General features: G+C 27.9%; 101 protein-coding genes, 1 tRNA gene, 1 pseudogene and 1 riboswitch (1 of these 104 running past the window's edge). Of the genes and pseudogenes, 34 read left to right on the top strand and 69 right to left on the bottom strand.

Features of this window, described 5'->3' with window-relative positions:
* Positions 1-2,353 carry the 3' portion of a type I restriction endonuclease subunit R gene (locus AC0B4S_RS01295; protein ID WP_465101317.1) on the top strand. Its footprint begins 758 nt before the window's first position, so only the last 2,353 of its 3,111 coding nucleotides appear in the window; its start codon lies beyond the left edge, outside the window; it ends in the stop codon at positions 2,351-2,353.
* 65 nt (positions 2,354-2,418) lie between these two features.
* A complete protein-coding gene (locus tag AC0B4S_RS01290) occupies positions 2,419-4,011 on the top strand; it encodes a type I restriction-modification system subunit M (RefSeq protein WP_465101316.1) in 1,593 nt (530 codons plus the stop codon).
* Positions 4,012-4,278: 267 nt separating this feature from the next.
* Here the strand turns inward: AC0B4S_RS01290 and AC0B4S_RS01285 are convergent, their stop codons facing one another.
* Entirely contained in the window at positions 4,279-7,413 is a 3,135-nt protein-coding gene (locus AC0B4S_RS01285) for a type I restriction endonuclease subunit R (protein ID WP_465101315.1), read from the bottom strand.
* An 841-nt stretch (positions 7,414-8,254) separates the two neighbouring features.
* On the opposite strand from AC0B4S_RS01285, the gene AC0B4S_RS01280 reads away from it, so the two are divergent.
* Complete coding sequence (locus AC0B4S_RS01280; RefSeq protein WP_465101314.1) at positions 8,255-9,607, top strand: hypothetical protein; 1,353 nt, start codon at positions 8,255-8,257, stop codon at positions 9,605-9,607.
* Positions 9,608-9,705: 98 nt separating this feature from the next.
* On the opposite strand, the gene AC0B4S_RS01275 is transcribed toward AC0B4S_RS01280, so the two are convergent.
* The 3 genes from AC0B4S_RS01275 to AC0B4S_RS01265 all read right to left on the bottom strand — a co-directional run bounded on the left by AC0B4S_RS01275 (position 9,706) and on the right by AC0B4S_RS01265 (position 13,524).
* Positions 9,706-10,488, bottom strand: coding sequence for a hypothetical protein (locus AC0B4S_RS01275; protein ID WP_465101313.1), 783 nt, complete (start codon positions 10,486-10,488; stop codon positions 9,706-9,708).
* Positions 10,475-12,499 (bottom strand): S8 family serine peptidase, encoded by a 2,025-nt coding sequence (locus AC0B4S_RS01270; RefSeq protein ID WP_465101312.1) that lies wholly within the window; start codon positions 12,497-12,499, stop codon positions 10,475-10,477. The genes AC0B4S_RS01275 and AC0B4S_RS01270 overlap by 14 nt, the downstream gene beginning before the upstream one ends.
* Positions 12,500-12,843: 344 nt before the next feature.
* A complete protein-coding gene (locus tag AC0B4S_RS01265; protein WP_465101311.1) occupies positions 12,844-13,524 on the bottom strand; it encodes an IS30 family transposase in 681 nt (226 codons plus the stop codon).
* A 133-nt stretch (positions 13,525-13,657) separates the two neighbouring features.
* Between AC0B4S_RS01265 and AC0B4S_RS01260 the strand changes: the two genes are divergently transcribed.
* On the top strand, positions 13,658-14,839 hold the full coding sequence (locus tag AC0B4S_RS01260; protein WP_465101310.1) for an IS3 family transposase: 1,182 nt from the start codon (positions 13,658-13,660) through the stop codon (positions 14,837-14,839).
* A gap of 32 nt (positions 14,840-14,871) precedes the next feature.
* On the opposite strand, the gene AC0B4S_RS01255 is transcribed toward AC0B4S_RS01260, so the two are convergent.
* From AC0B4S_RS01255 to AC0B4S_RS01060, 40 genes and pseudogenes are all read right to left on the bottom strand, one after another.
* Positions 14,872-15,237, bottom strand: a complete 366-nt coding sequence (locus tag AC0B4S_RS01255; RefSeq protein ID WP_465101309.1) for a hypothetical protein — start codon at positions 15,235-15,237, stop codon at positions 14,872-14,874.
* Positions 15,238-15,523: 286 nt separating this feature from the next.
* A complete protein-coding gene (locus AC0B4S_RS01250) occupies positions 15,524-16,708 on the bottom strand; it encodes an IS30 family transposase (protein WP_465101308.1) in 1,185 nt (394 codons plus the stop codon).
* 218 nt (positions 16,709-16,926) lie between these two features.
* On the bottom strand, positions 16,927-17,367 hold the full coding sequence (rplO, locus tag AC0B4S_RS01245; protein WP_465101307.1) for a 50S ribosomal protein L15: 441 nt from the start codon (positions 17,365-17,367) through the stop codon (positions 16,927-16,929).
* 2 nt (positions 17,368-17,369) lie between these two features.
* Entirely contained in the window at positions 17,370-18,050 is a 681-nt protein-coding gene (gene rpsE, locus AC0B4S_RS01240) for a 30S ribosomal protein S5 (RefSeq protein WP_465101306.1), read from the bottom strand.
* 2 nt (positions 18,051-18,052) lie between these two features.
* Positions 18,053-18,403 carry a 50S ribosomal protein L18 gene (gene rplR / locus AC0B4S_RS01235; RefSeq protein WP_465101305.1) on the bottom strand — a complete coding sequence of 117 codons (351 nt, stop codon included), beginning with the start codon at positions 18,401-18,403 and terminating at the stop codon, positions 18,053-18,055.
* Positions 18,404-18,424: 21 nt separating this feature from the next.
* Complete coding sequence (gene rplF / locus AC0B4S_RS01230; protein ID WP_465101304.1) at positions 18,425-18,967, bottom strand: 50S ribosomal protein L6; 543 nt, start codon at positions 18,965-18,967, stop codon at positions 18,425-18,427.
* An 8-nt stretch (positions 18,968-18,975) separates the two neighbouring features.
* Positions 18,976-19,371: a 30S ribosomal protein S8 gene (gene rpsH, locus AC0B4S_RS01225; protein WP_465101303.1), complete on the bottom strand. Its 396-nt coding sequence runs from the start codon at positions 19,369-19,371 to the stop codon at positions 18,976-18,978.
* A gap of 2 nt (positions 19,372-19,373) precedes the next feature.
* Positions 19,374-19,559: a type Z 30S ribosomal protein S14 gene (locus AC0B4S_RS01220; RefSeq protein ID WP_465101302.1), complete on the bottom strand. Its 186-nt coding sequence runs from the start codon at positions 19,557-19,559 to the stop codon at positions 19,374-19,376.
* Positions 19,559-20,104 (bottom strand): 50S ribosomal protein L5, encoded by a 546-nt coding sequence (rplE, locus tag AC0B4S_RS01215; protein ID WP_465101301.1) that lies wholly within the window; start codon positions 20,102-20,104, stop codon positions 19,559-19,561. The genes AC0B4S_RS01220 and rplE overlap by 1 nt, the downstream gene beginning before the upstream one ends.
* 6 nt (positions 20,105-20,110) lie before the next feature.
* Positions 20,111-20,443, bottom strand: coding sequence for a 50S ribosomal protein L24 (gene rplX / locus AC0B4S_RS01210; RefSeq protein ID WP_465101300.1), 333 nt, complete (start codon positions 20,441-20,443; stop codon positions 20,111-20,113).
* Between the two features lie 9 nt (positions 20,444-20,452).
* Positions 20,453-20,818, bottom strand: coding sequence for a 50S ribosomal protein L14 (gene rplN / locus AC0B4S_RS01205; protein ID WP_465101299.1), 366 nt, complete (start codon positions 20,816-20,818; stop codon positions 20,453-20,455).
* A complete protein-coding gene (gene rpsQ, locus AC0B4S_RS01200) occupies positions 20,818-21,078 on the bottom strand; it encodes a 30S ribosomal protein S17 (protein ID WP_465101298.1) in 261 nt (86 codons plus the stop codon). The genes rplN and rpsQ overlap by 1 nt, the downstream gene beginning before the upstream one ends.
* Positions 21,078-21,272, bottom strand: a complete 195-nt coding sequence (gene rpmC / locus AC0B4S_RS01195) for a 50S ribosomal protein L29 (protein WP_465101297.1) — start codon at positions 21,270-21,272, stop codon at positions 21,078-21,080. The genes rpsQ and rpmC overlap by 1 nt, the downstream gene beginning before the upstream one ends.
* A gap of 3 nt (positions 21,273-21,275) precedes the next feature.
* A complete protein-coding gene (gene rplP / locus AC0B4S_RS01190; protein WP_465101296.1) occupies positions 21,276-21,692 on the bottom strand; it encodes a 50S ribosomal protein L16 in 417 nt (138 codons plus the stop codon).
* A complete protein-coding gene (rpsC, locus tag AC0B4S_RS01185) occupies positions 21,692-22,342 on the bottom strand; it encodes a 30S ribosomal protein S3 (RefSeq protein WP_465101295.1) in 651 nt (216 codons plus the stop codon). The genes rplP and rpsC overlap by 1 nt, the downstream gene beginning before the upstream one ends.
* Positions 22,342-22,686 (bottom strand): 50S ribosomal protein L22, encoded by a 345-nt coding sequence (gene rplV, locus AC0B4S_RS01180; RefSeq protein ID WP_465101294.1) that lies wholly within the window; start codon positions 22,684-22,686, stop codon positions 22,342-22,344. The genes rpsC and rplV overlap by 1 nt, the downstream gene beginning before the upstream one ends.
* On the bottom strand, positions 22,686-22,964 hold the full coding sequence (gene rpsS / locus AC0B4S_RS01175; RefSeq protein ID WP_099309244.1) for a 30S ribosomal protein S19: 279 nt from the start codon (positions 22,962-22,964) through the stop codon (positions 22,686-22,688). Before rpsS ends, rplV begins: the two co-directional genes overlap by 1 nt.
* Positions 22,964-23,809: a 50S ribosomal protein L2 gene (gene rplB / locus AC0B4S_RS01170; protein ID WP_465101293.1), complete on the bottom strand. Its 846-nt coding sequence runs from the start codon at positions 23,807-23,809 to the stop codon at positions 22,964-22,966. The genes rpsS and rplB overlap by 1 nt, the downstream gene beginning before the upstream one ends.
* A 116-nt stretch (positions 23,810-23,925) precedes the next feature.
* A complete protein-coding gene (gene rplW, locus AC0B4S_RS01165) occupies positions 23,926-24,393 on the bottom strand; it encodes a 50S ribosomal protein L23 (protein WP_465101292.1) in 468 nt (155 codons plus the stop codon).
* 2 nt (positions 24,394-24,395) lie between these two features.
* A complete protein-coding gene (gene rplD, locus AC0B4S_RS01160) occupies positions 24,396-25,172 on the bottom strand; it encodes a 50S ribosomal protein L4 (RefSeq protein ID WP_465101291.1) in 777 nt (258 codons plus the stop codon).
* A 131-nt stretch (positions 25,173-25,303) separates the two neighbouring features.
* A pseudogene (rplC, locus tag AC0B4S_RS01155) lies at positions 25,304-25,963 on the bottom strand (50S ribosomal protein L3); the annotation flags it as partial.
* A gap of 20 nt (positions 25,964-25,983) precedes the next feature.
* The gene (rpsJ, locus tag AC0B4S_RS01150) at positions 25,984-26,292 is read right to left on the bottom strand and encodes a 30S ribosomal protein S10 (RefSeq protein ID WP_465101290.1); all 309 of its coding nucleotides are present in this window, start codon (positions 26,290-26,292) and stop codon (positions 25,984-25,986) included.
* Between the two features lie 194 nt (positions 26,293-26,486).
* A complete protein-coding gene (locus AC0B4S_RS01145) occupies positions 26,487-26,825 on the bottom strand; it encodes a thioredoxin family protein (protein ID WP_465101289.1) in 339 nt (112 codons plus the stop codon).
* 1 nt (position 26,826) lies between these two features.
* On the bottom strand, positions 26,827-28,017 hold the full coding sequence (locus tag AC0B4S_RS01140; protein WP_465101288.1) for a hypothetical protein: 1,191 nt from the start codon (positions 28,015-28,017) through the stop codon (positions 26,827-26,829).
* A 1-nt stretch (position 28,018) separates the two neighbouring features.
* On the bottom strand, positions 28,019-29,677 hold the full coding sequence (locus tag AC0B4S_RS01135; protein WP_465101287.1) for a ribonuclease J: 1,659 nt from the start codon (positions 29,675-29,677) through the stop codon (positions 28,019-28,021).
* 227 nt (positions 29,678-29,904) lie between these two features.
* Positions 29,905-31,788 carry a hypothetical protein gene (locus tag AC0B4S_RS01130; RefSeq protein WP_465101286.1) on the bottom strand — a complete coding sequence of 628 codons (1,884 nt, stop codon included), beginning with the start codon at positions 31,786-31,788 and terminating at the stop codon, positions 29,905-29,907.
* 178 nt (positions 31,789-31,966) lie between these two features.
* Positions 31,967-33,115, bottom strand: a complete 1,149-nt coding sequence (locus AC0B4S_RS01125; protein ID WP_465101144.1) for an IS3 family transposase — start codon at positions 33,113-33,115, stop codon at positions 31,967-31,969.
* Positions 33,116-33,184: 69 nt separating this feature from the next.
* On the bottom strand, positions 33,185-33,565 hold the full coding sequence (locus AC0B4S_RS01120) for a hypothetical protein (protein WP_465101285.1): 381 nt from the start codon (positions 33,563-33,565) through the stop codon (positions 33,185-33,187).
* On the bottom strand, positions 33,565-34,965 hold the full coding sequence (gene gltX, locus AC0B4S_RS01115) for a glutamate--tRNA ligase (RefSeq protein WP_465101284.1): 1,401 nt from the start codon (positions 34,963-34,965) through the stop codon (positions 33,565-33,567). The genes AC0B4S_RS01120 and gltX overlap by 1 nt, the downstream gene beginning before the upstream one ends.
* Before the next feature lie 63 nt (positions 34,966-35,028).
* Positions 35,029-36,315: a glucose-6-phosphate isomerase gene (locus tag AC0B4S_RS01110; protein WP_465101283.1), complete on the bottom strand. Its 1,287-nt coding sequence runs from the start codon at positions 36,313-36,315 to the stop codon at positions 35,029-35,031.
* A 98-nt stretch (positions 36,316-36,413) separates the two neighbouring features.
* A complete protein-coding gene (locus AC0B4S_RS01105) occupies positions 36,414-36,869 on the bottom strand; it encodes an MscL family protein (protein ID WP_465101282.1) in 456 nt (151 codons plus the stop codon).
* Positions 36,862-37,605, bottom strand: a complete 744-nt coding sequence (locus tag AC0B4S_RS01100) for a pseudouridine synthase (protein WP_465101281.1) — start codon at positions 37,603-37,605, stop codon at positions 36,862-36,864. The genes AC0B4S_RS01105 and AC0B4S_RS01100 overlap by 8 nt, the downstream gene beginning before the upstream one ends.
* Positions 37,605-38,678 carry a nicotinate-nucleotide adenylyltransferase gene (locus AC0B4S_RS01095; protein WP_465101280.1) on the bottom strand — a complete coding sequence of 358 codons (1,074 nt, stop codon included), beginning with the start codon at positions 38,676-38,678 and terminating at the stop codon, positions 37,605-37,607. Before AC0B4S_RS01095 ends, AC0B4S_RS01100 begins: the two co-directional genes overlap by 1 nt.
* 8 nt (positions 38,679-38,686) lie before the next feature.
* A complete protein-coding gene (locus AC0B4S_RS01090) occupies positions 38,687-39,928 on the bottom strand; it encodes a Y-family DNA polymerase (protein WP_465101279.1) in 1,242 nt (413 codons plus the stop codon).
* Positions 39,912-40,343, bottom strand: a complete 432-nt coding sequence (locus tag AC0B4S_RS01085) for an iron-sulfur cluster assembly scaffold protein (protein WP_465101278.1) — start codon at positions 40,341-40,343, stop codon at positions 39,912-39,914. Before AC0B4S_RS01085 ends, AC0B4S_RS01090 begins: the two co-directional genes overlap by 17 nt.
* Positions 40,333-41,490, bottom strand: a complete 1,158-nt coding sequence (locus tag AC0B4S_RS01080; RefSeq protein ID WP_465101277.1) for an aminotransferase class V-fold PLP-dependent enzyme — start codon at positions 41,488-41,490, stop codon at positions 40,333-40,335. The genes AC0B4S_RS01085 and AC0B4S_RS01080 overlap by 11 nt, the downstream gene beginning before the upstream one ends.
* Positions 41,490-41,918 (bottom strand): hypothetical protein, encoded by a 429-nt coding sequence (locus AC0B4S_RS01075; protein ID WP_465101276.1) that lies wholly within the window; start codon positions 41,916-41,918, stop codon positions 41,490-41,492. The genes AC0B4S_RS01080 and AC0B4S_RS01075 overlap by 1 nt, the downstream gene beginning before the upstream one ends.
* The gene (locus AC0B4S_RS01070; RefSeq protein WP_465101275.1) at positions 41,919-42,371 is read right to left on the bottom strand and encodes a transcription antitermination factor NusB; all 453 of its coding nucleotides are present in this window, start codon (positions 42,369-42,371) and stop codon (positions 41,919-41,921) included.
* A gap of 323 nt (positions 42,372-42,694) precedes the next feature.
* Positions 42,695-44,263: a hypothetical protein gene (locus tag AC0B4S_RS01065; protein WP_465101274.1), complete on the bottom strand. Its 1,569-nt coding sequence runs from the start codon at positions 44,261-44,263 to the stop codon at positions 42,695-42,697.
* Between the two features lie 478 nt (positions 44,264-44,741).
* Positions 44,742-45,662 carry a hypothetical protein gene (locus tag AC0B4S_RS01060; protein WP_465101273.1) on the bottom strand — a complete coding sequence of 307 codons (921 nt, stop codon included), beginning with the start codon at positions 45,660-45,662 and terminating at the stop codon, positions 44,742-44,744.
* A 702-nt stretch (positions 45,663-46,364) separates the two neighbouring features.
* On the opposite strand from AC0B4S_RS01060, the gene dcm reads away from it, so the two are divergent.
* Together dcm and AC0B4S_RS01050 are read left to right on the top strand one after the other, a co-directional pair.
* Positions 46,365-47,321 (top strand): DNA (cytosine-5-)-methyltransferase, encoded by a 957-nt coding sequence (gene dcm, locus AC0B4S_RS01055; protein WP_465101272.1) that lies wholly within the window; start codon positions 46,365-46,367, stop codon positions 47,319-47,321.
* A 1-nt stretch (position 47,322) separates the two neighbouring features.
* On the top strand, positions 47,323-48,078 hold the full coding sequence (locus tag AC0B4S_RS01050; protein ID WP_465101271.1) for a PDDEXK family nuclease: 756 nt from the start codon (positions 47,323-47,325) through the stop codon (positions 48,076-48,078).
* 122 nt (positions 48,079-48,200) lie between these two features.
* On the opposite strand, the gene AC0B4S_RS01045 is transcribed toward AC0B4S_RS01050, so the two are convergent.
* From AC0B4S_RS01045 to AC0B4S_RS01025, 5 genes are all read right to left on the bottom strand, one after another.
* A complete protein-coding gene (locus AC0B4S_RS01045) occupies positions 48,201-49,526 on the bottom strand; it encodes a hypothetical protein (RefSeq protein WP_465101270.1) in 1,326 nt (441 codons plus the stop codon).
* A gap of 16 nt (positions 49,527-49,542) precedes the next feature.
* Positions 49,543-51,084, bottom strand: a complete 1,542-nt coding sequence (locus tag AC0B4S_RS01040) for a hypothetical protein (RefSeq protein WP_465101269.1) — start codon at positions 51,082-51,084, stop codon at positions 49,543-49,545.
* On the bottom strand, positions 51,071-51,958 hold the full coding sequence (locus AC0B4S_RS01035; protein WP_465101884.1) for an Mbov_0399 family ICE element protein: 888 nt from the start codon (positions 51,956-51,958) through the stop codon (positions 51,071-51,073). Before AC0B4S_RS01035 ends, AC0B4S_RS01040 begins: the two co-directional genes overlap by 14 nt.
* Before the next feature lie 75 nt (positions 51,959-52,033).
* On the bottom strand, positions 52,034-52,783 hold the full coding sequence (locus tag AC0B4S_RS01030; RefSeq protein ID WP_465101268.1) for an IS3 family transposase: 750 nt from the start codon (positions 52,781-52,783) through the stop codon (positions 52,034-52,036).
* 212 nt (positions 52,784-52,995) lie between these two features.
* Positions 52,996-53,181: a hypothetical protein gene (locus AC0B4S_RS01025; protein ID WP_465101267.1), complete on the bottom strand. Its 186-nt coding sequence runs from the start codon at positions 53,179-53,181 to the stop codon at positions 52,996-52,998.
* A gap of 130 nt (positions 53,182-53,311) precedes the next feature.
* Here AC0B4S_RS01025 and AC0B4S_RS01020 point away from each other — a divergent pair, with 130 nt between their 5' ends.
* From AC0B4S_RS01020 to AC0B4S_RS00995, 6 genes are all read left to right on the top strand, one after another.
* A complete protein-coding gene (locus tag AC0B4S_RS01020) occupies positions 53,312-54,421 on the top strand; it encodes an IS3 family transposase (RefSeq protein ID WP_465101266.1) in 1,110 nt (369 codons plus the stop codon).
* Between the two features lie 13 nt (positions 54,422-54,434).
* Positions 54,435-54,605: a hypothetical protein gene (locus AC0B4S_RS01015; RefSeq protein WP_465101265.1), complete on the top strand. Its 171-nt coding sequence runs from the start codon at positions 54,435-54,437 to the stop codon at positions 54,603-54,605.
* Between the two features lie 88 nt (positions 54,606-54,693).
* The gene (locus AC0B4S_RS01010; RefSeq protein WP_465101264.1) at positions 54,694-55,875 is read left to right on the top strand and encodes an IS3 family transposase; all 1,182 of its coding nucleotides are present in this window, start codon (positions 54,694-54,696) and stop codon (positions 55,873-55,875) included.
* 473 nt (positions 55,876-56,348) lie between these two features.
* Positions 56,349-57,098, top strand: coding sequence for a S8 family serine peptidase (locus AC0B4S_RS01005; protein ID WP_465101263.1), 750 nt, complete (start codon positions 56,349-56,351; stop codon positions 57,096-57,098).
* Between the two features lie 123 nt (positions 57,099-57,221).
* Complete coding sequence (locus AC0B4S_RS01000; RefSeq protein WP_465101262.1) at positions 57,222-57,791, top strand: hypothetical protein; 570 nt, start codon at positions 57,222-57,224, stop codon at positions 57,789-57,791.
* Positions 57,784-58,686, top strand: coding sequence for a hypothetical protein (locus tag AC0B4S_RS00995; protein ID WP_465101261.1), 903 nt, complete (start codon positions 57,784-57,786; stop codon positions 58,684-58,686). The genes AC0B4S_RS01000 and AC0B4S_RS00995 overlap by 8 nt, the downstream gene beginning before the upstream one ends.
* Positions 58,687-58,752: 66 nt before the next feature.
* On the opposite strand, the gene ffh is transcribed toward AC0B4S_RS00995, so the two are convergent.
* The gene (gene ffh, locus AC0B4S_RS00990; protein WP_465101260.1) at positions 58,753-60,102 is read right to left on the bottom strand and encodes a signal recognition particle protein; all 1,350 of its coding nucleotides are present in this window, start codon (positions 60,100-60,102) and stop codon (positions 58,753-58,755) included.
* Between the two features lie 50 nt (positions 60,103-60,152).
* On the opposite strand from ffh, the gene AC0B4S_RS00985 reads away from it, so the two are divergent.
* The 5 genes from AC0B4S_RS00985 to AC0B4S_RS00965 all read left to right on the top strand — a co-directional run bounded on the left by AC0B4S_RS00985 (position 60,153) and on the right by AC0B4S_RS00965 (position 66,742).
* Positions 60,153-61,070 (top strand): RluA family pseudouridine synthase, encoded by a 918-nt coding sequence (locus AC0B4S_RS00985; RefSeq protein ID WP_465101259.1) that lies wholly within the window; start codon positions 60,153-60,155, stop codon positions 61,068-61,070.
* Entirely contained in the window at positions 61,070-61,975 is a 906-nt protein-coding gene (locus tag AC0B4S_RS00980; protein WP_465101258.1) for a hypothetical protein, read from the top strand. Before AC0B4S_RS00985 ends, AC0B4S_RS00980 begins: the two co-directional genes overlap by 1 nt.
* 558 nt (positions 61,976-62,533) lie before the next feature.
* Complete coding sequence (locus AC0B4S_RS00975; RefSeq protein WP_465101257.1) at positions 62,534-64,564, top strand: S8 family serine peptidase; 2,031 nt, start codon at positions 62,534-62,536, stop codon at positions 64,562-64,564.
* Complete coding sequence (locus AC0B4S_RS00970; RefSeq protein ID WP_465101256.1) at positions 64,554-65,393, top strand: hypothetical protein; 840 nt, start codon at positions 64,554-64,556, stop codon at positions 65,391-65,393. Before AC0B4S_RS00975 ends, AC0B4S_RS00970 begins: the two co-directional genes overlap by 11 nt.
* 359 nt (positions 65,394-65,752) lie before the next feature.
* Entirely contained in the window at positions 65,753-66,742 is a 990-nt protein-coding gene (locus AC0B4S_RS00965; RefSeq protein ID WP_465101255.1) for a ribose-phosphate pyrophosphokinase, read from the top strand.
* A 40-nt stretch (positions 66,743-66,782) separates the two neighbouring features.
* Here AC0B4S_RS00965 and AC0B4S_RS00960 read toward each other — a convergent pair whose 3' ends face one another.
* The gene (locus AC0B4S_RS00960) at positions 66,783-68,711 is read right to left on the bottom strand and encodes a DNA gyrase/topoisomerase IV subunit B (RefSeq protein ID WP_465101254.1); all 1,929 of its coding nucleotides are present in this window, start codon (positions 68,709-68,711) and stop codon (positions 66,783-66,785) included.
* Between the two features lie 235 nt (positions 68,712-68,946).
* Here AC0B4S_RS00960 and pyk point away from each other — a divergent pair, with 235 nt between their 5' ends.
* A complete protein-coding gene (gene pyk / locus AC0B4S_RS00955) occupies positions 68,947-70,380 on the top strand; it encodes a pyruvate kinase (RefSeq protein ID WP_465101253.1) in 1,434 nt (477 codons plus the stop codon).
* Positions 70,381-70,688: 308 nt separating this feature from the next.
* Here pyk and AC0B4S_RS00950 read toward each other — a convergent pair whose 3' ends face one another.
* Both AC0B4S_RS00950 and AC0B4S_RS00945 read right to left on the bottom strand, forming a co-directional pair.
* Positions 70,689-71,543, bottom strand: coding sequence for a hypothetical protein (locus tag AC0B4S_RS00950; protein WP_465101252.1), 855 nt, complete (start codon positions 71,541-71,543; stop codon positions 70,689-70,691).
* Complete coding sequence (locus tag AC0B4S_RS00945) at positions 71,536-73,605, bottom strand: S8 family serine peptidase (RefSeq protein WP_465101251.1); 2,070 nt, start codon at positions 73,603-73,605, stop codon at positions 71,536-71,538. The genes AC0B4S_RS00950 and AC0B4S_RS00945 overlap by 8 nt, the downstream gene beginning before the upstream one ends.
* Before the next feature lie 407 nt (positions 73,606-74,012).
* On the opposite strand from AC0B4S_RS00945, the gene whiA reads away from it, so the two are divergent.
* Positions 74,013-74,879: a DNA-binding protein WhiA gene (gene whiA, locus AC0B4S_RS00940; RefSeq protein ID WP_465101250.1), complete on the top strand. Its 867-nt coding sequence runs from the start codon at positions 74,013-74,015 to the stop codon at positions 74,877-74,879.
* Positions 74,880-74,924: 45 nt separating this feature from the next.
* Here whiA and rplT read toward each other — a convergent pair whose 3' ends face one another.
* From rplT to infC, 3 genes are read right to left on the bottom strand one after another with little or no spacing between them, the layout of a single operon-like run.
* Entirely contained in the window at positions 74,925-75,275 is a 351-nt protein-coding gene (gene rplT / locus AC0B4S_RS00935) for a 50S ribosomal protein L20 (RefSeq protein ID WP_465101249.1), read from the bottom strand.
* A 56-nt stretch (positions 75,276-75,331) separates the two neighbouring features.
* Positions 75,332-75,520 (bottom strand): 50S ribosomal protein L35, encoded by a 189-nt coding sequence (rpmI, locus tag AC0B4S_RS00930; protein ID WP_465101248.1) that lies wholly within the window; start codon positions 75,518-75,520, stop codon positions 75,332-75,334.
* Positions 75,501-76,133 (bottom strand): translation initiation factor IF-3, encoded by a 633-nt coding sequence (gene infC / locus AC0B4S_RS00925; RefSeq protein ID WP_465101883.1) that lies wholly within the window; start codon positions 76,131-76,133, stop codon positions 75,501-75,503. The genes rpmI and infC overlap by 20 nt, the downstream gene beginning before the upstream one ends.
* A 246-nt stretch (positions 76,134-76,379) precedes the next feature.
* Between infC and hisS the strand changes: the two genes are divergently transcribed.
* Together hisS and aspS are read left to right on the top strand one after the other, a co-directional pair.
* Positions 76,380-77,723, top strand: a complete 1,344-nt coding sequence (hisS, locus tag AC0B4S_RS00920) for a histidine--tRNA ligase (RefSeq protein WP_465101247.1) — start codon at positions 76,380-76,382, stop codon at positions 77,721-77,723.
* Entirely contained in the window at positions 77,724-79,430 is a 1,707-nt protein-coding gene (gene aspS / locus AC0B4S_RS00915; RefSeq protein ID WP_465101246.1) for an aspartate--tRNA ligase, read from the top strand.
* Positions 79,431-79,593: 163 nt separating this feature from the next.
* On the opposite strand, the gene AC0B4S_RS00910 is transcribed toward aspS, so the two are convergent.
* From AC0B4S_RS00910 to AC0B4S_RS00875, 8 genes are all read right to left on the bottom strand, one after another.
* On the bottom strand, positions 79,594-80,541 hold the full coding sequence (locus tag AC0B4S_RS00910; RefSeq protein ID WP_465101245.1) for an ABC transporter permease: 948 nt from the start codon (positions 80,539-80,541) through the stop codon (positions 79,594-79,596).
* 1 nt (position 80,542) lies between these two features.
* Positions 80,543-82,156 carry an ABC transporter permease subunit gene (locus tag AC0B4S_RS00905; protein ID WP_465101244.1) on the bottom strand — a complete coding sequence of 538 codons (1,614 nt, stop codon included), beginning with the start codon at positions 82,154-82,156 and terminating at the stop codon, positions 80,543-80,545.
* Positions 82,156-84,423 (bottom strand): ATP-binding cassette domain-containing protein, encoded by a 2,268-nt coding sequence (locus tag AC0B4S_RS00900; RefSeq protein ID WP_465101243.1) that lies wholly within the window; start codon positions 84,421-84,423, stop codon positions 82,156-82,158. Before AC0B4S_RS00900 ends, AC0B4S_RS00905 begins: the two co-directional genes overlap by 1 nt.
* 97 nt (positions 84,424-84,520) lie before the next feature.
* Positions 84,521-85,867 carry a BMP family ABC transporter substrate-binding protein gene (locus AC0B4S_RS00895; RefSeq protein ID WP_465101242.1) on the bottom strand — a complete coding sequence of 449 codons (1,347 nt, stop codon included), beginning with the start codon at positions 85,865-85,867 and terminating at the stop codon, positions 84,521-84,523.
* Positions 85,868-85,988: 121 nt separating this feature from the next.
* Positions 85,989-88,118 (bottom strand): bifunctional metallophosphatase/5'-nucleotidase, encoded by a 2,130-nt coding sequence (locus tag AC0B4S_RS00890; protein ID WP_465101241.1) that lies wholly within the window; start codon positions 88,116-88,118, stop codon positions 85,989-85,991.
* A gap of 162 nt (positions 88,119-88,280) precedes the next feature.
* Positions 88,281-90,212: an ABC transporter ATP-binding protein gene (locus AC0B4S_RS00885; RefSeq protein ID WP_465101240.1), complete on the bottom strand. Its 1,932-nt coding sequence runs from the start codon at positions 90,210-90,212 to the stop codon at positions 88,281-88,283.
* A gap of 15 nt (positions 90,213-90,227) precedes the next feature.
* Positions 90,228-92,018, bottom strand: coding sequence for an ABC transporter ATP-binding protein (locus tag AC0B4S_RS00880; protein WP_465101239.1), 1,791 nt, complete (start codon positions 92,016-92,018; stop codon positions 90,228-90,230).
* Between the two features lie 82 nt (positions 92,019-92,100).
* A tRNA-Arg gene (locus AC0B4S_RS00875) sits at positions 92,101-92,177 on the bottom strand.
* Between the two features lie 88 nt (positions 92,178-92,265).
* On the opposite strand from AC0B4S_RS00875, the gene mnmA reads away from it, so the two are divergent.
* The 6 genes from mnmA (at position 92,266) to AC0B4S_RS00845 (ending at position 98,712) form a co-directional block, all read left to right on the top strand.
* A complete protein-coding gene (gene mnmA, locus AC0B4S_RS00870; RefSeq protein WP_465101882.1) occupies positions 92,266-93,381 on the top strand; it encodes a tRNA 2-thiouridine(34) synthase MnmA in 1,116 nt (371 codons plus the stop codon).
* An 8-nt stretch (positions 93,382-93,389) separates the two neighbouring features.
* The gene (gene alaS / locus AC0B4S_RS00865; RefSeq protein WP_465101238.1) at positions 93,390-96,014 is read left to right on the top strand and encodes an alanine--tRNA ligase; all 2,625 of its coding nucleotides are present in this window, start codon (positions 93,390-93,392) and stop codon (positions 96,012-96,014) included.
* Positions 96,002-96,457 (top strand): Holliday junction resolvase RuvX, encoded by a 456-nt coding sequence (gene ruvX, locus AC0B4S_RS00860; RefSeq protein ID WP_465101237.1) that lies wholly within the window; start codon positions 96,002-96,004, stop codon positions 96,455-96,457. Before alaS ends, ruvX begins: the two co-directional genes overlap by 13 nt.
* Positions 96,436-97,110: a BC85_0335 family putative methyltransferase gene (locus tag AC0B4S_RS00855; protein ID WP_465101236.1), complete on the top strand. Its 675-nt coding sequence runs from the start codon at positions 96,436-96,438 to the stop codon at positions 97,108-97,110. Before ruvX ends, AC0B4S_RS00855 begins: the two co-directional genes overlap by 22 nt.
* A 29-nt stretch (positions 97,111-97,139) precedes the next feature.
* Complete coding sequence (gene greA / locus AC0B4S_RS00850; RefSeq protein ID WP_465101235.1) at positions 97,140-97,628, top strand: transcription elongation factor GreA; 489 nt, start codon at positions 97,140-97,142, stop codon at positions 97,626-97,628.
* A gap of 193 nt (positions 97,629-97,821) precedes the next feature.
* Positions 97,822-98,712, top strand: coding sequence for an IS30 family transposase (locus tag AC0B4S_RS00845; RefSeq protein WP_465101234.1), 891 nt, complete (start codon positions 97,822-97,824; stop codon positions 98,710-98,712).
* A 30-nt stretch (positions 98,713-98,742) separates the two neighbouring features.
* Here AC0B4S_RS00845 and AC0B4S_RS00840 read toward each other — a convergent pair whose 3' ends face one another.
* Positions 98,743-99,891, bottom strand: a complete 1,149-nt coding sequence (locus tag AC0B4S_RS00840) for an IS3 family transposase (protein ID WP_465101233.1) — start codon at positions 99,889-99,891, stop codon at positions 98,743-98,745.
* 340 nt (positions 99,892-100,231) lie between these two features.
* Here AC0B4S_RS00840 and AC0B4S_RS00835 point away from each other — a divergent pair, with 340 nt between their 5' ends.
* Positions 100,232-101,803 carry an ABC transporter permease gene (locus AC0B4S_RS00835; protein ID WP_465101232.1) on the top strand — a complete coding sequence of 524 codons (1,572 nt, stop codon included), beginning with the start codon at positions 100,232-100,234 and terminating at the stop codon, positions 101,801-101,803.
* Between the two features lie 122 nt (positions 101,804-101,925).
* A complete protein-coding gene (locus tag AC0B4S_RS00830) occupies positions 101,926-103,419 on the top strand; it encodes an APC family permease (RefSeq protein WP_465101231.1) in 1,494 nt (497 codons plus the stop codon).
* An 81-nt stretch (positions 103,420-103,500) separates the two neighbouring features.
* Here the strand turns inward: AC0B4S_RS00830 and AC0B4S_RS00825 are convergent, their stop codons facing one another.
* Genes AC0B4S_RS00825 through AC0B4S_RS00810 form a run of 4 tightly spaced genes read right to left on the bottom strand, consistent with a single transcriptional unit; the run spans position 103,501 to position 108,583 of the window.
* On the bottom strand, positions 103,501-106,221 hold the full coding sequence (locus AC0B4S_RS00825; RefSeq protein ID WP_465101230.1) for a cation-translocating P-type ATPase: 2,721 nt from the start codon (positions 106,219-106,221) through the stop codon (positions 103,501-103,503).
* A 20-nt stretch (positions 106,222-106,241) separates the two neighbouring features.
* Positions 106,242-106,898 carry a chromate transporter gene (locus AC0B4S_RS00820; protein WP_465101229.1) on the bottom strand — a complete coding sequence of 219 codons (657 nt, stop codon included), beginning with the start codon at positions 106,896-106,898 and terminating at the stop codon, positions 106,242-106,244.
* A 1-nt stretch (position 106,899) separates the two neighbouring features.
* The gene (locus AC0B4S_RS00815; RefSeq protein ID WP_465101228.1) at positions 106,900-107,469 is read right to left on the bottom strand and encodes a chromate transporter; all 570 of its coding nucleotides are present in this window, start codon (positions 107,467-107,469) and stop codon (positions 106,900-106,902) included.
* Positions 107,470-107,515: 46 nt separating this feature from the next.
* Positions 107,516-108,583 (bottom strand): hypothetical protein, encoded by a 1,068-nt coding sequence (locus tag AC0B4S_RS00810; protein WP_465101227.1) that lies wholly within the window; start codon positions 108,581-108,583, stop codon positions 107,516-107,518.
* A gap of 88 nt (positions 108,584-108,671) precedes the next feature.
* Here AC0B4S_RS00810 and AC0B4S_RS00805 point away from each other — a divergent pair, with 88 nt between their 5' ends.
* From AC0B4S_RS00805 to AC0B4S_RS00785, 5 genes are all read left to right on the top strand, one after another.
* The gene (locus AC0B4S_RS00805) at positions 108,672-109,133 is read left to right on the top strand and encodes an L-threonylcarbamoyladenylate synthase (protein WP_465101226.1); all 462 of its coding nucleotides are present in this window, start codon (positions 108,672-108,674) and stop codon (positions 109,131-109,133) included.
* A 1-nt stretch (position 109,134) separates the two neighbouring features.
* Positions 109,135-111,642, top strand: coding sequence for a UU173 family protein (locus AC0B4S_RS00800; RefSeq protein ID WP_465101225.1), 2,508 nt, complete (start codon positions 109,135-109,137; stop codon positions 111,640-111,642).
* 30 nt (positions 111,643-111,672) lie between these two features.
* A riboswitch (TPP riboswitch) is annotated at positions 111,673-111,770 on the top strand.
* Between the two features lie 20 nt (positions 111,771-111,790).
* Complete coding sequence (gene cypl / locus AC0B4S_RS00795; protein ID WP_465101224.1) at positions 111,791-112,948, top strand: ABC transporter thiamine pyrophosphate-binding lipoprotein p37/Cypl; 1,158 nt, start codon at positions 111,791-111,793, stop codon at positions 112,946-112,948.
* Positions 112,949-112,950: 2 nt separating this feature from the next.
* Positions 112,951-113,676, top strand: a complete 726-nt coding sequence (locus AC0B4S_RS00790; RefSeq protein ID WP_465101223.1) for an ATP-binding cassette domain-containing protein — start codon at positions 112,951-112,953, stop codon at positions 113,674-113,676.
* The gene (locus AC0B4S_RS00785) at positions 113,666-115,324 is read left to right on the top strand and encodes an ABC transporter permease subunit (protein WP_465101222.1); all 1,659 of its coding nucleotides are present in this window, start codon (positions 113,666-113,668) and stop codon (positions 115,322-115,324) included. Before AC0B4S_RS00790 ends, AC0B4S_RS00785 begins: the two co-directional genes overlap by 11 nt.
* The last annotated feature ends 19 nt before the right edge of the window (positions 115,325-115,343 follow it).

The following is a 115,343-nucleotide window of genomic DNA, read 5'->3' as shown; positions in this document are numbered from 1 at the left end:
TTTTTACATAATTGATAAAAATGATAAGCCAATTAAAATTATGGCTCAATACCACCAATATTTTGGTGTTAATAAAGCACTCAATTCAATTATAAAAACAGTTAAACCAAACGGAAATGGTAAAGCAGGTATTATCTGACATACACAAGGCAGTGGAAAATCATTTTCAATGGTAATGCTTGCACATAAATTACTAATTGAAAAAGAACTTAATGTTCCTACAATTGTTTTACTAACTGATCGAATTGATTTAGATATTCAATTATATAAAACATTTTTTAGTGCTAAAGATTATTTAAAATGCGAGCCAGTAATTGCAAGTTCACGTGAAGATTTAGTTAAAAAACTTTCAAATATTAAACAGGGCGGGATTATTTTAAGTACCATTGCTAAATTTGATAAAGAACACTTACCAAAAAACGAGCGTAATAATATTATTGTTATGGCTGATGAAGCTCACCGTGGCCACTACGGAATTTATGAAACTGTTTCATATGAAAAAAATGCAGAAACAGAAGAGATGGAAGCAATTTTTAAATATGGTGTTGAGAAATATATTAGAGATGCTCTACCTAATGCAACGTTTATTGGTTTTACAGGAACTCCTGTATCAACTAAAACAAAGCAAACAACAGATATTTTTGGCGAAATTATTGATGCATATGATATGACCCAATCAATAATTGATGGTTCAACAGTTAAATTGTATTATGAATCACGTTTAGCTAAAGTTTGAACTAATGATGAAGTACTCAAAGAAATTGATCAATATTACAAAGATTTAGAAAATACACAACAAGCAGATACAAAATCCATCGAACGTTCAAAAAATGAAATGTCTAAGATCAAACAAATACTTGAAGACCATGACATGATTAAAGTTTTTGCAAGTGATATTATTGAACATTATGAAAACCGTAAGGGAATTATTAATGGCAAAGCAATGATTATTTGTCAAACTAGAATGGCAGCAGCCAAACTATATAAAGAAATAATATCTCAATATCCAGCATACAAAGATAGCACTATCTTAGTTGTTACTGAGTCAAACAAAGACCCTGAAGAGCTAAGAAATTTATTTGGTAATAATGCATTGCGTAAAGAATTGGGTGATGAATTTAAAAAAGATACTTCTAAATATAAAATTGCAATTGTTTGTGATATGTGATTAACTGGTTTTGATGTACCAGATCTAGAAGTTATGTATTTTATTAAACGTTTAAAATCATATAACCTAATGCAAGCAATTGCCAGGGTAAACAGAGTTTACCCTGGAAAATCTTCTGGTTTAATTGTTGATTATATTGGCTTAAATAGTGCATTAGAAGAAGCCTTAGATCAATATACTCTTCGTGACAAAGAAAACAACATCCAAGATATTAAAAATGAAATATATGACGTTATCAAAGAAAAATTAAGTATCCTTAATGAATGGTTTCATAAAATACAAAAAGATAAATTCTGAGCCCAGGATTCTTTAACTAGATTTCGTGCAATTCAAGAAGGTGCACAATTTATCTTAGAAGATAAAGCAAAACGCGAAGATCCCTTTATGTTTGATTTATCACTTTCTTTAAAACAAGCATTTGTGGTTTGTGCCGGAATTGTTAGTAAACAAGAAAGAAAAGACATTCTTTATTATCTAGCTATACGAAGTTATATTTTAAAACTTCGTAACAAACCTGGTATTGTATCCACCAAAGAGATGAATGAATATGTATCGCAGTTACTAGCGGAAGCTATAAAAGGCGATGAAGTAAGATCATTAACAGCGGAGCAAAAATCATCATTTAATGCAATTGAATTATTAACAAAAGAAAAAATCGATCAACTACGTAAAAGCAATCCTCCCCATATCTTTGTTGAAATAGTACAAAAGTTGTTGCAAAGAGCAATTGCTGAATCTCGTAGACACAATTACTTTAAATCACAAGAATATTCAAAAAGGCTCAGAAGAATTCTAGAAGAGTACCATGGGCGTGATGCAAGTTTTACACCTGCTTTAACAATTTTGCAACTGACGGATTTTGCTAGTGAAATGGTTGCTGATGAATATGAGGCACAAAAACTAGGGGTATTTGGACGTGAAAGGGCTTTTTATGATGCGCTAGCACGGGATAAAGATGCTCAAGAATTACTTGGTGATGAGACATTAATCCTCATTGCTAGAGAACTCAAAGAAGTTGTTGAAGAATATGCACTAACTGATTGAGCGTCAAAAGAATCCACCCGCTCACAAATGAGGGTTAAAATTAAAGAATGTTTAAAGAAATATAATTATCCTCCACAATATCAAAAATCAGCTATTAAAGATGTAATTAAGCAAGCAGAATATATAATGCTTGAGGATTAAAAGACTAAAATATGTTATAATAAAACAACTTAATAATATTTAAATTATAGAAAAGGAAAGTTAATATGAATAATGATAAAGAAAATTTAATGCACAGAGATGAATTACATAGAAATTTATGAAAAGCAGCAAATGATCATCGTGGTCAATTAACAGGTATCGAACTAATGCCATATATTTTAGGTTTCATGTTCTATAGATATATTTCTGAAAACTTAACAAATTACATAAATAAAGATGAACATGATATAGGTGATATAGATTTTAATTATGAAAATTTAACTGACGAGCAAGCAAAAGAAATAAAAGAAGAAATAGTTAAAGATAAAGGTTTCTTTATCTTACCTTCTGAATTATTTGCAAATGTAGTTAAAAGAGCAACAAACAATCCAGATTTAAATATTGAATTAGGGGATATCTTTAAGAACATTTCTAAATCAGCAAGTAGTAATGAAAAAGCAAGTAGTAATTTCAATGGGTTATTTAATAATATAGACTTAAATGATGTAAAACTTGGCCAAACTGTAGAACATAGAAATCAATCTATAGTTAAGTTTTTAAATAATATTAAAAATATAAAATTTGGCGATTATAATGATATTAGTATTGATGTTTTCGGTGATGCATATGAATATTTAATTGGTATGTTTGCTGCTAATAGTGGTAAAAAAAGTGGTGAGTTTTATACACCACAAGAAGTGTCTGAATTATTAACTAAATTATCTAGTGTTGGCAAAACTGAAATTAAAAATATTTATGATCCAGCTTGTGGCTCAGGTTCATTACTATTACAAGCTATTAAAATACTTGGCAATAATAATATACAAGGATTTTATGGCCAAGAATTAAACTATACAACATACAACTTATGTAGAATGAATATGTTCTTACACAATGTAGGTTATGATAAATTTCATATTGCTCTTGGAGATACTTTAATAAATCCTCAATATTTTGCAAATGATAACGGTAACCAAATTTTATTTGATGTAATTGTTTCTAATCCTCCATATTCTGTTAATTGAGACGGTGACAAAAACCCACTTTTAATTAATGATGAACGTTTTTCTCCAGCTGGTGTATTAGCCCCAAGATCTAAAGGTGATTTTGCTTTTATTATGCATTCATTAGCATACTTGGATGTAACAGGTGTAGCATCTATTGTTTGTTTCCCAGGTATTATGTATCGTGGTGGAGCTGAACAAAAAATTCGTCAATATTTAATTGATAATAATTATATTGATACCTTAATCCAATTGCCAAGCAATTTATTCTTTGGAACATCAATTGCTACTACAATCATGGTCATAAAAAAATCCAAAGCCGATAATAATATTTTATTTATTGATGCAAGTAATGAGTTTGTAAAGGTAACTAATAGTAATAAGTTAACCCCAGAAAACATTCAAAATATTCTTAATGCTTTTGTCAAACGTGAAGATATTGACTATTTTGCCAAAGTAGTTTCAAACACAGAAATTAAAGAAAATAACTATAACTTATCAGTTTCAAGTTATGTACAAAAAGAAGATACAAGAGAAAAAATTGATATTAAAACTTTAAATATGCAAATTGATCAAACAGTTCAAAAAGCAAATGACTTAAGGGTAGCGATAGATCAAATTATTAAAGATCTTGAAAGTTTGAAAACTAGTTAGATATTTTAAAAATCAAACAATCAAATTGTTTGATTTTAAATTTCTTTTTAGATATCAATACAAAAATAAAACATAGAAAAAATAAATTAATAATAAAGGCAGCAGAAAAGTAGTATAAGATTATTAAATGATTTAAATTATTAAAAAATCTACGAAAACAAAACTTGAAAAATACCACACTAACTATCTATGGAAATTTTCAATTTATAAAATGTAAAATTTTATCTATTGGAAGTTTAATGACTCTTTTCGTGCTATACTTAATTATTACATAGTATCTTTATACTTGTCAATTAAATCAAGCAACTTAGGGATAACTAATTCTTTCCTTGTCTTAATATTAACAATTTGTTTGCTAAACCTAGATCTATTATTAAATATTTGATTTATATCATCACCATATAATAGTTTTGAAGGACCTGACTCAAAACAATCTTTAACTATACTATATGTTTTGTCATAATTCAAATTTTCTTCTTTTGTTATTGTATCTAATTCTTTTTCTAAGTTTCTTAAAATATATTCATTTCACAGTTCTAAGATTTGTTTATAATCTAAGCTTTCTTCATATTTATTTGAATTTAGTTCTGCAATAAATTCTTTAATTAAATCTTTTTTATTCCTTAATTCTGTGCTGGCATTTAACAGCCTATCAATTGATTCATAAATATCACTTACATCAATTTCTTTTGGATCTTTGACTTTTTTGTAGTATTCGGCAAGGTTATTCATAATGAAATCAACATCAATATCATGTTCTTTAACTAATTCCATTTCAAAGACAATATCATCAAGAATACTTTCTTTTGGATTTGAATCCAGTTTTTTCTTTCATTCATCTTTAATGTCTTGGTAATGACTTAAATAATCTTGATGGTCTCTTTCACTCAAAATTTCTTTTCCTTGGAACTTATCAAAAGTTGCAAGTAAGTTTTTCATGTTTAAATATGCATTAAAGCATTCTATGAAATCTTTTTGCTCTTGCTCGGAAACAATTGGTCATTTATCTAATGAAAATTTTTCTTGTAAGGCATTAATAATATCTAAATAACCTTCTTTATAATTTCCCGCCTCGTCTGTATATCCATTATAATATTCTTCAAAGGTTTTTATAAGAGCTAGACCTAAAGCTTTTTCATCGCTAAATAAAGCAATAGCATCCTTAACTCGTTTTTCAATACGTCTAAAGGAAATAATATTACCATATGTTTTAATGCTATTTAAAATCCGGTTGGTACGTGAAAAAGCTTGTATTAAACCATGCATTCAAAGTTTTTTATCAAGTCACAAAGTATTTAACGTAGTAGCATCAAAACCAGTTAAAAACATATTAACTACAATAAGAAGGTCTAATTCCTTATTTTTCATTCTTAATGAGATATCTTTATAGTAATTTTGAAATTTATCTCCTGTTGTGTCGAAGTTACAATTAAACATCTTATTATAATCAAGAATTGCATTGCTAAGAAAATCACGAGATGATATATCTAAATCATCAGTACTCTCGCTATTTTCTTCTGATAAAACTTGATTATTAATTTCTTCATTTGGAGCATAAGAATAAATCAAGCCAATTTTTAGTTGCTTTTCTAGCGGAAGGTCTTTTTGTTGTTTTTTAAATTCCTCATAGTATTTTTTGGCCGCTTCTATAGAAGCAACAGCAAAAATAGAGTTGAAACCTTTAACATATTGTTCTTGCTTTATTTGGTGTTTAGTTGTAATTGAATATTTATAACTTTTGCTTCGATATGTTTTTTGATCAAAGTGTTCAATAATATAATGAACTATATTTGATATACGAACAGGATTTAATAAAACTGCTTCTTTGTCAATATCTTGCACATATTTTTCATCAATCTCACTTTTTTCTTTAACCGTATTTACATATTCAACTTTGAATGGTAAAACATTTTTATCTTCAATTGCATTTAAAACTGTATAGCTGTGTAATTTTGGACCAAAGAGCTTTTGAGTTGTTCAAATTTTAATTTTACCACTACCTACAGCATTAGCTTCTAAAATAGGTGTGCCTGTAAATCCAAACATATAGTATTTTTTAAAATTACTTTTAATTGCTTTATGCATATCTCCAAATTGAGAACGATGACATTCATCAAAGATAATTACTACTTCATCATTATAAACTTTATGTCTAGGATATTTTTTGATAAAGTTGGACAATTTTTGGATTGTTGTAATAACAATATGTGCACCCTCGTCTTCAAGTTGGGTTTTTAAAATTTTTGTAGATGAATTAGAGTTAGCAGCACCTTTTTGAAATTTATCATATTCAAGCATTGTTTGATAATCAAGGTCTTTACGATCAACGACAAACAACACTTTTTTAATACTTTTATTCCCGTTATTATCTTTTAATTTAGTAGCTAATATTGCCGTTTTAAACGAAGTTAAGGTTTTACCACTTCCAGTTGAATGTCAGATAAAACCTCCTGATTTATCAGTACCATATTCTTTATAATTTTTAGCCAACTTAATTTTATTAATAATTGCTTCAGTTGCTGCAATTTGGTATGGTCGCATGATTAATAATTTATTATTAGCAGTAAAAACACAATATTTAGTTAAGATATTTAAAATGGTGTGCTTCGCAAAGAATGTTTTGGTAAAATCAAATAAATCTGTGATTGTTTTATTTTTCTTATCAGCTCAAAATGAAGTAAACTCAAAGGAATTGCTTGATGTTGCTTTTGGGTTTTTAATTGTTTGTGATTCGAGGAAATTATATCGAGTTGTATTAGAATAATATTTTGTATTTGTTCCATTTGAGATTACAAAAATTTGGATATAACGAAATAAAGAACTTTCATCACTTCAAAACGATTCACGGTGATATCTATTAATTTGGTTAAAAGCTTCTCTAATTGGAATTCCTCTACGTTTTAATTCAATATGAACTAAAGGAAGTCCATTAACTAAGATAGTTACATCATACCTATTTTCGTACTTCCCCTTAGTTTCATACTGGTTAATAACTTGTAGTTTATTATTGTGTATATCCTCTTTATCAATTAATTTAATATTTGCTTGGTGACCATTTTCAAAACTAAAAGTTTTTATATAATCTTCTTGAATAGTTTTTGTTTCATAATAATTATAATTGTAATCAGTTTTCTTTATGATTTCTTGCTGGAAAAAAGCTTTTCATTCATTATCATTAAATTTACAATTATTCAAATTTTCAATTTGAATTCTTAAATTTTTCACTAAATCATCGTTATTATGGATATTTAAATATTCATATTTTTGTTCTTGCAATTGTTTGATTAATTCATTTTCTAATTGTGCTTCACTTTGAAATGATGTTTTTTTGCTTGTACTTGGTGTAAAGTCATCAACTAATGTTCATTCATCTGCTTCTATAATTATCTTCTTAGTTTTCATAAATCTCCTTAATGATTATATTTTGTTATTTTAATTTTTAAAGCTTATTAATTTAGGCCTGTAATATAAAATTGTCTATCCAGTTTTAAACTGCCAACTATTTTTAATAATTTACAATTATATTTGAAATAAACTGGAATTTAATTTTTTAATATAACAAAGCTAAAAATAGGTTATAAAACTTATTTAGTTTACAACAATTGAAACATAGTTAATCAGTAAAATCACCTGAAAACTTTAAAAATTAAATTGCTATCTAATTATACAGCATTACAAAAAAAGGTGAATTTTGTGTCCAATAATAAGCTAAAGAGTTTTGTTGGTTTATGAGTTCTTTTCTCTCTATTTTAATAAAACTATATAAAATGTAGGGATATATATTATCTACATCATTTATATATAATCAATTAAAGGATTACTTTTTAAATTATTCCGTAAAGCACTTTATACTCTTTCATTATATTTTGCATACTTTTTACCAGGATTGTATAAAATTTGAGCCACTTTATATCAGACAAGGAACAAATATTCAAGTTTTAACTGTATATTTGTTCCTTGTCTATTTCTATCTACGTTTTTTTAGCATTAAACTAATTCTGATAAAAAGAAAAATCGGGATAGGAAATATAGTAACTTATAAATTGCTCTTTAATAATTATATGTTTTCTAATTTTCTAAATAATATATCATATATTATAGTATTTTTTACACTAACAAGATTTTTGATATTTTTCTTGGTATATATATATATATATATATATAATTGTAGTTATAGACATAAACTTAATACTTTTTTTAAATTAAATTTATTAAAAAGAAATTCATTATGGAGGTAAATATAATGAAATTACGTAATTTTATACTCATAACTACAAACTTAGTAGCCATAACAACTTTTTCTACTGTTTCATGCGGAAAACAAGTCGAAAAACCAATTGATCCGGTTGAAACTGTTGTAAAAGCATTTAAAACGACCTATGCTTCAGTTTTAAACAAAACAGAAGACAATGTAACTTTAGATGATGAAATACAAGTAAGCCAAGCATTAAGTACATATAATAATTTAGACACAAATACTAAAACTAAATTAAGTAGCGAAAAAGAATTATTAGATAAATTAGATACTAAAATTAAGCAATTAAAAGCAGAAAATTCTGGTAGAAATAATTCTGCACCAAATCCACCAGTACAAGATCCTGCAAGAAGTGATGGAAATGACAACCAAAATACTGGAACAGGTAATGGCACAGAAAAACCTAGTTTAGATATAAAACCAAAAGAGCCAAATAATACTACTCAAGAACCACCAAAAGAAGAAAATGTGCCTTCTAATCCTGGAACTAGTGACCCTGCACCAGCAGGCCCAACTAAAGAACCAACTAATGGTGATGGTAACCAAGAATCTCCTAAGACCGAACCAAACCCTACACCTAATCCAAAAGATCCAGTAACAGAAGAGCCCGGAAATGGTGGAAAAGAACCAAATGAAGAAAAGCCAAACAATGGTGCTGATAATAGATCTAATATAGAAAATACTAAAGATACAAGTGATTTAAAAACAGACAATAATGAGGAAGAAACTCAAAACCAAACTCCAGATACTAAACCAAATCAACCAGTCAAAGAGACTGATCCAGACAACAGCGGAAACAGCCAAAATATAGGAGCAGGTAATGAATCTGAGCAACCAGGGAATAGTGCAGAGCCAAAAGCTCCTAACAGTGAAACCCCTCAAGACTCTGATAGCAGCAATATAGGTGATTCTTTAACACCACCAACAGAACCAAAAAAAGAATTGCAAGAACAACAATTGAAAATAACTAATTTAGTAGTGCATAGGGATCCTTCTTATAGGGATTACTTATTTTTTGTACTAACTGTAACAAAAGACTTATGACTTAAACTAGAAAAAAGTAATTTTAAGATTGCAATGGAACCTGAGTCTAACAGATCAAGAGTATATGATGATACAACAAACCTAAACCCAAAACAAAAGTTAAGTGAAAATGGTGGAAACGTAAATTTTAGAATTTTCCTCGACTACCCTGGGTTAAGAGAAGGCGATTTGCTAACTCAAGGAAATTGGATAATAACACAACTAAGTGACACAAAAGAACCTGGTTATAATCTTCTTAATAAAGAGTATAAATTCACTATAGATGAAAACAAAAATATTAAAATGATAAATAACTAAAAATAAATATTTTTAGTTAAGAAATAGAATTATAATTTAAAAGATTCCTAATTGAACTTAGGAATCTTTTAAATTATAAATTCAACATTATTATTTTCCTATAAATAATGCTTACTAAACTCTTGATTAAATCACCTTAATACTTTATCCCTAAAATCTTTTGCCGTTTCACCACTTTCATTTGTAATTGCGTGAAATTGAACATTATAATTCTTTTTAATTAAAAATACTTCTCAAATTCATGAAGGATCTGGTCGGTATTGGTCTGGTTCATTGTAGTTGAAATTAGGTCCAGCATATGAAAAGATCGTATTAATTGTTACTTGATTATTATTATATATTGGGATTATAAATCCACCTCTCGGGGTTTTAATATTATCAGATTGCATTTTTATATAAATGTCATTAGTTTTCAAAACTTCATAAGCATCTTGGTTATTTAAATATAATTCTTCGAACAATTTTTTAATCTTACTACTATCATTATATTCTTGAGATTTATTAAGTTCTTTAAACCTTTCTATAATATAAGTATCAAAATCTTCTTTTCGAGTTATTCGAGCAAAATCAGCTGCACGTCATTTTTGTTGTTTAATATCTTCTAAGTAAGATGGATAAATACTAAAAAAAGTAATATTAAATGTGTCAATGCCTTTTTGTCTATATTGCTCTTTAATTGTTTTTTTGTCTTCTTCTAATCATTCTTTAGGAGCAAAAACAGCGACTCTTGTGAAATCATTATATTTTGGGAAAATCTCGTCGTACATTTCCTGAATTTGGTTTTTATAATATTCTTCAGAAAATAATGAAGTACATGAAAATGTAGTTAGTGGTGTTAAACAAGATGCTAATGCAAATAAAAATTTTTTAATCATTTTCATTTCTCACCACATGAGTTACAGCAATTAAATCATCTATAGAATTAGAATCTGGATAGTAACCAGGTTTAGTAATGCTATATCTATAAATCCCTGTATCAATCACTTTATATTCAATTAATTCATCGTTTGTCAGTCTTTCTTTTACTTCTCTGATAATATGCCAAGTACCATCGCTTGCAAGTTTTTCAAGTCTTAGATCATAGTTAGTAACTAAATTATTATAACTTCGATTCTTAACACCAACTAAACTTAGTTGATTTTCATTTTTGTGTTCACTATCTCACTTTTGTTCGGTAGTAGATCAAGTAGGAGAAAATCAAGATAAAAATGAATTTCATCAATTTCTTGCTCATGGTCTAGATTCTTTTTGGTTCAAAATTCCAGCATTAAACATTCAAGAACTTGATATTTTAATCTTTTGACCTTTTTCTAACTGTATTTGTTTGCTTGTAAAGACATGGTCTTTATATTTTGATAAATTAGAAGTAACAACAGAATAATTATTGGCAGCTTCTAGCATTGCTTTAAAATCAACTGTACCAGATCCAAATTTTTGTTCATAACCACTTGTTTTATATTTTAAATCTGATCTTTGCGGAGTAACGGCTGATGCTGATAAAATAGCTTTAACAATCGGAACCCTAAAATTACTATTTCTAATATCATGCCTATATTTCATTAAATTAGAAATAAGACCTGTCACGACCGGAGCTGCATAACTTGTTCCATCATAGTAAGCATTAGTATTATAAACAGGATTATAAAATAATGCGGGTGCTACCACTAAGGGTTTAGAAAGATTGAGTAAATCCTCCCTTAATTTATAGTTTGAATAATAAGCAACCGAGTTATATTTTACATATTTCTTAGTTGCATAATTTGATAGTGCTCCAACGACTACACTATTAAGTGATAATTTCTTATCAGCTATTAAATGTTTACCATTTGTTCCGTTATTTCCTGCGGAAAAAACATTTATTACACCATACTTACGTGATATATAGTCTAAAAAATAGGCATTTTCATTGTAACCATTAAAATATTTTTCGTTTTCTATTGTATTGCCGGTTTTGTTAACATACGACATTCAAGGTCCATAACTATGGTTAATTAACTTTATACCATCATTTTTGACCATTTTTTCTATAGTGGACATTCATTGGTTGTCATCTATCATTGAGTATAAATATACTTTAGAAGACCTGTCAATTCCATACTGCCCTGCAGCAATCATAGATACCATTGTTGAATGTGTTTTTGATTCGGGATCATAATTATTAGTAAACTCATTTAATTCAATACCATTTCTAAAATATTCTTTATATTTACTATCAAAGGGATAGGCCCATGATTCAACAATTCCTATTTTGTTAACATAGGAATTGTTTAGATGATCTTTAGCATTCACAATATCTGCATTCTTCAACACATCCAACTTGTATTGTTCAAAATTAGCATCAATTCCATATCCACCATAAACATATACATTTCTTTTTGGGGAAGTAGAACTAGAACCCATTCTTTCAAAATCATGAATAACACGAGCTTCATTATTTTGAATATTATTTTTAAAAACTATAAATTTAAAAATCTGATTTCAGTCCTTTATGACGCTGACAAAATTTTCCCTATCGTTTTCTGACTCAAAAAAGAATCACACTACTGGCATCATTGTCAAAGAGTTAAAAGATTTATATCTTAATTTATTTTTGTTAACCTTCTCAATAAACTCATTATTAAATTTATTTATAAAATCCTCATTATCGGTTTCAAATCCAGGGTTTAAAAGTAGTTTTAGTTCAAAATTATTATTAATTGGTTTTATTTCTAAATCGCCATTATTCTCAACTCTAATAACTGACTGATTCCTTACTTCAAATTTATTACTTTCTAAATTTTCGTATCAAATCTTATTTGAAACCGCTTTTTTTACAGTTGGTGTAACAAAGAAAGGTGTTAAGCTAGCTATACTTATTAAAGTTAAAGAAAAAATTTTCATTTTCTTTTTCATAAATATCTCCTTATTTATTATTTAAAAGTTTTCAATATTGTTTTTTGTTTTACACTATAAATAACATAATAGATGTTTCTAAAAAACAATATAAAGGTATTTAATATATACCCATTTCAATATTACCATAAAAAAATTTTTTATACAAATATTTTAATTGTTTTTTGGAAAAGTCACTTGCGAGATATTAACAAAATAATTGTCTTTTAATTTTAACATAATTTTTAGATAAAAAATGTATGAGAAAACAGAAAACACGGCAGTGTTTTCTCGTTGGTTTTGCTTACTTTTGCCAAAAGTAAGGCCCCTTTGATTGCAATCAAAGGCGGGGGATTAAAAATTTCTTAGGTTATCTTATATTGCCGGACAACTTGTCGATAGTTATTTATTTTATCCATCATATAATCAATTTCTTGCTGAGAGTATTTGTCTAAGCTTTTTCCTTTGGGAATGTAATACCTAATTAAGCGGTGCATATTTTCTATTGAACCTTTTTGTCATGAACTATATGGTTGGCATTTAAATAGTCTTTCAGTTGGAATAACCTGGTGCAATAAGACATTTTCACTACCATTATCAACAGTTAAAGTTTTAATGTCTAAGTCATGTTTCTTGATTAGTTTTAGAAGAGTTTTTTTGATAGCTTTGGAGTTGCGTTTTGAGAGCATAGCATAAGACATTCTGGTTTGCCGTTCAATTATCGTCACAATACAATAGGTATCATTGATTTTACCAATAACGGTGTCTAATTCAAAATGGCCGTGTTCAGAGCGATCATTAATATAAGCTGGACGTTTTGAAATTTCTGTTGCATATTTTAATGTTTTAGGTTTGGTTTGCTTCTTCTTCCTTATGCCATATTTACCTTCAGATTTTTTAACAATATGGTCAAATTCAAGGAAATAAGGGTATTTTTTAATTATTTTATAAATTGTACTAGGTGAGGGAGCAAATTCATCAGGGGATAATTTTTTAAAAGAATTTACAAGATAGGTAACTGATTTCTTAACTTCTTTTTGCTGCAAATTCTTTTTATTTCTATTTTTATTGTATATATTAAGTTCACTTAAAGCCGGACAGAAAAGTTAACATGTAAATGTTAGCTTTTCTGTTACCATTCGTTGGTACCAACGAAGAATTTTTTTGAAAGGATAAATTATGTCAAGACATTTAAAGAAAGAAGAATTTGCAAAAATATATGAAGAATATCAAAAATCAGGTTTCCCAGGTGCTTTCCAAGCTATTTACCAAATATCACCAGAAACAAAAAACTTACAAAGAAATAGTGTAAAAGTTAGAATTAATAAAATAATTAAGTATTATAATTTAGGTATGGAAGACTTATTACAGACAAAGAAAGGTGAAAGCCGTAAAAAAGGAAGCGGCAAACCTAAGACGAAAAGAGAACCAAATTGAGATATTTTTGATCGTGATGATTTGTTACAAATAGCTAAAAGATATTATGAAATTACCAACGAATTACCTAAAAGTAAGAAAGTTATTGAATCTAAAAGTTTTAGTATAAGTTATGTTAAGCTTGCAGAAGTTTTTGGCATTTCTAGACAAACAATTTCTAAAACTCAAAATATTAAAATTGCACAAAAACTCCCTAAATATAGTGATGTAATCGAAAAATCGTTCGCAGAAACAAAGTCAAGATATGGAAGGTTAAAACTAAGTGTTTACATATCTAAAAAATACAAAATAGATATAAACGAACGTTCATTAGGGAGATATATGAACCTTTTAGGCCTAAAATGTAAGCTTAGACAAAAATCAAAACGAAAAGAAATTAAAAATCTATCTACTCAGATTGATAACTTCGTAAATCGTGATTATAATGATCAAAACAATCGAAATATTTATGCAACTGATGTTTCATATATAAAAGCGCCAAAAGATGTGTTAGAATCACACGTTTATTTGTCTGCAATTTTGTCTCATAAAACTAAACAAATTATTGGTTTTAAATTATCAAAAAGTAATAATCTAGAACTAGTTTTAGACAATTTAAATTCATTAAAGCAATACAAATCCAAAAATTTTATCATTCACTCAGATCATGGCTTTCAATATACACATCATCAATATATTAAAGAAGTTAAAAATCTTGGTGGGATTATTTCGTTATCAAGAGTGGGAAATTCTCTTGATAATCGAGAAATTGAATATTGGTTTGGAATCATTAAAACTGAATTATTAAATGATTTAGATTATTCAAAAATAACATTTAATGAACTTAATGATATGATACAAGAATATGTAATTTGGTACAACAATGACCGAATTCAATCAAACTTAAACTGAAAAACTCCACAGCAATTTGCTATGGAATTATAAATAACTAAAATGTTAAATTTTGCTGTCCATGTTTAACTATACCAATATTTTCTGTAGGCCTTTCATTTCTCTTTAATTGCATCACTTACAAAAAAGAGTCGCGAAAATGAATAGCCTAATAAATGTTCGTATAGTTTACTAAAATTAAGGGTTTTAACCCTCATTACTCTTTTTGAACACTTAGGACAAACATAGCGATTTTGTTTATCTAAACTAAGTGGTTTGCGATTTGTAATAATTTGGATTTTGCTTTTTATACTTCGAATGTCTCTATCAAAAATCTTGGCTACTTCTTGGATTGAGAAGCCTTCAGAAAGTTCTTGTAAAATATTATAAAGTTGTTCTAGATCGATTTGGTTTGCTCGTAATTTTCGATGCGACTCAAGAGCTCCTTGCATTTTCAAGATAGTATTATGATTCTCTTCGATTTTAAAATGTTAATATTTATTTTCTTTTCGATATTTGTCAAAAACACAAATATATTTTTCTAAATTTTTCTGTTTTTTGGAAAAGTCACTTGCCAGATATTAACAAAATAATTGTCTTTTAATTTTAACATAATTTTTAGATAAAAAAATGTATGCTAAAATAGAAAACACAGAGTGTTTTCTCGTTGGTTTTGCTTACTTTTGCCAAAAGTAAGGTCCCTTTGATTGCAATCAAAGGCGGGGGATTAAAAAAATTTTAGGTTATCTTATATTTCCGGACAACTTTCCGATAGTTATTTATTTTTTCCATCATATAATCAATTTCGTGCTGAGAGTATTTATCTAAGCTTTTTCCTTTGGGAATGTAATATCTAATTAAGCGGTGCATATTTTCTATTGAACCTTTTTGTCATGAACTATATGGTTGGCATTTAAATAATCTTTCAGTTGGAATGACCTGGTGCAATAAGACATTTTCACTACCATTATCAACAGTTAAAGTTTTAATGTCTAAGTTATGTTTCTTGATTAGTTTGACAAGAGTTTGTTTGATAGCTTTGGAGTTGCGTTTTGAGAGCATAGCATAAGACATTCTGGTTTGCCGTTCAATTATGGTCACAATACAATATGTATCATTGATTTTACCAATAACGGTGTCTAATTCAAAATGGCCGTGTTCAGAGCGATCATTAATATAAGCTGGACGTTTCGAAATTTCTGTAGCATATTTTAATGTTTTAGGTTTGGTTTTCTTTTGCTTCCTTATACCATATTTTCCTTCAGATTTTTTAACAATATGGTCAAAGTCAAGGAAATAAGGGTATTTTTTGATTATTTTATAAATTGTACTAGGTGAAGGAGCAAATTCATCAGGGGAGAATTTTTTAAAAGAATTAACAAGATAGGTAACTGATTTCTTAACTTCTTTTTGCTGCAAATTCTTTTTATTTCTATTTTTATTGTATGTATTAAGCTCACTATACCAATATTTTCTGTAGGACTTTCATTTCTCTTTAATTGCATCACTTACAAAAAAGAGTCGCAAAAATGAATAGCCTAATAAATGTTCGTATAGTTTACTAAAATTAAGGGTTTTAACCCTCATTACTCTTTTTGAACACTTAGGACAAACATAGCGATTTTGTTTATCTAAACTAAGTGGTTTGCGATTTGTAATAATTTGGATTTTGCTTTTTATACTTCGAATGTCTCTATCAAAAATCTTGGCTACTTCTTGGATTGAGAAGCCTTCAGAAAGTTCTTGTAAAATATTATAAAGTTGCTCTAGATCGATTTGGTCTGATCTTAATTTTCGTTGTGTCCCAAGAGCTCCTTGCATTTTCAAGATAGTGTTGTAATTCTCTTCGATTTTAAAATGTTGATATTTATTTTCTTTTCGATATTTGTCAAAAACACAAATATATTTTTCTAAATTTTTCATATAATTTTAAAGTCTCCTTTCATTTTTTTAAAATTTATTAATACAACTATTTTATTACAAGGCAGACAAAAACAATGTCACATGCAAAAAAACTTGCATGTGACATTTCCAATTAATACAATTAATAAACAGTATTTTTCTTAAAATGGTAATGATACTAAGCCACGAATATGCCAGTATTAAAAAAACTTCCTTTTACAAGGAAGTTTTTGTATAAATTATTCTTCAATAACTGTTCCGCCAGCTTTTTCCACAGCTGCGCGAGCTGAATTACTAGCTTTTTGTACTGTTATAGTTACTTTTTTAGTTAGTTGACCATTTCCTAATAATTTAATTGGTAAACGTCTTTTTACAAGACCAACTTCAAATAATGATTCAACGGTAATTGTTGCATTATTTTCAAATCTTTCTTCAATATCTTTTAAATTAACCACTTGGTATTCTACGTGATTTACGTTGGTAAACCCACGTTTTCCAATACGACGGAATCATGGAGTTTGCCCACCTTCAAATCCTAATCTATGACCTTTACGCTTGTTTTGTCCTGATTGCCCTTTACCAGCTTGTTTCCCTTTACCAGCTGCATGTCCACGACCTTTACGGTGTTTTTCAGGTCTTGAACCTTCAGTGAATTTTAGATTATGTAATTTAACTGCCATAATTATTTTTTAAGTTCCTTTACATCTTTATCTCTAATCTCTGCAATTTGTTCAGGTGTTCTTAAAGTCAAAAGAGCTTTAACAGTTGCTTTAACAACATTAGCTTTTGAACGTGAACCATATGTTTTAGTAACGATGTCAGTATACCCAGCAAGTTCAACAACAGCACGAACTGTCCCTGAAGCAATAAGCCCTTTCCCTTTAGATGCAGGTTTTAAGATAACTCTTGAAGATAAGAATTTAGCATTTACTTCATGAGGAATTGTTCCAGTTTTTTCATTTAATGGAACTGTCACCAAATGGTTTCTAGCATCTTTAATAGCTTTTTTGATTGCATCTGGAACTTCGTTTGCTTTACCATGTCCAAATCCAACACTACCTTTTTTATTTCCGATAACTACAAATGCTGAAAAACTAAATCTTCTTCCACCTTTAACAACTTTAGTAACACGAGCAACATCAATTAATTTTTCACTGTATTCAGATTCAACTCTTGGTGCACGGTTCTTTGAAAATGTTTTTCTTCTTGGACTAAATTCTCGTTTTTGGTTTTCGCCGTCTTTTTTAGGTCCAGGTTTTTGATCACGGTTAAATGGAGCTCTAGGTACTCTTTTAGCAAAAACCTCTTTAGTTCCTGTTTTAGGTTGTGTGTTATTTACTTTGGTTTCTTTTTCTGCGTTCATAATTAGAAATTAACTCCTTTTTCTCTAACTGCATCTGCAAATGCTTTAACACGTCCATGGAAAATATATCCACCACGGTCAAACACAACTTCAGAAATTTTTAATTTGTTAATTTTTTCACCCATTAAAGCACCTAATTTTGCTGCTGCTGCAACATTCCCGCCATATTCAGGGAAAGCTAAAGTTGAAGCGCTTGCTAAGGTAACTCCCTGAATATCATCGATTAATTGAGCATATAAGTTTTGGTGTGATTTGAAAACGTTAAGACGAGGTTTAGCAGCTGTTCCTTTAATGTAGTAACGGCTACGGTTATGTTTTTGTTTTCTAGCTTGATTTCTTGATAATTTTGCCATAATTTTAACCTATTAAGCTTCTTATTTTTTAGAAGCTGTTTTCCCTTCTTTACGTCTGATTTGTTCACCTTTATAAGAAATACCTTTACCTGAATAAACGCTTGGTCTTCTAACATTACGAACTAATGAAGCAAAGTGGCCAACACTTTGTTTATTAATTCCTTCAACTGCTACTTCAGTTGGTTTTGCAACTGTAACTTTAACATCTGATGGAACATTTAAAGTAACATTGTGGCTGTAACCAGCAGAAATTACTAACTGAGATCCAGTTAAAACTGCCTTATATCCAACCCCTTTAATTTCTAAATCTTTACGAAATCCTTTTGAAACTCCTAAGATCATGTTTGAGATATGAGAGTTTGTTGTACCATGTAATTGTTTGGTAGTTTTTTGCTCGTTAGCACGAACTGTTCTAACTTCATTATTTTCAACAAGAACTGAGATTAATTGACTAAATTCTCTGGTTAGTGTTCCTAATGTTCCTTTTACAGTAACTTTAGAACCTTCAACAGTAACTGTTGTTCCAGCAGGAATTGCTAGAACACGATTTCCAACACGAGACATTTAATTACCTATCAAATGTAAGCAATGATTTCACCACCTACATTTTCCTTTCTGGCTTCTGCCCCAGTCATTAATCCTTTTGATGTTGAGATAATTACGGTACCATAGCCTGATAAAATAGCTGGAATTTCGTCTGATTTAACATAAACTCTTAAACCAGGTTTTGATACTCTTTTAATACCAACGATGGCTGATTGATTTTTCTTGTATTTTAAAGTTATTACTAATGATTTATTAACTCCTTCACCTTCAACAGAATATGAAGAAATATACCCTTCTCTTTCGATTAATTTAACGATAGCTTCTTTTTTAACTGAATAAGGAACTGAAAGTGATTTATGTTTTCTAGCATTTGCATTTTTAACACGAACAACTAAATCTGAAATCGGATCTGTTATAAACATAATTATCAACTCGCTTTCTTCACACCAGGAATTTTACCTTCGTGTGCTAAATTTCTAAAACATACACGGCAAATTTTAAATTTTCTTAAAACCGCATGTGGACGACCACATAATTCGCAACGTGTGTAAGCACGGGTAGAAAATTTTGGATGACGTTTTGCTTTTTCAATTAATGCTTTTCTTGCCATTATTTAGCTCCTTTTTTCTCGAATGGTACACTAAGAAGTTCTAATAAGCTTCTTGCTTCATCATCAGTATTTGCACTTGTAACAATTAATACATCTAATCCCTTAATACGACGAATTTTGTCAAATTCGATTTCAGGGAAAATAATCTGTTCTTTAATACCTAAAGCAAAGTTTCCTCTACCATCAAATGCTTTAGGGTTAACACCACGAAAGTCACGCACACGTGGCAATGCAATGTTAATTAATTTTTCTAAGAACTCTCACATTCTTTCTCTACGTAGGGTAACTTTCCCCCCCATAGGCATACCTTCACGTAATTTTCATGAAGCGTTTGACTTTTTTGCTTTAGTTTCAAATGGTTTTTGACTTGAAATTAAAGTTAATTCATTTAATACTTCTTCAATAGCCTTTGAATTTGATACTTCTTTACCAGCAGTCATATTTAAAACAACTTTCTCAATTCTTGGAACTTGCATTAATGATGAGTAGTTGTATTTTTCTTTAAGAGCAGGAACAGCTTTTTCTAAATATTTTTGTTTTAACATAATTTACTAAATTTCCTTCTGAGTTTTTCTTACAACTCTCACTTTTTTACCATCTGCATTTACTCTGTATCCAAGTTTTGAGAATTGATTACCTTTTGATTTTGAAGCTTTTTTAACTAAGTATGCAACATTTGAAGCATGAATTGGAGCAGCTATTTCTGTAATTGAACCATCTTGGTTTTGTTGTGTGGGTTTGTTGTGTTTTTTAACAATATTAACATCTTTAACCACAACTCTTTGTGATTCATGTAATACTTTTTCAATTGTTCCGATTTTTCCTTTTTCTTTACCGGCAATAACTATAACTTCATCATTTTTCTTAAATTTAATTTTAGCCATAATTTCCTCCTATAAAACTTCTGGTGCTAATGAAACAATTTTTGGGAATTTTTCACGTAATTCACGTGCCACGGGACCAAACACACGTGTTCCACGTGGTGTTAAATCTTCTTTAAGTATTACAACTGCATTGTCATCAAAACGAATGTATGTACCATTGTTACGGTGAATTCCGTATGATGAACGCACAACAACTGCTTTAACAACTTGCCCTTCTTTTACCATTCCAGTAGGAATAGCTTTTTTAACTGAACATACAATAATATCACCAATGTTAGCTGTTTTCTTTTTAGATCCACCTAAAACACGAATAACACCAATTTCTTTTGCACCTGAATTATCAGCAACTTTAGCTCTTGATAGTTCGTGTAACATTATTCATTACCTGCTTTTGAAATTGATACTAATCTAAATCGTTTAGTTTTAGAAAGTGGTCTAGTTTCCATGATGACAACAATATCATTTAATTTAGCACTTTGATTCTCATCGTGCACAGCAAATCTTTTAGTTGATTTAAAACGTTTTGAATATAATGGGTGTTTTTTGTATGTATCGACTGCTACAATAATTGTTTTAGCTGATTTACCAGCTGAAACAACAGTTCCTGTTAATGTTTTTCTTGCGTTTCTAATCATTATTTAGCTCCTTTAATTTCATTTAAAGCAGTAAGGGCTTTTGCTATGTTGGTTCTTAATTCTTTAATTTTGTGGGTTTCTTTTAAATCACCAATTGAATTTTTGTATTTTAAGGAGAATAATTCTGCTTTAAGTTCTAAAACTAAAGTTTCTAATTCTTCAACTGATTTCTTTTTTAAATCTGCGTAAGACATATTTTAATTATCTCCTTTTTGTACTATTTTTCATTTAACTGGTAATTTGTGGCCTGCTAGACGCAATGCATCACGAGCAACTTCTTCAGAAACTCCACTTACTTCAAACATCATTGTGTTTATTTTAACTGCTGTATATCATAATTCTGGTGCACCTTTACCTGATCCCATACGTACACCAATTGGCTTAGAAGTTTTTGAGAAGTGTGGGAAAATTCTAATGATAACATCTCCTTCGCGTCCCATTCTACGAGTTGCAGCAATACGTGCTGACTCAATTTGACGAGCTGTTACTCAAGCTGATGTTACAGCTTGAAGCCCAAATTCACCGAAAACCACAGTATTACCTTTAGTTGCTTTTCTTTTATCATGTTTCACTAAAAATGGTTTTCTATATTTAGTTCTTTTAGGTTGTAACATTATTTATCACCTCCTAAAATTTCTCCAAGTGAAATTCATACCTTAACACCAATAGCACCATATGTTGTACGTGCTGTTGCTGTTGCATAATCAACATCTTGTCTTAAAGTATGTAATTTCATTTCTCCTTCAGAATAACCTTCTGAACGTGCCATATCAACACCATTTAAACGACCGCTTACCATGGTTTTGATACCTTTAGCTCCTGACTTCATTGCTAACCTAATAGCAATCTTTTGAGCTGAACGGAAGCTTTCACGATTTTCTAACTTAGTAGCAATCATTTCTGCTAATAATCTTGCATTTAAATCAGGTTGTTTTAATTCAATAACTTGTAAGTTAAATTTAGCTTGTCTGTTTTTAAGGAATTTTTGTAATTGTAAGGTTAATTCTTGAATATTTTTACCTTCTTGACCTAAAATAGCTGCTGGTTTTGTGGTGTGTAATAAAACTGTAATTTTATTATCTTTGCTTCTTCTAACTTGAACCTTACCTAATTGGTATTGACGCACTAATTTATCAAAGAATTTATAAATTTTAGCATCTTCTACTAATAAGTTTCCAAAGTTTGCTTTATCAGCAAATCAAGTAGAATTATGTTTTTTAGTAACTCCGTAACGGAATCCATTAGGATTAACTTTTTGTCCCATTAGTTTCTCTCCTCTAGTACAATTGATAAATTAGATGTACGTTTAAAAATTGAATAAGCATTCCCACGACTTCTTGGTTGAAATCTTTTTAAGGTTGGACCTTCATTTACATAAACTTCTTTAACGTATAATTTTGATGCATCCATTCCATGGTTGTTTGTTGCATTTGCAATTGCTGAGTTTAATAATTTAATGAATATTTTAGAAGATTTTTTAGCTGTGTTGTATAAGATACCCAGAGCTAAATCAACGTTTTTTCCTCTAAATAAGTTAGCAACTAATTTAGCTTTTGAAACGCTAACTCTTTGTAGCTTAACGTGTGCTTTTGCTTGTTGTCTTGCCATTATTTCTTCTTACCTTTATCTGCACCATGTCCAGAGAAAGTTCTAGTTGGTGAAAATTCACCTAATTTATGTCCAACCATATCATCTGTAACATATACTTCATTAAATTGTTTTCCATTGTGAACTGCAAAAGTTAAACCAACAAAACTTGGGAAAATTGTTGAACGTCTTGATCATGTTTTAATTGGTTTTTTAGGTGCCTTGCCTTCAACAATAGCATCAACTTTTTTTAATAAGTGGTCATCGGCAAATGGACCTTTTTTCAAACTACGAGCCATTATTTAGCATCCTTTCTTCTTCTTACGATAAGTTTATTTGAAGATTTCTTAGTTTTTCTAGTTTTAACACCAAGAGCTTTTTTTCCTCATGGAGTAAGAGGAGCTTTACGACCAACTGGTTGTTTTCCTTCCCCTCCTCCGTGTGGGTGGTCTACAGGGTTCATAACTGAACCACGAACTGTAGGTCTAATTCCTTTATGTCTGTTAATTCCAGCTTTACCAACATTAACAAGCAAGTGTTCTTCATTTCCAACAACACCTATTGTTGCACGGCAACGTGCTAATACACGACGAGTTTCTCCTGATTTTAATTTTAAGACAACGTATTTCCCGTCATCATCTTTACCTAGGATTTGTGCAGAAACTCCAGCACTACGCGCAATAATTCCTCCACCTCCAGGTTGCATTTCAATGTTGTGCACAAATGTTCCTTCAGGGATAAATGTTAATGGTAATGCATTACCTACCATAATATCTGCTTTTTCACCTGAATATACAACTTGTCCTACTTTAATGCCTTTTGGAGCTAAGATGTATCTTTTTTCTCCATCTGCATATGCTAATAAACAAATGTTTGCTGATCTATTTGGATCATATTCAATTGTTTTAACAATAGCAGGAATATTATCTTTATTACGTTTGAAATCTACTAATCTGTAGAATCTTTTAACACGTCCTCCATGATGTCTAACAGTAATTTTACCTTGGTTATTACGACCAGCATTATTTTTTAAATTAACTAATAATGATTTTTCTGGTGCATGACCTGATAAATTTTGTCTAAAATCTAGAGAAGACATATTTCTACGACCGTTAGTAGTTGGCTTATGATATTTCATTGCCATATTTATGTTCTCCTTTGCTTAAAAATAGTTGCGGATCTTTCTTTTAAGCATTAAATTCCGCTTAACTTTAATCTAATATTTATAATATTGTATTCTAACAATATTTGGGCAAAATCTTATTCTCCACCCACTTTACGTTTTTGTACTGGTTTAACTTTAGTTGTTGCTTGTTTTGTAGCTACTGTTTTTTTAGCAGCTAATTTTTTAGCAACTTTTGCTTCAACGTCTGAAACTTTTTTAGCTTTTTGTTCTTTTCTAGCAGTTTCTTCTTCGCTTACAACTTTAGCAGCATCATTGCTTGAAGGTAAGTAATTTAATGTTCCTTCAGATAAAGTTACTAATGCTTTTTTGTAGCGAGTTGTAAATCCACTGAAACGACCAACTTTTTTAGGTTTTTTGTCAACTTTAATAGTGTTTACTGATTCAACTTTTACTTGGAAAATTGTTTCAACAGCTTCTTTAATTTGGAACTTATTAGCAGCATAGTCTACTTTAAAAACATAAACAGGTTTTTTATCGTTTGATCTTAATCTATCTGTTTTTTCAGTAAGAATAGGTGATTTAATAATTCTCGTTAATTCCATAATTATCTACCTCTTTGTTTTAAGATTTCTAAACTTTCGTTTGAAACAATCATAATATCTGCACCAATTAAGTTTTCAACTGTTATTGAGTTAGCCTTAACAACATTAACATTTTGTAAGTTTTGTGCTGATTTGTAAACAAGTCTATTTTCATTAACTACTAAAATGTGTTTTAGGTGATTTACTTTGAAACCTTCTAACTTTTTAACTAAATCTTGTGTTTTAATTCTTTCTAATGCTAAATCATCTACCAATACAGCTTTATCTTGAGCTAATAATGTTAAAGCAGATACAAATGCTGCATATTTAACTTTTTTATTAACTTTCAATGAGTAATTTTTGTTTGCTTGAGGACCAAAGGCTCTCCCTCCACCAACTCAAATTGGTGAACGTCTTGAGCTGTGACGAGCACGTCCAGTTCCTTTTTGTCTTCATGGTTTTTTACCACTACCAGATACTTCAGCACGGTTTTTAACTTGGTGAGTACCTTGTCTTCTTGAAGCTCTTTCAGATAAAATAGAATCGAAAATAGCTTGTTCATAAATTTTTTCACTTCCAAATAAGTTTAATGGTAATTTAGCCGAAAATTCAACTTTTTTAACATTAAGGTCTTTTTGAATTGAAACTTTAGTTGTTTTTGGTTTTGGAGATTCATTTTTAACAACTGGTTTTGCAGTAGGTTTAACTGTTTTAGCTGTTGAAGTTTTAACAGCTGGTTTTTTAACTGCAGGTTTTGCACTTGTTTTTGGTTTGGTTTGCGTTTTTTTAGTTTCAGCCATTATTTGTCTCCTTTTTCAGCCGCTTCTTTAATTAATGCTTCAAGTTCATCTGAATGCATTCCAACTTTAACTTCAATACCAAACTTTTTAGCTTGTTCAACTAATTCATTCATTTTAACAACTTCGGCAACATCAACAAGTTTAACTTGTTCGCGGTTTGGCAATCCTTTAACAGCTTGTTTTACTACTACAAATGATTTTTTTGGTCCAGGGATTGAACCTTTAATTAAAAGTAAATTATTTTCAACATCTACTTTAATTACTTCTAAGTTTTGAACTGTTGTTTTAACATGTCCAAGGTGTCCAGGCATTGTCATGCCCTTGAAAACTCTGTTTCCAGATATATCTCCAAGAGATCCTGTTTGTCTTACTGGTTGTGAACCACCACCACCACCGTGTGATTTAGGTCCAATGTGTTGGTTGTGTCTTTTAATTGTTCCAGCAAAACCCTTTCCTTTTGAAACACCTGTCACGTCCACTAATTCACCAGCTGTAAAAATATCAGCTTTTATTAATTGTCCAAGTTCGTATCCTGACATTTCACGAACTTCTTTTACGTAGCGCTTAGGTGTTGTATTTGCTTTTGAAAAATGACCTTTTTCTGGTTTATTTGATCTGCTGTCTTTTTTATCAAACGATGCTAATTGAGTTGCAACATAACCATTTTTGTCATTTGTCAAGACTTTAGATACAACATTTGGTTGTACTTCTATCACAGTAACAGGTATTCTAGTTCCTTGTTCACTGAAGATTTGAGTCATACCAATCTTACGTCCTAAGATTCCTTTCATTTAATTCTCCTTATTTTTGTTTATTTTGTTTCTTTAACATGAATTCCTACACCAACAGGCAATTCTAATCTTTGAAGTTTATCAACTGTTTTAGCATTAGCATCGCTAATAACAATTAATCTTTGGTGTGTTCTGCTTTCAAATTGTTCACGTGATTTTTTATTAACGTGCACTGATCTTAAAATTGTGATTTCTTGGTATTTTGTAGGCAATGGAATTGGCCCACTAACTTTAGCGCCTTCTTCTTTAGCCGCTAAGTAAACTTTTTTAGCAGCTTGGTCTACAGTAACGTGGTCAAATCCTTTGATTTTAATATTTAATTTGCTCATGTGTTGTTTCCTCCGTTCTATATTTAATTGAACATAACTCCCTATAAAAACTTAACACAACCTCAACAACATATGTTATGTTAACAACCTTATAGTTCACTGTTATAGTTGCCTATCTATTATAATAAAAAAATAGAAAAAATAAATTTTTTTCCTATTTTATTTTTTGATAACTGTTTTTGGTGTATCGGGGCCTAGAATTGCTTCTCAATTCAGTACGTTAAGACTTGTTCTGGAACATATTCAAAGCCTTTTTCAATGATTTCTTGTCCTTTTAATAGAATCATAGTTGGAACCTTTAAAACTCTTCATTTGGTGGTTGGATCTCTTAATAATTGAGCTTCTTCAGCATCAACATTAATAAATGTAATTTCACTGCGATCACTAAATTTTTCAGCTAAATTGTCAAAGGTTCTTTTCATCATTTTACAATCACCACATCATTCAGCGGTAAATGTAAGGAAAGTTAAATCATGTTTTGCTGTATTGTTAATGTAATTTTCAGCATCTTTTCAAAGCATTTTCTTAAACATCTTATTCTCCTTTGTTAATTGGTGATATTTCATCTAATCAATGAATTTCACCTCTCTTTGGTTCAATTATACTACTTTCAGAATTTTCAATAACATTAATTTTTGGTGTTTTTTCTTCTAAAATTTCACCTTTTTCAAATGGATTAGTTTGAAAAATTGAATCAGATAAATCAAGTTCTAAGCTTAATTCATCATGTACATTGTCATTTGTTTGTATTTGCATAAGTTCTAAGTTTTCAGTATTTTCATTATCTAAAAACTCTTTTAAATAGTCTTGTAGTGGATGAGAATCTAATTCCTTTAAAAGTGTTTTTAGTTTGCCATCCTTTAATCTAAAATTAATGATTTTGGATTCTAAGAAAATTAAAAACTCATAAAACATTTTGGTTTGTTTTGAATAAGTATAAAACTTTTTAGAATTTGTTAACATTATTCTTTCATTTAATAATGATAAATTAAAAGCAAAAATAACTTTATTTTTTGTTTTAATTCGTAAAATTGGAAAAAATAATAGCTTGATTAAATATAGAGTAATCAGAATAATACAAACTAAAGCTAAAATATACGAAAATGAAATTACATATAGTAAGTTCAAAATTGAATCAAATAAAAACCCAATATTATTACTTATTAAATAATGATTAGTTAAATTTTCAATAATTGTTGAATTTGAATTAATAAACCCCACATTATAAAATTTATCCCATCATCCGTATAAATAAATATTTTGAAACTTATCATAATTAAAATCAAATTCTTTAAGATTAACATTAACAAAATGTAAAACCAAATGATAAATTAACAAAATTAAAACAAAACTTACAAAGATAAGTTTAAATAATTGTTTTTTAAAATTTCACCATGAAACTTTAAAACGTTTATTTAACCAAGCAAAACATTTATTTTCAAGTCGTTTATTAAATAGTTTTACAAACAAAATTATAAGCCATAAAATTAAAACAAACCATATAGAACCACCAAACAATAGTCCGTAACTAAAAATATAAAAAACTTTAAATTCATAACTTGGTGATAAAAACACAAAAGAAATTGTGCATAAAAAACTAAAAGTTCACAACAATAAACTTACAAACTGGTATAAAAGTTCTTTTTTAGGAACTTTTCGTGTAAAGTTTAGTTCTTTCTCAACAAAACTTATCTTTAATAATTTATAAAATTTACTTAATTTCATTTTATACCGGAAGTAGTGTTAAGGCAACGAGCGGATCTTTATCAGTTAATTTAAAAATTTTCTTACGAATCGTTTTACGAATTTTCTCATTTACTTCATACATTGAGGTGTAAACCCGATTAGATAGTAAATCAATAAAAACCTGCTTAATTAAATCATTTAACCAATTCACTTTATTTTCATCAATTACACCAATGCTTTTTATATTTAAATAGCTGACAATTTGTCGAGTTTTAGGATTATATTGAGCATTAATAATAATCACTCCTTCTCGTCCTAATACTTCTCGCTCAGCGATAACTTCAGAGGAGATATCACCAACTCCAAATCCATCAACAATAACGTCTTTTACTTCTTTAATTTTCGCATTTTGTGAAAATTTAATCCCGCCTTGAAAATGTAATACTTTTCCATTTAAAAGCACAATTGATTTAGTTTTGCTATTTTCAATACCATCAACTACATCAGCACAATCAGTTAAATATCTAAATAGACCTTGGGATGGCAAAAAATAATCAGGTTGTAAATATTTTACTAAACTAACAATGTCTTCGCGAAATGGACGACAATAAAAATAATTTTGATCAGGAATTTCAATTACGTGTGGTGTAATTCTGGCTATTTCATCAAGAATATAACTAACCTTTGATTCTAAACCATTGACCATTGGAGTATTCATAATAAAATGATCATTTTTTTTGAAACTTAAATATAAATCCTCGCCTGCAACAGTTTTTAAAAGTCTGTTATATAACCTTTCTGGTGAACCAGTTACTAAAATTACCACATTATTATATTTTTCAATCTCACGATAATCAATACTTATTGGTAATTTCATAGCATTTTGTTGATTGACAGTTAGCCTCTGCATTGTTTCAAGTAATGTCCAATAATTTTTACCATATACAGCAACAGGCCTTTTATATTTTAAAGCTAAGTTTAAAATATTATGTAAACTAACCATATCCTCGCTAAAAGCTCCAAAAATAATTCTTTGGTCTTTGCGAGCTCTTCTGAAAGTATTTGTAATACTTTCAGGTAAACTAAAACGCTCATATGCTTTACCAGCATAATTTGTTTTACCAGCATCTGATACTAATGCCCTCACTTTACGACCTGAAAATAGTTTTGGTAAATGTAAAAATCATGATTTACCAAAAAGACCTAAATCTCCTTCTAAATAATTAAACATAAAGACATAATCTCCAGTTTTTGTGATAAAACTAAAACCAAGGTTGCCTGGCACACTTCCAGATAATGCAATTGGCTGCACATAAATTCTACCTATTTTAGTTTTTTTAGTGATTATAATAATTTTATAACTACTTGGTTTGATATTGTATTTTTCAAGGCGATCAATAATAATATCTTTACTAAATTCTGAAGTATAAATTTTTAAACCTGGCACTTTCATTAATAATCAAGGAAGTGCCGAAAAACTTTCATTTCTAACATCAGTGATAAAAACACCTTTGATATATTTTTTGTTTTTTTCTAAATATTCAAAATTAGGGATAATTGTATCAATACCATTCTCTGCATTAACAGGTATTTTCACACCACTATTAACTAAATATAAATCTTCATTATAAGCAAAAACATAGCTGTTTTTACCATTTTCATCTTGCCCCCCAAGGGCAAAAATTCTCACATTCTCCATGTTTGCTCCTTTTTTTATTATTATTAAATAATTTAAATTAAATGTCTAAATAAATGCAAATATTTATTATTTTTTATTATAACATATGTTTAACAATTCATGCAACAAAACCTTTGAGTAAACTGATGAATATTTAAATAGTTTTTATATTGAAACATAAATCAAATATTAGTAATTTTATTTAACGAAAAATAACGAGTGCAACCTCGTTATTTTGAAAATTAATTTTAAATTGTTTGCTTTTGTTTTTCACTTTCTTCAATTTCCTGTATAGTACGTAAATTAACTGTTTGTGTTTCTTTTGAAGCATTAAATTTAAGTACTTTACCTTCTAATGGAAGTTCTATAGTTTCTTTATTTGTTTGTATAATCACTTTATCTATATAAAAATCACGGTTGTAATTACGTTTATTTGGTCCATTAAGGTCAGTTGAAAAGTTTATTTTAGTATCATTATTTATAAAATTAGAATTGTGTCTATTAAAATTTAAAGTGAAATAAGTAATGTTGTCTTTTGTATTCATAACTCTTATGTCAGCATCGGATCTATTATGAAAGCGGCTCATAAAGTTTTGACCACTAAATACAATATTAAAATCTCTACCACTGCCCCCTGGTTGCACAAATAGTTGTAATTTATTATCATTACCAGCTATATTTAGTTTATTTTCTTCTTTCTTACCTTCTTCAAGTCTTAGTTTATCCCAAAGTTCTTTTAGTTTTTTGTTAACTTCCTGTAACTTAGCTAAATTAGCATTTTCACTTAATTCAGATTTTAATTGTGCTAATTCTGTATTATTAGCAAAATTGTCATCAACTATTTTAGCAATTCTGCTAAATTCAGAATTTAGCTCTGTTTCTTTTTTCTTTAATAATTCTTTTAGTTCATTAATTGCTTGAATTACTTCAGAACTAGAAGAATTATCTGATATTTTAGCAGTAATTGTTTTAATTTGTGCATTATTTTCACCATAAGTAGCTTTTGCTTCATCTAAAGTCTTATTGTAATTAGAATCAAGAATAATTCTATTAATCTTTTGAGTAGCATTTGCTAACTCAGCTGATGTTGGATTGGTAGGAAGCAGATTTTTAATTTGCACAACTTTAGTTTTATCTTCTTCATCTAAGGTTTCAGAATCATTTAGGGATTTATTATAATCTTCTTTTATATTAACTAAAGCCTTAATTTTGTCTAATACTGATTCTAAATCAGCAGTTGTGGGATTAGCAGGTAATGAATCGATAATTGATTTAAGTTCAGGATGATTTAAACCATAATAATCTTCTGCTTTTTGTTTTTGTTTATTATAATCATCTTTTACTAAAATATCTTTAAGTTTATTAATTGCATTTTGTAATTCTGATGAACTTGGATTAGTTGTTGGAACTTGTGCTTTAATTTCTTCAATTTTGGTTTTATCTTCTTGGATTAAATTGGTATTTTCACTAGCTTGCTTAACTAATTTATTATATTCAGAATTTAATAAAATGTTTTTGATTTTGCCCTCAGCCTGAATTCAATCATTTGAGGTTGGATTCTCAGGTAAAGCATCTTTAATTTCATTAACTTTTTGCGTATCAGCTTCATCTAAAACTTCAAGAGCTTGTTTTAAAATTTTGTCATATTCTGATTTTGCATTAACAATTATATTAATCTTTTGAGTAGCATTCGCTAACTCAGCTGATGTTGGATTAGTAGGAAGCAGATTTTTAATAGTTTGAAATTCAGAATTATTTTCACCTAAAACATTTATAGCATTTTCAAATGCTTTATCATAAGATGTCTTAGCGATATTATAATTCTCTTGATCTTTAGCGAGAATTAGGTTATTAATTTTATTTATAGCTGTTTGTAAATCAATTGCATTTGGATTTTCTGGCAATTCATTTTTAATAACTTGAATTTCTGAGTTTTGAGAACCTAATTTCTCATTTGCTGTACTTAATAAAGAGTCATATTCATTAGTTAATGAAACAATTCTTTCTTTTTCTCTTTGTTGCTCTGGAGTATCTTTAGTAGGCTTATTTAAAATACCTAGCGTAACTCCAGCAATAACTGTACTAGTTGCAAATATCGAACCAACAGTTATTAAAAGTAATTTCGTTTTCATAAATATTCCTTTGTGTATTTAAATTTGCATTAAAATAAGTTTTATTTTGATGCAAAAAAATTATACTCCAAACCAAAAAAAAAAAAAAAACGTAAACTGGGAAATTTTTTTCGGACTGTTTTACCTTCCCCAACCATACCATTTGGCTTAGCCAAACGGAATGCTTTGGGAAGGTTTTTTATCTTATTCTTTTATAATTATATCAGTTTATAAATTCTTTGATTTTTTGTGATAATTCAATAAAAGTAAGTCTTTTACAGGTTTGATCAAAATTTGGGAAAATTTCACTTTTAAGAATTGAAAAGAAATATTCAATTTCACGATTATCAAGACTATTACCAATTCTTGACATTGATATTTTACCTTTTAGTGATTTTATTTTCTTAGTATATTCAAGCGAAGAATAAGCAGATCCATGGTCAGAATGTAAAATAAAATTATTTTTGAATTTTGTATTGGTGATATTATTCAAAATTAGTTCAGTATCATTTCTAAGTGATAATTCATAGGTCACAAACTTAGTTTTATGATCAATAATTGCAGATAAATAAATATGATTCTGTTCAATATCTTTTGGTGCTGGTATATAGGTCACGTCTGTTGCATATATATTATTGTTGCTTGAATTATAATCTCTTTTTACTAAATCAGGTACTTTAACACTAGTATTTTTAGATTCTTTAGTTTTATGTTTTTGTCTAACAAATGTTTTCAAATTCAGTTTTTTCATATAATTTCCTAGGGTTCTAGGATTTATTTGAATATTATATTCTTGGAAAATATATTTAGCAAGTCTCCTTCGTCCATACCTTTCTTTATTTTCGACAAAACTTTGAAAAATTATTTCTTTGTGTTTAACCTTTAGTTCTTTAGTCTTGTTGTTATCTTTCAATTTCTCGTAATATGTAGATCTTGAAACACATATCATTTTAGATTTTTTAGTATGTGAAAGATTCTTGATTTTCTTTATCTTTGAGATATCTGCATCAATATTATTTTCATTAAAAATTCGATAGTAGTATTTTATAACTGCATCTTTTTCATCATCTTTAAGAGTATCAATTCATGTATAATCGAGAACTTTCTTTTTCTTTCTCCCAACACCTTTATCTTTCTTAGGTGATTTACCGCTTTGTGATTCTATGTTCATATTTAAATTATACAGTTTTCTTTTCTTTAACATATTTCTCATTGATTCTTTATTTCAGTATACTTTTCTGATATCAAAACAGAAATTATCAAATTCTGCCTTCGTTATTCCCAGGTTCAAATATTTATCGTATAAGTCAAAAATTTTGATTCATTCTTTAGTCTTTAAATGTCTCATAACTACCTCTTTTTCTTTATATTAAAAATATTCGGATTTTGTCCGAATATTTTTTCCCTGTCTAAATTTTTATTCTAAATTTAAGGTTATTTTAAATTCACCAATGTGGGTGTTTTTAGTCTTTAAAGTATATTGAAAGATATAAGTGTTTTCATGGAAATCTTTAAAAGTTCACGCTGTTATACATGGAAGCATAAATTCTTTACCTTTATCGTTAACAACATAATTAAATTCAAATTCTTGTTGATATTTTAAATAAATTGATGAATTACTGGTATGAATATTGATTAGATCCTCTGAAATTTCAATCATGCTTTTGGTATTTGTGTTTGGTTCATCAAAGACAAATACTTTAAAAGCATCATTATGGTAAGTTTCTACTGGTACAGTAAATTCAATTGTTTTTAATTCATCATTTTGATTAATTAATGATTTAAAATGTAATTTCATTAGTATTGGTTTAGCGACTTAGTTACTGTTTCTTGTCCAAATAGATAAATAGCTTTAGCAAGTTCAGGACCATGTTCCCTAGAAGTAGTTGCCATGCGAAGAGGCATAAATAATTTTTTACCTTTAATGCCTAATAGCTCAGATGTTTGATTAATACAACTTTGGATATTTTCAATTGTAAATTCTTTATTTAATAACAAGTTTTTAAATTTCATAACTACTTTTAATTCATTTTGATCAAATTCAAATTTTGTAATCTTATTTTGTAATAAAATATTTAAATTATCTTTTAATTCATTTAAAGTAGCACAGCTTGATTTATATGTCTCTAAAAATAACTCAATTCAAACTTGACTTTTTTTAATATCACCTAATTTTAAATTTGATCATAATTCATAATTACATTGATTTTTAAAATATTGTTTTGAAAATCAAATCATTTTATTAATATCAAATTTGCTAGGGCTTTTGCTTAACCTTGTTTCATCAAATTTGGATATAATTTGCCCTTTGCTAAGAAGTTCTTGACTATCACTAGAAGTTCATCCTAACAAGGTTAAAAAGTTAAAGATAGCTTCAGGTACATAACCTTCATTTTTATAATCTTCTAAAAATTGTTTTAGAGATGTATCGCGTTTTGAAAGTTTTTTACCTTCCATATTAGTTATAATTGTTAAATGTCCAAATTGTGGCACTTCTCACCCAAGAGCATTATAAATTGCTATTTGTTTTGGTGTATTACCAATATGTTCTTCACCTCTTAAAATATGTGTAATTTCCATATCATAATCATCAACAACTACTGCAAAATTATATGTTGGGTACCCATCAGATTTCATAATGACTCAATCACCAATATCTGATGAATTAAATGAAATTTCGCCACGCACAATATCATTTCAAACATACTCAACATTTTCAGGCATTTTAAACCTAATTGAATATTCTCCTTTTGCATCCCTTACTTCTTTTTCAGCTTCAGAAATTTTTAACCAATTTCGGTTATATCTAAAACTTGGAATTCCTTTAGCAGAACTTTCATCTTTTTGAGCTTGTAATTCTTCACTTGTATCATATGCTTTATAAGCATAACCTTTTGCTAACAAAAGGCTTGCGATTTCTTTATACCGATCTAGTTTTTCACTTTGGCGATATGGTCCATATTTTGGATTAGGAACAAGGGGTGATTCATCAGGAATAATTCCAAGCCAGGCAAGATTATTAAGTTGTGATTTTTCGCCACCTTCAACATTACGCTTAATATCAGTATCTTCTAACCTAAAGATAAAATCACCATTATAATGTTTTGCAAATAAATAAGCAAATAATGCAGTTCTTGCTCCTCCTATATGTAAATAACCTGTAGGGCTTGGTGCATATCTTGTTCTAACTCTTTTCATAATTATCTCCTATTATACTAAGTTTAATAATAAACTCCATATCAAGCTGGAGTTTATTATTAATTATTTTTTACCTAAAATCTTAAACATATTTGCTTTGTAAACTTCAACACCAGGTTGATCAAAAGGATTAACTCCTAATAAATAAGCTGAAATTGCACAAGCTCTTTCAAAGAACATTACCAATCAACCAAAACTACGTTCGGCAGAATTTTCTAATAAAATATGAATGTTTGGAACATTACCTACTTGCACGTGTGCATCCATAGTCGCTTGAAAGGCTGCATTATTAACAAAATGAACTGTTTTTCCTTCAAGATAATTCAATTTATCTAAATTTTCTTGATCATGTGGAATTGTTAAGTCATATTCTGGTTTTTGTAATGTAACAATTGTTTCAAATAAAACTTTTGAACCTTCTTGTATAAATTGCCCAAGTGAATGTAAATCTGTTGAAAAAACTGCTGAAGTAGGTAATAATCCTTTACCTTGCTTCCCTTCACTTTCGCCAAATAATTGTTTTCATCATTCGTTAAAGTATGCAAAATTTGGTTCATATGACACAAGCATTTCGGCTTGGAACTCTTTACCTAAAAGATAACGAGCAACGGCATATTTATATGCATCATTTGTTTGCAATGAATCTTCTTTGTAAACTAAGTTTGCTTCTTTAGCGCCAGCTAATAATTCATCAATATTTATCCCAGCACATGCCAGTGGGAATAAACCTACCGGTGAAAGCACACTAAAGCGTCCACCAATTGAATCTAAAATTACAAATTTTTGATAATTCTTTTGTGTTGCTAATTCAAACAACGTTCCTTTTTTAGAATCAGTTGTCGCAAAAATTAATTCTGATGCTTTTTGTGTTCCAACTTTTTCTTCTAATAAATTTTTAAAGAATCTAAACGCAATAGCTGGTTCAGTTGTAGTTCCTGATTTGGAAATAACATTAATTGCAAATTTCTTACCAGCTGCATATTTTAAAAGTTGATCCAAGGCACTAGAACTAATCGAAGTCCCTGCAAAGATAACTTCCATTTTGCGCTCTTTTCCAGGGTATAAACCTTGGATAAAATCTAAAGCAGCTTTGGAACCAAGGTATGAACCACCAATTCCAATTACTACTAATAATTCAATTTCTTGTTCATGTAACTTTTTAGCTGCTTGTTTCATATCATTGACTTCAGCTAAATTAATATTTTCAGGTAAATCTTTTCACCCTAAAAAATCTGAACCAAGTGAAGTGAAATTATTCATTGCAGCATTAATTTCACTTACTTTATCTTGGTATTTTAAAATTTTGTTTTGACAAATTGCGTTTTCTAAATTTAAAACTAATCTTCTCATGTTTCCTTCTAATTAAAATTGTTATATGGTTTGTTTATAATGCTTTAATTATAACACTTTATAAAATATAAAATAATACTTAGCAAAATTACTAAGTATTATTTAATTTCATTATTTGCATCATCATTCGGTGGTAAATTTTGTTTGCTTAATTTAGAATTTAATTCTTTTAATTCCGCTAAAATTTGTTCTTCAACTGTGGGAACATGTACTTTTGGTTTTTCAGGTTTTTTTGGCTTTTTAGACAAACGGTAATTTTTTATATAAAAATATAAAAATAAAATAACAAATAATAAGCCCGTAACAATAATGAAGTTAATTACTGTTCCTAAAAACTTACCAATGAACATTCCTCCAATTTTTCAGTTTTCTAATTCTTTTTTTCCAATTAATTCTGAAATAGCACTCATAATAATATCATTGGCTAAAGATGATACTACTGCATTAAATACTACCCCAGATAAAAAAGCAACAGCTAAAAAGAAAATATTTCCTTTTTTAATATAATCCATTGCATTTTTAAAGGTTTTTTTTGTTAAATGTTTTTTAATCATATTGCTCCTTTTTAAGTAACTTTTCTTCTTGCAATCTTACTAAATTTTTTAAATCTTTAATTTCTTTTAAGGTTAATTTACGATATGTGCCTAGGGGCATTTTGTCAACTGTTATGCCTGCATATTCAATACGTTTTAAATTGAGCACAGTTTTATTAACTAATTTAAATAATTCTTTAACGTGGTGATATGTGCCAACTGATAATACTACTAAATAGGATTTAGGAGTATCTGGAATTGCTAGCACATCTTGTTTACTATATTTTTTATTAATAAAAACTTCTTTATTTAATTCTTTTAATTCGTGCTTTGTTAATGATTCATTCAACCTCGCTCGATACACCCTAAAGATTTGATATTTGGGGTGTAATAATTTATTTGATAATTCTCCATCATTAGTAATTAATAAAACTCCGGTTGTATCATAATCTAAGCGTCCAACTGGAAAAACTTTATATGGGGTATCAATTAAATCAGTAACCAAAGTTCGATTAAAATTATCTTTTAATGAGCAAATAGTTTTAGGTGGTTTATTTAAAACATAATAAACTTTTTCTTCGGGCTGATTAATTGGTTTATTATCAACTAATATTTCATCATTAAATGATGCTTTATCACCAAGGTTTGCAACTATTCCATTAACTTTAATTCGTTTTTGTAAAATAAGTGATTCAGCTTCTCTGCGTGAAGCAACTCCAGATAAAGAGAGAATTTTTTGTATTCTTTGTTTTTCCATTATTTCTCCATATATTTATGATAAATTTTTAATGATTTTTCATTAAATTGAATTCCTTTAGATAAATTTCATTCATAAGTAATCTTAACTACTTTTGCAAATCCTTTATCTAAATCCTTAAAGCATAATTCACGCACTTTTTGAATACCAGCAAATTTACGCCCAGCACAAATTTTATCGGCGATAAACAAAATTTTATCTAAGATATTCATGTCTATTTTCATTTCTGTATGACAATTTATAGCCTCAATAATTTCAGAATCTTCAAGTAAATAACCATGTTTTGCTCACATTGCAGAGCAATGTTGGTGCAAGAAATGTTTGGGGACTTTTGCATATTCAGGTGCATATTCATTTAAAAAATATCGTGATTCATTTTCACTTCATTCTTTAGCAATATCGTGCATTAAACCCGCTAAATAAGCTTTTTTAGCATCGTATTTATGAGATTTAGCAAGTTCAGCTGCAAAAGTTCCACATGCAACACTATGTTTAGCACGTAATGCACTTAATGACTTATGAATAATTTTTTCTAAATATAGGCCTTTGCTTTGGATATATTTAGCTACTTTGGCATCCACTATATTTAAATAACCTTTTTTGTAATCAGTTGATGAATATTCATAAAGTGGATTATTAAGTAAAATACCACCGTATTTTTTAAGATTTATTTTATTAATTTTTTTAGTACGTTTGACACAAACTATTTGAGTTAATTTGCTAATTAACTCAATATCTTTTCATTTATCTAATTTAGGTAAGTTATCTGATCCAATAATTAAATATAATTCGTCATTTTTATATTTATTTTTTAAATATTTTACAGTATCAATTGTATAACTTACCGTATTACGCTTTATCTCAAAATCACATAGCTCCATTTTATCTTCTAAAACTAAGTTAATCATATTAAGTTTGTCAGTTGGTGAAATTGTTTTTTGTTTAAAAGGCGAATTGTAAGTTGGCACAATTAATAATTTATCTAAATTAAGCTCATTAATAACATACTTTGCAATTTCAATATGACCTTTGTGAATTGGATCAAAAGAACCACCATAAATTCCTATTTTCATGTTTACTCCTATTTTTTAAAAATTACACTGCCAAGTGGATTATCACCATAGCGATTCTTACGATTTTTAATCTTTTGATAATCAGATAAAGTATAAATTTTATTTGTTTTACTCTTATGTTTTAATTTTGAAATAATAAAATCAATTTGTGAAAGATCTTTAACATCATTAGAGAATAATGAAATTTTTTCATAGTTATTGTAACTTTCACTAAGGCCTGAAATACGAACCCCAATACCAAGAATTTCTTTATCTAAAAAGTATTTTTGATAAAGAAAATATGCTTGTTTTTTTATATCTTGGTATTTAAAAATATTAAAGTCTAATTGTTTATTTTTTGACACTCAGTTTTTTGTTGGCATCCGCACAACTAATGTAATTAAATTACCAACTTTTTCATATAGATTTAACCGATTGCTAACTTTTTGAATCATTTTGTTTAATGCATTGTAAATAATCAATTCGTCTCTAGTAGAATTTCCAAAAGTTACTTCATTACCGATTCCTTTTAATGTTTCTTCTATTGATATATCATCTTGTAAATCAATATTTAAAGCATCGTAATATTTAAAAGCGGTTGTTCCTAAAACTGATTTTAAAAGTGGATTAGATAAATCAAAAGCATAAAAATCTTTAATTTTATAAATTCCAATTTTGTTTAATTTAGTTGCAAGTTTTGCCCCAATTCCATGGAATTTAATAATATCTAAATCAAAGAGTTTTTCCTGATAATTGTCTTTATTTGTCAAACCAACTCCAAAGGGTTTGGAAATATTTGTTGTCATTTTTGCATAAAATTTATTCAAAGAAATTCCAACGGTAACAGGTATTTTAAATTTTTCTAAAACGTCACGTTGAATTTCTTTGGCAATTTTTAGAGCCATTTCATCATTATCAATTGTATCTTCCTCAAAATAAATATAACATTCATCAATTGATGCAATTTGTAATTTAGCTAAGTATTTATTACGTAAATATTCAAAAATAGCACTTGAAAGAGTATTATATAAATCATAGCGGGAAGCAACTACCGCAGTCTTTGGTTCAATATTTTTGATTTCGTAAATTTTTTGTCCAGATTTACAACCAAGCACACGCAATTCATAACTAATTGATTCAGCCACAGCGTGAACTGCATTTTTCGCTATGGCAACAGGTTTATTATTTAATTCGGGATAAATGGTTCTAATCGCACTAACGAAAAAACTGTCAAAATCGACATGAAAAATATAACTATAGCGTTTTTTCAAATTCTTCCTTAATGGCATTGGCTGTTAATAAACTACATGATAATCTACTAAGGTGTTTTTTAACATTAAAAAAGACTCATAAAGATTCTAAAGGTTTTAATTCTTCATTAGAATATTTTGAAGGCTCATTTAAAAATTTTTCATATAAGTTTATCACATTGATTATTTTTTCTTTAGATTTATTTATTAATGTTTTTAATAATATATCTGTTGAGGCTATAAAAACAGCACAACCATGGCCATCAAATTTAGCATTTGTTAAGACATTATTATCCCAAGTTAGTTTAAGCTCTAATTTATCAGAACAACTAGTTGAATAATAGGTATTTGTCCCTTCACTAACCTTAGATTTAAATAAAGGATTCTTATAATGTTCCATAATTATTTCACGTGCTTCATTTGGATTAAAAAGCATAAAAATCACCTCCATGTTCTAATTCATAAACTAATTTATCAATATCTTCATATGTATTATAAATGCCTAATGAAATTCTTAAATATGAATATTCACTATGCAAATTACGCAAGTATTGTGCACAAAAGATTCCAGAAATAGTATAGATATTTTTAGTTCCTAAATAAGTAGCAACATCTTGGGGGTTTATCCCCTTAACATTAATTAGACAAATGTAATCCCCAGGTTTTGAAAAAATTTCAATATTACTTAACTTACTTAATTTATCGTGTAAATACATTGATAAATTAAGTAATATTTCTTGAGTTTTTTGATAACCAATACTATTAAAAAACTCAAGCGATTGATCAAACATATATATACCAGCTAAATCGGGAGTACCTGGTTCAAAAGCACTGATATGCTTTTTTAATTTTCATTCTAAATCATCTTTTACCTCAGCCACACTCCCACCACCATATTTAGCAGGTGATAATTGACTTAATAAATCATCTTTAATTATTAAAAGACCAAGACCAGTAGGACCATAAAATTTATTAGTACTAAAAACAATTATGTCACAAAATTTAGTGCTAACTTGATAGTGACTAATAGCTTGTGCTGCATCATTTAAAACATAAGCACCTTTGGATTTTGCTAATTTATAAATTAAGTTTAAATCAAAATCTTTTGCGAAATTATTGGTTTCCTGGCTATATGAAACTAATTTTATATTATTATATTTTTTTAAGTCGGAAACTAAATCAATGCTCATGATTATCTTTGATTTAGTTTCCTTTGCAATTTCAATTCATGGAATAATGTTTGAGGAATGGTTGTATGCACTTAATAATATTATGTCTTGAGGTTTTAATAACCGACCAAACATCCTTGCAAACAAATTAACTGATTCAGTAGTTCCGCTTGTAAAAATCACTTCAGTTTTTTTAGCATCAACTAATTTTGCAATTTTTTCCCTAACATTGTTAATCTTTTGGTTAATAAATGAGCCAAGTGGAGTGTCGGCAGTTCTTGAAGAAATTGACTTAGAAAGATAAAATTCATTTAAAGCATTAATAGCACAAAGTGGTTTTAAAACTAGTGCTGCGCTATCAAAATATGTTAACTCTTTCAAGATAGGAAATTGATCACGAATATCTTGATTCATTATAAAGTATTCCTTAAAATGATTCTAAGCTGTGTATTATAATTATCTAATTCTTTAATTTGATTTAAAAAAGCATAGTAAAAAATACGTTTTTGGTGGTTAAACTCAATTAAATTTCGTTTGGATGATAAATCAACTTCAGTTTCAATTCTACCTCATAATAAGTTATTATTACCAACTTGATGGTAAATATAAAAACATAAAAAATTATGTAAAATCTCTTTATCCATATTTTGGGTAATATATTTCTCAAAAAGTCAATAAAGGTGATTGATAAAACCATTAAGTTTAAAATGCACCTTAGGATGCAAATCAAACGTTACATTTTTTACAGCTGAGTTAAAGATTTTTAAATCAATAAAGGCTTGGATGATATTACAAAGTCGTTTTTTTAATCTTTGAAAATAAATCAACTGAATTAAATTCATTTATTTAGAAACAGATTCAAGTTTAATTAAGAATTTATAAAAATTTTCTAATAAACCATTAACAAATTTATAAATTCTATTTTCAAGCAATTCTTTGCCATTTTTTTCAGGCATACTAAAAAACAACTTTGTAATAATAACAGCTTCACTAATCACAATCTTTGGATCTAAACTTCAAAACTCATTTGCTCCGCTAATTAAAATAGCTTTAACTAACGGGCTAATTCTATCTCACTCTCACTCTAAATTAATTAACTTTTTATAAACATCAATGATAAAGTGGTATCTTTCTTGAATTTCATGCAATTTAGTAATTTGCTGCAACGTTAATTTTTGGTTATTTTGGGCGATTAACTTTGCATCTATATTTTGTTCTAAAAGCTCGCAAGTATAAATTTCTGAAATAACTTCAATTCTTTGCTCTCGCATACTTTTTTGTTTCGTACGTTTCAATATTCCTCCCTGTTATTATTAAATATATAATATATATTATATATTAAACTTTATATATTAATAAAAAAAGTAGTATCACTAAGCCCAGGCACAAAGCTAACATTTTTACAGTGTAAAAATGTCTAAATTTATACCCTTTAGTTAATCAAAGTGGTTTTAGTTAACTAAAGGTGTAAATATATTATTTGACATTAGTAAACTATTTTGTATTAGCTTTGCCATGCAACTATCTTAATATATTTTTACATTATTTTATTATTTTTCGTTAAAACAGTGAGTATCAAGAAAAATACAAGCATAAGAGATCTTATGCTTGTATTATATTATTGAGTAATCATTTCAACTTTACCTTTAGAAGTTTTAAAAGTAAGAGGTTTGTTTAGGAAATTATGATTATCTGGATCTTTATAAAGTCCAATTAGTGTAAAAGTTCCTGAGAAATCATTTCTCCCAGCTGTTCATGGGGTTGTAGTGGATAATTGAAATGTCACTTTACCATTTTGTTCACTTATTTTCTTGTCAGTATGGTTGGGAGCTCATGCATTGGCCTTATCTTTGTATACCTCTGAATTTGAACCTTCATAACCTTTTATAATATATGCAGTTCATCACCTTCCACGAACTTCCTTATCATACATAGATTTATCAGATACTATTTCGAATAATACATAGGAATCAGCAGTTGAATCTACTTTTATAGTAACACTGTCAAATTTTCTTTCCTGTGCGGGAGGAGTTTCACTTGTAGATCCAGCATCAGAACTACCTTGAGCTGTGCTAGTAGATTCTCGTTTTGTTGTTTCGCTATTGCCTGATGTTCCATTATTCTCAGTGCCTGGTGTAGTGGTAGTACCTTCAGTGGAAGCGCCACTGCCTGGGTTTTGGGCATCTTGCTGTTGACTATCTTGTACATTAGAATCAGTTGTTCCATCATTTTCTGAATTTTTACTGTCATCTCCTTCAGTTTTAGTAGAATCTTGGCCCCCTATTGCACTATTTCTAGGGGGGATAGGTTCTTCACTCTTTGGTTGTTCATCTGTATCGCCATCTTTAGGAGATATTGTTTCTTGTTCATCAGCTTTTTCCAGGTTGTCTGTACCGTTTGATACATTATCATTACCAGTGTTTGGTTTTTCTCCTTCTGGATGCTTCGTGACAGTTTTAGGATCTTCTGTTACTGGTTCTTTTGTTGCTGAGTCATTTGCCCCTGGGTTAGAAGGTGTATTATCTTGTTTTGGAGGTTCTTGTATACCATTACCATTACCTGGCACTGTAGTTGGATCTTTTGGAGCAGGGTCTTGTCCTGGTTGATCACTATCATTTGGTGGATTAGGTATAGTATTACCTGGGTTTTGATTGTTATCTCCGCCAGGAGTACTTGGATTTTCACTTACTGGATCTTTTGGCTCGGAGTTGCTAGTTCCTGGATTCGATGGTTCATTTTCTTCTCTTGGTGGATTAGGATTTACTGGCTCTTCTTGTTCTCTATTTTCAGTAGGTGGGTTTATAGTTACTACATCGTTTAATGTTGTAAATGGACGTTTGACATTAAATAATGTGTCATTGTTTACCTTAATGGTATCTAATAAGTAAGTAGTTCCTTTAGTTAGTCCACTAATAGTAATTTTATATTCATTATCAGCTGGTTTGTTTAAACTTGAAACTGTAAAATTATGAGTTGTATCATTAATTTTTACATTAAGTTGGTCTGTTCCTTGTAGACCAGTAATTTTAGTGGTAAATTGAGCACTAGTTTGAGTTACTGTAATTGAACTAACATTTTGAATAGTCAATTGTCTTTTCTGGGGCTGAGGTGCTGCACACGAAACAGCTGTAACAGCGGAAATAGTAACTAAGTTAGTTGTTACTAATAAAAATTTACGTAATTTCATAACGTATTTTCCTTTCATATAAATATATTTATATAATAATTAATTTGTCTAAAATCAAATTAATAGATTTGTTAATCTACTTTAATTTTAATATATATATATATATATATGAATAAAGTTAAAAAACTTGACAGTGTTAGAAATATTCACGATAATTAATTTTTATTTGTATTTTTAAAATTTAGTGATATAATTTAGTTCTTAAATTTTTTAATCATAAATATCTTTAAAGTGAGATTGAAAGAATCTCACTTTTTCATAGCATTTTTTTAGCTTTTTAAAACATATACAAAAAAACATATTCAATTAACAAGGTATAGAAAAAAACAGAAAATAATTAATATAAACTTTATAAGCAAAATAGTATTAACTTATTTTTATAATTTAAAAATATTAAAGTGTGACGTTAGAACATTTTGATTAAAAATCAAACTAAAATCATCTGGATTATTTCAACCCAGATGATTTTTATATAAATTTAATTAAATTTCTTTTCAAATTCTTCTTTAAACCATTTTTCTAGTCTTTGACTGTATGATCCGTAAGTTTCATAATCATTCCTATATATGTTGTGATATTTAACATTTTTAGATTTTTTTATTATGTAAACTTCTCACCAAAGTGCTGGATCAGGGTTATATACCGCTGGTCTAATTAAATAACCATTATCATATTTGCGGAAATCACGAATATAATTTATTGTAACTTCATTTTCATCATATGTTGGAATTAAATATCCATCATAAAGGTCATGCTTAGTTTTACTCGTTTCATGTATATAAATATTATTATCTTTTAACAGTTCGTAAACATCATTATTATCTAAGTACAGCTCTTCAAATAATTTTTTTACTTGGGAATCTTGGCTAAAATCTTTATACGGATTTAGTTCTTTAAATCTATTAATTATATATTTATCAAATTCTTCTTGTGTTGTTATTTTAAGTGGTCCAAAACGTCATGGTTTTGATTCATTTATCTCAGAAAGTTGCTCATAACTTTCATTAAAGAATGTTATATTAAAGGTATCAATCCGTTTACCATCTTCACCTTGCCAACGATAAATATTTACTTGTTTACCGTTTCGTCAAGTTCAAGATTGTGGAACAAAAATATTTATTTTTGTGAAATCTTTGTATTTATTATAAATATTTTGGTACATATTTTGAACTTTCTCAAATGCTATAGGTTCATGAGCAGGATCAACATCTAATATTTCATAGTCACGGCGAATTTCTCAAGGTTCTTTTTCTATTAATGATGGATTCTCTTGTTCATATAGGGGTACTGGTTTAGGAGTTGGATCTGGTTTTGAAGGCTCGGGTGGGCTTGTATGTGTACAGGAAAAAGCAATAAGTGGAGTTAATAAAGATCCAATCAATAATATTTTTTTATTCATTTTCATTCCTTACTACATGTGTTACAACTAGTCATATAACCAGTTTTTTAAATTTTAATTTTTTCATAATATCTCCCTAAATATTTTATGTATACAGTTTAGCGATTAATATAAGCATTTTAATTAAAAGATAAAGTTTTTTTTGATTCGCTTATAATAATTATACACTATATAATTTCTTGGATATATTAAATTCATAAAATCTACTGAATACAAGAATTATAAAAGTTAAATGATAATAAGTTGTCTCTTGTTAATTAAAATTCTTTAATATTTGTTATATCAAGCTAATGGTAATATTTTTTAGAACTCTTTATTTAATAATTATTTATCAGTTTGTTTTTTATATAAGATTGCTTATAGAGTTACAAAATAACAAATTCATATGTTTAAATTTATAGACAACCGCATAATTTTAACCAATTAACATAGTCCAATTTATGCGGTTGTCTATAAATTTTCTATATCATTATAATTACTAAAATGTTAAATTTTCTGTCCGTTTGGTTATTGGAAATATACACTATTTAATAATTTCTATCCATATTCTGTAAAAAATTAAGTTATAATTTTAGTGTAACATCTTGCGTGCGTGCGTATTATGCGTACATGTATGTGTGCTCCGGCACACGCACACACAAAGATACTTGTGCGATCCTTTTATTGAAAATGGGATCTTTATGAAGAAAGGTTTTATATTTTATGGATTTTTTTGATTTTTGTTCTGGAATTGGTGCTGGTAGAATTGGGCTAGAAAATAATGGGTTAAATTGCGTTGGGCATGCTGAAATTGACAAAAAAGCTTCGAAGACATATGAAATTCTTTTTAACGATCAAAAAAATTATGGTGATATAATGAAAATTGATATCAACACCCTCCCTATTTTCGACTTTATGATTGCTGGTTTTCCTTGCCAAACTTTTTCGATTGCTGGTAAAAGAGAAGGATTTGAAGATGAAAGAGGAAAAATAATTTTTACATTAGTTGAAATATTGAGTAAAAGGAGAGTAAAATATTTTATACTTGAGAATGTAAAAGGATTGCTTAGCATCGATAAAGGCCAAACTTTTGAAACCATAAAGAAAATGTTATCTGACGCAGGATATAAAATTTATTATAAGGTATTAAATAGTATAAATTTTGGTGTTCCTCAATCTAGAGAAAGAGTATACATTGTTGGTTTTAGAAACGATTTAAATATTGATGATTTTGTTTTTCCAAAAGAAAATGATTATTTTTATGATATAGATAAATTTATTGATAAAAATAATAAAGAAGAGTTAGAAATTACAAATAAGACTTTTTTAAAATATTTATCAAACAAATATAATCAAAACAAAGATAACATTATAGATTTAATAAAAATGGAGAATTATATTTTGGATTATAGACAATCTGATTTACGTAAGTATCATAACTTTTTCCCTACACTTAGGAAAGGGAGACACGGGTTGCTTTATGTTAAAAATGGTAAGATAAAAAAATTAAATGGGTTTGAAGCATTAGCACTGCAGGGATTTCCTAAAGATAAAATAAAGATATTGAAAAATAACGATTGAGTAAAGAATAACGATTTACTTTCTCAAGCGGGTAATGCAATGACGGTTAATGTTATCGAAATGATAGCTAAAAAAATGTTAGAAAAAATCAAGGAGTAATATGGATAAAAAAATATTAGGATCTAAAATTGCTAAAAACGGTTTTAAAAATGAAGATCATATAGCAGAAAAATTCAATCTCTGAGAGCAAGATGAAGAAGCAAAAGAATGACTCATTATAATGGGATACGATTTAAATGCGATTGAATACGTCAAGGCAAAAGTATTGAAGGGGGGATTCAAAACAGATGTTAATGTTCGAATACAAATTAAATTAAAAGATGTATTTGATATCCAAAATATACAAGTAAAACTAGTAAGTCAAAAACAAGGATATAATCAAGTTGACAAAAGATGATTAAAAAAATACAAAGAAATGTGAAGTATGCCAGAGATTGTTTTTAATTATCTTCAATATTTTACTGGAGAAAAAGAACCTTATAAAAAATGGACAAGAAATGATCAAAGAATGTTTATTTCTGAATTTGAAGATGATAAAATAGAAAAAATAATCGATTGATTTGATAAAAATAAATTAATTATTATAACTGATATCATAAAAGGAAGGGGGGAATTTCATGCTGAATGAGTTTTGGTTGCCCAAAAACTAAATCAAAATAGTCGCTGAATTTTGAAAAATGTAAATGAAGTAATTGACTTTTACTTCAATAAAGGACTAGTGAAAATTTCAAAAGAAGGTTCAATTAATATAGGAAGGGTTACTATCCAAAGAAAAGGTGGTGACAACGGCAGAAAAACTGCTTCCCAGTTACAATTTAAATTAAACCCAGCTGAATTGTTTGAACTTGATGAATAAATTATTTATTAAAATGGTAGCATAGATAATTTTGTGTAAATTCTCTTTTGCTAACAAAAAATGTTAAAGACTAAAAAAACAAACACACTCTATAAATCAAGATCATAGAGTGTGTTTGTTTTTTAAATTGGTCTTGCAAGTTTTTCTTTAACTAATTGCCTTAAAGTTTTGTTTGTTTCTTTTTCCACTTGTTTAGTTATAAACATATCTGTTATTTTTTGCTCCATAAAAAAAACATAATTTTTTAAAAAATTATCAGCATGATCATTTGAGGAAATTGATTGAAAATCTTCAAAAGTTGATCAATTGGAAATAGTTTGTATAAACGATCAAATGATAGCAAAGTCATCAAAAAATGTATCCATAACATAGTGGAAAATTGAATCTTTATTTAATAAGAAATCACCCATTTCTTTTACCAGTTCAAAATGATCTTCATTTAAATCAAAAAATTCTTTTCTAATATTTTTTATTTTAGTTATTTCATTCTGATCATGTTTTAAATCTTGATTTATTAAAGAAAGTAATTTCCCAACGATACTAACAATATTATCTGAAATTTGAATACCAATAACTTGTTTCGAATCATTTTCTGGAAAAATATTTTTTATATTCGAATTTTTAAAAATATTTTTATTTATTCCATTATCTAAATATAAATCATATTCATAAATCTCCCCTTTATAAGTTTTTTCAGTAATTCGCAAATCTAATGCTCAATCAAATAGTGATGAATTTAAATTAAATTCAATATCTTTCTGTTTAATTTGCGGTTTAAATGATTTAAGTGCATACTCCATTTGTTTAGTTAGTTGTGACAATGTTTCGTTCTGACCCATAGTTCTTGCGTTGCGTAAGTTTCTTTCAATAAAAGCATTTATGTCATATATTAATGCCTTTATGATTTCTTCCGCGTCTTTCGTCTTATCTACAAGAATTTTTCAAAACTCTTCTGAAGCATCATTGTTTATAAATTTGGTTACTGAATACTTAAACAAATATGCAGGCAAAATATCTTTCTCATCACAATAATAAATGAAATCACTAATTCTTTCCGATACTATAGATGATACCTTACTCACCATAAACAATATATTCTCAATTTTATTTTTATTAAGTAATTTAAATAACTTTATGTAAAAATTTAGATTTGAGTTTTTTAAAGAAGCTATACCATTACGAAAATTCTTGCCCTTTAGTATATTTTGCCCTTTTAGTTCACTTTTATTTTTAAGCTGGTGATTTTGTTTTAAAAAATCATCAACAATCTTTAAATATTCTTTCTCAATATTTTTTACTTTATCTTCTGGTATCATTAGAATGTTTCCTACGTAAGAAGTCATTCTGTCATCAGCGTATTTAATTTTGTTTTTATATGAAAAAGGAACGCTAATGTTAAGTCTTTCTTGAGTGCCTTTTTCATCCATATATAAATTAATTTTTTTCATAAATTCCTTTCTTAAATTATTTAACCCTTTGTTTATTCATAAACTTAGGAAGTTTTACACCTAATTTTCAACCTCATTTTTTAGCTAAAATTTTAGCTACAAAAATTAATAAAATTAAAGATGCTACAATCCCTAAACCTAAAAAGCTATATCCCACTATTCTTTTTGTTTGTCTAGCTTTTTCTTCATCAGTCTTGTTTGTTACGGGTTTATTACTTTTATTATTTTCTATATCTTTTTCGATTGTTTTCTCTATATCTTTTTCATTAATTTTTGGATTATCATTAATATTAATTATTGTTTCTGGTTTTTTATCAATTGGTAATCCTGTTTCATTAAACTCATTACTTTTTGCTTTTGAATAGTAATTAGCTATACCACCATATCCATAATTAAATGATTTTTGTTTGATCGGTAAGATTATAAAACTCTTATAAAAAACTATGTTTTCTAAAAGTTTATCATTTAGACTTTCTAAAATAGTTTCTTTATGTTTATTTAACTTATTTATTTCTTCTATTTTAGTTGGCGCAAATGGTATTAATAAAGATTTCTCCTTATCAATAAATTTGTTGTTTTCTATTCATTCTTTTGCTTCTTTTATTTTTAATTTGAGTGATTCACTTTTAAGTTCCGTGTTTTCGAAATCAATTAATAAATCTAATCAATAAATAAAGCTATTATTTCCAAATATTAAGTAATCTTGATATTCTCTTAAGTTAATCTCATTCGCTGTTTCATTAATGAATTTAATTGCTTTGTCTTTAACATCAAAAAGCCTATCTTCATTTAAAGATTTTTGTTTACTTAGTAATAAGCTTGTTAAATCATTTAAATTAACAATATCATTCTTTCCTACATTTCTAAACACAATCTCTTTATTATTTAAAATATTGGCATTTTTACCAATTAAATTTAAATAAACATCACTATTATTATTTTTCAATTTAGCTATGACAGTATCTAAATTGCTTATTTCTATATCTTTATTTAAATTGATTTTTATCGGAGATTTAACATTATATTCTTTTAAATAATCTACTATTACTTTAATAATAGCTTCTTTTATTTTAGTTTCATACACTCTATCTACTAATTCTTCATCAACTCCAGCATCAATTTCAAGTTCTTTTCTAACTTCTTTTTTAGCAATATTTATAACGTTATTAAAATTAAGTCCATTAAATATGTCTTTAATATCTATTGGTGGGTAAATAATTTGATTTGCGTGATTATCATACTCAAATCTTGAACTAGAATTTCTATATTTTCCTATTCCTCTAATATTAATATTTTTTGTTAAATAGTCTTCTTGACCTTCTTGCTCAATTTCGACCATTCCGGCCTCTTCTATAAATAATTCAGTACTTCTTGAACTTGTAAATTCTTCTATATAATAATCTTTATCATAAATAAGAGGTTTCATTTTATTTGAATTAGTATATTTATCAATTTCTTTAATAACAAAGGATTTAACTTTTTCTATAATTAAGTCTTTTTGTTCTTTAACTAAACCATTTAATGATAGCCTTTTTCAATTACTTTTATTTATTTCCAAAAATATTATGGCTCAAAGCTTCATTATAATCTTTTATAGCATATAAATTACTATTAATAAATTCTAAATAATATTTCCTAATATCATCATAATTTAATTTAGTTGCTGTTTCTCTAAATAATCCTTTATTATCTATAAGATATGTCAAGAATGAATTTGCTAATAAATTATTTTTAATATCTCAAAAATTAAAAATAAAATCAGATAAACCAACTTTTGAGTCAAGACCCTCTAAATTAATTTTAATGTTTTTGTTTTTAATTTCTTCTAAGAAATAACTATTTGGTTTGTTGTCCTTATCAACTAGTATAAGTTGTATGTTGCTTATATTACTTTCGGAGTTCGCTATAATAACATATATCCCTTCATTAAACATATAAGATGCCTGACTTTGGCCTTTTGATGCATCAATTTCATTAATTTCAGGTGTTTCAAGATTATTATATGTTTCACCTTCTTTTGATAATAATTTAATAACAAAATAATTTTCAACTCTATCATAATTATTTGCAAATAAATTCCTTAAAGCTCCTTTACCTAAAACGCTAGCTTCCGCAATAACTCCATATTTAAAATTAATATCTAATTTTGGATATAAAAAATGCATTCTTTCTAATACTGCATCTGAAAAAAGGGAGTTATCAATATAAACAATTTCTTTTTTTGTTCCAGTATTTACATCAATATAAAGATCATATTTTGGATTTGGAATAGGGTTACCATCTTTATCTGAAATAGTCCCTTTTTCATTATAAAGATATTTGCTGATTAAATCTTTATGATCCTTATTGTTTTCAGGGTCTCATGCATAAAATTTAATTTTTTGATTTAAATCAAAAGAATTAATTACTAGCACAACTTTAAACTGGGAAATTTTTTTCGGACGGTTTTACCTTCCCAAAGCATACCATTTGGCTAAGCCAAACGGAATGCTTTGGGAAGGTTTTTTTTATCTTATTCTTTTATAATTATATCAGTTTATAAATTCTTTGATTTTTTGTGATAATTCAATAAAAGTAAGTCTTTTACAGGTTTGATCAAAATTTGGGAAAATTTCACTTTTAAGAATTGAAAAGAAATACTCAATTTCACGATTGTCAAGACTATTACCAATTCTTGACATTGATATTTTACCTTTTAGTGATTTTATTTTTTTAGTATATTCAAGCGAAGAATAAGCAGTTCCATGGTCAGAATGTAAAATAAAATTATTTTTGAATTTTGTATTGGTGATATTATTCAAAATTAGTTCAGTATCATTTCTAAGTGATAATTCATAGGTCACAAACTTAGTTTTATGATCAATAATTGCAGATAAATAAATATGATTCTGTTCAATATCTTTTGGTGCTGGTATATAGGTCACGTCTGTTGCATATATATTATTGTTGATTGAATTATAATCTCGTTTTACTAAATCAGGCACTTTAACACAAGTATTTTTAGATTCTTTGTTTTTACGTTTTTGTCTAACAAATGTTTTTAAATTAAGTTTTTTCATATAATTCCCAAGGGTTCTAGGATTTATTTGAATATTATATTCTTGGAAAATATATTTAGCAAGTCTTCTTCGTCCATACCTTTCTTTATTTTCGACAAAACTTTTAAAAATTATTTCTTTGTGTTTGACATTTATCTCTTTAGGTTTGTTGTTATCTTTCAATTTCTCATAATATGTAGATCTTGAAACACATATCATTTTAGATTTTTTAGTATGTGAAAGATTCTTGATTTTCTTTATCTTTGAGATATCTGCATCAATATTATTTTCATTAAAAATTCGATAGTAGTATTTTATAACTGCATCTTTTTCATCATCTTTAAGAGTATCAATTCATGTATAATCGAGAACTTTCTTTTTCTTTCTCCCAACACCTTTATCTTTCTTAGGTGATTTACCACTTTGTGATTCTATGTCATATTTAAATTATACAGTTTTCTTTTCTTTAAAATATTTCTCATTGATTCTTTATTTCAGTATACTTTTCTGATATCAAAACATAAATTTTCAAATTCTGCCTTCGTTATTCTCAAATTCAAATATTTATCGTATAAATCGAATATTTTGACCCATTCCTTAGTCTTTAAATGTCTCATAACTACCTCTCTTTCTTTATATTAAAAATATTCGGATTTTAAAGCCGGACAGAAAAGTTAACATGTAAATGTTAGCTTTTCTGTTACCATTCGTTGGTACCAACGAAGAATTTTTTTGAAAGGATAAATTATGTCAAGACATTTAAAGAAAGAAGAATTTGCAAAAATATATGAAGAATATCAAAAATCAGGTTTCCCAGGTGCTTACCAAGCTATTTACCAAATATCACCAGAAACAAAAAACTTACAAAGAAATAGTGTAAAAGTTAGAATTAATAAAATAATTAAGTATTATAATTTAGGTATGGAAGACTTATTGCAGACAAAGAAAGGTGAAAGCCGCAAAAAAGGAAGCGGCAAACCTAAGACGAAAAGAGAACCAAATTGAGATATTTTTGATCGTGATGATTTGTTACAAATAGCTAAAAGATATTATGAAATTACCAACGAATTACCTAAAAGTAAGAAAGTTATTGAATCTAAAAGTTTTAGTATAAGTTATGTTAAGCTTGCAGAAGTTTTTGGCATTTCTAGACAAACAATTTCTAAAACTCAAAATATTAAAATTGCACAAAAACTCCCTAAATATAGTGATGTAATCGAAAAATCGTTCGCAGAAACAAAGTCAAGATATGGAAGGTTAAAACTAAGTGTTTACATATCTAAAAAATACAAAATAGATATAAACGAACGTTCTTTAGGGAGATATATGAACCTTTTAGGCCTAAAATGTAAGCTTAGACAAAAATCAAAACGAAAAGAAATTAAAAATCTATCTACTCAGATTGATAACTTCGTAAATCGTGATTATAATGATCAAAACAATCGAAATATTTATGCAACTGATGTTTCATATATAAAAGCGCCAAAAGATGTGTTAGAATCACACGTTTATTTGTCTGCAATTTTGTCTCATAAAACTAAACAAATTATTGGTTTTAAATTATCAAAAAGTAATAATCTAGAACTAGTTTTAGACAATTTAAATTCATTAAAGCAATACAAATCCAAAAATTTTATCATTCACTCAGATCATGGCTTTCAATATACACATCATCAATATATTAAAGAAGTTAAAAATCTTGGTGGGATTATTTCGTTATCAAGAGTGGGAAATTCTCTTGATAATCGAGAAATTGAATATTGGTTTGGAATCATTAAAACTGAATTATTAAATGATTTAGATTATTCAAAAATAACATTTAATGAACTTAATGATATGATACAAGAATATTATTAATTGGAAATGTCACATGCAAAAAAACTTGCATGTGACATTTCCAATTAATAAAAATATAATAAGGAAAATCTTAGCACCACCTGTCGTTATGCTGCCGCTTGTGGCACTTTCTTCAAAACAATTAATAAACGAAAAAATAATAGATTTGTATAAAAATATCAATACTAAAAAAATCGAATTTTAAAGCCGGACAGAAAAGTTAACATGTAAATGTTAGCTTTTCTGTTACCATTCGTTGGTACCAACGAAGAATTTTTTTGAAAGGATAAATTATGTCAAGACATTTAAAGAAAGAAGAATTTGCAAAAATATATGAAGAATATCAAAAATCAGGTTTCCCAGGTGCTTACCAAGCTATTTACCAAATATCACCAGAAACAAAAAACTTACAAAGAAATAGTGTAAAAGTTAGAATTAATAAAATAATTAAGTATTATAATTTAGGTATGGAAGACTTATTGCAGACAAAGAAAGGTGAAAGCCGCAAAAAAGGAAGCGGCAAACCTAAGACGAAAAGAGAACCAAATTGAGATATTTTTGATCGTGATGATTTGTTACAAATAGCTAAAAGATATTATGAAATTACCAACGAATTACCTAAAAGTAAGAAAGTTATTGAATCTAAAAGTTTTAGTATAAGTTATGTTAAGCTTGCAGAAGTTTTTGGCATTTCTAGACAAACAATTTCTAAAACTCAAAATATTAAAATTGCACAAAAACTCCCTAAATATAGTGATGTAATCGAAAAATCGTTCGCAGAAACAAAGTCAAGATATGGAAGGTTAAAACTAAGTGTTTACATATCTAAAAAATACAAAATAGATATAAACGAACGTTCTTTAGGGAGATATATGAACCTTTTAGGCCTAAAATGTAAGCTTAGACAAAAATCAAAACGAAAAGAAATTAAAAATCTATCTACTCAGATTGATAACTTCGTAAATCGTGATTATAATGATCAAAACAATCGAAATATTTATGCAACTGATGTTTCATATATAAAAGCGCCAAAAGATGTGTTAGAATCACACGTTTATTTGTCTGCAATTTTGTCTCATAAAACTAAACAAATTGTTGGTTTTAAATTATCAAAAAGTAATAATCTAGAACTAGTTTTAGACAATTTAAATTCATTAAAGCAATACAAATCCAAAAATTTTATCATTCACTCAGATCATGGCTTTCAATATACACATCATCAATATATTAAAGAAGTTAAAAATCTTGGTGGGATTATTTCGTTATCAAGAGTGGGAAATTCTCTTGATAATCGAGAAATTGAATATTGGTTTGGAATCATTAAAACTGAATTATTAAATGATTTAGATTATTCAAAAATAACATTTAATGAACTTAATGATATGATACAAGAATATGTAATTTGGTACAACAATGACCGAATTCAATCAAACTTAAACTGAAAAACTCCACAGCAATTTGCTATGGAATTATAAATAACTAAAATGTTAAATTTTGCTGTCCATGTTTATTTAGAGAACAACAAAGTATATCTACTTTATCACTGGATGGGGAAGAAACTGAGTGAAAAATTAATAATAACTTTGAATTAAAATTACTTTTAAACGCTGATATTAATACTGAAGATGAAAATTTTATTGAAAGTTTTAATGCTAATTTTATAGCTAAAATTAAATCTATCGATTTAAAATTTGCTTCTTATAAAGAAAGCAAAATAATACCTATAGTTTGATTTTACTTCGAAAGCGAAGCACAAAGGAGAAAGTTCATAAATGCAATTGGTGACTGAAATGACATTTATCAAATTATTGTATATAAAAATAATCATATTAATGAACAAGGTATTTGAAACTCATATAACTATAATTCAAAAAGATTAGTTATAAAACCACAACAGGTAGAAAATGTAGAACAATTTGGTTTAACTATCGATAAAAATGCTTCAATTGTGAACTTAAAAAAAGAGCAACGTTCTAATGCTTCGAACAACAAGATAGGAATTTTAGAAGTTTACACATATCCATTTGATAACGATTATAAAAGATATTTTAAAAGTGGCATAAGATTAAATGAATTAAATTCTAAAGGTAAAACTAATTATAATATTAAAAGCCATTCAACAATAGTTTCATTAATAGCTGGAAGTCAATGAGGAATTGATAAAACATCGCAAGTATTTTTATCTACCTTTAGTACTGATGGGGATTGAAATACAGCTTTAGAAGATATGGTTATTAACCAAGGAATTAGATTGATCAACCATAGCTATGGTACAAAATATAAAAAGGATAGAAAGCAAAACTACTTTGGATATACAGAAAATGCATATTATTTAGATTATCTGTCTCGTAATTATGGAGTTATTAACGTAATATCTGCAGGTAATGATGGCAAAATTGATGAACATAAGATAAGCAATGATAAAACATCATTTAATTCTATTATTGTTGGTTTACTTTCAGATCAATCAAATGAGTTAACTATATCTCAAAACTTAGTTGCTGAATATTCTAATTATAGATTAGAAGAAGAGTATAAAAATATATCTAAACCATTAGTTGTTGCTCCCGCATATTTTTATAATCCAGTTTATAATGTTAATGAATATGAGCATGGAACAAGTTATGCTGCTCCAGTAGTTACTGGACTGATTTCAAATTTATTAAAATTGAGAGCAGATATTAAAAGCAGCACATAAAGAGTCCCTATAATAAAATCTATTTTATCAGCAGGATCTGTAAGTCCTAAAGCTCGTGAGTTAAAATATAAAACTAGTGGTTATGAAGAAAAATATGGTTCTGGCACCCCTGATTTCTCAAGAATGTTACAGGCTGCCCAAAATCATAAAGTAGCAGCTGTTAATCCAAATTTGTCCTCAGGTAGTTATGTTCTTACTAGTTCTGAATTAGAATTAAATAAAAGTCAAACTATTAAAATTTCTAGCTCTTGAATGTTTAATGCAGGTATTTTAAAATGGCCTGACACTAAATTAATGTTTGTATTACCTGATAGAAAACTTAACTGGTGGGATTACAAGTATAGTAATTATACTTTATCAAATGATGAAACTATCGAATCCTTCTTCACTAAAAAGTTTTTTAGCGAAGAAACTCATAAAGGTGAATACTGGTTAAAAAAAGAAGAAGCTAAAAAACGTCAAAATAATAAATGGTTTGCAGACTATGATTTAACTCTTGAGAAAAAAGAATTAAATGGAAATTGAAAAATAGTAAAAACCATTTCAACTGTTGTAACTAATGATGAATTAATCGAACATAAAGTTTTGGAATCTGGAATTTATAGGTATAGGGTTAGAAAATGGTATTCAAGTTCTTTCACTAATTCCGTAGATGATATTGTTGCAATAACTCATGTGGTACAAAATGACTAAAATAAATAAATTATTAGTTTCTTTGTCTCCTGTATTGACCCCGCTAATTGCATTATCTTGTGCCCCAAGCCAAAATAGAGATCCAGTTAATAAACCAAAAGATGAAAAAAAGACAAAACTTGATAGTGAACAAGACATAATTTCTTCAATAAAAAGTAACACCAAAAACAAAAATGAACGAACTAGTACAGAACCCAAAAAAGAAATCAAAGGTTATGAACCCACTAAAACTGAGCTCCAAAAAATTTATGATAAACTATTTAATAAATTTGATAATTTTGTGAAATTTGAGCAGTTTGTTCCTAATTCAATAAAAGGATATACTTGAATAATTAACGACGAACTCAGGTCAGAATATTTTAATGACAAATTCTTTCATTTAAAAGAAAAAAAATTCCCTAATAATTTTTTTACAAAAATATCTTCAAAAGACGATTTTAACAACTTAATAATAACAAGATTTAAGGAATTAAACAATATTGGTACTATTAAAACACAAGATTCGGAAATTATTACAACTTTTGAAAAGTTATATTTAAATAATCAAAACCTAAATAAGATTTTAGAATCTAATGATATTTATATTTCAAACACATATGAGGAAAATGATTTGTATGATTTGCCATATTTCATTATTCCGTTTGATAAACCAGACGGAACAATTTTAGTCAATATTGTAAATATGATACTTCCTCCAAGACCTGTTACACTAGAATATATTGATCCAAGAGAGAAAAAAGGTTCATGAGTTGTATTTACAATTCCAAAAAATAAACCAGTTAAATTTGATACAGATTCAAATAATAGTACTGAGTATAATGAAAAAGTAAGAATAGCAAGTATTGAAATTTTCAAATGATTCAATAATGAATTTAAAAAGTATTATAAAGATTAATTTTAATAAGGCAATAAGAAAAACAACAAAAGTGTAAATCTTTTGTTGTTTTCTATTGCATAAATTCTAAAAACCAAACATTTTAGGATCAAAGCCTCCGCCATTTGCCTTAATCTTTTTGCCCATCTCACTCATTCTTTTTACCATTGAATCATAATCAGACATTAGCTTATTAAATTCTTGAGCGCTACGACCACTTCCTTTTAATATTCTTTCTTTACGAGAGGCTTGGCGTAATAATTTTGGATTCTTACGTTCTTTTTTAGTCATTGATGACATTAATATTTTGAAATAATGCATTTTGGATTCTGCCTTATCAATTTGATCATTATTTATTTTATCAGATAAATTACCTGGTAACATTTTTAATATTTTACCAAATTTTCCAAGGTTTTGGAATTGTTGAATTTGCTCAAGTAAATCATCTAAGGTATATTCACCAGAAAACATTTTATATACCATTTGAGCAGCTTTATCTTGATCAATAACATCTTGAGCTTTTTCAATTAAACTCATTACATCACCCATACCTAAAATACGATCAGCCATCCGATCGGCATGGAATAAATCTAAATTCGAAATCTTTTCGCCTGTACCAATAAAACGAATTGGAATGTTTAAAATATACCTTAAACTTAATGAAGCACCACCACGCGCATCTGAATCCAGTTTATTGATAATAGTTCCTGTTAATTTTAATTTTTCATTAAAAGTAGAAGCAACATTAATTATGTCTTGACCTGACATTGCATCAGCTACAAAGAAAATTTCATTAGGGTTAACAATCTTTTTAACCCTAAATAATTCATCCATTAAGGGTTCGTCAATTGATAACCTACCAGCGGTATCAATAATAATTAAATCGTTATTATTTACTTTAGCTTGAGCAAGGGCATTTTCCACAATTTTATCAACTGGTGCATTTACCCCTTGTTCAAAATAATCTACTTGGATACTTTTAGCCAAAGTTACTAATTGCTCAACAGCGGCTGGCCGGTAAATATCCGCTGCAACAACTAATGGATTTTCAACAAATTTCTTTTTACGTAAATAATATGCAAGTTTAGCACTTGAGGTTGTTTTTCCTGAGCCTTGCAAACCACACATCATAATGATGTATGGTTTTTTAGTAATTTTAAATTCACTCCCTTCTTGACCTAAAATCTTTACAAGCTCGCCATGCAATATTTTAATAAAATGTTGTGAAGGATTTAACTTTTTTAAATTTGGGTCAGTTAAAGCTTTTTCTTTAACATTATTTATAAATTCTTTTACAACTTTTAAATTAACATCAGCTTCCAACAATGCTAATTTAATATCTCTAGTTACCTCAAGAATATCTGCTTCTGTTAATTGTATTTTCTTTGATAATTTCTCGAGGGTCTTTTGCATTCTTTTTTCTAAAAAACCTAACATATTTAAATTTTACCACAACTATTTAAATAAATTTTGATATAATAACACAAATGATAGAAATAAATGTAGAATATAAAGAACGTATTGATAAATACATTTCAAATAATTCCAATATTTCAAGAAATGATGCACGAACTTTAATTGAAGAAGGTGCTGTTTTTGTAAACGAAAACAAAATACTTAAACCAAAATTCGAAGTACGTGAGGGACAAAAAATACTAATAATTCGATTAATTGATAAAATATTAGATATTAAACCTGAAAAAATGGATTTAAAAATTATTTATGATGATGAATACCTTTCAGTCTTAGAAAAACCCAGTGGACTTGTAGTCCATCCTTCACCAGGTCATGAATCAGGAACTTTAGTTAATGGACTTTTGTATCATTTTAAAAATAATTTATCAAATGAAAATGGATTATTACGTCCAGGCATCGTGCACCGGATTGATAAAGATACAAGCGGATTATTATTAATTGCTAAAAATAACGAAGTTCATAATTTATTAGCAGATAAATTTGCTCATCACGAAATAAATCGTAAATATTTGGCAATTTGTGATGGTATTTTAGAAAATTCACTTTTAAAACTTAATTTACCTATCGGAAGAGACCAAAAAAACAGACAACAATTTACAGTTACAAATTTAAATGCGAAACATGCCATCACAAATGTAGCAGTGCTAAAAAGTTTTTATTTAGATAAAAAACCTAAATCACTTGTTAAATGTGAATTAGAAACCGGAAGAACACACCAAATAAGAGTTCACTTAAAATATATTGGTAACCCAATTTATGGTGATCCAATGTACAATAAAAAGATAAATGACTTTGGCCAATACTTACATGCCTATAAATTAGAATTTGAACATCCAATTACAAAAAAACAAATGCATTTTTTTTCACTTCCGCCTTCTGAATTTAATATAGCAGAGTATAATTATGAGGAATTTATAAAAGGAGAATAATGAGTAGTACATTTAGAATTAATGAAAAAGACCTTGATTTAAACAACTTATGAAATAATGAAAAAAACCACTTCAGAATTTGGATAATATTATTTATCGCTTTTTGAGCATTAATCACAATTTTATCCCTTGTACCCCTTTTTAATGCTTTAGCAAATAAAACAGCTTATATTGAGGCGCTAAAACAACAAACTCAAAACACACCAAATACTAACAATAATAACATAACTTTAGATTATGATGCAGTGTGAAGAACGCAAATTCTTATTGATTTCTTTATAACATCTTTTTTACCAATCTTGGTATTTACTTTTGGTATCTCATCAACAATTAAATCTTATAAATTTAAAAGCTTTGCAATTTTATCTACTGGTGCAATCTTGCTGTCAAAATTTCACGGAATTCTTTCAATTATTAATTTAATTAATAGTACGCTTAGGGGAAATTACGATATATCAAATAATTTTAATTTAATTGCTTTGGTAATGCATATTACCATCTTAGTTTTAAGCGTTATCCATTTTTTCTTTATTTCTAAAAATGTCACTAAAATTAAACAATTGTTTATGATGCAAAAACTTCAACATGATAGTGCTATATTTATGGAACAATGAAATAAAAATATGAAAAATGGTAATATAAATAATCCTTTTGGGGCAATGAATGCTGAACAATTTACAAATCAAACTAGCACAACTGATAATAGCCAAACAACTAACCAAGATGAAGTAAATCAACAAGTTCAAAAAACAGAAAAAGATTTAGCAATTGAAAAAATTATAGAATTGCCTAAAGAGCAATTGCACCGCATGGCTGAAACATTGAACATCTTTGGTTATGAACAAATGTCAAAAGAAGAATTAGCCAATTTAATCTATAATCATACTAAAAAAGATAAAGAATAATACATATAAAAAGTATTCGGACAAATTCCGAATACTTTTTATAAAAAGAAAAGTGTTGCTATCAGACTTGCAAAACTAACAAATGTATAAAATTTTGTCTAATAAGATGCCACAGAATAACCCAAAAAATTCATAAAATTATCTTTCAGTTCATACGAAAAGCACCAAAATAATCGTTTTAAATATCAAAAGCAGTATTTCTTAAAATTTGATTTAAACAGATAAAATAAAAAATTTTCTAAACTACCGCTAAAACCAACCGCTATATTAAGTAATATAATTAAAAGAACTGCGAGTAAATTTTATCCAATATTTATTTTAGGATGCACAGAATAAATCGGGAATAAGTAAAAGTATCATAAAAGTTTTCGTACATAGTTTTTTACAAACTGATATTTTTAAATTTTAATAAATTTATAAATGATAAATTATAAAGTAAGATATATATCTTTTATTGAATATAATAATATAAAATGTATTATATAATTATAATGTGGTCATTAAAAAAGATATACCACATTATAACTCAAATAAATATTAGAAAGGAAAAATATACTTATGTTAAAAAGCATTAAAAAAAGGCTACTAATTCCTTTGGGAATAGTAGCAACAATTGGTACAGTATTAGTACCCCATTCAAAAACAACTAACCAAAAAACAAATAATAATTATTGATATAGTAATTTAACTAACGATAAATTCCAAGTTAGGGAACAATCAATTGTTAAAGATTTATCAGATAATGGGGAAATAATTAATGTTCCCGTTGATAATAATTATCAATTAAAATTATTATTGAATCCAGGGTTTGAATCTGATAACATTGATTTTATTCAACAATTTAATAATGATTTTATTAATAAAGTTAAAAATAATAAATTAAAATTTATTTCTGGTAATCCAAGTAGAATAATGCCAATTATTTACTTCTACTTTGAAAAAGAAAGCGACAGAGAAAATTTTACCACAAAAATCAAAGATTGAAAAGAAATTTTTCAAATAATTATTTATAAGAATGAAAATATAAAAGAATGGAATTGAGGTAATAGTTCAGGGTTTGAATATTATCGCAAAACATATTCAAATTTAAACAATGCCCCCACAAAAAGTATAAATAATTTTAAACAATCAGTGGAGGAAAATCTATCAATACTAAAAGGAGACGCAGGGCTCACAGAAAATAAAACTACTAGAATTGGTATTTTAGAAGCAGGAAATGAAAAATTTGATTATAAATACTCTGAATTTTTCAAACGTGGCTTAAAAGTAAACGAAGAATCCGTTATTGAATCTCAGTCACCACTTGAAAAACATGGTGTTTTTGTATCAATGATTGCAGGTAGTCAATTTGGTGTTGATAGATCTGCTACAATTTATTTATCAAAATTTACAAATGGCACACAATGGCAAGATGCAATAGAGAAAATGGTTTTAGACGATGGTGTTAAAATTATAAATCATAGCTATGGGCCACAACTTTATTATATAGATAGTAAAACAGGTCAAAAATATATAAACCCACAATACTTTGAAGGTTATAACGAAAATTCTTACTTTTTAGATTATATATCTCGTAAATACGGTGTAATAAATGTTATTTCTTCGGGAAATGATGGTTATAATCCAATACACCAAATTACTCAGAGTAAATTATCATTTAATTCAATTGTTGTTGGTGCATTGGGCGAAAAAGCTAACAGCAAAAATATTAAAAAAAATGAAACATCATATTATACAAACTATAACTTAGCACCTGAATATGCAACCTTAGCTAAACCTCTAGTAGTCGCACCTGGTACATTTTACAATATGTTTTATGAATCATGAATGAAAAGAGAATATGAGTTTGATGAAGGAACAAGTTATGCAGCTCCTTTAATTACTGGGCTTGTTTCTAATTTCTTAAAAAGAAATCCAACTATTTATGCGAGTGAATTTAGGGTTCCAATTATTAAAACTATTTTATCAGCATCAGCAGTTAGTCCTAAATTTTCTAATTTAACATATAAAACCAGTGGGTTTGAACAAAAATATGGTGCAGGAACACCTGATGCAAGAAAAATGATAGAAGCTGCAAATAATTATAAAACTGCAAAAGTAAATCCAACTTTAAATACTGGCAAAGATATTATTACAAGTAATGAATTATGACTAAGAAATGGTCAGAGCATTAAAATTTCAAGTTCATGATTATTTAATGCAGGTATTTTGAAAAATAATGAACCAAGGACAAATTGGTGAGGATCATTTTTAAATTTCTTTTCTAATTCGAGAAAAGCTCATGAAGAAGCAAAATGAAAAAAGACGCATAATGATGAATTATGATTAAAAGATAAAGAAACATTTGAACGGCAAGGTGGTAATTGATTTTCTGATTATAACTTAATTCTCGAGAGAAAAGATTCAAGAGGAAATTGAATAACAGTTAAAGGAGTGTATACAAAAACAAGCAACGATGAACTAATTGAATATAATGTTTTTAACTCTGGAATTTATAGATATAGAATTAATAAGGTTTCTTCAAGTACATTTGGAAATTCAGTTGACGATATAATTGCTGTAACACATGTGGTACGAAATGAAAAATAAAGTAAAAATATTATTATTTAGTGCAATACTTATGCCTATCGTAACTTTTTCTTGTTCAACTACAAATGTTCCCACTAAAGATCCTAAATCAGATAAAGAAACTTCTAGAAGTATAAAAAATGATTCAGTAACATACAAAGAAAATTTAAACATTGAAATAGATGTTGTAAAAATTCATTATGATCTAGAAAATAAACTTAATTCAATTTCAAAAATAAGTGAATTATACGTTCCGGTTTCTCAAGAGGTTTATACAAAAATTAATCAACAAAATCAAGCTAAGCATGGATATTTTTGAAAATACAAGTTTTTTGATCATGTAACAGATCCTCTTTATAGTGAAATAAATGAAAGTAAGGTTATCAAAATATCTACTAAACAGGAATTTGATAATATCATAATTAAAAGATATCAAGAGCTAAATTCAGCAGATGATTATAAACCTAAAGTATATGATATTATAAACCAATTTGAAAAAGAGTTCTTAAATTACCAAAATATTTATCAACTACTAGAAAATAATGATCTTTATATCTTACAATCTAATAAACAAGGATCATTTCATAACCTTGTTATTCCTTTTATAACTGATGATTCTCTTGAATTAAATGTTTTCTATGATTATAATACTCGAATTGGTGATGATAGAATTGTTAAAGACCAAAAGTGAAAAGTATTAAGTTTACCTAAAAAGCAAAATTTTAAACTTAATACTTATTTTGCTGATAATAAATTTAATCTCTATAACCCACTTGAAAAATCAAAAGAATATTACAATAAATTAAGCAAGTGATACAAAGAAGAATTTAAGAAATATTACAAAGATTAATTTTCAAAATAGAATTGTTATTGAGTTAAATCTGGAAAATTTCCGAATAATAAAACAAAATTAATATTTTTTAAGCATAAGATAGATATTCAAACAAACCGGAATATCCATAACAAAAGTAAAATATTAACAATTCCTACTTAAAGAACATAGAAAAAAATGTACCAACAAAACTCTAGTGCGGCATTTTAACCAATACTATTAAACTATAATTTTTAAAACTTTTTTTGAAGTAATGCTAATACTTAAAGCATTTGCATACTCATCTATCAACTTTTATTATGTCATTGGACAGAGCAAGGATTTATTAATTTTTCACTAGCAAATAAATAATAATTAAATATAATATAAACATAATTATGCATAAAGAAAATATAGTTTTATTCGGAATGAAAAATTCCGAAAATTTAGCATGTGATATTTCACAACTTTTAGATATACCAATGTCAAAAATTGAGCGAACTGTTTATGCTGACGGTGAAGTAATGCTTGTTTCTGAACATACTGTGCGAGACAAAGATGTCTTTTTGATTGCCAGCACTTCTCGCCCCGTTAATGATAATATTATGGAACTGTTATTATTTGTTGATTCATTAAAACGTGGTAGTGCTAAGTCTATTAATGTTATTTTAAGTTATTACGGATATGCACGCCAAGATCGTAAAGCAAGTGGGCGCCAATCAATTGGTGCTAAGTTAGTTGCAGATTTATTGCAAAAAGCAGGAGTAAGTAAAGTAACTTGTGTTGATTTACACAATCCTTCAATTCAAGGTTTCTTTGATATTCCAGTTGACGAATTAAAAGGCCAATATCCAATTGCTTATGCTCTAAAGCAAACTGGAGAAAAATTTACCGTTGTATCACCAGATCATGGTGGGACAGTTCGTGCAAGAACCCTTGCTGAATTAATTGCAGATACTGTGCAAATTTGCATTATAGATAAACGCCGCACTGAAGTTAACAAAACAGAAGTTATGGGTATTTTAGGCAATATTGAAAACCAAAATGCTGTAATTATTGATGATATTATCGATACCGGCGGTACCATTTTAAAAGCCGTTGAAACCTTAAAGCAAAAAGGTGCTAAAAAAATCATCGTAGCTGCTTCACATGGTATTTTTACAAAAGGTTTTGAAATATTTGAAAATCATCCTGATGTTGACCAAGTTATAGTTACAAATAGTATTGACAATAGTGCATGGTCTCCAAAATTTAAAAAACTAAAAGTTATTTCGCTTGGTCCATTTTTAGCAAGAGTAATAAATGCAACTCTTACAAAAAACAGTATTTCATCGGTTTATAAAGATTTCCGTAAGGAAATTTCAATTTGCACAAAGGAATCCTGTTAATATAAAATATATTCAAGTTTTAAACTTGAATATATTTTTTTTATACCTTCGCAAATTTTTCTAAATAATCATCGTAGTCATCAAATATGATATTGCTATCTATTCAATCCTTACGTTTAGTTGAATCATTCCCCATAAGTGTGCTAATACGCCTTTCTGCTAAATATGCATCATTAATTGTAGCACGTATTAATGTACGAGACTTAGGATCCATGGTAGTTTCCCATAGCTGATCTGCATTCATTTCTCCAAGACCTTTATAGCGTTGAATTTCAAAATTTGGACCTTTTGATTCAAAAGTATCCCTAAGTTCTTGCTCGTCTCAAAGATATTGACTTTTTTTGCTTGTTTTATTAGTTATTTTATACAGGGGCGGGATTGCTATATATACATAACCATTTTCAATTAATGGTTTCATATAGCGGTAAAAAAATGTTAACAATAAACATTGAATATGTGCCCCATCAGTATCGGCATCTGTCATAATTATAATTTTGCCATACTCTGATTTAGTTAAGTCAAAGTTCTTGCCAATCCCAGCACCTACTGCATTGATAATTGTTACAATTTCTTCATTTTTTAAAAGTTCTAATAGGGAAATTTTCTCAGCATTAATTACTTTACCTCTTAATGGTAAAATAGCTTGAAAATTACGATCTCGCCCACTTTTTGCTGAGCCGCCAGCTGAATCTCCTTCAACTAAAAATAACTCACGCTCGTGTGCTTTTTTCGAACTAGCGGGGGTTAATTTATCACTAATAATTTTCTTACCTGATAAAGTTTTTTTAGAAGTTCTAATTTCTTCACGCTTCTTTTTAGTTTCTAATCTTACATCATATGCTTTACGAATTTTTTCTATAATTATTTTAGCAAGTGGTTTGTTTTGACTAAGTCATGATTCTAAGAAACTAGAAGCAACTTCATCAACACATGCTTTAGCCTCTGGTGTTCCTAATTTATCTTTAGTTTGACTAACGAATTCAAGCATATTTTCGGGTATTTTTACCGATATTATGCAAGTAAAACCTTCCATAATATCGGTAATATCAAACATATTATTTCCTTTTAAATATCCATCTTTATGGGCATATTCATTAATAATTTTATTAAAAGCAGATTTAATGCCTAAAACATGTGTTCCGCCATCTTTAGTTTTAACATTATTCACAAAACTAAGTATTAAACCATCATTATATGAATCATTTCATTGAAATGAAAAATGAACCTCTATATCTCGATTTATTTCCTTATAAGAAACAGGAGGATTTAATGGACTTCGGGTATTATTTAAAAATTCAAGGAATTTAACTAATCCATTGTTATATCTAAACTTTTGTTCTAAATTATTGATTTCATCATAAAGTTCAATTTCTAAGCCTGAAATTAAAAAAGCACTTTCTTGCAACCTTTCAGCAATTCTTTCAAAACTAAATTTGGCTTTTTTGAATAAAGCATATTCAGGTCAAAATTCAACTATTGTCCCAGTTTCTTTTGTTTTACCAATAATTTTAGTTCTTTGAACTATTTTATCTCGGGCAAATTCTGTGTAATACAATTTACCACCGCGGGCAATTGTAGCACTTAATTTTGTAGAAAAAGCATTAGTTACACTTGATCCAACACCATGCAATCCACCTGAAACTTTATAAGTATTAGAATCAAATTTTCCACCAGCATGTAATTCAGTAAAAACAATTTCTACCGCCGTTTTGGATTCATTTTTGGCTTTATCCACTGGGATTCCTCTTCCATTATCTGAAACATAAATCGATCCATCACTTCGTAATTTAACAATTATTTTTGAAGCATATCCTGCTAATGCTTCATCAATAGAATTATCAACTATTTCTCAAAGCAAATGATGCAAACCATATACATCAGTTGAACCAATATACATACCTGGTCTTTTGCGAACAGCATCAAGACCTTTTAATTGTTTAATATTCTCCGCAGTGTAATTATTTTCCATAGTTGTATATTATAATACAAAATAATTTTTGTTTAATTATAAAAACAATATACCATTAAAATGGTCTATTACTATATAACAAAATTTTAGAAAAACAATTTTAATAAAAGATAATAATTAAGTTATTAAAATTGTTTTTTTTTGTTACAATTATATTAATATTAATCTAAAATATCAGTAAATCTTAGAATAGTATAAATTTTCAAAATCAAAAGAATAGGGAGTTTAATTACAAATGAAAATTACAGACAAAAGAACAAAGCTTGTGGCGACTATTGGTCCTTCAAGTGATAACTATGAAACATTGCGTTCATTAGTGGAAAATGGTGTAACCACTATTAGAGCTAACTTTAGCCATGGTTCTCACGAAGAACAATCTAATAAATTCAAGCTTGCAAAGCAAGTAAGTAAAGACTTACAAATTCCAGTATCTTTAATGTTAGATACTAAAGGTCCAGAAATTAGAATTGGAAAAATGAAAGATGGTGGTCAAGTTGTTGAAGCCGGAAATTACTTATTAATCCATACAACAGCAGATAAATACAAAAACCTAGAAGGTACTGCAACCGAAATTAGTGTTGCTTATGACATGGCTCAAGACCTTCAAATTGGTAACCAAGTGTTAATTGATGATGGTAAATTATCTACTGTTGTTACAGAGGTTGGGCAAGGTTATGTAAAAGTTAGAGCCGAAAACACACATAAATTAAAAACAAATAAACGTGTTAATTTACCTGGCGTTGATTTCTCATTACCATTTTTAGCTGAAAAAGATATTAACGATGTAAAATTTGGTATTACACAAGGAATTAACTATGTTGCAGCATCATTCGTTAACTCGGCAAAAAATGTTAATGAATTAAGAAAATTACTTGATGAAAATGGTGGACAACACGTTCAAATTATTTCAAAAATCGAATCTCACTTAGGATGTACAAATATCGATGAAATTATTGAAGCATCTGATGGTATTATGGTTGCTCGTGGTGATTTAGGGTTAGAAATTCCTTATTACGATGTTCCATACTACCAAAAGAAAATGATTCGTAAATGTCGTGAAGCTGGAAAAATGGTTATCGTAGCAACTCAAATGCTTGACTCAATGGAGAATTCACCTCACCCAACTAGAGCAGAAGTAACAGATGTTTACTACGCTGTAGAATTAGGAGCTGACTCAACTATGCTTTCCGGAGAAAGCGCTAATGGTTCATTCCCAGTTGAAGCAGTTAAAACTATGACAGCAATTTCAAGACGTGCAGAAAAAGAATTCTACTCAAGAAATTACTACGAAAGACAATTAGAAAGTGTATGACAAAATTCAGACCAAAGTGACAAACGTACTAGAATTGCATACGAAATTGCTAAAAAAGTTAAATCAGGCGAATATAAATACATTGTTGTGCTTTCAAGAACTGGGGAATTATTAAAACGTGTTGCAAAATTCCGTCCTAACACCTTAACTATTGGTATTTTAAATGACGAAAAATTATTAGGTGGTTTCGGGGCTTATTCAGGTGTTTTTGTTTCTGTTGAATCAAAAACATTATTCCCATTAATTAAAGAAAGCACATGCAAAGGTGTAGAGGCATTAAGACCATACGGTATTCAAACAGGTGATAAATACATCGTTGTTGAGAACGATAAATTTACTGAAAAAGTTGTTGCTTAATTTACAAAGTATTCGAAAGGATACTTTATTTTTAATTCTATTAATTTCCAAATAAAAAATATAAACTATGCAATACCAAAAAACTTGCATTTTAACTTTTGCTTAAGAAGCTTATTCAGAAAAATCTCGCAAACATGAGTAAAATACTGTTTACACACATATAAACTATTAATTTTTTAAGGAAAAACTTATATTTGACAATTTATATAAAAATAGTTTAAAAAGTTTAAACATTGAAAATATTAAATAATAAATCTAATAACAATTTTTACCAACAAAATACAATATAAAACCACTTAAGTTAAAACTTAAGAGGTTTTATTGACTGTTTTACCTTTTAAATAGTGTTTTAAAAATACATTTTTATATCAATCATGGACTTCATTCCTAAAATCACGGGATGTCGTCTCAAAATCTCTTGCAATATCTTTAAATGTAAATTTAAATCCTTTTTTAATTAAGAAAACTTCTCAAATACGGGACGGATCTGGTCGATAAACAGTTGGCACTACAAAAGCTGATGGATCCAGTTTAGGGTATGTGCCAAATGAAGTTATTATTACTTCATTATTATCATAAATTGGAATTATAAAGCCACCAACCGGAGATTTATTGTTACCAGAAAATCTTTTTATAAAAATGACATTGTTTTCTAAAAGTTCATAGGCATCTTGTTTATTTAAATATAATTCTTCAAATAGTTTTTTTATCTTTAAGTCGTTGTTATATTCATCAGATTGATTTAGTTCTTTAAATCTTTTGATAATGTAAGTATCGAACTGCTCTTTAGTAGTTATTTGAACATAGGTAGCTTGAAGCCATTTTTCATTTTTAAGATCATCTAAATAAGGAGGAAAATTACTGAAAAATGTTATATTAAATGTGTCGATGTCTTTTTGCTTATATTGTTCTTTAATTGTTTTTTGATCTTCCTCTAATCATTCTTTAGGGGCAAAAACCCCTTTTTTTGTAAGTGGTTCATATACTTGGTAAATATCTTCATACATTTCTTTAAGTTGATTTTCGTAATATTCATCTGGCTTATCTGCTATAATAACAGGAGGTTCGTTTCTAAGAGGTTGGCTATCATTGCATGAAAATAAAGTTATAGGAACTACTAAAGTCATGAGACTAATTAGCAATTTTCTAATTATTTTATTCATTTTTAACCACGTGAGTAGTTGCTATTAAATCATATACAGAATTGCTAAAGTCATATTTCTCATACTTTTTAATGCGATATCTATAAGTCCCTGAAGAAGTTGCTTTATATTCAAGTAATTCATCATTACTCACTGCAGACTGAATCATCTTCACAACAACCCATTTTCCATTTGATTCTTTTTTTTCTAAATATAAGTCATAATCAGAAAATCAATTGTTGTTTTGGCGTTTTATTGCCTCAGCTTGAGTCAAACGAATTTCAGATTTATGAGTTAAGTCTCACATTTTACCCTCGGCAATAGTTTTTTGTTTTTCTAGTTCTTGGCTTTTTCTACGTGATGGAGAAAAGAAATTTAAAAATGAATTTCACCAACTTGTATTTTCTTTATACTCTGGCCTAACTTCAGATTGATTTAAAAGACCAGCATTAAACATTCAGGAACTAGATATTTTTATCGTTTGATTCTTTTTTAAATTTATTTCTTTACTTGAAAATACAAAACCACTATCATTAGTTGGATGAATTTTTAGTGTTGAATAGTTGTTAGCTGCTTCTAACATTGTTTTAAAATCTACTGTTCCAGCACCAAATTTTTGTTCATAACCACTTGACTTATAGGTTAAATTATCGTGCTTTGGACTAACAGCAGATGCCGATAAAACTGCTTTTACAATTGGTATTTTATAATCGCTATTTCTAATATCTGATCTATATTTGAGTAAATTAGAAATTAAACCAGTAACGACTGGTGCAGCATAACTTGTTCCATGCTCATATTCATTAACATTATAAACTGGATCATAAAAATATGCGGGAGCAACAACTAATGGCTTTGAGATATTTTCGTACTCTTTATGCAACCTATAATTAGAATAATCCGCTACAGTGTTATATTTTAAGTTTGTTTTTGTTGATCAATCAGATAATGCTCCTACAATAACAGAATTAAACGATAATTGTGGTCCTGTAATAAGGTGGTGATCATCTTTCCCCTCATTACTTGCGGAAAAGACATTTATTACCGCATACTTGCGTGTTATATAGTCTAGAAAATATGCATTTTCAGAGTAACCTTCTAAATATTTGGGATGAATTTTTTCAGTACCATTTACGTCATAGCGCATTGTGTAACCATAACTATGGTTAATTAATCTTATGCCTTCTTCTTTAACCATTTTTTCAATAATTGACATTCATTGACCATCAAATTTATTAAATGTGTGTAAGTGTATTTTAGAAGTTTTATCTATACCATGTTCGCTTCCAACTATCATCGAAACAAATGTTGAATGACTTTTGTAATAATCATCTTTTTTATCGTTAAGATCATTTATTTCAATTCCGCCTTTAAAGTGCTTTTGATAATTTTTATCAAATGGGTAAGCCCAAGCCTCAAGTACTCCTACTTTATTAACATATGAATTGTCTAAATATCCTGATGCATTTGTAATATCAATGTTTTTATTGACACTTTGCTTGTATTTTTCTAAATTTAAATCAATTCCATATCTCATATAATTATTTGTTTTAATACTTTGGTTATAAAGATATGCAGAGGAACTGCCATAACTTTGAGAGGTATAATTTTGTGGAGTAGTATTTTTATTTTCAAAAATAATAAATTTGTAAATTTCATTCCAATCTTTAATTTTATTGACAAAGTTTTCCCTATCTGTTTCGTTTTCAAAATAAAACCATACAATAGGCATTATTGATAGTTTTTCAAATGATTTATAAATTAAATTATTTTGATTAACTTTATTTATAAAATCGTTATTAAATTTAGTTAAAAATTCTTCATTTTCGGTTTCAAAACCTGGGTTTAACAATAGTTTTAGTTCAAAGTCATTGTTAGCGGGAATAGAAATTGCCTCGTTATTTTGGTTTAAAGCAATAGTTGTTCCTTGACCTCTAACTTCAAATTTTTCATTATTAAGATTTTCATACCAAAAATTTACTTTTTGTTGATAAGTATATGGTGATGATATAAATATCGCAAGAGCACCTAAAAAAGTACCAGAAGGATATAAAATAAGTTTTTTCATTCTTGATTTGTTCATTTGTTCTCCTTTGTTAATTTCTAAAAATAACAATAAGCCAAAAAACCTAATTCTAAACAGTTATAAATATGTCTTTGATATCTCTTGACCTATTATAATTATAACATAATATACAATATAATAAAAAAATGTTTTTTGGAAAAGTCACTTGCGTGTAGAATAACTACTTTTTTGCACTACTTTTTTAATTTTTTGCCTAGACTGTTGGGGTTAATCATTTTTTTATTTTTTGATTTATATTATAGATTCCTTTGTTGCAAAAAAAGATAACGAAAAAACTATTAATTGGAAATGTCACATGCAAAAAACTTGCATGTGACATTTCCATTTAATATTACTAATAAAACATAAATATATAACTATGATATAATAAGTAAATTCCATAGGATTAGTGGAGGGGTAAAAATATGAAAAATAAAGTATCCTTTACATCAAAAATAAAAAAAGAAATCTTAATAAATTCAAAAAAACCTCTTGAAGATTTATATCTTTTAAAAGGTTTGTTTTTTGCTAACTCTAAATTAGACAATGATTACTATACTTTAATTATTAAAAATACTTATATTAAAGATAAAATTATAAATAAAATAAAAAAACTGAATTTGAATTTCCTCTCTAAAGATGAATGAAAGCAGAAAATAATGCTACACAAGGACTCGATAAACTTCACTAATATTTTTAACAAAGAGGAGTATTTAACATCTTTTTTTGCAGGAGTGTTTTTAGGATCTGGTAATATTTCAGATGTTAATTCTACTTCATACCATCTTGAAATCTCTACCCTATCTTTAAAAAAAAGTAGTCAAATCTTATCCAAACTTAATAAATATAATTTTAATTTCCACTTACTTAAAAAACGTAGCCGCTATGTTTTATATATTAAAAAAATAGATGAATTATTAGATTTTTTATCAGCAATTGCTGCTAAAAAGGCGTGGTTTGAGCTTCAAAATGTTAAAATATTGCGAGATAAAGATAATGTTTTAAATAGAATTAATAATATTGATTTTTCAAATCTCCAAAAAGTTGCTAATAGCTCAATTAAACATATTGATAATGTTAACTATATGTTCGAAAATAACTTAATTAACTTATTTTCAAATGATCAACTAATGTTTTTTAGGCTTAGAATTGAAAATCCGTGACTGTCATTAAATGAATTAGTTTTAATGCAAAATGAGCAAAATGACAATAATATTACTAAAAGTGGCGTTAATCATTGGCTTAGAAAACTTGACAAGGTAGTAAACAACCATAAAAATAATAATGAATAAAAAGTATTGGATTACTCCAATACTTTTATATTATAACATTAGTTATTAAGCATTTTTTGCTAATTCAACTAACATTGAAAAGGTTTTTGGTTCATGAATTGCTAATTCAGATAACATTTTTCGATTAACTAAAATGTTTGATTTTTTAAGACCATTAATAAATTTTGAATAACTAATTCCTTCTGCTCTAGTTGCAGCATTAATACGAGCGATTCATAATTTACGGAAGTTTCTTTTAACTTGTTTACGGTCTCTAAATGCATATGTTCATGATTTAACAACAGCTTGCTTTGCTACTTTATAACCAATTGATTTATGTCCAAAGTAACCTTTTGCTAATTTTAGTCATTTTTTACGTCTAGCTCTTGTAACTGTTCCGCCTTTAACTCTTGCCATATTTTATTTCCTTTCTTAATAATAATTATAAATATCTTGAAACCTTGGTAGCAAGATTAGATTAAAGCTTTAAATCTCTTTAAGTCACTCTTAGACATTAAAACAGATTTACGGGCATGACGTTTTTGTTTGGTTGATTTATTTTGTGCTAAGTGTGAACGGTAAGCTTGTTCTCTTAAGATTTTACCAGTTCCAGTAACTTTAATTCTTTTCTTTAAAGCACTTTTAGTTTTCATTTTTGGCATTTTTTTCTCCTTGTTCAGAATCAGATGAGGCATTAGCAACTCCCTGATTCTTTTCTTTTAAGTATTTAGCGATTTTATTTTTATTGGGTTGGAGATTCATATCTAAAAAACGATCATTTACTAATTTAGGTTCGGTAGTTTTATCAGCTATATCTTCTAATGAAGTAAAGAATCTATCTAAAACCACTAAACCTAAGTCTTTTCTCCCTATTTCGCGACCTCTAAGTTTTACGGATACTTTAATACGATCACCATCAAGTAAAAAATCACGTGCTTTTCTACTCTTAGTTAATAAATCATTTTCACCAATCATTGGTGTTAAACGAATTTCTCTATTTTGAATATTCGTTTGCTTTTCTTTGATTTCTTTTTGTTTTTTCTTACGGTCGTATTTAAACTTACCATAATCTAGAATTCTAACAATAGGTTTTGGATCAACACTAATTAACACTAGATCCATTTTTTGACTTATTGCCAATTCCAGAGCTTCACCCTTTGTTCGTACACCAACTTTTTCACCATTTGAATCGATAACAAAAACCTTTGGATAAGGGATATCATGATTTACAAAATGCTCTGCAACAGGCCTTTTTCTTTTATCTGAATGATTAATAATTTCTCCTTATTAAAAATAACTTAAAAAGTAATCGCACTCGACCTACCAAAAAGCACCATTATTGATGCATTTAATTGTAGCTAAACCCAAGGCTATAGGGCCATCAGGTGAGAAGTGATTCTACTTTCTGCAATTAAACATATTGCTTATATATTTTAACAAAAAAAGAATTTTATTTAATTTGTTTTTTAAACTTTTTGCTGTTATATTATAATTATATAAATATTAAAATTAAGGAGTTTTATGATAAGTAAAATTAAAGGAACAATCGATTATTCGCCAGAAAAAACACAAATCAGAAATCATATTTTTGATGTGGCTCGTATTTTAGGACAACAGCAAGCATATCAAGAAATTGATACCCCTATTATTGAAAACCAAGAAGTATTTTCAAGAAGTGTTGGAGATTCCGATTTAGTTCGTAAGGAAATGTTTCAATTTACTGATAAAGGTAATAGAAATATTGTATTAAGACCAGAAGGAACAGCAAGCTTTGTAAGAGCTTATGTTGAAAATAAATGGCACACACTCCCAAATCAAAAATTCTTCTATATAGGTACCATGTTCCGTTATGAGCAACCTCAAAAAGGTAGATACCGCCAATTCTATCAAATTGGCTTTGAGCACGTAGGAGAAAAAAATTATTTAAAAGATTTAGAAGTAATTTTATTAGCTAATAATCTTTTAAGTGTTTTTGCTAATGATGACTTTACCTTAAAAATTAATACAATTGGCGACAAACAAACAAGAGATAAATATTCACAAGCCTTAAAAGAATATTTTCATCCTTATAAATCACAACTTTCAAGCATTTCCCAAGAAAGACTTGAAAGTGGTAATGTATTACGTATTTTAGATGATAAAATTGATTCACAACTTGGTTTTGTTAAAAAAGCACCTAAAATTTCAAAATATTTATCAAGTGAATCAAAAACATATTTTGATAATTTATGTAAAGCTTTAAAAGATTGAGATGTTGATTATAAGGTATCAGAGGATTTGGTTAGAGGATTGGATTATTACGATGAAATAGTTTTTGAATTTATTGCAACATCTCGCTCTGATAAATCACAAGCTGCAATTATTGGTGGTGGAAGATATTCTAATTTAATTAGTGAGTTAGGCGGCCCATCTTTGTCAAGTGTTGGTTTTGCTTTAGGGGTTGAACGTTTAATTGACTTTTTTGCTAATAGTGAATCATTATCAATTGAAAACCTAAAAGAAGCAGACCAAAGCACTAAGCTTTATTTGTGTGCTTCAAATAAAGAGGCAGATATTGCTGCCTTAATGAAATTTTATATTGCTTTAAGTCAAATTCCAAACTTCCAAGCTATTTTTGAATTTAGCTTAGTTAAATCTAAGAAAGTGCTTGAAAAAGCAAGCAAATATAATGCTAATTACATTATTACAACCGATTTAAAATATCCAGATTTATTTATTATAAAAAACTTAGAGACTAAAGAAAGAATAACATTCTCAAAGCAAGACAATGGAATTACTTCACTTGTTAATTTCCTAATTAATGATATTGAACAAATACAAGAAGATACTTTAAGTGCTCTGGAAGAACTTTTAGAGGAGGAATAAATGACAAAAAAAATTAATAATAATCAATTAAGAAAAGAAAATATTGGTCAAATTGTGACTTTATATGGCTGGGTAGCAAACAAACGTAAATTTGGAGAATTAAACTTCGTTGACCTACGTGATAAATTTGGTATTACTCAATTAATATTTAATCAACCAATCAACTTCACTAAAGAAAGTGTTTTAGAAGTAACAGGTAAAGTAGAACTACGGAAAGATATTAATAAAGATCTGCCTACTGGTGAAATTGAAGTTATAGTAAAAGAATATAAAGTTTTATCTAAAGCGGCAAATGAATTACCATTCCAAATTCGTGATGATATAGAAGTTAAGGAAGAATTAAGGCTACAAAATCGCTTTCTAGACTTAAGAAGACCAATAATGCAAAAAACACTTTCATTACGTAATAAATTTATTTTTGCTCTCAGAGAATTTTTGCAAAACCAAGACTTTATGGAAATTGAAACCCCAATGCTTTCAAAAGCCACACCAGAAGGGGCCAGGGATTTCTTAGTTCCTACTCGTAATTTAAATAGTTTTTATGCATTACCTCAAAGCCCTCAATTATTTAAACAATTATTAATGATTTCAGGTTTTGAAAAATATTTTCAAGTTGCCAGATGTTTTCGAGACGAAGATTCACGAAAAGATCGCCAACCTGAGTTTACTCAACTAGATATTGAAACTAGTTTTACTGATGTTCAAAACTTTCAAACATTGATTGAACAAATGTTCCAATATGTTATGAAAAAAACAATGAATGTTGAAATAAAAATTCCTTTTGAAAGAATTACATATGATGAGGCTATTTCCAAATATGGAAATGATAAACCTGATTTACGTTTTAAAAATCATATTCTTGATATTAATGATTTTTGTGCTGAATCAGATTTTAACATTATTAAAGAAGCATCAAGCAAAAGATTATTAAAAATTTCTGAACAAATAAGTAAAAAACAATTTAAATCATTAGAAGAAATTGCTAAGAAAAATGGAGCAAATGCCTTGTTTTACTTTGTTGTAAATAATGGAGAAATAGACCATTCAAACTTTGCATCAAAAGTATTAGAGCCAGTTCAAAAATTAATTAATAGACAAACAAAACAAGATGGTACATATTTAATTGTTGCTAACACTTACCAAAAGGCATCACAGGCCTTAGGTGCTTTAAGAACAGAATTAAATACATGATTCAATTGAGCATCAAATGAATATGCATTTAAATGAATTATTGACTTTCCTATGTTTGAATATGATCATGAAACAAACTCGTGGGCTGCAGCACATCACCCATTTACTCAATTTAATCATTCATTAGAAGAAATTAGTGAATTAGATAAATCACAAATCAAAGCTAAAAGTTATGATTTGGTTTTAAATGGTTTTGAGCTTGGATCAGGATCTGCCAGAATCTTTGATCAGGAAACTCAAAAAACTGTTTTTGAACTAATTGGAATGGATGAAGAAACACAAAAATCTAAATTTGGGTTTTTCCTAAATGCTTTAGAATATGGTGTTCCACCTCATTGTGGTATCGGTTTGGGAATTGACCGAATCATCATGATTTTAGCAGGTCATAGTAGCATTAGAGATGTTATCGCCTTTCCAAAAAATTCTAAAGGCGAGGATATCTTTACTGGTGCACCATCACATGTTGCACAAGATCAATTAGATGAAATTTATTTAACTATTAAAGATAATAAGTAAAATCAACCTATTTAAATAGGTTGATTTTTTACATTTAAATTAATCATGCTGCATGTAATAAAATTCATGATATAAATGATAATAAATTATATATAACTTAAAAAAATAAAATAACAACCAAATATTGGTTATTATTTTATTGTTAAGTGAGTAATGTGTTTTATTACCTCTTAGACTTATCATAAGGTATACCTGCAGCTGCAGGTCCATATGAATTCTTACTTGAAATAATCATAATAATTAAGGTAATTAAGTATGGGATCATTGCTAATAAATCTGCAAATTTACTTAATGAAGCACCAAGGGTATTAATTCCATAGAATGAGAATGCAAGTAAGAATGAGAAGAATAATGACACAATTACTGAAAAACTAATTTTTCATCTTGAGGTAATCATAATGGCTAGGGCGATGAAACCAAACCCTTGCACATCTTTTGAAAGTGAAAAAATATTAATTTGCACTTGAGCATAGATCGCACCAGCAATCCCCGCAATAAATCCAGATATCGCTAAACCTTGTCATTTAATACGATTAACATTTACTCCGGCTACATCAGCTGCTTGAGGGTTTTCACCAACAGATCTAAATCTTAAACCTCATCTTGTTTTTCTAAGTGCAAACCATGAGGCTATAGCTACTATAATAACAACTGCTAATTTAAATGAAACAATGTTACGGTAAGTTCCAATTGCAGGAGATAAAGCTAATTCTTCACGTCCTCTAAAAACAATAACTGATCCCGCTTTTTGAGTTCTGGTTGTTAAGTATAAAACTACCATTGCCGCAATACCAGTTGCTAAAACGTTAATAGCAAAACCAGATATTGTTTGGTCTGATTTGAATTTAACAGCTGCTAAACCAAACAATAGACCAAATAATACAGTAACAAGTCCAGCTAATAAAGTAAGTGGAATTTGTGACCAAGCACTAGTAATATTTAGTGAATCAGTAAAGATGACACTAAATATCGAATAAACAGCCGCACCAAAGACCATAAATCCATTAATAGCAATATTAACAGTTCCAGATCTTTCAGAGAAAATACCTGAAATAGTACCTAATAGAAGGATAACAAAGAAGAAAAATGTATAACTAAGAATTATTTCCATATTACACTCCTCCTTCTACAGTTAAATCTTTAATTTTGAAAGTTTGTTTATATTTTGCTAAAACTTTCTTATTAAAGTCTAAGAATAATGATTCTTTTAATATATTAAAGTTTTGTTTACGGTTTTGAACTTGGTTTTTAAATTTATTCTTTGAATCACGATATTGGTTTAAACCAGCCTCATTACGTTTTGCAATATGGTCGAATTTAGCTTTAGATAATTTGGTGTAAAAATCTAAAAGTTCTTCTTCGCTCATATTTTTTGAAGCTTTAATTTGATTGTAAACATCTTTTTGATATTGCATTTCTTGTTTTCTAAAGTTTAAACGAGTTTTAATACCAGTTGTATATAGTTTAAATAAGTTAATTTTCTCAGGTAAAATATATTTAAATTTACTAATGTGGTATGTTTTAAAGTTATATCAATAAGTTTTATTTGTACTTAAATATCCATATTTAGCCATAGTTCTCATTACCCTAAATTTATAGAAAATAATTGCTAAAGCTGACATAAAGATAATAATACCAGTAATAATTGGGAAAAAGTCAAAAGTAACTTTTTCAGATCCTCTTAAGAAACTAAATCCAATTTGAGAAGTATTTATAAGAGAATAGAATATTGACGTAAATAAAACACCAATTGGACTATTTAAAGCAATTAAGGCTATTGCAATTGCTTCAAATCCAATTCCCATAGGCGCAGATGCTGCTTCTAATTTATTGTTCTTAAGAATAATTAAGAAAAACCCAGCAACACCAGATAAAGCACCTGAAATCCCCATAATGGTTACTATAAGTAATTTTTCGTTAATACCAACATATTTAGCATTAGTTTTATTTAAGCCAACCATTTTGATTTTATATCCAATAGCTGTTTTACTGTAAATAAATCACACAAAAACAACCAAAGCGATAATTAAGCCAATTCCAAAATAAATAAATAAATTTTGATGTTCGGCACTAATAAAAATATTTTTTGTTCCACTAACTGGGTCAAAGTAACTAAAAGCTTCCTTCCCAAAAGCTTCATTACCTTGTGTAAATAAATATTTTGCAATATATGTAATAATTCAGTTTAAAAAGATCGTTGAAATAACTTCGTGTACATTAAAGAATGCTTTTAAGAATCCTGAAATAAGTCCTATAAACATTCCCATGATTATAAAGACAAAGAACATTCCAACTAAGAACTCTAATGAAATCTTTTCAATATCTAATTTTAAACCAATAATAATTGCAAAGAAAATAATTGCAGGGAAAGTCATTTGACCTGAAACCCCAATATTGAATAACCCTGATTTAAAACCAATCGAAATGGCTAAACCAGAAAAGGCAAAGAAAAGGAAATAAAGTAAGAAAACACTTCTATTAGATTCAGTACTTGAGAATCTAAAAATATATGTTACAAATGAGAAAAGTGTTGTATCTTGGGGATTGTCGCCAGTACTTCCAATAATTCAATAAATGATTGAAGCAAATAGTAATCCAAAGAAAACAGCTCAAATAGATGCAAAAATCTTTCTACGACTGCTTGCTTTTTCTTCAAACATAAAGAATCTACGAGTTCTTTCCCCAAAATCTACAACAGGATTATCTGCATATAAACCTTTTTTCATTAGTTTGCTCCTTTCTCTTCGTTTTTATGTGCCATATAAATACCAATTTCAGTTCTGGTTAAATCTTTAGCTTCTTTAACAGCTAAGATTTCACCTGTATTTATAACCGCTATTTTATCAGCTAAAGCTAAAACCTCATCAAGTTCATACGAAATTAATAAAATAGCTTTACCATTCTTCTTTTCTTCTAAAATTTGTTCGTGAATGTTTTTAATTGCTCCAACGTCTAAACCACGAGTTGGTTGCACAATTAAAATAAAGTCATGAGGAGAATTCATTTCACGACCAACAATGAATTTTTGTTGGTTCCCACCAGAAAGTTGGCGAGCTTGGGAAATACCATTACGTGCTCCTCGAACATCATATTTCTCAATAATATTTTTAGTTTCTTGTTTAATAGCTTTTTCATTGAAAATACCAAATTTTACATAAGAAGAATCTCAAAGCCTACGCAAGACAGTGTTGTATTTAATGTTGTAGTCCAGTACTAAACCGTGTTTATGTCTATCACTTGGAATAAATGAAAGACCAAGCTTTGAAATTTCGTAAACTGAAAGATTTTCTAAATCTAAATATTCATCTTGGTCTTGCAGCTGTTCTTTGTCATTTGATTTAGTGAAGAATAATTCTCAACTATAAAAATGCATTAATAATGCTACAGCAGAAACTAAAACAGATATATACATTATTACATAAATAACATTATTAGTTGTTGTGCTTAATGTTGCTCTAATATTTGTAAAAGCAATAAACACCAAAATAATAAATGACACAATGTATAAAATTGAATTTAGCAGAATAACAGCAACATGACGAATTAAATTGTTTTTATCAAAGATTTGTCTGGAAATATGTAAAGCTTTAAAGATGAAAACTAAGTTTCAAGCCATTAGTAGCCCATTAATTAAGAAAATAGCTAAAGAAACTAATGGTATGATTTGAGATTCATTTAAAATAAATCCTGAAAGCCATAAAATTAATAAAATTAATGTTGTAACTAAATATGATATTTTTGTTAAGTAAACAAGCCGGCGCGCTTTACTTGAAAAATTATAAAAGACAATATTTTCAAGTTTCTTACGGTTTTTTACTTCACTATTAAAAGATTGAAAGAAAAATACAATTGTCATAGCATATAAAAATCCACCAATTATTTTATAAATAACGTTTATATCTTTTGCTTCTGGTGTTAACACCATTAAAATCGTACCAACAATAAATGTTAAAAAGAACATTAGATCATTAAAGTAAATTTTTCTTATATTGGCTTTTTCAATTATTTTTAATTTTTCTTTAATTAAAGGTGTTTTGGTTAACTTAATTGTTCCGTTAGAAGGTTTTTTCATACCACTAATAACATATTCTAAGTCAGTTTGACCATTGCCTTCAACTCCAGCAATAGCAACAATTTCACCGCTTCTAATTTGTAATGAAACATTTTTAAGGGGTTTTTCACCTTCTGTAGAAACATTTTGTACATCTAAAATAATTTTATTTTTCGTTGTGTCGGTATATTCATTACGGGCATTTTCAACTTCACCGCCAACCATTCGGTTAGCCATTTCTTCAATTGAAACATCTTTAACGGCAAAATTACCTGTAACTCTTCCATGACGAATAACAGTTGCATTGTCAGCAACTTCTTTTATTTCACCTAATTTATGTGAAATAAATAAAATTGTTTTACCTTGTTCTTTAAATAATTTGAAAGTATTTAAAAGGCCTTGGATTTCCTGGTCTGTCAAAACAGCTGTAGGTTCATCAAAAATTAAGATTTCTGAATCACGGTAAAGCATTTTCATAATCTCAATTTTTTGTTGGGTAGCAACTGTTTCGGTACCTGTTAGTTTATTTAAGTCAAAACGTAAATCAAACTTATTTTGAATTGTTTTAATTTTTCTAATTGCTGGCGCATAATCAATAACACGAGTATTTTTATTGATATCTTCAGCACCAAGGACAATGTTTTCTAAGTTGGTATAAACATCAACTAATTTAAAGTGTTGGTGCACCATACCAATACCTAAAGCATTAGCATCATTAGGCCCTTTGATTAATACTTCGTTATTATTAACTTTAATAACACCATTATCAGGTGAATAAAGCCCAAATAAAATTGACATAAGGGTACTTTTTCCAGCACCATTCTCACCAATTAGTGCATGTATTGTTCCTTTTTCAACTTGAAAACTTATTTCTTGGTTAGCCTTAATAGTTCCAAAGGACTTAGAAATATTATTAAATTCAATAGCATTAAGTTTTTCCATTTTAACCTCCTTTCACTAGATATAATAAAAAGTAAAGGTATCATTTGAAGAATTAAACCGCCATCAGGCGGCTTAATAAAATAACTTTTTGAATAAATTATTGATTTACTGCAGCTAAAAGTGTATCAACTAATGTTTTAATTGAGTTTTCGTCGGTAGCCGCTTGTGATTCTTTAGTAGCTTTTGGTGCACTAACAAATGCTTTGTCATCTGCTGAAAGTGCATTGAATTTAGTTTTAGCTTCCTCAATAGCAGCTTGCATTTTTTCTCTCTTAGCTGTATCAGCAATTGTTGAAGGTGCAAGACCTACTCAACCGTCACCAAATCCACCATAGTAGTTATTTTTGTCACCTTGTTTGAAGGCTGAAATTTTGGTTTCAAGCGCTTGAATTCCAAATACTTTAGCTAAAATAATGTCATATGTTGCTTGTGCAATATTCTTTAGTACTGAAGTAGCAAAGTAACCTGAACTAGCTGGAATTGATTTAGATTGGTCAACATCAACTCCAACAACTAATTTATCACGGTATGATTCATTACTTGTAACTGATTGTACTGTTTGAGTTGTTGCAGGTCCAGCAACTGGATAAACAATTTTAGCACCTGTACCTAACATATTGGTAATTGCAGAGTTTTGAGCGTCATTAGCTTCAAATCCTGCATTTAAATTAATACTATCAGCATGTTTTGTTTTTAAAGTTGGGTTGGCATCATTCCATGCTTTAATACCTTTTAAATATCCGGTAATAAAGTCTGTAACCCCAAAGAATGCTCCCCCACCTAATGTAGCAACCTTTCTTGAATCTGGTGCACTAGCAAACTCTGTTGATAAGTATTTTGAAAGTGCATATCCAAGTTGTCATGAAGCTTGGTTAACATCAAAATTAAGTGCATAGAAGTATTCATAGTCAGTTTCTACAGTAAAGTCAATTCCGATAATAACAACTTTCTTTTGTTGTAATTTTGCTTTATTTGCTTTAATGAATTTACTAATTTCTTCGCCGTGGGCAAATCCTGGTAAAACAAGTACATTAGTACCAGTATCTACAGCAGTATTGTATGATTGTTGATATGTATCTTTACGTGGTTTTACTGTAACAAACTCAAATGATTGTTCTGTATCTGATTTTTGAGTTTGATCACCAATAGCATTTAACGCTTCTCAAGCTGATTGGTTGAATGATTTGTCAGTAACATTACCTGTATCAGTAATTAAAGTAAATTTAATGTTTTTTTGCTTAATTGCTTCTGATTGAGCAAAGTCATGAGTTAAAGTTGAGTTTGTTGTAAGTGCTGCAACTCTTTCTGAAGATCTTACATAGTCACTATCACGTCTGTGATATCCAGATGTTCGAGTTTGAGAACCCCCACAAGAAACCGCAACAGCTGGTACTAGCAATGTACTAATTCCAGAAATTGTTAATAATAATTTTTTAAATTGCATAAATGCTCCTTTTTATAGTTTGATTGAAAATATATTTAATTTATGTGCTTAATAATATTATACACAATTATTGATTTTAATAAACATAACTTAATAGTTAAATATTACTTTTTTATTGAAATTATTGCGAAGTTTTTTTGGCCTCTTCCGGAATATTAACTATTTGAGTTTTGTATTTATCTGCATTTAAATATGAAGATAAGGCACTTTCAAATTTATTTTGGTCTAGTGATGCTCCGGTTGCTGAGACCTTCTTAGCATATTCAATTAAGGTATCAATATATTTATCACCTTCATATGCTAAAACTACTCCATCATTAGCATCAACATTTAACATACCATATCCATCACCACCTGCCAAAATAAAGTCATTTGTAACAATGTAGTAATTTTGATTTGGATCAATAGCTTTGTTATTTACCTTAAAGCTTGATGTATCTGCTTCTCAAACATATTCTTCTAATTGTGTTTTAGTATTTAGTTTTTTAACTGCATTAACAGTGTAAGAAATGTTGGTAGATAGTTGGGCAAAACCACCAGCTTTACCGGCACCTAAACCATGTTTTAAAGCTTCAATAACAACCGAACCTTTAACTCTAACAGCAGCGATTCTATTGCCAAATGGACTCACTGCTAAAGCATCTCCACGTGATATTTCACCTTGTTTTAGGTCAGAACGTAATCCACCACCATTTAGAAGGCCAATAGTATTATCTAAAGTTCCAACTTCAAAACCTTGTCTTGAACCCCAAGGCTCTTGAGTTACAAATCCTCAAGCTAGCGCATCAGCAGCATAAGTTCCGAGGCTTGTAGGCATTAATCTACCCTTCCAGTATGAAGTTCCATCAATGTTTACACTGGTCACGTGCTCAAATACTCCTGGAGAATCAAAAGCTTTAACTGAGTTTTCTTTAGCAAATACTGTTTTTAGACGTGCTAATAATTTATCACTTAAATTAGCATTGTAAATTTCAATTTGACTAATATCTCTTAAAACTTGGAAAACTTGAGTAATTTTTCCAGTAGAAGTATCAAAAGTTATGTCAATATCACCTAAATATTTAGTATATGCTTCTGTTTGAGTTATATAAATATTTTTAGTATCAGTTACTTTATCCTTGTTATTTATTGGAACAAATGAATGGCTGTGGCCATCAATAATTAAATCTAAACCATCACCAGCATTTTGTTGTGCAAGATAATCTGATGTTCAAGTTGCATCGTTTCTACCTGTTCCAAGATGAGTAGCAGCAATAATTAATTTAATTTCAGGATTGTTTTGTTTAATTTCATTAACTGCTTTTTTTAGTTCATCACTTGGTGATCTAAATTCAACTAGTGCTGAATTTTTAGGGTGCGAAGTATAAACTGTATCAGGGGTTGTTAAACCAATGATTGCAACTTTAATTCCGCTTTCTAATTCTTTGATAATGTATGGTTTAAAGACTCTTTTACCAACTAAATTTTGATCATAGCGATCTGGCTTATTGGTTTCATTTGCATAATCTTTGTAGTATACATTAGCTGAGATAAATGGCATTTTAATGCCCTCTTTATCTTGAGAAGTGCTTTCATTTAATGCTAAAATATGCTCTAAACCATAGTCGAACTCGTGGTTACCAACAGTAACTGAGTCATATTGCATATATTTAGCAATTTGTGAAATTGTTTTTCCTTTATCCGAATCTGATAAAGGTAAGCCTTGAATCATATCACCTGCTGATATTAATAAATCACGTTTCTTATCAGCAAGGTATTTACTGGTTTCCACCATACCAGCATATTTGTTGTATTTAGAGTCATCAAACTCAATTCTTCCATGTTCATCATTAGAGTGGAAAATCTTTACTGTTCTTAAAGTTGAATTTTCAGATTTTTCTGCTTCTCTTAAACGAGTAAAGAAATAATTGTAATTATGAACTAATGGGGTTAGTTTTGCTTTAGCATTAAAAAATAAATCAAAGATTTTATCTTCAATAGCTGTTTTTTTTGTTTCATCTTTTTCAGATGAAAGTTGTGCTTTTAATTTATCAAGTTCTTTTGCAAAAGTATGAATTGCTTCGTTGTAACTTACATTATTTTTTCTATATAAGTCACGTCAGTGTTCTGCAGAATAAACTGGTTCAACACGTGGTATATCTGGATCGCCAGCAATAGGTTTATTACTTCCAGAACAAGATACAACAACTGCAAAACCTGATGATAATGCAGAAATTGTAGATAATTTAAATAGTAATTTCTTGTATTTCATAAATAGCTCCTAATATATTTTATGTGTATATTTATATTATATAACATCTATAAGAATATGCAATTCATACAACAAGAAAATATTTTAAAATTAGCATTTTTAAAAACAATCTATTTAATATTTAAATTAAAAATCATATGCAATGTTTTTGCATATGATTTGTTAGTTAAACTGAGATTGATATAAATTGTAGTAAAAACCTTTTTCTTGTAATAATGATTCGTGAGTTCCTCTTTCGATAATCATTCCATCATTAACTACAAGTATTAAATCAGAATTTTTAATTGTACTTAGCCGATGAGCAATTACAAAAGAAGTTTTATATTCCATTAACCTTAACATTGATTCTTGAACTATTTTTTCAGTGCTTGAATCAATGTTTGAAGTGGCTTCATCTAAAATTAAAATATTTCTATTGGTTAAAATTGCCCTTGTCAAAGACAATAATTGTTTTTGACCTTGGGAAATATTTGACCCATTATTTTCAATTAAGGTATCATATCCATTTTCTAAAGATAAAATAAAGTCATGTGCTTTTGTCATTTTGGCGGCATTGATAATTTCTTCCCTTGATGCTTTTGGATTTGCTTTCTTTAAATTATCAATAATTGTTTCATTAAATAAAAATGAATCTTGTAATACAATTGTCATAATATCCCTTAAATTATTTGTATCAATTTCTTTAAGTTCATGGCCATCAATTGTAATGCTTCCGGATGTATAATCATAGTATTTAGACAATAAATTAACAATTGTAGTTTTTCCTGCTCCAGTAGGTCCAACAATAGCAATTTTTTGTCCCCGATTCGCAGAAAAGCTTGCTTGTTTTAATTGATATTCTTGAGAATCATCAAGGTATTTAAAGAAAACATTTCTAAATTCTACTGTTCCTTTAACTGATTTATATTCCAATTCATTGGTATTATTATTAAAAGTTTTTCAAGCATAAAATCCATATGGATCATTTGCATCAGTTTCCTCAAATTTATTAGTTTCTTGATTTAATGATACTTTGACTATTTTTATTTTTTGATCTTTTATAACTGGGTCAGGCTCATTTAATAAATTTCCTACCCGTGTTGCTGATGCCACAGCACTTTGTGCCCCAAATATAGTACCTAGTGCATTTTGAAATGGACCTAAGAAATTTCAATTAAGCGAGATATAAGTTACTATTAAACCAGAAGTAGCAACATTAGTCGTTTGTCCCATAATGCCTGGCACACCTCAAATTGGTTCTTGCCTAAAGAAGAAAAATGCTGAAATGCCGGCAATCACTAAAATTATACTATTTGACATTATTGAATAAATAATTTCAAAACTTCGAGAAACTAAATCACTTTTAAAACTAACATTTCTAATATCTCTGGTTAACTGTTCAAGTTCTTTTAAAATAGTTTTTTGTTTTTCAAAGGAATTAGTAATTTTTGTATTTGTTAATGTTTCTTCAACAAATGCATTCAACCTTCCAAAAGCATTACGTACTTTTTCAAAGTAAGGTTGAGATTTTTTAATTAACACCATAACACTAAAAAGCATTAGTAAAGTTAATGGTATGACAATTAATGTCAATTTAGCAGAAACTAATAACATCATTATTAAAGATAAACTAATGTTAATAAAAGCATTAATAACCGCTGATAAAACTTGGTTTAATGAAAAAGCAATATTTGTCACATCACCTATAATTGTTGAAATTAAATCACCAGCTTTATTACGATCATAAAAGCTAATATTTAATTTAAGCATTTTCTTTATAATTTTTTTTCTGATATTTGTAGCAGTTCCAAAACTAACTTTAACAAAATATCTATTTTCTAAATATCTAAAAATTCCATAAATAATATAACAAGAAGCTAGGAGCACTAAAATTAGTGCAAAGCGGGTTGTATCAAAATTTTCAAAAGCACTTTTCCCGTTTGCGATAGGATCAAAAAAGGAACTTACAACTAGCCCAACTAATAAACTACCTAAGATATATGCAACGGCATTAATAAAGGAAAAAAGACCTCCGAGCATAGTTTGTTTTTTAAAATCTCTAGCGAAAGAAAATAATAGTTTGATTGCTTGCCATGATGAATATTTTTGTTTCATATCTTTCTCCTTATCTTATTGTTCTAATTGATTGTGATAAATATCTTTATATCAATCACATCTAGCAATTAGTTCACTATGACTACCTCAATCAATAATTTCACCATTGTTCAACACTAAAATTTTATCAGCATCTTTAATTGAATTAACTTTTTGAGAAATAATAACCGTTGTACATATATAATTTTGTGCAATATTTTGCACCATTTTTCTGGCTGTTAAATTATCAAGAGCACTAGTTGTATCATCAAGGATTAAAACCTTTGGATTAGTTAATAAAGTTCGAGCCACTGATAAACGTTGTTTTTGTCCACCAGATAAATTTTTCCCTCTTTGCTCAACAACATGTTGAAAAGTATCGCTAAATGAGTTAACAAATTCAGTTGCACAAGCACTTTCAATTGCCTTATAAAGTTCTTCTTGTGTAGCGTCCTCTTTTGCAAATTTTAAATTACTTTCAATGGTCCCTGAATAAAGCATAGCTTCTTGAAATACAATTCCAACTTGCTTATGTAATTGTGATGAATTAATTTCATTTACTTCTTTTCCGGCAATTTTTACACTACCTTCAGAATATTTCATATTATTAACTAAAATATTAGCCAGCGTTGATTTACCTGAACCAGTAGGGCCAATAATTCCTAAGGTTTGCCCAGCTTCTAATTTAAAATTAATATTTTTTAAAGCATACTTTTCAGCAGTTTCAGAATATTTATAACTAAAGTTTTTAAATTCAATTGAATATTCGCTTGGATCATTTGGCAGTGATTTGCCATTATATATTAGTAATTCATCATATTCACAAGTAATTACATCCATGATTCTTTTTGATGATACCCTTGCCCTAAAAAATGTCCCTAAAAACTGCCCAAACATTGAAACACCTAATGCCATCATAAACTCATACTCAATAAAAGTATTAATTTTAGCAATTAATTTACTTACATCTTGAGATGGATTAGCAGCAAGCAACCGATATCCACCATAAAAAATAAACACAATAACTAAATTAACTGCAAAAAAGAAAAACGGCATACTAATGGAAAAAATATTAAAAATATTAATTCCATTTTTCTTCCATGCTTTATTTGTTTGTTTAAATTTTTGATATTGTTGTTCTTGTAAATTGTATGCTTTGATGAGTCTTGCTCCACTGATTATCTCATTAACTGATTTAGTATTATTATCAATAATTGTTCGACCCTTAATAATTAAAGGCATAACTTTTACTAAAATATATAAAATCGAACCAACAATTAAAGGAACAATTGCAACAATCGTTCAGGTTAAGGTTAAATCTGTTAAAATTGCAAATGTTAATCCAAATGCTATAAATAATGGTGCTTTAATTAAAGCGCTTGTAGCTCCAACTAAAAACTCTCAAAAAACTGCAACATCATCAGTAATTCTGGTTATCAAAGATTCAACACTAAAATGCGAAATATCTTTTAAGCTAAGTTTTTGATATTTGGCATATAAAATATTCCGGTAAAATTCAGAAGCATTTTCGCCAGCTCATATTATTATAAATAAGCTGACAAATGATGTTAAAGCGCCGCCAATTATTAATCCTATTGTGCTCAATAATAAAAATGTAAATGCTGAAACAAAGTCTTTTGAACTATAAATTACATTTTTAAAAACTTCAATTTCATACAATTCTTTTTTATCGATTAATAGTGGTAAAAATTGCGATATGAAAATTGGAGTTAACATTGTTAACCCAACATTAATGAATAAAAGTAATACACCAAATAAAAATTGAATTTTGATTTTTCTTGGTAAGATTTTTAAAGTTTTTATCATAAAAACCTCTTATTCTACTTATAACTAAAATTGTTATAATATAATTATTTTATTAAATTATTTAAAAAAGTTATAAAAAAAATGGCGATCACGAGAGGATTCGAACCTCTGACCACAAGCTTAGAAGGCTCGTGCTCTGTCCTGCTGAGCTACGCGACCACATGTTATAATTTTAACATAAATTAAAAAAAATCAAAAAAATTCATTATAATTTTTTAATACTAACTAAAGGAGTAATATGCATATTTTAAAAAAACGAGTTGTTGTAGGACTTAGCGGCGGTGTTGACTCCTCTGTTGCAGCTTATTTGTTAAAAGAGCAAGGTTATGAAGTAGTAGGACTTTTTATGCGTAATTGAGATAGCCTTGCCAACAATGATATTTTAGGAAATAATAACTTAAATGATGAAGCATGCCCACAAGAAGTTGATTATAAAGATGCACTGTCTGTTGCTAAAAAACTTGATATTCCATTGCACCGTGTTGACTTTGTAAAAGAGTATTGGGATAATGTTTTTCAAAATTTTATCGATGAATATGCAAAAGGACGAACACCTAATCCGGATATTTTATGCAATAAATATATTAAATTCAGTTCATTTGCGAAATATGCATTTGAACAATTAAAAGCTGATTATATTGCAATGGGCCATTATGCTAAAGTCGAAAATGGTTATTTACTACGAGCGAAAGATCAAGATAAAGATCAAACTTATTTTTTAGCACAATTGACTAAAAAACAGTTAGAAAAAGTTTTAATGCCACTTTCTGAGTTAACAAAATCAGAAATTCGTAAAATAGCTGCTAATTTAGGTTTAATAACAGCCAATAAAAAAGATTCCACTGGAATTTGTTTTATTGGTGAGCGCAGTTTTGGGAAATTTCTCCAAAATTATATTCCTGCACAAGAAGGAGATATCATCGATATAACTACAGAACAAATTATCGGAAAACATGTTGGTGTTTTTTATTACACAATTGGACAACGTAAAGGATTAAATCTAGGGGGGATGAAAGAACCATATTATGTCTGTGGTCATGATGTATCGCAAAATATTTTATACGTAGCTCAAAGCTCTAAACCCGAATACTTAATTTCAGATTCATTAATTGCTTCAAATTATACTTTTAATAATCTAAACTACAATCCTGAAAATTTAAGTGCTAAATTTAGGTATCGCCAAAAAGATATTAAGGTTAAAATAGAAATTTTAAATGATAAACAAATAAAAGTATTTTACCCAGATACTTCATCAGCAGTTACACCTGGACAACAAGTTGTTTTCTATGATGGAAATTATTGCATTGGCGGAGCTACTATTGATGAATTATTTATTAATAATAAAAAAATTGATTACCTTTAGGAGTAAATATGAAATCAAAAATAATTAGAGAAAAATGACTTAAATTTTTTGAGCAAAATGATCATTTAATAATTCCATCTAAAAGTTTAATCCCACAAAATGATCCTTCATTATTATGAATAAATAGTGGTGTAGCCACATTAAAGGATTATTTTGAAGGAAAAAAAATCCCACCTTCTGGAAAATTGGTTAACTCACAAAAAGTAATCAGAACTAATGATATCGAAAATGTCGGTGTCACTGCCCGCCATCATACCTTTTTTGAAATGTTAGGTAATTTTTCAATTGGAGATTACTTTAAAAAAGAAGCAATTGAATTAGCAACAAAATTTTTGCTTGAGGAATTAAAATTAGATAAATCAAAGTTATATTTTACATATTATTATGAAGATTTAGAAACAAAAGATTTATGAATTAAGCAAGGATTTAGCGAAGAACATATGATACCCGGAGATAAATCTACTAACTTTTGGGAAGTTGGATCAGGGCCATGTGGTCCTAATACTGAAATTTTTTATGACCGTGGGGAAAAATATGATAAAAGAGGTATTGAGCTTTTAAAAAATGATATTGAAAATGATCGTTATGTCGAAATTTGAAATATTGTATTTTCAACTTATAATTCAGATGGTGAAGGCAATTACAATGAATTAAAACAAAAAAATATTGATACAGGTGCCGGCTTTGAAAGAATCGTCTCAATTATGCAAGATGCCCCTACTAACTTTGACACAGATTTATTCTTACCAATTATTCATGAAGTTGAAAAATATACTACTTGCAGATATCAAACCCAAAACTACTTTACAAAAGATGTTAAACAAAGTGAAATTAACACTTACTTTAAAGTTATTGCAGATCATATGAGATCTGTTGTTAACGCAATTGCAGATGGAGCTAAGCCATCAAACGTGGGTCGAGGTTACATAATTCGCCGTTTAATTCGTCGCAGTTTATATTTTGCAATCTTACTTAATATCCAAGAACCTATCTTACATAAATTAGTAGAAACTATTAAAGAAACATTACCATATCAATATGATACTACGCCAATAATAAACATCATTATTGATGAAGAAGAAGCTTTTTCAAAAACAGTTGAAAATGGTCGTCAATTATTAGATAAACATATTTCAAGTGGACAAACTATCTTTGATGGAGCTCTTGCATTCAAATTATTTGAAACCTATGGCTTTCCTATTGAGCTAACAGAAGAAATTCTCGCTTCTAAAGGAATTAAAATTGACAAAGATGCTTATTTAGAAGCTAAAAAACTTCATGCTGATTCAAGCCGCGGAGCTAAAATTTCTGGAATGGATAAAGTTATCAATTCACTAGCTTTAATTAAGCAAAAAATTGATAACTTTATAGGTTATGAATTTACAGAAAATAAAACGCAAATACTACATTTAATGGATACTGATACATTTCAAGATACAATTGATGGAATAGGTTACTTAATCTTAAAAGATACACCTTTTTATGCCACAAGTGGTGGGCAAAGACATGATAAAGGTTACATATTACAAAATAATAAAAAAATCCAAATCTTAGATGTTTTTAAAGATAAATATGGTAACCACATTCATAAAGTAGAAGGGTTGATAAATTCTCGTGATACAGTTGAATGTTTTGTTGATACACAAATTAGACTTGGTTTAGAAAGAAACCACTCAGGAACACACTTTTTATTTGCTGCACTTAGAAATGTTTTAGGAGCAGAAATCAAACAACTTGGAAGTGATAATAATGAAGAAAGGCTAACTTTTGACTTTCCAGCTGATTCAAAACCAACATCAGAGCAAATTACCCAAGTTGAACAATTAGTTAGAAGTTATATTAAATTAGGTGCTCAAAGACATTATTTAAATATGACCACAAACCAAGCTAAAGAAATGGGTGCTATTATGACCTTGGAAGAAGCTGAATATATGAATCCAAATTCTGTAAGAATCGTTAAATTTGATAATATTACAGCGGATTTATGTGGAGGGACGCACCTTAGTAATTCTGGCAAATTAGAAAACTTTAAAATAGTTAGCGTTGAGAAAAAATCTGCAGGAGTATTTAGAATTCGTGCTATTTCATCACATAAACTAGTTTATGAATATCTTGAAACCCAAAAAGATCAATTACTTTTAGAAGCTAATAAACTTATTAATAGAAATTTAAATCTAAATCAAGACTATAAATTTGATTTAGATTTACCAAAAGATTTAGAATTATCAATTGAATTCTTAAATAAAGCAATTGCATTAATTCGAAATGATTATGTTAAATTACAAAAAGATAAAGACCAAACTTCTAATTTTTCATATGATGATATTGAGTTTAAAACCATCTCAAATCATCAATATGCATTTATTAAAGTTGATACAAATGATAATATTAAAGTAATTGCAACAACACTAAGAGAAAAATATCATAATGCAACATTTTTTATTGTTAATAATTTAGAAGCCCCAATGTTAGTAGTTGCTTCAAAATCACAAAATTCTAATTACCTAGCTCAACAAATCTTTAAGGAATTTGGTGGCAAAGGCGGAGGCAATGCAATTTTATCTATGGGTAAAATTGCGAGCGCAGAAGGATTAGAAACATTCATCCAAGAAAAGTTACTATGAGAAAATTAGGCTTAGATATTGGCACAAAAACATGCGGAATTGCCATAACCGACGAATCAGAAATTATTTCTTCAAGTTTAGATACTCTTCGCTACGATGAAAATCAAGCTAGCAAAGAAATAATAAAATATATTAAACAATTGTTAATAAACCACAAAATAGATGGTTTGATAGTTGGCTATCCTTTGAAAATAGACGGAACTAAAAGTGCAACAACTTTTTATGTTGAAAAAATAATTAATGATTTGAAAACAAATTTAAATTTGCCAATTATGTTAATCAATGAACAATATTCCACAAAAAAAGCACATGAAATTATGCTTAGTGCCGGGTTAACAAACCAAAAACGCAAGAAACATAAAGATAAAATGGCCGCCCAATTAATCCTAGATGATTACTTAGAATACTACAAGAATAGGGAAAATAAACCATGACTTGAAGAACTATTTTAATAATTTCAGCAGCTGTTGCACTATTTTTAGGTTTTGGTGTTTATATTGGTATTTTAATTTGAACAAAAAAATATACCAAAAAGTATGTTGATAAGTTGCAACGTGAATCAATGGAACAAATTAAATCATTACGCAATGATATTGGAATCTTGCCCTTTGAATTAGAAAATTATTTTAAATCAAAAAATAATCCTTATGATATTGAAGGCATGATTAATACAATCTTTTTAAATAATTATCAAGATAAATTAATCTTGGCAAAAGATGATGAATTTGCGTTTTCATGTTTAGCAATAAAAACCAAAGGGACCACCTATTATGATGTTAATAATATTGATTTAAATAAACTAAACCAAGGTCGTTTAAATCATCCTGATTTATACGAAAATCCAATTAACATTTATGATGATAATCAAATTGATTTTCTCGGTGTTTTCCACACTTCATATGATTTAAACACAATTTTTAACAAGTTTTATTTTAATCTTAAACCAAATGGCATGATTTGCATTTTATTACAAAATATTAAACGAAAAGAACTTAATGACTTTATTAACTTTCTCAAAGACAAACACATAAACTATGAAATATCTTACTTTTCATCAAGATTTTTATTTATTACTAATAAAAATCTTGAAAATATAGTAAAATAAAAATAATATTACATACCTCAGGAGATATAATGAGCGAATTAAACAATAATAAAATACAATTATCACAAGAAAAATATGATGAATATCTTAAAGAATATAATAAATTAATTGACGTTGAACGTCCAGCTGTGCAAGAAGCTTTAAAAGAAGCTCGTGCACAAGGGGACCTTTCTGAAAACGCTGAATACGATGCAGCCCGTGAAAGACAAGGGATTGTTGAAGGAAGAATTAAAGAATTAGAAGTAATCCTCGATAGAGCCATTATTATTGAATCAAATACCAATCGTGAAAATGATAATGTCGATATTAATACTGAAGTAGAGTTTTATAATCTAGATACAAATACTAATCATTCAGTTAAAATAACTGGTTCTCACGACGCTAATCCTTTTGAAAATAAAATTTCAACACGTTCTCCACTAGCAACTGCAATGCTTGGTAAAAGTGTTGGTGATGAAATTGAAGTAGAGGCTCCTAATAAATACACAATAAAAATTTTATCAATTAAACATTTATAGAATTATTTGATCATTTGATTATATTTTTATAGTAGCCAATAAATTAGGCTAAATATAAGCACTGACACTTTTTAAATAAAGATATCAGTGCTTTTATTTTGTAATAAGGTGATTTTGTGGTCACTCACTACAATTTTTGGTAGCCAAAATTTTTAAAAAAGATGTTAGAACAATAAAATCTAAGATCGAATGTATGACACTTAGAAAAGCAAAGGATCTAACTAGAGCAAATCGCTTTGTTTGCCAATTTTGTTCCAAACGAATTAAAAGAGTTAGAGTACTTAATTTTAAAAAAATATATGATCATTTAGTAGGCTATAAATATTCAAGAATGTTCTTTGCAAATGATAAATTAAAAGCTAAATGAATCCCTTACAAACAATATTGAAATGAAGAACTTGATAAATACAACAAATATAAAAATGAGAAAAACCTGCAACTAAAAGAAGTAAAGAAATCAGTTACATATTTGGTTAATTCTTTTAGAAATATCTCGCCCGATAAGTTTATTCCTTCAGTTAGTACAGTTTATAAAATGATTGAAAAACACCCTTTTTTCCTTGAATTTGACCACATTATTAAAAAATCAATCGGAAAATATGGCAAACGTAAGAAAAAGCAAACAACTAAACCCGGAAAATTAAAAAATGCTACTGATATCTCTCAGCGACCAGATTTTATTAATGACCGTAGTGAATATGGACATTATGAATTAGACACTGTGATTGGTAAAATTGATGATAAATTTTTTATGGTAACACTTATTGAAAGAAAATCACGCCTGGCATATGCTATGTTGTGCAAAAGAGGGTCCAAGCCCGTAAAACAAGCTGTTAAAAAGCTTATCAAAACGCATAATTTAGACATTAAAACCTTAACTGTTGACAATGGCAAGGAAAACACATTACTGCACGAACTTATTCCAAAAGAACGGTTGTTTAGATGTCAGCCTTATAGTTCATGGCAAAAAGGGACAATTGAAAATATGCACCGCTTGATTAGGTATTACATTCCTAAAGGTAAAAGTAAACTGGGAAATTTTTTTCGGACGGTTTTACCTTCCCCAACCATACCATTTGGCTAAGCCAAACGGAATGCTTTGGGAAGGTTTTTTTTATCTTATTCTTTTATAATTATATCAGTTTATAAATTCTTTGATTTTTTGTGATAATTCAATAAAAGTAAGTCTTTTACAGGTTTGAACAAAATTTGGGAAAATTTCACTTTTAAGAATTGAAAAGAAATACTCAATTTCACGATTGTCAAGACTATTACCAATTCTTGACATTGATATTTTACCTTTTAGTGATTTTATTTTTTTAGTATATTCAAGCGAAGAATAAGTAGATCCATGGTCAGAATGTAAAATAAAATTATTTTTGAATTTTGTATTGGTGATATTATTCAAAATTAGTTCAGTATCATTTCTAAGTGATAATTCATAGGTCACAAACTTAGTTTTATGATCAATAATTGCAGATAAATAAATATGATTCTGTTCAATATCTTTTGGTGCTGGTATATAGGTCACGTCTGTTGCATATATATTATTGTTGCTTGAATTATAATCTCTTTTTACTAAATCAGGTACTTTAACACTAGTATTTTTAGATTCTTTAGTTTTATGTTTTTGTCTAACAAATGTTTTCAAATTCAGTTTTTTCATATAATTTCCTAGGGTTCTAGGATTTATTTGAATATTATATTCTTGGAAAATATATTTAGCAAGTCTCCTTCGTCCATACCTTTCTTTATTTTCGACAAAACTTTGAAAAATTATTTCTTTGTGTTTAACCTTTAGTTCTTTAGTCTTGTTGTTATCTTTCAATTTCTCGTAATATGTAGATCTTGAAACACATATCATTTTAGATTTTTTAGTATGTGAAAGATTCTTGATTTTCTTTATCTTTGAGATATCTGCATCAATATTATTTTCATTAAAAATTCGATAGTAGTATTTTATAACTGCATCTTTTTCATCGTCTTTAAGAGTATCAATTCATGTATAATCGAGAACTTTCTTTTTCTTTCTCCCAACACCTTTATCTTTCTTAGGTGATTTACCACTTTGTGATTCTATGTTCATATTTAAATTATACAGTTTTCTTTTCTTTAACATATTTCTCATTGATTCTTTATTTCAGTATACTTTTCTGATATCAAAACATAAATTTTCAAATTCTGCCTTGGTTATTCCCAGGTTCAAATATTTATCGTATAAGTCAAAAATTTTGACCCATTCCTTAGTCTTTAAATGTCTCATAACTACCTCCTTTTCTTTATATTAAAAATATTCGGATTTTGTCCGAATATTTTTTCCCTGTCTAGGCGGAGAACAACAAAGAGTAGCAATTTTAAGAGCGATAAACAGACAAGCAGATTTTATTTTACTTGATGAACCTACAGGTAATTTAGACTTAGATACCTCCAAATTAATCTTTGAGACATTAAAAGAATTATCAACTACAAAAACTATTGTTGTAGTAAGCCACAACTATGAATTAGTAAAAGAATATGCAGATAAGATTGTTAGAATTGAAGATTCCCAATTTGTAATTGAGAAAGATGATAGCCAACCCTTCAATAATAATAGTGACAAAATTTTGCGAAAAACAAATCATGATAAACTAAGTGTTAAAAATAAACTGAAAATTGCAACAAAATTTATAAAAAATGATTTGAAAACTAAAACTTGACAAGTCTTGCTAATTATTCTTACGTTTATAATCGCCTTATTTTCAACTCTAATCATATTTAACCTTAATATAGGTACCACAAGATTTAACCAAACATTTATTTCTGGTAATAATCTAGATTTATTCAAAATAAGTAAAAAAGATAATTCAAACTTTAGTGATGATGATATTAAAAATTTAAAACAAGAACCAAATATAAATAAAGCTTATACAATAATTCCAAAACCCGCAAACCTAAGACTTAAATATAATAACAACACGGCAATTAGTTTCTCACAACTCCAAGTAACTAACGATGCGTTTTTTGAGCAAAGATTCAAAACATTAAACGAAGTAAAAGGTAGTTTTATTCAAAATAAAAATGAAATTGTTATTAATGAAAAATTTGCCAATATATTAGGTCTAAAAAATCCAATTAATCAAACAATAACTTTACAACCTTATTTTACATCCAACTTTCAAGATGTATATCTTAACCAACAACTTAAAAACATTAATTACGAAATTAAAATAGTAGGTAGTTTTAAAACACCAGAATATAATAATGCGGTTAACTTTTGAATCCACCAAGACTTACTTAAGGAATTAGGTAAAAAAACTTTAACAATACTAAGTAATTCAAATGAACTTTTTCAAACAGTATCAAAGGTTCAACCAAATAATTGGTTTTCTAATTCAACACGTTATGCACCCAAATCAAGACAAGATTTAAATGTAAAATTAGTTGAAGGGAAAATGCCTGATAATTATAATGAAATAATTGTTTCAAATTCGTTTCTTGAAGATTCTCAACAACACTTTGGTTTTAAGTTAAACGAGGAAATAACAGCAAAACTTAAAACGGATTTGCCTGAATTAACTACGAAAATAGTTGGAATTTATGAGGGTGACGAACCTGAAATAAGGTATCACCATGATCTAATTGATCAATATTTCGAGAATTCTAATTCACTTATTAATCTATTTATTAATAGTTATGGTGAATCTTTAAATATTGAATTCTTAAACGCTTTATCAACAAAATATCATGTTTATGATAGCCCTGATTCCATCATATTTGAACTATTACAAAATGGTAAACTAATTCAATTGATCACATTTGGTATATTTATAATTTTTATCGCCTTATTTTTAGGTTTCTTAGTTACATATCTTAAGTCTCTCTCAGATTCAAAACGTAAAAGTATTGGAATTTTAAAAGCCTTAAGAACAAAACCCCGTTGAATTATATTTTACCAATCATTACATTTATTTGTTATTCTTTTAGCTGTATTTATAGTAGGTATTCCGTTAGTTTTATCAACTATAAATCCTGTAATTAACTTAATTACAGGGATAAAAGCACTTGAAACAAATGCTTTTTATAATTTTTGAACATTTACCACTAACTGAATCTTACTCTCATTTGTAGCAATAATAATATTTGCAATAATCTCATTTATACAATATAGAAGATCAACAAATGATCTACTTTATTAATTTAATCCATATGTAATAAATTTATTACATATGGAATTTTTTTTAGTTTATATATATATATATATATATATATCAATATTTATGGTAAAATTATCCCATAAATTAAATAAGGAGGTTTTTAAATGACAAAAGATAGAAAAATAGGTTTACTCTTATCTATCGCAATGATCATTGGATCAGTAGTCGGGATTGGTATCTTTTTCAAAAACGGTTCTATTTCGCGGGCTACTGATGGAGATGGTTTAAGTTGATTATTTGCATGAATCATTGGAGGACTTATTTCAATGTGTGCTGCTGTATCATTTGCTGAAATAGGTTCGTTTAAAAATGGTAAGTTATCTGGATTAAGTAATTGAGTTTACAAAGTAACTAAGAATGAAAAATTAGCTTACCATAATTCGCTAGGATACTCAATATTTTATTGAGGTATTCTAAGTGCAGTATTAGGAATTTTTGCATCTGAAGCATTCTTTTATTTCTTAATATTAGCTGATGTTGAATTTGCAAAATCTGTTACGTTAATAACACACGTCTTTGTGGGATTGTTGATAACAATTATTTATATCTCTTTAAATATATGGTCATACCAAGTAACTGCTAAATTTCAATTTGTAATTACAATTATTAAATTTATACCTTTATTTGCTGCGCTATTTATTGGAATTATTTTTCCAACAACTCATAATAATGATGGGACAAATGCATTTTTAAAAAATGCATTCTCAATTAAAGGTATTGTGGCAGCATTGCCAGCTGTATTATTTGCTTATGATGCTTTTTTAGTTTCAAACTCTATGTCTGAGAAGACTAAAAATCCTACAAAAACACTACCAAAAGCAATTTTAATTGCTATGACATTTATTGTTATTCTTTATTCATTAATTGCAGTTTCATCGATACTGCACTCATCTGGTTCAGTGCATGGTGTATTAAATGACTCTTTACCAGATAAATGAAAAACAGGCATTACTACCGCTGTAATCTTCTTTATCTTCTTATCAGCTTTAGGAGTTACTAACGGTATTTCAGCTGCCTTTGTTAATGAAATGCGTATAAGTGTAAGGAATAAATTTTTATTTGGCTCAAGCTCATTATTAAAGAAATTTGGCGAATTAAAAACTACTATTATTTACATTGTATTAGTTCATGCTTTTTACTTTTTAACAATTTTAGTACCAACTTTATCATTAAATACTGATATTATATTAGATGCAGTTTCAAACTTCACTACTTTATTCTTCTTCATTATTTATGGTTTAGTTATACTAAAATATACCTTAAAAAGAAAATCATATTCAGAAACAAAGAAAATGAATGATTATCTATTTTACATTAGTGCAATATTGGCAGTACTTGGAATTTTATTTGTTGAATCTTCGTACTTATATTTCCAATTTGCAAACCTTGCCTCAGATAAAACTAACCCTTCAGGTTGAGGTGTTTTCTGAGATAATGAGAAAAGTGATTTAATTAAAAATTATGTACCTATTTTACTTTATGTAATAACATTAGCATTTCTTATAGCTATACCATGAATCAACTACTCTTTAGAAAAAGCAGTCTTCAAAAGAGATATCATAAAAGATTTTATAAGTTCTACTGATATTATTGAATAAAACTAAAAGATATTCATTATAATGAATATCTTTTTAAATAACAAAAACCTTTAGGTATTATCCTAAAGGTTTGTTTTAAGATTATTTTTTATTGATAAATAATTTAATAAATTTTTCAATTTCAACAAAGATTATTAAACCAAGTCCCAAAATAATTGGGATAAACCAATACACAACGTTATAATTTTTAATTTGTGAAATTTCAGCCATTTTAAAGACATCTCTTACTCCTGGAGTAAAGGCGGCAAATAAAACACATATTGTTGAAAAAATTGTTGCTAAATAAACTAATTTATATTTAGTTCAACTAAATATAAAGATGGATTTTTTAGACATTAGATTAAGAGAGTTGAGACTAGCCCCAATGCCTAAGGTAACAAACATGCTTGTGGAAGTGAGCCTAATAAATTGATCACCTGCAATATTTTCACTTCTTGCATAAAATGCAACGATTACATATGATAAGATTGAGAAAAAACTTAAAATTAAACTATAAATTACTAAGTTCTTACCCATACCACGTGAAAAGATACTTTCGGTTTTTTTAAATGGTTTACGTTTCATAACATCAACATCATTAGGACTCATTCCTAATGCGATAGCTGGTAAACCATGGGTTAATAAGTTAATTCATAATAATTGCGAAGCAGAAAGAATAATTAAATCCTTCCCTTGAATATCATTTTTAAAGATAAATGATAAAACAAATAGTCCAATTAACATTACAATGATTTCAGTAAGCGAAGATACTAATAGATTTAATATAACAGATTTAATACGGTCGAAAGTTTCTCGGCCACTTTTAATTCCTTTAACAATGGTAGTAAAATTATCATCCGTTAAAATAACATCTGCAGCTTGCTTAGAAACATCGGTTCCAGTAATTCCCATAGCAAGGCCTACATCACTTGCTTTTAAAGCTGGAGCATCGTTAACTCCGTCTCCCGTCATTGCGACAACTTTATCATGCAATTGCCATGCTTTTACAATTCTTAATTTGTCAGCTGGGCTTACTCTTGCATAAACTGAGATATGTTTAACTTCATTTTTTAATTCTTCATCAGACATATTTGCCAGGGTTGTTCCGTTAATTGATTTATCACCTTCTTGTGATATTCCTAATTCTTTTGCTATTGCTAAAGCAGTAGTTAAATGATCACCAGTAATCATAACTGGTTTAATTCCACCTTCTCTAGCTTCAATGATGCTCTCTTTAACACCTTGTCGAGGTGGATCAATCATACCAACTAAACCAAGAAAAGTTAAATCTTGTTCATCTTCTAAAGATAATTTAGTTTTATCTTTAGAAACATCTTTGTAAGCTAAAGCAATTACTCTATAAGCTTGCTTTGATCATGATTCAATTTTTTCATAATATTTTGTATCTACATTTATAGATTTACTTAAAATTACATCAGGAGCACCTTTAACAATTATTGTATTAAAATCATTTTCATTGTTAACTAAGATACTCATTGCCTTACGATCGCTATCAAAAGGTAATGAATCTAATCTATTATGCTTTAAATAAAAATTACCTGCTGAAATGTTATTTTTCATTCCATAAATTAAGATTCCTGTTTCAGTAGGATCTCCAACTTCTTCATATTCCCCTCTTTCATTTAAAACAACAGATGCATCACAACATGCCACAAAATAAGATAAAGCTTTGGAATTGGCAAGTGAACTAGGGTTAGTAACATCCTCAAATTCAACCACTGTCATCTTATTTTCAGTTAGTGTCCCAGTTTTATCTGAGCAAATAACATTTGTAGCACCTAATGTTTCAACTGAAGGGAAACTTTTAATAATAACATTTTCATTAGCCATTTTTGAAACACCAATAGCAAGCAATACAGTGGTAAAAGTAATTAACCCTTCCGGTATTGCTGCAACAGCAAGTGAAATACCTACGATTAGTGCACTAGAATAAGTTTCTGGTTGATTTCAACCATTTGGTATTAATAAAGTATTAGTAATAAGTAATTGGGTGATTGTGGTGATAAATAATAGAATAACACCACTAATACCAAAGATTTTACTCAATTTATTTAATTTAATTTGTAATGGTGTTAATTGTACTTCTTGAGTTTCAATTAAAGTATTAATTTTACCTATTTCTGTTTTTAAACCTGTTTCAGTTACTAAGATAACTCCACGACCTGTAGTAATGTAAGTTCCAGAAAATAAATAATTGCTTCTTTCCCCAAGTGGGAGATGTGCAACATCAAGTTCAAAATTAACTTGCTTATCTACTCCAGTAGATTCACCTGTTAAAGCTGATTCAACTGCCTGAAGCGAATAAGATTCAAGCAAAATACCATCAGCACTTACATAATCCCCTGCTTCAACAATTATTAAATCACCTGGAACAATTTCACTAGCAGGTAGTAAAATTGTTTCTCCATTACGAATAACCTTTGAATTTAATTGATTATTTTTTTCGAGTGCTTGAACAGCTTGATCACTTTTTATTTCCTGGTATGTTCCAAGACATGAATTTAAAATAATGACAATTAAAATAATAAATGGTTCAACAAAACTAATTACAATTTCAGATGTATCAGGTTTATGACTTGCACCAAATGTTTCATAAAATGCAACTGATAAACTAAAAATTGCTGCTATTAGAAGCAAAATAATCATAAAATCTTTAAATTGTGATAAAAAGATTTTAAAGATGCTTTTTTTCTGAGTAGTTTTTATAGTATTTGGGCCATATTTTTCTAAAAAGTCTTTTGCTTGTGCAGATGTTAAGCCAAGTCGATTTTTAACATATTCTTGATTCAGACTTTTATTCAAAATTCCTCCTTAAATAAATATTATGCATATGGAATTGCAAATAATATTAAAGAAATAATTACGTTCAATAATATTATTAAAAATAATGATTTTAGTTTCTTTATTAAATATCATGATACTGGTATACCTAGCAACACATAAATTTTTAATAAAATATTTTTGTATCCTGAAAATACTTCTGAGGTAGGTTTTTGTATCAAAATATATTTATCGCTAGTTTTATTAAACGAAAGTTGTGGTTCAAAAATACCTAAAAATAATTGGATTGCGAGTGCAAACATAATGCCAGCCACTAATGGTTTCATTATAAGTAATAAATTCTTCATATATGTATTTTTCTTAAATTTATCAACATATTTCATGGCCAAAAGCATAATGATGATTGCTGGTAAGCAAAATACAACATAGGTGATTAAAACAGTGATAATCATTCATCACTCATTATTAGCAACTAAATATCCTGTTATAAATCCAAATTTAGTAGATACAACTCCGGGTGTTGTATTTGAAACAGTAAAAATATTAATAATCTTTTCTTCACTAATACCTAAATCAAATTGATTATTTAAAAATTTTCAAAATCATTCAAATACAGGCATAAACACCTGTCCCCCGCCAAATACTGATAACGATATCAATATTAAAAAAGGAATTGAAAATAATAATGCAATAAACATTTTATTTGCTCTTTTTCTTTCATATTAGATAAACAATGCTGTAAACCAGTATAACACAAATTATCGCAAGAACGGGGGTATTGTATGGACTTGGGATAAATAAACAAAATGCCAAAGAAAAAATAAAAATAATAATTCAAATTGGACTTTTCATCCCTTGCTTTGCTTGCTTTAAAAATCGATATCCAAAATCAAGCAAGAAAGCAATAATTGAAACAAGCACACCAACTGAAATAATTTTTACATATTCAAAAGGTATTTTATTAAACATTAGTAAAATTCCAAATGCAACTAAGATATGGGGTAAAATACCTAGTAAAGTTACTAAAGTTCCTTTTATTTTGCCAAGCATCTTAATTGCTATATAAGAAATAGTTTGAATTACTGAAGCCCCGGGCAACATATTAGTAACTATTACAACTTGGTTAAATTCTTCATTATCCAATCACTGTTTTTTATCAACTACTTCCCTTTTAATAATTGGCATTAAGGCATTGCCACCACCGAATGCAATAAAACTAATTTTTAATATTAATCAAAACACAACTCAAAAATTTACTTTTTTCTCCATATGCTCCTTAAAAAATATTATTTAGATGCTAAATAATATTTTTAAATTAAGCTAAGTATAATGGTATATAAATTAATGATATTAGGTAGTAAAAGGTATATGTATCAACAATGAAGTCATCGTAAAGACTTTTAAATAATTTTTGTTTATTAAGTGTTGGCTTTCAATCTAAATCCATAAAGTAAAAATCGCTTGAAAACTCAAAATAAATGTAATTCCCTAATGATGTGATTGACAGCTTTCTAACTTTTGAATTTTTGTTATCTTTAAATCTTTTTAATGATGTTTCCATAGCTAAAGGAGTGTACATCATTCTAATTTTAAGATCATCGTCACTTCTTGGTACAAAAACTTTATTAAATTCCTTATTTTCTAATTTTATGTCGTTAAATAACTTTTTATATAGTTTCTTATGATTTTGATTGTTAAATAAACTGAAGTTAAAGGCTTTTTCACCTAAATTAGTTGTATCAATCATTAAAAGACATGAGTAATAATGTTCAGTTTTTCGGTTACCTTTAAAATCAGTAGTAACTCTTTCCCATTGTGCATTTCTTAAATAAGCAGGATATTTCTTATCTAAGTTTCACATTTTCTCAGGACCCATTCTTAAAACATAAGCATCATCAGGCACTTCATATCTATGGTTTTGAAAAGCAGTTAGATTGATAGCAGTTTTGGCATTTGCAGTTTTATAACCAATAAAATTAAAATTAGGGTCTAAAATTGCAAATGAATCTCGGTAAAGTTTTTCAACATTAATACGATCTTCCATATTTTGAAAAATTAAATCTTTAAGTCTTTTGTATTTTCTATATATTAATACAGTTGCAAAAAATAATATTGCGCCAAAAATAATTAAGGCAAATCCAGAAATAATCACAGTTCCTATATTTTTTCCTTTAGGTGCTGCTGCAAAAACAATGAAAGCTATTAGAATTAATAAAACCCCAATGCCAGCAGTTATATAACCAGCTAAAGCTCATTTCTTAGCTTGTTTATATTCTTCACTATCAAAGGCATTCTCAATAGCTGCATTAAATAATGGTATTACCTTTTCATCCACTTTATCTTTATAAGTTTCAAAAGGCATATAATCAGATACTATTTTCATATAAAATTCTCCTTTATTTATATTTATATTAGTAAAATAATTATAACAAATTTATAGTAATGGTTATAAAAATAACTATAATAATAACATGTATAAAGTTAAAAACTTATTTATTTCGACAACAGATACCGTTGTTGGCATTGGTGGGGTTGTAAATCAGCAAACATTGGATGAAATATACCTTGTGAAAAATCGAGACTTAAATAAAAAAATAATAATTTTAGTTAGCGATTATAAGCAACTGACACTATTCCCTGAATGAAACAAAAAAGCACAAAAAATTGCCCAAAAATATTGACCTGGACCAACTACAATTATTGTAAATGACCAAGGTTTTCGCATGCCTAATCATCAAGGGTTATTGGATCTAATAAATAAAATTGGTCCAATATATATGTCAAGTGCAAATATTTCAGGATATCCTCCAATTAAAATAGAAGAAGCAAATGCAATCTTTCCGCAAATACAAAAAGTTTACAATTTTGGTCCAGGATCAGGAGTTCCAAGCACAATAATTAATTTAGATACTAACGAAATAATAAAGAGGTAATATGCAAGAAAAAATTTATATTAACTGGAACACATTTAAACGGGTTTTTGCATTAAACCCAACATTAATTTTCAATACCGAAAAAATTATTGAATACCTAAATAATCAAGCAAATTCAAAAATAGATATTGATGAATCTGAAAATGAAGTAAGTTTATCAAGCCAATTTGAACAACTACACGAATTAATGCTTGATTATGATGAGTTCAATACAGATTCATATATTGAAATATTGGCTTCTAATTACCCAAAATATAAACAAAAAGCTGAAGAGTTTTTAATAAAAACTCTCAACCTTTCAAAAGAAAATATCAAAGTTATATCATTACAATCTAGCAAAGATATAAAAATATTTCAAACCTTAGAAGCAATAAATAATTCTATTAGTTTAGATCAAGAATTACTTATTATAAACCCTGTAATAGGTTTTGATAAAGTATCAAACCTTAATACATTTACATTTTTATATAATCCTTTTGCATTGCATATTAAGCAAGGAAAAATAATTGCTTATTTATTATCTTATACTTCAACATCTAAACCTGAAACTTATTACCTTTCATATTATTTATACTGGCTATCAAATGAGCTAGGTTTAGTAATATACAACATTAAAAATATTATTATTGATCCACGAACCAAAATCTTTGGGCAGCCACAAAAAAACAAAATTAATTTTTTAATCACACAGGCAGCTTGAATATCTAATTCAATTGTTAAAAGTCGAAATAATCCTTATTTAGATTATATAAATGACTTAGAATTTTTCTTTAAAAAATCTGGTTTAGGGCTTCAATTTTTAAACAAAAATTATGAAAATGATTCAATTCATAATTATCCTATAAATTATCAAAACCAGCAATTTGATAATAGCTTTATTTCTTGTGCCAAAAATAAAAAAATAGTTCAAGATATCTTAGTAATTAATAAAGCATGTTATAAAGAATCAATGCTTTCATCTTTAAATAATTTTTATAATTCAATTAAATATGAAATAGATTCAGATAAATACATTGGAGATCAAAGTTGGCAAAATATCTTTTATGGTTTTGAAATATATCCTAATCACAACAAAAAAATTGTTATCCCAAATCTAAAACCAGCATCTAAAGCAAGTTCACTAAAGGAATTTTATGAATTTGAAGATTTTAGTTGATATTTAAGTATTGTAATAAAAGCATATGAAGAATTTAGTGATAATATAAATCTAGATGCTCTTTTATTTTTTACATCTTATTATGATTCAAATGAGGAGCAAAACTATAAAATAAAACAACAAATTAATTATTGATTAAAAAATGATAATATTAACTATCAAATAAATTATCAATGGTTGGAAATTAATGATTTTTTTATCAACGATAGTAAGGAATTAATCGCCTTATTAAGAGAATACTTATTAAAAAAGGATAACCAAGAATATATTCAATTTTCTGGTAAATTCAAACAATCTAAAAATATTAGATCGATAAAGGATTTACAAAACTCTATAGATGATTTTAAATCAATTCCTAATTCTTTCAATCTAGAAACCTTAAATATTATTAAACAATTGCATATTAAAGATGCAATTGTCTCTTGGTACGATTATGAAGGTTTTTCAGATATATTCCCTCCAGTTGATGGAATAGCAAGTTATAATCAAGTAGTGTGCCAAGTTTCGGTTATTACAACCAAAAATGGCATAGAACAAAGTTGTGAAAATATTGTTAAAGACCCCAAAAACATATCGTGCCAAGATTTTATTGATATTATTGATTCAATATACCGTGATGGTTGTGATTATTATGTCGTATATAATAAAGGATACGAAAACACACGTAATTCAGAAATTTTAAAATTAGTAAAAAACAAACTATATAAAAGCAAGGATCTTGAATTCATACAGTGACTAATTCATAAATACAATGCAAAAACAATTGACCAAGCATTTAATATTTTTGCTAATAAAATTCATCACATCAACTCAAATACTATTGATTTAGCAGATGTTTTTACACCTAAAAAACAAGTTAATCTACTCGAAGAAAATATTTTTTACTTCCATCAAACTGATAATAACATTAAGCAAATAAAATTAGAAAGAGAAACAAATAGTTCTTTGCCAATTGCGTATATTCAACTTTCATATCTCAAGGCATTTTATTCAATTAAAAAAATTGAAAAATTTATTACTGAAAATAATATAAAACTAAAAAATATGATTTTTCCCTATTCTGAATTAAAAATTCAAAAAGGAACAATGGCTATGAAGGAAGCAATAAATAGATTTCTTGATGCCACTAATGATTCAGTGTGAGAATATAATATAGTTCCGGAACTAAAAAAATATTGCGAAAATGATGTAAGAGCAATGATTATGGTTTATGACTTAATCATGTACTTAGCTCAAACCTTTTTTAACAATATTAGCGATTTTGAATATAAATTAGATAATACAAATGGTTTTGTTAACAATGGTAAATACCAAATTAAAGATGGTAATTTATATTTTGACTTACCACTATAGCATCAAAATATAATTTTATGGTAAAATAAAACTTAAGGACAGGGATGCTATTACAATCGTATAGCTGAGAAATACTCTTATAAGCTGATCTAGTTAATACTAGCGTAGCGAGTCTATTTTCTCCATACTTTGTCCAGATCGGAGAAATATGAAACATCTATTTAAAAAAATAATATTTACATTTGGGCAATTGCCTTTAATCGGTGTTATTGCTTTATCATGCACAAACCAAGAAAATAATAAAAATATCCTAAGGATAAATATCGGGGTAGGTTTAAATCCCACTCAGGTCAACGAATTTCAAACAACCCTTAATGAAGAAATTAAAAAACAAGGCGGACAATTTCAAGTCAAAATTTCGACTGAAGGTTCATTTAATGAATATAGTAAAAACTTTGATGATTTAATTAAAAATAAACAAGACTTAGTGTTTATCTCACCAGGTAAAGTTATCAACAAAAAGAAGGAAATCCAAGATAGTAATATTGAACTTGGAATCCAGACTTATACCAAAGCTTTTATAGGGTCAAGTCCAGAAAATAATGAAACATATCAAAATGGTTTAGAAAATGATCCTCTTCGCAAACTTGCTCGATCTCAGCAAGTTCTTTTTGATAAACTTCCTAGGTCCAAATGAGATGATCCAGTTAACGGTAATAATTATGCAAGTTATTTATATAACAATTTTTACTCAGATAATTTAACTAAATATTATCGTGGGGTAATTTATATAGTTGCAGATCAACAAACAACTCAAGAAATTATCGATGCATGAAATAAAAAAGATTTGAATAAATTTTTAGGTTTTGGCTATGTGCATAGCAATGACAAAGAATCTGCAAGCAAATACATCTTACAACAAGCACTGCTTAAAAAACACTTTGGTGATCAATTCACCTCATTACTTGATTTAATTAATAAAAATGCTAATTATAAGCTGGACCCAAAACCTTTAGTAAATATTTATAAAGCCTCACTAAATAACCAAAAAATCTTTTTTGATGCTGAAGGTCTTTATACTTACACTAAATACAAAGATAGCAATGATCCTTTTACAATTAACCAAGAAACTAGACCAAATCAAAAATTTACTTTCTTAACAACAACAGATCCGCTTCCAAATAGTATTGGAATTTATAAAAAAAGTATTGATAAAGGTAAGATTCAAATTCTTGCAAAAGCATTAAAGTCGTTAGCAACCACTAAAAATGATTTATGAGGTCCTAGCCACGGATTTTATAGTTATGATTATATAAATGATCCAGAAAAAGATATTTGGTCAATTTTAGATAATATAGGAAATTAAAATTGGTATTTAAAAAAGTTCAAATTGCTTACAATAATTCAATAATTATTAATGATTTTAATGCAAAATTTCCTGCTGGGCAACTTTGTGGTTTAATTGGTCCAAGTGGGTGCGGGAAAAGCACATTACTTAAATCAATTTTTAACCATTCATTAGTAAAAAATGGAATACTAACATATCAAAACAAGGATGTCTTAAAATTTAATAAAAAAGAGCTCTTAAATTTCAAAAAAAGCATTTTTTACTTAAGACCGGAAAATAACTTAGTTGAAGATTTGGATTTTTATCAAAATTTACTAAGTGATTTTAGTCAATATAAAAATTGATTTTATAGGCTTTTTAAAATACTCACAAAAACACAAAAAGAACAACTCTTTGATATTTTAACAAATTTAAAAGTTCAAGATCTTGCATTTCAAAAAATATCAAAACTATCTTCTGGGCAAAAACAACGTTTAAGTATTACTAAAATGATCTTTAATAAACCAAAGATTATTTTAGCAGATGAACCAACAAGCAATTTAGACATTGAAAATACAAAAGTTATTTTTGAACTTTTAAATCAATATAAAAAAGATACACAGGTGATTGTTGCAATACATGACTTAAATGCAGCATTATCATATTTTGATAAATTGTTTGTATTTGATAAAAAAAATAACGATATCTTGGAAATTGACCCTAGGAATTTAAATTTTGAAGACTTAAAAAAATATTATGAAACATAATAATACTTTTACAACAAATTTAAAAAAGAAAGAATGAAAGCGCAATATCTTAAGTATTCTTTCACTATTATTTTTTATATACTGTTTATATCAAATTGGTGTTTTTAATAGTTTTTATCCTTCTGGATTTAAAAGATTTATAAACCATTTAAGAGATTTATTTACATTTAAAAATTCGCATCCTGAGTTATCTAATAAAAATTTATGAGTTTTAAATTTTGAATATTTGTTTATAACTCTTAAATCAGTTGTTGGTGGTTCAATCTTTGGATACTTACTAGCATTTCTAACCTCATATTCAGGCGCTAAAAATATTAACAAAAATAAATATCTAGCATTTTGTATTAGGTGGTTTGTAATATTCTTAAGGTCATTCCCTTTAATCATGTATTTATTTTTATTCCAAGGTATTTTTAGTCCTTATTTGTCAGCATTTTTTATATTCTTTTGAAGCACATGATTATGAGTGCATAAATTCTTAATTCAAATAATTGAAAATTTTGAAAGTAAGTATTATTGAATCGATCGCTCATTAGGAATAAGTAAATATTCTAGTTTTAAAAAAAATATCTACTTGCCTAATAAAAATAGATACACAATGAATATGTTGTTATCACTTGATACAAATATAAGATGAAGTTCAATTTTAGGAAGTATTGGAATAGTAGGAATTGGTTTTTGAATCGAAAACAATAAAACCCAATTTATTTATTTAGGAATTAGCCTTTTATATATATATTTAATTACGGTTTTCTTTGAAGTCTTAATAAGTCTTTATAATAATTACTTAAAAGATTATTTATATAAAGTTACTTCAAATAAAAACTATCATAAAACAGTCACTTATAATTTTCCAAAATATATATGGAATATCTTAAAACTACTGTTTTTAGTCATCTTACTATGGAGCTTAGTTGAATTATTTAGTAATCAACATATTCAATGAAATATACTATGGTTATTTTTAAAAGATTTTTTTAATTGAGATTTTAGTGATTTAGTAAATAATTCTTTCAACGATTATTATGATTATTTTTTAATCCTAATTAATGTTTATGCTGCTGTTTATAGTGCTTATTGACTTTCCGTGCTATATTCCTTTTTTATGAGTGAAAAAACTGATAAAGTTTTTATTTCTTGATTTTTAAGGGGATTCTTAGTATTTTTAAAAACTATACCCATAGTAGTTTTCTTTATTTTATTTAATGCTTTTTTAGATTCGTTGACTGTTTTAAACATTGTTTTATTTATAAGTGCATTTCGAACCTTAGTTAAACATTTAGTAAGTAAAATAAATAGTTTTTCAAATGACGAAATAAACCTATATAGAACCTTAGGTTTAAAAGATTTGCAAATCTATTTTCAAAAAATTTATCCAAGTATTCAAAAAGATATCTTTTCACTTATTTTCTTTGAATATGAAAGTACGTTTAGAAATGCTTTGACATATGGAATTTTTTCAAGCATTTCATTAACTTCTAAAATTCAATATTACCATGAAAGAAATATTTATAATACAACAATACCACTGCTTTTGCCAAGCATTCTATTTTTTATAACCTTAGAAATAATTTATTACCTTTATAAAAATAATTGGAAAGTGCCAATACCATTTAACTGAATAAAGGCTTTAATTAAAAAAATATAAATAAAAAGAACAAGTATTT

The organism is Mycoplasma sp. 6934 (assembly GCF_055523595.1).
This window is presented reverse-complemented; position numbering and strand designations above follow the sequence as displayed.